General features: G+C 50.2%; 99 protein-coding genes and 4 pseudogenes (2 of these 103 cut by a window edge). 52 read left to right on the top strand and 51 right to left on the bottom strand.

Features of this window, described 5'->3' with window-relative positions; genetic code table 11:
* From ACTHTA_RS07005 to ACTHTA_RS06960, 10 genes are all read left to right on the top strand, one after another.
* Positions 1-2164: the 3' portion of a 2-oxoglutarate dehydrogenase E1 component gene (locus tag ACTHTA_RS07005; RefSeq protein ID WP_308887988.1), read on the top strand. 665 nt of this gene lie to the left of the window's left edge; the window shows 2164 of its 2829 coding nt (coding positions 666-2829); its start codon lies beyond the left edge, outside the window; the stop codon is at positions 2162-2164.
* 99 nt (positions 2165-2263) lie between these two features.
* Positions 2264-3454 (top strand): 2-oxoglutarate dehydrogenase complex dihydrolipoyllysine-residue succinyltransferase, encoded by a 1191-nt coding sequence (odhB, locus tag ACTHTA_RS07000; RefSeq protein WP_308887990.1) that lies wholly within the window; start codon positions 2264-2266, stop codon positions 3452-3454.
* Between the two features lie 258 nt (positions 3455-3712).
* On the top strand, positions 3713-5146 hold the full coding sequence (gene lpdA / locus ACTHTA_RS06995; RefSeq protein ID WP_308887991.1) for a dihydrolipoyl dehydrogenase: 1434 nt from the start codon (positions 3713-3715) through the stop codon (positions 5144-5146).
* A 124-nt stretch (positions 5147-5270) separates the two neighbouring features.
* Positions 5271-5558 (top strand): hypothetical protein, encoded by a 288-nt coding sequence (locus tag ACTHTA_RS06990; RefSeq protein ID WP_004519272.1) that lies wholly within the window; start codon positions 5271-5273, stop codon positions 5556-5558.
* 71 nt (positions 5559-5629) lie between these two features.
* Positions 5630-6796, top strand: a complete 1167-nt coding sequence (gene sucC / locus ACTHTA_RS06985; RefSeq protein WP_049330956.1) for an ADP-forming succinate--CoA ligase subunit beta — start codon at positions 5630-5632, stop codon at positions 6794-6796.
* Positions 6797-6806: 10 nt separating this feature from the next.
* Positions 6807-7697, top strand: coding sequence for a succinate--CoA ligase subunit alpha (gene sucD, locus ACTHTA_RS06980; RefSeq protein ID WP_002221113.1), 891 nt, complete (start codon positions 6807-6809; stop codon positions 7695-7697).
* 192 nt (positions 7698-7889) lie between these two features.
* Positions 7890-8324: a DUF883 family protein gene (locus ACTHTA_RS06975; RefSeq protein WP_003686098.1), complete on the top strand. Its 435-nt coding sequence runs from the start codon at positions 7890-7892 to the stop codon at positions 8322-8324.
* 109 nt (positions 8325-8433) lie between these two features.
* Positions 8434-8841 (top strand): phage holin family protein, encoded by a 408-nt coding sequence (locus ACTHTA_RS06970; RefSeq protein ID WP_308887997.1) that lies wholly within the window; start codon positions 8434-8436, stop codon positions 8839-8841.
* A complete protein-coding gene (locus ACTHTA_RS06965) occupies positions 8822-9088 on the top strand; it encodes a hypothetical protein (protein WP_308887998.1) in 267 nt (88 codons plus the stop codon). The genes ACTHTA_RS06970 and ACTHTA_RS06965 overlap by 20 nt, the downstream gene beginning before the upstream one ends.
* A 226-nt stretch (positions 9089-9314) precedes the next feature.
* Complete coding sequence (locus ACTHTA_RS06960) at positions 9315-10127, top strand: phosphatidylserine decarboxylase (RefSeq protein ID WP_308888000.1); 813 nt, start codon at positions 9315-9317, stop codon at positions 10125-10127.
* Positions 10128-10211: 84 nt separating this feature from the next.
* Here ACTHTA_RS06960 and znuD read toward each other — a convergent pair.
* The 3 genes and pseudogenes from znuD to ACTHTA_RS06945 all read right to left on the bottom strand — a co-directional run bounded on the left by znuD (position 10212) and on the right by ACTHTA_RS06945 (position 14712).
* Positions 10212-12500, bottom strand: a pseudogene (gene znuD, locus ACTHTA_RS06955) (TonB-dependent zinc receptor ZnuD).
* Positions 12501-12719: 219 nt separating this feature from the next.
* The gene (locus ACTHTA_RS06950) at positions 12720-13202 is read right to left on the bottom strand and encodes a cupin domain-containing protein (protein WP_440364228.1); all 483 of its coding nucleotides are present in this window, start codon (positions 13200-13202) and stop codon (positions 12720-12722) included.
* 100 nt (positions 13203-13302) lie between these two features.
* Positions 13303-14712 (bottom strand): leucyl aminopeptidase, encoded by a 1410-nt coding sequence (locus ACTHTA_RS06945; protein WP_308888001.1) that lies wholly within the window; start codon positions 14710-14712, stop codon positions 13303-13305.
* 158 nt (positions 14713-14870) lie between these two features.
* Here ACTHTA_RS06945 and lptF point away from each other — a divergent pair, with 158 nt between their 5' ends.
* From lptF to hflX, 4 genes are all read left to right on the top strand, one after another.
* Positions 14871-15986: an LPS export ABC transporter permease LptF gene (gene lptF, locus ACTHTA_RS06940; protein WP_440375737.1), complete on the top strand. Its 1116-nt coding sequence runs from the start codon at positions 14871-14873 to the stop codon at positions 15984-15986.
* Positions 15983-17053 (top strand): LPS export ABC transporter permease LptG, encoded by a 1071-nt coding sequence (gene lptG / locus ACTHTA_RS06935; RefSeq protein WP_308888002.1) that lies wholly within the window; start codon positions 15983-15985, stop codon positions 17051-17053. The genes lptF and lptG overlap by 4 nt, the downstream gene beginning before the upstream one ends.
* Before the next feature lie 119 nt (positions 17054-17172).
* Entirely contained in the window at positions 17173-18393 is a 1221-nt protein-coding gene (locus ACTHTA_RS06930; protein ID WP_308888003.1) for a glycosyltransferase, read from the top strand.
* A gap of 44 nt (positions 18394-18437) precedes the next feature.
* Positions 18438-19598 carry a GTPase HflX gene (gene hflX, locus ACTHTA_RS06925; protein ID WP_440364227.1) on the top strand — a complete coding sequence of 387 codons (1161 nt, stop codon included), beginning with the start codon at positions 18438-18440 and terminating at the stop codon, positions 19596-19598.
* A 68-nt stretch (positions 19599-19666) separates the two neighbouring features.
* Here hflX and ACTHTA_RS06920 read toward each other — a convergent pair whose 3' ends face one another.
* Positions 19667-19792 carry a hypothetical protein gene (locus tag ACTHTA_RS06920; protein WP_003678791.1) on the bottom strand — a complete coding sequence of 42 codons (126 nt, stop codon included), beginning with the start codon at positions 19790-19792 and terminating at the stop codon, positions 19667-19669.
* Between the two features lie 359 nt (positions 19793-20151).
* Between ACTHTA_RS06920 and ACTHTA_RS06915 the strand changes: the two genes are divergently transcribed.
* Together ACTHTA_RS06915 and ACTHTA_RS06910 are read left to right on the top strand one after the other, a co-directional pair.
* The gene (locus ACTHTA_RS06915) at positions 20152-22638 is read left to right on the top strand and encodes a heavy metal translocating P-type ATPase (protein ID WP_308888005.1); all 2487 of its coding nucleotides are present in this window, start codon (positions 20152-20154) and stop codon (positions 22636-22638) included.
* Between the two features lie 37 nt (positions 22639-22675).
* Entirely contained in the window at positions 22676-23116 is a 441-nt protein-coding gene (locus ACTHTA_RS06910; RefSeq protein ID WP_440363147.1) for a DNA polymerase III subunit chi, read from the top strand.
* Positions 23117-23195: 79 nt separating this feature from the next.
* Here ACTHTA_RS06910 and ACTHTA_RS06905 read toward each other — a convergent pair whose 3' ends face one another.
* Both ACTHTA_RS06905 and rph read right to left on the bottom strand, forming a co-directional pair.
* Entirely contained in the window at positions 23196-24416 is a 1221-nt protein-coding gene (locus tag ACTHTA_RS06905; RefSeq protein WP_440363148.1) for an aspartate kinase, read from the bottom strand.
* A 171-nt stretch (positions 24417-24587) separates the two neighbouring features.
* Entirely contained in the window at positions 24588-25316 is a 729-nt protein-coding gene (gene rph, locus ACTHTA_RS06900; protein WP_440364226.1) for a ribonuclease PH, read from the bottom strand.
* 138 nt (positions 25317-25454) lie between these two features.
* On the opposite strand from rph, the gene ACTHTA_RS06895 reads away from it, so the two are divergent.
* From ACTHTA_RS06895 to ACTHTA_RS06885, 3 genes and pseudogenes are all read left to right on the top strand, one after another.
* The gene (locus ACTHTA_RS06895) at positions 25455-26342 is read left to right on the top strand and encodes a YicC/YloC family endoribonuclease (protein ID WP_440364225.1); all 888 of its coding nucleotides are present in this window, start codon (positions 25455-25457) and stop codon (positions 26340-26342) included.
* 265 nt (positions 26343-26607) lie between these two features.
* Positions 26608-27174, top strand: a pseudogene (locus tag ACTHTA_RS06890) (sulfite exporter TauE/SafE family protein); the annotation flags it as partial.
* Positions 27161-27331: pseudogene (locus ACTHTA_RS06885) on the top strand (IS3 family transposase); the annotation flags it as partial. The pseudogenes ACTHTA_RS06890 and ACTHTA_RS06885, both read left to right, overlap by 14 nt.
* 24 nt (positions 27332-27355) lie before the next feature.
* Here ACTHTA_RS06885 and copM read toward each other — a convergent pair.
* From copM to ACTHTA_RS06860, 5 genes and pseudogenes are all read right to left on the bottom strand, one after another.
* A complete protein-coding gene (copM, locus tag ACTHTA_RS06880; RefSeq protein ID WP_049323855.1) occupies positions 27356-27739 on the bottom strand; it encodes a CopM family metallochaperone in 384 nt (127 codons plus the stop codon).
* Positions 27740-27980: 241 nt separating this feature from the next.
* Positions 27981-29576, bottom strand: a complete 1596-nt coding sequence (locus tag ACTHTA_RS06875; protein WP_440364224.1) for a peptide chain release factor 3 — start codon at positions 29574-29576, stop codon at positions 27981-27983.
* Positions 29577-29789: 213 nt separating this feature from the next.
* Positions 29790-30932, bottom strand: a pseudogene (locus ACTHTA_RS06870) (NADH-dependent flavin oxidoreductase).
* Positions 30933-31050: 118 nt separating this feature from the next.
* Positions 31051-32115, bottom strand: coding sequence for a 2,3-butanediol dehydrogenase (locus ACTHTA_RS06865; protein WP_003686191.1), 1065 nt, complete (start codon positions 32113-32115; stop codon positions 31051-31053).
* A gap of 233 nt (positions 32116-32348) precedes the next feature.
* Positions 32349-33407 (bottom strand): histone deacetylase family protein, encoded by a 1059-nt coding sequence (locus tag ACTHTA_RS06860; protein WP_308887663.1) that lies wholly within the window; start codon positions 33405-33407, stop codon positions 32349-32351.
* Between the two features lie 177 nt (positions 33408-33584).
* On the opposite strand from ACTHTA_RS06860, the gene yajC reads away from it, so the two are divergent.
* The 4 genes from yajC (at position 33585) to ACTHTA_RS06840 (ending at position 37925) form a co-directional block, all read left to right on the top strand.
* Entirely contained in the window at positions 33585-33851 is a 267-nt protein-coding gene (yajC, locus tag ACTHTA_RS06855) for a preprotein translocase subunit YajC (protein WP_003678762.1), read from the top strand.
* Between the two features lie 75 nt (positions 33852-33926).
* Positions 33927-35780 (top strand): protein translocase subunit SecD, encoded by a 1854-nt coding sequence (gene secD / locus ACTHTA_RS06850; protein WP_308887664.1) that lies wholly within the window; start codon positions 33927-33929, stop codon positions 35778-35780.
* Between the two features lie 3 nt (positions 35781-35783).
* On the top strand, positions 35784-36719 hold the full coding sequence (gene secF / locus ACTHTA_RS06845) for a protein translocase subunit SecF (RefSeq protein ID WP_049329806.1): 936 nt from the start codon (positions 35784-35786) through the stop codon (positions 36717-36719).
* Positions 36720-37043: 324 nt separating this feature from the next.
* Entirely contained in the window at positions 37044-37925 is an 882-nt protein-coding gene (locus tag ACTHTA_RS06840; RefSeq protein ID WP_308887666.1) for a carbohydrate kinase family protein, read from the top strand.
* Between the two features lie 79 nt (positions 37926-38004).
* Here the strand turns inward: ACTHTA_RS06840 and ACTHTA_RS06835 are convergent, their stop codons facing one another.
* The 5 genes from ACTHTA_RS06835 to rimP all read right to left on the bottom strand — a co-directional run bounded on the left by ACTHTA_RS06835 (position 38005) and on the right by rimP (position 44244).
* Positions 38005-38562, bottom strand: a complete 558-nt coding sequence (locus ACTHTA_RS06835) for a nitroreductase family protein (protein WP_313971180.1) — start codon at positions 38560-38562, stop codon at positions 38005-38007.
* A 110-nt stretch (positions 38563-38672) separates the two neighbouring features.
* Positions 38673-38852 carry a calcium-binding protein gene (locus tag ACTHTA_RS06830; RefSeq protein WP_049329809.1) on the bottom strand — a complete coding sequence of 60 codons (180 nt, stop codon included), beginning with the start codon at positions 38850-38852 and terminating at the stop codon, positions 38673-38675.
* A gap of 521 nt (positions 38853-39373) precedes the next feature.
* The gene (infB, locus tag ACTHTA_RS06825; protein WP_308887667.1) at positions 39374-42268 is read right to left on the bottom strand and encodes a translation initiation factor IF-2; all 2895 of its coding nucleotides are present in this window, start codon (positions 42266-42268) and stop codon (positions 39374-39376) included.
* A gap of 11 nt (positions 42269-42279) precedes the next feature.
* Positions 42280-43785, bottom strand: a complete 1506-nt coding sequence (gene nusA, locus ACTHTA_RS06820; RefSeq protein ID WP_003678742.1) for a transcription termination factor NusA — start codon at positions 43783-43785, stop codon at positions 42280-42282.
* 27 nt (positions 43786-43812) lie between these two features.
* Positions 43813-44244 (bottom strand): ribosome maturation factor RimP, encoded by a 432-nt coding sequence (gene rimP, locus ACTHTA_RS06815; RefSeq protein ID WP_308887668.1) that lies wholly within the window; start codon positions 44242-44244, stop codon positions 43813-43815.
* A 343-nt stretch (positions 44245-44587) separates the two neighbouring features.
* On the opposite strand from rimP, the gene serC reads away from it, so the two are divergent.
* The gene (gene serC / locus ACTHTA_RS06810) at positions 44588-45694 is read left to right on the top strand and encodes a phosphoserine transaminase (protein ID WP_283121157.1); all 1107 of its coding nucleotides are present in this window, start codon (positions 44588-44590) and stop codon (positions 45692-45694) included.
* Positions 45695-45757: 63 nt separating this feature from the next.
* Here serC and ACTHTA_RS06805 read toward each other — a convergent pair whose 3' ends face one another.
* The 4 genes from ACTHTA_RS06805 to rnhA all read right to left on the bottom strand — a co-directional run bounded on the left by ACTHTA_RS06805 (position 45758) and on the right by rnhA (position 48182).
* Positions 45758-46951 (bottom strand): LD-carboxypeptidase, encoded by a 1194-nt coding sequence (locus tag ACTHTA_RS06805; RefSeq protein ID WP_440375738.1) that lies wholly within the window; start codon positions 46949-46951, stop codon positions 45758-45760.
* A gap of 73 nt (positions 46952-47024) precedes the next feature.
* Positions 47025-47423 carry an HIT family protein gene (locus ACTHTA_RS06800; protein ID WP_049329814.1) on the bottom strand — a complete coding sequence of 133 codons (399 nt, stop codon included), beginning with the start codon at positions 47421-47423 and terminating at the stop codon, positions 47025-47027.
* Positions 47420-47734: a hypothetical protein gene (locus tag ACTHTA_RS06795; protein ID WP_049329815.1), complete on the bottom strand. Its 315-nt coding sequence runs from the start codon at positions 47732-47734 to the stop codon at positions 47420-47422. The genes ACTHTA_RS06800 and ACTHTA_RS06795 overlap by 4 nt, the downstream gene beginning before the upstream one ends.
* A gap of 10 nt (positions 47735-47744) precedes the next feature.
* Entirely contained in the window at positions 47745-48182 is a 438-nt protein-coding gene (gene rnhA / locus ACTHTA_RS06790; protein ID WP_049329816.1) for a ribonuclease HI, read from the bottom strand.
* Positions 48183-48301: 119 nt separating this feature from the next.
* Here rnhA and ACTHTA_RS06785 point away from each other — a divergent pair, with 119 nt between their 5' ends.
* Both ACTHTA_RS06785 and tehB read left to right on the top strand, forming a co-directional pair.
* A complete protein-coding gene (locus ACTHTA_RS06785; RefSeq protein ID WP_049329817.1) occupies positions 48302-48691 on the top strand; it encodes a PH domain-containing protein in 390 nt (129 codons plus the stop codon).
* A 12-nt stretch (positions 48692-48703) separates the two neighbouring features.
* A complete protein-coding gene (gene tehB / locus ACTHTA_RS06780) occupies positions 48704-49573 on the top strand; it encodes an SAM-dependent methyltransferase TehB (protein ID WP_049329818.1) in 870 nt (289 codons plus the stop codon).
* 57 nt (positions 49574-49630) lie between these two features.
* On the opposite strand, the gene ACTHTA_RS06775 is transcribed toward tehB, so the two are convergent.
* Positions 49631-50131 (bottom strand): GNAT family N-acetyltransferase, encoded by a 501-nt coding sequence (locus ACTHTA_RS06775; RefSeq protein ID WP_049329819.1) that lies wholly within the window; start codon positions 50129-50131, stop codon positions 49631-49633.
* Between the two features lie 13 nt (positions 50132-50144).
* Entirely contained in the window at positions 50145-50681 is a 537-nt protein-coding gene (locus ACTHTA_RS06770; RefSeq protein ID WP_308111864.1) for an isochorismatase family protein, read from the bottom strand.
* A 153-nt stretch (positions 50682-50834) separates the two neighbouring features.
* Here ACTHTA_RS06770 and argS point away from each other — a divergent pair, with 153 nt between their 5' ends.
* On the top strand, positions 50835-52553 hold the full coding sequence (argS, locus tag ACTHTA_RS06765) for an arginine--tRNA ligase (protein WP_308887675.1): 1719 nt from the start codon (positions 50835-50837) through the stop codon (positions 52551-52553).
* A 158-nt stretch (positions 52554-52711) separates the two neighbouring features.
* Here the strand turns inward: argS and ACTHTA_RS06760 are convergent, their stop codons facing one another.
* Both ACTHTA_RS06760 and ACTHTA_RS06755 read right to left on the bottom strand, forming a co-directional pair.
* The gene (locus tag ACTHTA_RS06760) at positions 52712-53068 is read right to left on the bottom strand and encodes an STAS/SEC14 domain-containing protein (protein ID WP_070748995.1); all 357 of its coding nucleotides are present in this window, start codon (positions 53066-53068) and stop codon (positions 52712-52714) included.
* 18 nt (positions 53069-53086) lie between these two features.
* Complete coding sequence (locus ACTHTA_RS06755; RefSeq protein ID WP_308887676.1) at positions 53087-53977, bottom strand: DMT family transporter; 891 nt, start codon at positions 53975-53977, stop codon at positions 53087-53089.
* A 174-nt stretch (positions 53978-54151) separates the two neighbouring features.
* On the opposite strand from ACTHTA_RS06755, the gene ACTHTA_RS06750 reads away from it, so the two are divergent.
* Positions 54152-54499 carry a hypothetical protein gene (locus ACTHTA_RS06750; RefSeq protein ID WP_101755303.1) on the top strand — a complete coding sequence of 116 codons (348 nt, stop codon included), beginning with the start codon at positions 54152-54154 and terminating at the stop codon, positions 54497-54499.
* Positions 54500-54572: 73 nt separating this feature from the next.
* Here ACTHTA_RS06750 and ACTHTA_RS06745 read toward each other — a convergent pair whose 3' ends face one another.
* The gene (locus ACTHTA_RS06745) at positions 54573-55325 is read right to left on the bottom strand and encodes a CPBP family intramembrane glutamic endopeptidase (RefSeq protein WP_308887677.1); all 753 of its coding nucleotides are present in this window, start codon (positions 55323-55325) and stop codon (positions 54573-54575) included.
* Positions 55326-55530: 205 nt separating this feature from the next.
* On the opposite strand from ACTHTA_RS06745, the gene ACTHTA_RS06740 reads away from it, so the two are divergent.
* The 5 genes from ACTHTA_RS06740 (at position 55531) to ACTHTA_RS06720 (ending at position 61053) form a co-directional block, all read left to right on the top strand.
* Entirely contained in the window at positions 55531-55929 is a 399-nt protein-coding gene (locus ACTHTA_RS06740; protein WP_191620663.1) for a DUF350 domain-containing protein, read from the top strand.
* 50 nt (positions 55930-55979) lie between these two features.
* Positions 55980-56993, top strand: a complete 1014-nt coding sequence (locus ACTHTA_RS06735; protein WP_308887678.1) for an SPFH domain-containing protein — start codon at positions 55980-55982, stop codon at positions 56991-56993.
* Between the two features lie 203 nt (positions 56994-57196).
* Entirely contained in the window at positions 57197-58891 is a 1695-nt protein-coding gene (locus tag ACTHTA_RS06730; RefSeq protein ID WP_308887679.1) for a DUF4178 domain-containing protein, read from the top strand.
* On the top strand, positions 58888-59250 hold the full coding sequence (speD, locus tag ACTHTA_RS06725; protein ID WP_308887680.1) for an adenosylmethionine decarboxylase: 363 nt from the start codon (positions 58888-58890) through the stop codon (positions 59248-59250). The genes ACTHTA_RS06730 and speD overlap by 4 nt, the downstream gene beginning before the upstream one ends.
* Before the next feature lie 198 nt (positions 59251-59448).
* Positions 59449-61053 (top strand): NAD(P)-binding protein, encoded by a 1605-nt coding sequence (locus tag ACTHTA_RS06720; RefSeq protein WP_308887681.1) that lies wholly within the window; start codon positions 59449-59451, stop codon positions 61051-61053.
* Positions 61054-61116: 63 nt separating this feature from the next.
* On the opposite strand, the gene ACTHTA_RS06715 is transcribed toward ACTHTA_RS06720, so the two are convergent.
* Together ACTHTA_RS06715 and edd are read right to left on the bottom strand one after the other, a co-directional pair.
* On the bottom strand, positions 61117-61755 hold the full coding sequence (locus ACTHTA_RS06715; protein WP_308887682.1) for a bifunctional 4-hydroxy-2-oxoglutarate aldolase/2-dehydro-3-deoxy-phosphogluconate aldolase: 639 nt from the start codon (positions 61753-61755) through the stop codon (positions 61117-61119).
* A 90-nt stretch (positions 61756-61845) separates the two neighbouring features.
* Positions 61846-63681: a phosphogluconate dehydratase gene (edd, locus tag ACTHTA_RS06710; protein WP_070591071.1), complete on the bottom strand. Its 1836-nt coding sequence runs from the start codon at positions 63679-63681 to the stop codon at positions 61846-61848.
* A 481-nt stretch (positions 63682-64162) separates the two neighbouring features.
* Between edd and zwf the strand changes: the two genes are divergently transcribed.
* The 5 genes from zwf (at position 64163) to pgi (ending at position 70041) form a co-directional block, all read left to right on the top strand.
* Positions 64163-65608 carry a glucose-6-phosphate dehydrogenase gene (gene zwf / locus ACTHTA_RS06705; RefSeq protein WP_308887683.1) on the top strand — a complete coding sequence of 482 codons (1446 nt, stop codon included), beginning with the start codon at positions 64163-64165 and terminating at the stop codon, positions 65606-65608.
* A gap of 63 nt (positions 65609-65671) precedes the next feature.
* Positions 65672-66367 carry a 6-phosphogluconolactonase gene (pgl, locus tag ACTHTA_RS06700; protein WP_440364352.1) on the top strand — a complete coding sequence of 232 codons (696 nt, stop codon included), beginning with the start codon at positions 65672-65674 and terminating at the stop codon, positions 66365-66367.
* Positions 66348-67328, top strand: a complete 981-nt coding sequence (locus ACTHTA_RS06695; RefSeq protein ID WP_308887685.1) for a glucokinase — start codon at positions 66348-66350, stop codon at positions 67326-67328. Before pgl ends, ACTHTA_RS06695 begins: the two co-directional genes overlap by 20 nt.
* A 77-nt stretch (positions 67329-67405) precedes the next feature.
* Positions 67406-68254: a DNA-binding transcriptional regulator HexR gene (gene hexR, locus ACTHTA_RS06690; RefSeq protein ID WP_049352085.1), complete on the top strand. Its 849-nt coding sequence runs from the start codon at positions 67406-67408 to the stop codon at positions 68252-68254.
* 143 nt (positions 68255-68397) lie between these two features.
* Positions 68398-70041, top strand: a complete 1644-nt coding sequence (pgi, locus tag ACTHTA_RS06685; protein WP_308887686.1) for a glucose-6-phosphate isomerase — start codon at positions 68398-68400, stop codon at positions 70039-70041.
* A 51-nt stretch (positions 70042-70092) separates the two neighbouring features.
* On the opposite strand, the gene ACTHTA_RS06680 is transcribed toward pgi, so the two are convergent.
* The 6 genes from ACTHTA_RS06680 to ACTHTA_RS06655 form a co-directional block, all read right to left on the bottom strand.
* A complete protein-coding gene (locus ACTHTA_RS06680; RefSeq protein WP_308887688.1) occupies positions 70093-71190 on the bottom strand; it encodes an NnrS family protein in 1098 nt (365 codons plus the stop codon).
* A 295-nt stretch (positions 71191-71485) separates the two neighbouring features.
* The gene (locus tag ACTHTA_RS06675; RefSeq protein ID WP_036491903.1) at positions 71486-72100 is read right to left on the bottom strand and encodes a CadD family cadmium resistance transporter; all 615 of its coding nucleotides are present in this window, start codon (positions 72098-72100) and stop codon (positions 71486-71488) included.
* Between the two features lie 310 nt (positions 72101-72410).
* Positions 72411-73103 carry an ATP-binding cassette domain-containing protein gene (locus tag ACTHTA_RS06670; RefSeq protein WP_440375743.1) on the bottom strand — a complete coding sequence of 231 codons (693 nt, stop codon included), beginning with the start codon at positions 73101-73103 and terminating at the stop codon, positions 72411-72413.
* Entirely contained in the window at positions 73103-73900 is a 798-nt protein-coding gene (locus tag ACTHTA_RS06665; RefSeq protein WP_440375739.1) for an ABC transporter permease, read from the bottom strand. Before ACTHTA_RS06665 ends, ACTHTA_RS06670 begins: the two co-directional genes overlap by 1 nt.
* A 759-nt stretch (positions 73901-74659) precedes the next feature.
* Positions 74660-75637, bottom strand: a complete 978-nt coding sequence (locus ACTHTA_RS06660; RefSeq protein WP_440375740.1) for an ABC transporter substrate-binding protein — start codon at positions 75635-75637, stop codon at positions 74660-74662.
* Between the two features lie 57 nt (positions 75638-75694).
* Positions 75695-77614 (bottom strand): TonB-dependent receptor, encoded by a 1920-nt coding sequence (locus tag ACTHTA_RS06655; protein WP_440364491.1) that lies wholly within the window; start codon positions 77612-77614, stop codon positions 75695-75697.
* Between the two features lie 324 nt (positions 77615-77938).
* On the opposite strand from ACTHTA_RS06655, the gene fumC reads away from it, so the two are divergent.
* Positions 77939-79327 carry a class II fumarate hydratase gene (gene fumC, locus ACTHTA_RS06650; RefSeq protein ID WP_440364492.1) on the top strand — a complete coding sequence of 463 codons (1389 nt, stop codon included), beginning with the start codon at positions 77939-77941 and terminating at the stop codon, positions 79325-79327.
* A 56-nt stretch (positions 79328-79383) separates the two neighbouring features.
* Here fumC and ACTHTA_RS06645 read toward each other — a convergent pair whose 3' ends face one another.
* Together ACTHTA_RS06645 and argH are read right to left on the bottom strand one after the other, a co-directional pair.
* Entirely contained in the window at positions 79384-79902 is a 519-nt protein-coding gene (locus ACTHTA_RS06645) for a hypothetical protein (RefSeq protein ID WP_440375741.1), read from the bottom strand.
* Positions 79903-80069: 167 nt separating this feature from the next.
* Positions 80070-81449: an argininosuccinate lyase gene (gene argH, locus ACTHTA_RS06640; RefSeq protein ID WP_440364494.1), complete on the bottom strand. Its 1380-nt coding sequence runs from the start codon at positions 81447-81449 to the stop codon at positions 80070-80072.
* Positions 81450-81542: 93 nt separating this feature from the next.
* On the opposite strand from argH, the gene ACTHTA_RS06635 reads away from it, so the two are divergent.
* Positions 81543-82580: a sensor histidine kinase gene (locus ACTHTA_RS06635; protein ID WP_250590349.1), complete on the top strand. Its 1038-nt coding sequence runs from the start codon at positions 81543-81545 to the stop codon at positions 82578-82580.
* A 200-nt stretch (positions 82581-82780) separates the two neighbouring features.
* The gene (gene acnB / locus ACTHTA_RS06630) at positions 82781-85366 is read left to right on the top strand and encodes a bifunctional aconitate hydratase 2/2-methylisocitrate dehydratase (protein ID WP_154954249.1); all 2586 of its coding nucleotides are present in this window, start codon (positions 82781-82783) and stop codon (positions 85364-85366) included.
* Between the two features lie 183 nt (positions 85367-85549).
* Here the strand turns inward: acnB and ACTHTA_RS06625 are convergent, their stop codons facing one another.
* The gene (locus ACTHTA_RS06625) at positions 85550-86944 is read right to left on the bottom strand and encodes a DEAD/DEAH box helicase (RefSeq protein WP_154954273.1); all 1395 of its coding nucleotides are present in this window, start codon (positions 86942-86944) and stop codon (positions 85550-85552) included.
* Positions 86945-87373: 429 nt separating this feature from the next.
* Here ACTHTA_RS06625 and ACTHTA_RS06620 point away from each other — a divergent pair, with 429 nt between their 5' ends.
* Positions 87374-87733 carry a hypothetical protein gene (locus ACTHTA_RS06620; protein WP_440364358.1) on the top strand — a complete coding sequence of 120 codons (360 nt, stop codon included), beginning with the start codon at positions 87374-87376 and terminating at the stop codon, positions 87731-87733.
* 206 nt (positions 87734-87939) lie between these two features.
* On the opposite strand, the gene clpX is transcribed toward ACTHTA_RS06620, so the two are convergent.
* Positions 87940-89205: an ATP-dependent Clp protease ATP-binding subunit ClpX gene (gene clpX, locus ACTHTA_RS06615; RefSeq protein ID WP_308887701.1), complete on the bottom strand. Its 1266-nt coding sequence runs from the start codon at positions 89203-89205 to the stop codon at positions 87940-87942.
* 313 nt (positions 89206-89518) lie between these two features.
* Between clpX and ACTHTA_RS06610 the strand changes: the two genes are divergently transcribed.
* Both ACTHTA_RS06610 and ACTHTA_RS06605 read left to right on the top strand, forming a co-directional pair.
* Positions 89519-90427 carry a serine hydrolase gene (locus ACTHTA_RS06610; protein WP_371440889.1) on the top strand — a complete coding sequence of 303 codons (909 nt, stop codon included), beginning with the start codon at positions 89519-89521 and terminating at the stop codon, positions 90425-90427.
* 108 nt (positions 90428-90535) lie between these two features.
* Positions 90536-91309, top strand: a complete 774-nt coding sequence (locus tag ACTHTA_RS06605) for a M48 family metallopeptidase (RefSeq protein WP_308887702.1) — start codon at positions 90536-90538, stop codon at positions 91307-91309.
* A 63-nt stretch (positions 91310-91372) separates the two neighbouring features.
* Here ACTHTA_RS06605 and ACTHTA_RS06600 read toward each other — a convergent pair whose 3' ends face one another.
* Complete coding sequence (locus ACTHTA_RS06600; protein ID WP_372510586.1) at positions 91373-91867, bottom strand: DMP19 family protein; 495 nt, start codon at positions 91865-91867, stop codon at positions 91373-91375.
* Positions 91868-91980: 113 nt separating this feature from the next.
* Here ACTHTA_RS06600 and ACTHTA_RS06595 point away from each other — a divergent pair, with 113 nt between their 5' ends.
* Together ACTHTA_RS06595 and ACTHTA_RS06590 are read left to right on the top strand one after the other, a co-directional pair.
* Entirely contained in the window at positions 91981-92178 is a 198-nt protein-coding gene (locus ACTHTA_RS06595) for a zinc-finger domain-containing protein (RefSeq protein WP_003745781.1), read from the top strand.
* A 3-nt stretch (positions 92179-92181) separates the two neighbouring features.
* Positions 92182-92538 (top strand): hypothetical protein, encoded by a 357-nt coding sequence (locus ACTHTA_RS06590; RefSeq protein WP_308887704.1) that lies wholly within the window; start codon positions 92182-92184, stop codon positions 92536-92538.
* Between the two features lie 6 nt (positions 92539-92544).
* On the opposite strand, the gene mutY is transcribed toward ACTHTA_RS06590, so the two are convergent.
* Positions 92545-93579, bottom strand: coding sequence for an A/G-specific adenine glycosylase (gene mutY / locus ACTHTA_RS06585; RefSeq protein WP_440364357.1), 1035 nt, complete (start codon positions 93577-93579; stop codon positions 92545-92547).
* A gap of 162 nt (positions 93580-93741) precedes the next feature.
* Here mutY and ACTHTA_RS06580 point away from each other — a divergent pair, with 162 nt between their 5' ends.
* Positions 93742-94782, top strand: a complete 1041-nt coding sequence (locus ACTHTA_RS06580) for a zinc-dependent alcohol dehydrogenase family protein (RefSeq protein WP_308887706.1) — start codon at positions 93742-93744, stop codon at positions 94780-94782.
* Positions 94783-94851: 69 nt separating this feature from the next.
* Here the strand turns inward: ACTHTA_RS06580 and trmA are convergent, their stop codons facing one another.
* The 7 genes from trmA to ACTHTA_RS06545 form a co-directional block, all read right to left on the bottom strand.
* The gene (gene trmA / locus ACTHTA_RS06575; protein ID WP_308887707.1) at positions 94852-95934 is read right to left on the bottom strand and encodes a tRNA (uridine(54)-C5)-methyltransferase TrmA; all 1083 of its coding nucleotides are present in this window, start codon (positions 95932-95934) and stop codon (positions 94852-94854) included.
* 117 nt (positions 95935-96051) lie between these two features.
* Positions 96052-97554 (bottom strand): phosphate acetyltransferase, encoded by a 1503-nt coding sequence (pta, locus tag ACTHTA_RS06570; RefSeq protein WP_308888499.1) that lies wholly within the window; start codon positions 97552-97554, stop codon positions 96052-96054.
* A 148-nt stretch (positions 97555-97702) separates the two neighbouring features.
* Positions 97703-98779 carry a peptide chain release factor 1 gene (gene prfA / locus ACTHTA_RS06565; RefSeq protein ID WP_049329850.1) on the bottom strand — a complete coding sequence of 359 codons (1077 nt, stop codon included), beginning with the start codon at positions 98777-98779 and terminating at the stop codon, positions 97703-97705.
* A 156-nt stretch (positions 98780-98935) separates the two neighbouring features.
* Positions 98936-100204, bottom strand: a complete 1269-nt coding sequence (locus ACTHTA_RS06560) for an Nramp family divalent metal transporter (protein ID WP_308888498.1) — start codon at positions 100202-100204, stop codon at positions 98936-98938.
* Between the two features lie 285 nt (positions 100205-100489).
* On the bottom strand, positions 100490-101257 hold the full coding sequence (locus ACTHTA_RS06555) for a TatD family hydrolase (RefSeq protein ID WP_137040429.1): 768 nt from the start codon (positions 101255-101257) through the stop codon (positions 100490-100492).
* 13 nt (positions 101258-101270) lie between these two features.
* Entirely contained in the window at positions 101271-102254 is a 984-nt protein-coding gene (locus ACTHTA_RS06550) for an asparaginase (RefSeq protein ID WP_308888497.1), read from the bottom strand.
* Between the two features lie 66 nt (positions 102255-102320).
* The gene (locus tag ACTHTA_RS06545) at positions 102321-102983 is read right to left on the bottom strand and encodes a DedA family protein (RefSeq protein ID WP_063076002.1); all 663 of its coding nucleotides are present in this window, start codon (positions 102981-102983) and stop codon (positions 102321-102323) included.
* 249 nt (positions 102984-103232) lie between these two features.
* Here ACTHTA_RS06545 and ubiD point away from each other — a divergent pair, with 249 nt between their 5' ends.
* A complete protein-coding gene (ubiD, locus tag ACTHTA_RS06540; protein ID WP_440364356.1) occupies positions 103233-104711 on the top strand; it encodes a 4-hydroxy-3-polyprenylbenzoate decarboxylase in 1479 nt (492 codons plus the stop codon).
* A 267-nt stretch (positions 104712-104978) separates the two neighbouring features.
* Here ubiD and ACTHTA_RS06535 read toward each other — a convergent pair whose 3' ends face one another.
* The 4 genes from ACTHTA_RS06535 to nirK form a co-directional block, all read right to left on the bottom strand.
* Positions 104979-107072 (bottom strand): AsmA family protein, encoded by a 2094-nt coding sequence (locus ACTHTA_RS06535; protein ID WP_440364359.1) that lies wholly within the window; start codon positions 107070-107072, stop codon positions 104979-104981.
* A gap of 178 nt (positions 107073-107250) precedes the next feature.
* Positions 107251-107520: a 30S ribosomal protein S15 gene (gene rpsO / locus ACTHTA_RS06530; protein WP_036491726.1), complete on the bottom strand. Its 270-nt coding sequence runs from the start codon at positions 107518-107520 to the stop codon at positions 107251-107253.
* A gap of 209 nt (positions 107521-107729) precedes the next feature.
* Positions 107730-108485 (bottom strand): formylglycine-generating enzyme family protein, encoded by a 756-nt coding sequence (locus tag ACTHTA_RS06525; protein ID WP_049352143.1) that lies wholly within the window; start codon positions 108483-108485, stop codon positions 107730-107732.
* A gap of 174 nt (positions 108486-108659) precedes the next feature.
* Positions 108660-109817 carry a copper-containing nitrite reductase gene (gene nirK, locus ACTHTA_RS06520; protein WP_440364355.1) on the bottom strand — a complete coding sequence of 386 codons (1158 nt, stop codon included), beginning with the start codon at positions 109815-109817 and terminating at the stop codon, positions 108660-108662.
* 402 nt (positions 109818-110219) lie between these two features.
* Between nirK and ACTHTA_RS06515 the strand changes: the two genes are divergently transcribed.
* The 3 genes from ACTHTA_RS06515 (at position 110220) to ACTHTA_RS06505 (ending at position 114432) form a co-directional block, all read left to right on the top strand.
* A complete protein-coding gene (locus ACTHTA_RS06515; protein ID WP_070591030.1) occupies positions 110220-112475 on the top strand; it encodes a nitric-oxide reductase large subunit in 2256 nt (751 codons plus the stop codon).
* A gap of 95 nt (positions 112476-112570) precedes the next feature.
* Entirely contained in the window at positions 112571-113470 is a 900-nt protein-coding gene (prmB, locus tag ACTHTA_RS06510) for a 50S ribosomal protein L3 N(5)-glutamine methyltransferase (RefSeq protein ID WP_308887713.1), read from the top strand.
* 224 nt (positions 113471-113694) lie between these two features.
* Entirely contained in the window at positions 113695-114432 is a 738-nt protein-coding gene (locus tag ACTHTA_RS06505) for a toxin-antitoxin system YwqK family antitoxin (RefSeq protein ID WP_070461391.1), read from the top strand.
* A gap of 46 nt (positions 114433-114478) precedes the next feature.
* Here ACTHTA_RS06505 and ACTHTA_RS06500 read toward each other — a convergent pair whose 3' ends face one another.
* On the bottom strand, positions 114479-115039 hold the full coding sequence (locus tag ACTHTA_RS06500) for an adenine phosphoribosyltransferase (RefSeq protein ID WP_003682296.1): 561 nt from the start codon (positions 115037-115039) through the stop codon (positions 114479-114481).
* A gap of 168 nt (positions 115040-115207) precedes the next feature.
* On the opposite strand from ACTHTA_RS06500, the gene gmk reads away from it, so the two are divergent.
* On the top strand, positions 115208-115343 hold the start of the coding sequence (gene gmk, locus ACTHTA_RS06495; RefSeq protein ID WP_308887715.1) for a guanylate kinase. It continues 482 nt past the right edge of the window; 136 of the gene's 618 nt are visible here — the first part of the coding sequence; the start codon lies at positions 115208-115210; its stop codon lies beyond the right edge, outside the window.

The following is a 115343-nucleotide window of genomic DNA, read 5'->3' as shown; positions in this document are numbered from 1 at the left end:
ATATGTCGGTCAAAAACGCTTTGGTGTAGAAGGCGGTGAAAGCGCGATTGCCGGTTTGAACTACCTGATTCAAAATGCCGGTAAAGACGGCGTGGAAGAAGTCATCATCGGTATGGCACACCGTGGCCGTCTGAATGTTTTGGTGAACATTCTAGGCAAAAAACCCAGTGATTTATTTGCTGAGTTTGAAGGCCGTGCCGAAATCAAACTGCCTAGCGGCGACGTGAAATACCACATGGGCTTCAGCTCCGACATCGCTACGCCACACGGCCCGATGCACGTTTCTTTGGCATTTAACCCATCACACTTGGAAATTGTTAACCCGGTAGTGGAAGGTTCTGCGCGCGCCAAACAAAAACGTTTGGGTGAAAACGGCCGCGATAAAGTCTTGCCGGTATTGATTCACGGTGACTCTGCATTTATCGGTTTGGGTGTTAACCAAGCAACATTCAACCTGTCTAAAACCCGTGGTTATACTACCGGCGGTACGGTTCACATCGTCATCAACAACCAAATCGGCTTTACCACTTCGGATATTCGCGATACCCGTTCTACCGTACATTGTACCGATATCGCGAAAATGGTTTCTGCTCCGGTTATCCATGTGAACGGCGATGATCCTGAACGCGTTTGCTTTGCCATCCAAGCTGCCTTGGATTACCGCAAAAAATTCCATAAAGACATCGTGGTCGACGTTGTCTGCTACCGTAAATGGGGCCACAACGAGGGCGATGATCCGACCTTGACCCAACCGATGATGTACAAAAAAGTATCGCAACACCCAGGTGCGCGTGCTTTGTACACCGAGCAACTGATTGCCGAAGGCGTGGTAACTCAAGCTGAGGCTGACGGTTACATCCAAGCTTACCGTGATGCTTTGGACAAAGGCGAACATGTTGAGCAAACAACTTTGAGCAACTTCCAACGCACGCAAATCGATTGGAGTAAATACCAAGGCAAAGATTGGCGCGAACACATCGAAACCGGTTTGCCTGCCGCAGATATTGAGCGTCTTACTGAGAAGTTTACCGCCGTACCGGAAGGCTTTGCCCTGCATCCGACTGCGAAACGTGTGATTGAAGCGCGTAAAGCCATGGCATCCGGTAAACAAGCCATCGACTGGGGTATGGCCGAAACCCTCGCATACGCAAGCCTGCTGACTAAAGGTCATGGCGTGCGTATTTCCGGTGAGGACTCCGGCCGCGGTACATTCTCACACCGTCATGCAGTATTGCACGATCAAAACCGTGAAAAATGGGACGACGGTACTTATGTTCCTTTGCGCCATATGGGCGAAGGCATGGGCGAGTTCCTGGTTATCGACTCCATTTTGAACGAAGAAGCCGTGATGGCGTTTGAGTACGGCTTTGCCTGCTCCGCTCCTGACAAGCTGACCATTTGGGAAGCTCAATTCGGTGACTTCGCCAACGGTGCACAAGTGACTATTGACCAATTCCTGTCTTCAGGCGAAACCAAATGGGGTCGTTTGTGCGGTCTGACCACCATCCTGCCGCACGGCTACGACGGTCAAGGCCCTGAGCACTCTTCTGCACGCGTAGAACGTTGGTTGCAACTGTGTTCCGAGAACAATATGCAAGTCATCATGCCGTCTGAAGCGTCGCAAATGTTCCACATCTTGCAACGTCAAGTCTTGGGTTCATACCGTAAACCTCTGGTGATTTTCATGTCCAAACGCCTGTTGCGCTTCAAAGGTGCAATGAGCCCGCTGGAAAACTTCACCGAAGGTTCGACCTTCCGTCCGGTTATCGGCGATACTGCCGAACGCGCAAGCAACGACAGCGTGAAACGCGTGGTATTGTGTGCCGGTCAGGTTTACTATGACTTGGAAGCTGGTCGTGCCGAGCGTAAACTGGAAGATGATATCGCTATCGTCCGCGTTGAGCAGCTGTATCCATTCCCATACGACGAGGTTAAAGCTGAACTGGCGAAATATCCGAACGCAAAATCTGTGGTTTGGGCGCAAGAAGAACCGAAAAACCAAGGTGCGTTCTACCAAATCCGCCACCGCATCGAAGACGTTATCAGCGAAGAGCAAAAACTGTCTTATGCCGGTCGTCCAAGCAGCGCATCGCCTGCAGTGGGCTACTCAAGCAAACACATTGCTCAATTGAAACAATTGGTTGAAGACGCTTTGGCATTGTAAACCAAGTGGCATTCCGTCTGAGGCTGCTCAGGCGGAATGCCCATATGCAGAATTAAAAACACACAACAGGCCGTCTGAAAGGGCCATTGGAGACACAAAATGATTATTGATGTAAAAGTACCTATGCTGTCTGAAAGCGTATCTGAAGGCACGCTCTTGGAATGGAAGAAAAAAGTTGGCGAAGCAGTTGCCCGTGACGAAATTCTGATCGATATCGAAACTGACAAAGTGGTTTTGGAAGTACCTTCTCCACAAGCCGGCGTATTGGTTGAAATCGTAGCTCAAGACGGTGAAACCGTTGTTGCCGACCAAGTTTTGGCACGTATCGATACAGCTGCTACAGCTGCTGCTGAAGCACCTGCAGCCGCTCCTGCCGAAGCAGCCCCAGCCGCCCCAGCCGCCGCTCCTGCTGCTGCACAAAACAACGCCGCTATGCCTGCCGCCGCCAAACTGGCTGCCGAGACCGGTGTTGACGTGAACGCATTGCAAGGTTCCGGCCGTGACGGTCGCGTATTGAAAGAAGACGTACAAAATGCCGCTGCCAAACCTGCCGCAGCCGCTGCTCCTGCCGTTGCACTTCCTGCCGGCGCACGTCCTGAAGAACGCGTACCAATGAGCCGCCTGCGTGCCCGTGTTGCCGAACGCCTCTTGGCTTCTCAACAAGAAAACGCCATTCTGACTACATTCAACGAAGTCAACATGAAACCAATCATGGACTTGCGTGCGAAGTACAAAGATAAATTCGAGAAAGAACACGGCGTAAAACTGGGCTTTATGTCCTTCTTCGTTAAAGCCGCTGTTGCCGCCCTGAAAAAATACCCGGTTGTGAATGCTTCTGTTGACGGCAAAGACATCGTGTACCACGGTTACTTCGACATCGGTATCGCGATTGGCAGCCCACGCGGTTTGGTTGTGCCAATCCTGCGCGATGCCGACCAAATGAGCATTGCCGACATCGAACAAGCAATTGTTGATTACGCGAAAAAAGCCAAAGACGGCAAAATCGCTATCGAAGATCTGACCGGCGGTACATTCAGTATTACCAACGGCGGTACCTTCGGTTCTATGATGTCTACCCCGATCATCAACCCGCCTCAATCTGCGATTTTGGGTATGCACGCCACTAAAGAGCGCGCCGTGGTTGAAAACGGCCAAGTTGTTGTCCGTCCAATGATGTATCTGGCTCTGTCTTACGACCACCGTATCATCGACGGCCGCGAAGCTGTATTGACCTTGGTAGCCATTAAAGATGCGTTGGAAGACCCAGCTCGCCTGTTGTTGGATCTGTAATCGTTTCAGACGGCCTTTTATTTGTTAATGAAAAGGCCGTCTGAATTTTTATTTAGATGTAGCGTAATGTAGTATCGTGCTACAATAGGCTCAACAAACGATTGAGGCCGTCTGAAACATTTGATTCGAATGAATCGGCAGATATGGACTTTCAGACGGCCTTTTCTTAAAACCATCAAAACGCAGTCATTCAAAATAAAAAAGAAACAAAAAGTATCGTTTTTATTTTGAGATACTGCAAAAGCAAAGGATGACACGATGTCTCAATATGATGTAGTAGTGATTGGTGCAGGCCCGGGCGGATACGTTGCCGCCATCCGTGCCGCGCAACTGGGTTTCAAAACCGCTTGTGTTGATGCAGGCGTTAACAAAGCAGGCAATGCCCCTGCATTGGGCGGTACTTGCTTGAACGTAGGTTGTATCCCTTCCAAAGCCCTGTTGCAATCGAGCGAACATTTCCACGCTGCGCAACACGATTTTGCAGAACACGGTATCACTGTCGGCGACGTAAAATTCGACGCGGCTAAAATGATTGAGCGCAAAGATGCCATCGTGACTAAACTGACCGGCGGCGTGAAATTCCTGTTCCAAAAAAACAAAGTAACCAGCTTGTTCGGTACTGCTTCCTTTGCCGGTAAAAATGGCGATGCCTATCAAATCGAAGTCGATAACAAAGGCGAGAAAACCGTTATCGAAGCCAAACACGTCATCGTAGCAACCGGTTCCGTACCGCGTCCGCTGCCACAAGTCGCTATCGACAACGTGAACGTATTGGACAACGAAGGCGCGTTGAACCTGACCGAAGTTCCTGCCAAACTCGGCGTGATCGGTTCCGGCGTGATTGGTTTGGAAATGGGTTCCGTATGGAACCGCGTGGGTGCAGAAGTTACCATTCTTGAAGCTGCGCCGACCTTCCTGGCCGCTGCCGACCAACAAATCGCCAAAGAAGCCTTCAAATACTTCACCAAAGAGCAAGGCCTGAGCATTGAATTGGGTGTGAAAATCGGCGACATCAAATCTGAAGGCAAAGGCGTTTCCGTTGTTTACGAAACTGCTGCCGGCGAAGCCAAAACCGAAGTATTCGACAAACTGATCGTTGCCATCGGCCGTATTCCAAACACCAAAGGCCTGAACGCCGAAGCCGTAGGCTTGGAAAAAGACGAGCGCGGCTTTATCAAGGTAGATGGCGAATGCCGTACCAACCTGCCTAACGTATGGGCAATCGGTGACGTGGTTCGCGGCCCGATGTTGGCACATAAAGCCAGCGACGAAGGCGTTGCCGTTGCCGAGCGCATTGCCGGTCAAAAACCGCATATCGACTTCAACAACGTACCGTTTGTTATTTACACCGACCCTGAAATCGCTTGGGTGGGTAAAACCGAAGAACAGCTCAAAGCCGAAGGCGTGGAGTACAAAAAAGGTACTTCAGGTTTCGGTGCAAACGGTCGCGCATTGGCAATGGGCAAAGCCAAAGGTACGGTTAAAGTATTGGCAGATGCCAAAACCGACCGCATCTTGGGTGTACACATGATTGGCCCGGTTGTCAGCGAATTGGTTACCGAAGGCGTGACTGCGCTCGAATTCTTTGCCAGCAGCGAAGACATCGCCCGCATTATCCATGCCCACCCAACCTTGTCCGAAGTGGTGCATGAAGCCGCATTGGCGGCCGACAAACGCGCTTTGCACGGTTGATAGACATTAAGGCCGTCTGAAATTTTTCAGACGGCCTTAAGGCCTTCGACAAATTGAATGTTCCGAGAGCTTCGTTTTCTGATTTATAATTCCGTCAGGTAAACAAACAGCATTTACATTCGTTATGAACAAAGAAATAGTCGGTATTTTCTTTATACCGATGGGCATTATCAGCATGTGTATGGCCGCATTGTGGCAGATGTATGTGATGATGACCGAAACTTATACGCTCAACCGTTTCAAAGATAAAGAATTGGTTTGGCGCGTGGCATTGTTGTTTATCAGTTTCAGCCTTGCCGTTTATCTGCTCTGCCCGAATTCGCGTAAAAAAGGCATCGTCTTTTTTATTCTCGGAGGAGGCGGTGCAACCATGTATCTGCTGGCGCGGATGTGGTTGCCCTTCAGTAAATAGTAGGGCCGTCTGAAAATATGGGATTGGCCGCAGGGCAATTCCTAAAACCCACTCACCTTAAGGAGAAATCCATGAATTTACACGAGTATCAGGCTAAAGAACTGCTGGCTAGCTACGGTTTGCCCGTACAAGGCGGTATTTTGGCACACAACGGCGAAGAAGCCGCTGCAGCTTACGACAAATTGGGCGGCAAATTCGCTGTTGTCAAAGCACAAGTACACGCCGGCGGCCGCGGTAAAGCGGGCGGCGTAAAAGTCGTTAAAAGCCGCGAAGAAGCTAAAGAAGTGGCTGAAAGCCTGATTGGCACCAACTTGGTAACTTACCAAACCGATGCCAACGGCCAACCTGTCAACAGCGTTTTGGTTTGCGAAGATATGTATCCGGTTCAAACTGAGCTGTACTTGGGCGCAGTGGTTGACCGTTCTACCCGCCGCGTTACATTCATGGCTTCTACCGAAGGTGGCGTGGAAATCGAAAAAGTTGCTGCCGAAACTCCAGAAAAAATCTTCAAAGTAACCGTTGATCCGCTGGTTGGCCTGCAACCTTGCCAAGCTCGCGAAGTTGCCTTCCAACTGGGCTTGAAAGACAAACAAATCAACGAGTTCGTCAAACTGATGACCGGTGCGTACAAAGCGTTTATCGAAAACGACTTCGCACTGTTTGAAGTAAACCCATTGGCAGTCCGTGAAAACGGCGACTTGGCCTGTGTGGACGGCAAAATCGGTATCGACAGCAACGCGCTCTACCGCCTGCCGAAAATTGCCGCTTTGCGCGACAAATCTCAAGAAAACGAACGTGAGCTGAAAGCTTCCGAATTCGACCTGAACTATGTTGCCCTAGAAGGCAACATCGGCTGTATGGTTAATGGTGCAGGTTTGGCGATGGCTACTATGGACATCATCAAACTGAAAGGTGGCCAACCTGCCAACTTCTTGGACGTTGGTGGCGGTGCAACCAAAGACCGCGTGGTTGAAGCGTTCAAACTGATTTTGGAAGACAAATCCGTTAAAGGCGTATTGATCAACATCTTCGGCGGTATCGTACGTTGCGACATGATTGCGGAAGCCATCGTGGCAGCCGTTAAAGAAATCAACGTCAACGTTCCTGTTGTTGTTCGTTTGGAAGGTAACAACGCCGAACTCGGCGCGAAAATCCTGAACGAATCAGGTCTGAAACTGACGTCTGCAGACGGCCTGAATGACGCAGCCGAAAAAATTGTTGCAGCCGTAAACGCCTAAGGAGAAAAGAATGAGCGTATTGATTAATAAAGACACCAAAGTATTGGTTCAAGGTTTCACCGGTAAAAACGGTACTTTCCACTCCGAACAAGCTCTGGCTTACGGCACTAAGGTTGTCGGCGGCGTTACCCCAGGCAAAGGCGGTCAAACCCACCTGAACCTGCCTGTATTCAACACCATGAAAGAAGCCGTTAAAGAAACCGGCGCGGACGCATCTGTAATTTACGTTCCAGCTCCGTTTGTTTTGGATTCTATCGTTGAAGCCGTTGATTCAGGCGTAGGCTTGGTCGTTGTGATTACCGAAGGCGTGCCTACTTTGGACATGCTCAAAGCCAAACGTTACTTGGAAACCAACGGCAACGGTACCCGTTTGGTCGGCCCTAACTGCCCGGGCGTGATTACTCCGGGTGAGTGCAAAATCGGTATTATGCCGGGTCACATCCACACTCCGGGCCGCATCGGTATTATTTCCCGTTCCGGTACATTGACTTACGAAGCCGTGGCACAGACCACCAAACTGGGCTTGGGTCAATCAACCTGTATCGGTATCGGCGGCGACCCGATTCCTGGTATGAACCAAATCGACGCACTGAAACTCTTCCAAGAAGACCCGGATACCGACGCCATCATCATGATCGGTGAAATCGGCGGTACTGCGGAAGAAGAAGCAGCCGAATACATCCAATCCAACGTAACCAAACCTGTTGTAGGTTACATTGCTGGTGTTACCGCTCCTAAAGGCAAACGTATGGGCCACGCCGGTGCGATTATTTCCGGCGGTAAAGGTACTGCCGAAGAAAAATTCGCCGCTTTCGAAAAAGCCGGTATCGCTTACACCCGCAGCCCTGCCGAGCTGGGTACTACCATGCTGGAAGTGTTGAAAGCAAAAGGTTTGGCATAAGACTTAAGTCTTTAAGCTGAATTGAAAAGGCCGTCTGAAGTTTTCAGACGGCCTTTTTTAAATTCCATTTCGTTATTTTCAGAATAAGGACTTAATTTTATTTAAATTAACGTTTATTTCGGAATAAACGGTTATAATTTATTAACAGATAAATAGTCTGTAACCATATCAACCTATATCAAGGAGAAAAGCATGAAAAAACACGATTTTGAAGCACGTCGCGAGGCTTTGCTGAAAGACATCCGAGAAGTGATGGATGATGTGGAAGAGTTGTACCGCAATGGTGTGGAAGCCGGTTCGGAAGAGGGCAGCAAAGCCCGAGCCAAATTGGAAGAAAAATTGGCTGTGGCCAAAGAGCGTTTGAGCCGTTTTGAAGAAGAAGCCGGCGAGCGTTTGCGCCATCATGCCGAGCGTGCGCGTGAAAAATACGAGCAGTTTGAAGAAGCGGCTCAGGAGCGTTTGAAAGAAGGCAAAGAGCGTTTTGCCGAATTTGAAGCCGATGCAGGTGCGCGTTTGAAACGCGGTGCCAAACACGCTGATGAAGTGGTGCATGAAAAACCATACTATGCGATGGGTTTTGCCGCATTGGCCGGTTTGGTTGTCGGTGTGTTGTTGAACCGCCGTTAATGCGAATATGTTAAGGCCGTCTGAACAGGCGTGCACATGAAATCATGGATTTCATTGCGCTGTGCAGACGGCCTTAGCCTTATGTTTTCCTGAAAAAAGGATAGTTAAGATGGGAATTCGCCAGCGTTTTGAACATGGCAAGGCTTTGTTGAATCAGGGCGCGGATTTGCTGCTGCTGCGTTTGCAGGTATTGAGCTTGGATTTGACGCGTCAGGCGGAGAATGTGTTCCGTTTGGCGATTTGGTTGGTATTGTCCGGCGCGCTGTTGATGGTGGGCTTGGTCGGTTTGCTGTTCGGTTTGAACCGCGTGCTGACGGATGTCGCGGCTTTGTGGGTGTTTTTCGGCATTTTCTTTGTGAGCCTGCTGATTATTGCCGTATTGTTCCGCAAAGTGTCGGCAGATTATCGGGAACAGGGCAGTCGCGTGGCTGAAACCTTGCAGGATATTCGATCGGATATTGCGTATTTGCGCGGTGAGATAGACAAGGGTGCGGACGATGAAGCAACAGGAATATGAAGAAGCACGCGAGCTGCTGCTTTTGGAAGCCAAGCTGGTGCGGCTGCGGATTGAAGCGGAAAATTTGAAACTGCGTAAAGCGGAAGAAAGCAAAACACGACAGGGCAATCAGTTGATTAAGCTCGCAGATGTGGCGTATCAGTTGAGCCAAACGCGTTTGCTGTCTCAACGCGCTTTGTTTTCTACATCGCGCCGTCGGCATTGGATTTGGCTGGTATTGGCAATCATACTGGGCTTGTCGAGATAATCGAGGGTAGGAGGCTAGGTCAAAATGATATTTGCGGCGTGTTATTGGCTCGTGTGAGCCGCTTGTTGAGGACGCTGCGTCATTGTGTTGCCGAAACTGAAACTTTATCTATGTTGAGTATTTTTTACAAAAGACACCGGCCGTCTGAACATTTCAGACGGCCTCAATGTTTGGAGTTTCAGATATAATGGCGGCAATTTTGAAATTATTAAATGAAGGATAAGTGATGAACCGTTTGTATCCCCACCCGATTATCGCCCGTGAGGGCTGGCCGATTATCGGCGGCGGTTTGGCTTTGAGCCTGCTGATATCGATGTGCTGCGGCTGGTGGTCTTTGCCGTTTTGGGTGTTTACCGTATTTGCCCTGCAGTTTTTCCGCGATCCTGCGCGTGAAATTCCGCTAAATCCTGAAGCGGTGTTGAGCCCGGTTGACGGCCGTATCGTGGTGGTTGAGCGCGCACGCGATCCGTATCGTGATGTCGATGCTTTGAAAATCAGTATTTTTATGAACGTGTTCAACGTGCATTCGCAAAAATCGCCTGCCGATTGTACGGTAACGAAAGTGGTCTATAACAAAGGCAAATTCGTGAATGCGGATTTGGACAAAGCCAGCACAGAAAATGAACGTAATGCGGTTTTGGCGACTACGGCTTCTGGTCGTGAAATTACTTTTGTTCAAGTGGCCGGTTTGGTGGCGCGCCGTATTTTGTGCTACACCCAAGCAGGTGCGAAACTGTCTCGCGGCGAACGCTATGGCTTTATCCGCTTTGGTTCGCGCGTGGATATGTATCTGCCTGTCGATGCGCAGGCTCAAGTGGCGATTGGCGATAAAGTTACCGGCGTCAGCACTGTATTGGCGCGTTTGCCGCTGACTGCGCCGCAAACTGAATCTCAGCCTAAAGCCGCAGCTCCACAAGCTGCGCCAGCTTCTCAAGCGGCTCCGGCTGACACAGTGGCAAACCTATCTACCGAACAGCAGCAAATCGAAGCAGCGGCGGCTAAAATTCAAGCGGCTGTGCAAGATGTGTTGAAAGATTAATAGTCAGTTTTAAATGATTGGTTAAGACAAGAAAAAGGTTTTCAGACGGCCGTCTGAAAACCTTTTTTGTTTGCCTATCCGATTTTAAAACTTCACGTTTACACCGCCGGTAAAGCTGCGGCCCATTTGCGGCGTATCAGAGAGGAAGCTGCTGTGGGCGTAAACGGATTGGTTGAGCAGGTTGTCGGCTTTGACGTACCAATTCCACTCGCCATAGCGCGTATTGCGGTGGTAGTTTGCGCCGAGGTTGAGCATATGGTGTCCGGGCGTGCGCGTTTCGTAGCGGGCGAGTTTGTTTTGTGCGAACACGCGGTAGTAGTCCAAGTTGGCATCAATACGGTCGGTCAGCGAGGCTTTCAGGTGGACGCCAAGGCGCGCAGCCGGAACGCGAGGGGCGTTTTGGTCTTCCTGTGCGATGAAAGGACGGTTGCCGTAGGCATCTTCCCTGCCGGGCAGGGACGGTAGGTTTTTCAGACGGCCTCGTACATAGTCGCCGGAAACGCCGATGCGGTAGCGCGGTGTCGGTTTGAAGTAGATTTCGCCTTCTGTGCCGTAGAAGTCGGCTCCGGATTGGTTGTAGCGCACGAGTTTCATTTCGCTGTCGTCTTCGATGGATTTAGGGCCGCGTCCGTCGTTTAAGGTTTGGGCGTAAATGTAGTTGCCGAAGCGGTTGCGGTAGAGTGCCAGATTGTATTGCTAGCGGTCGCCTTCGTAGCCCAGTGCGAGTTCGATATTGTTGGAACGCTCTTTGTTGAGGTGTTTGTTGCCGACTTCAAAGGTGTTGGTGGCGACGTGTTTGCCGTGCGCGTACAGCTCTTGCGTTGACGGCAGGCGTTCCTGATGTGAGGCGGTCAGGCTGAGTTTGTGGTGTGGCGTGAAATACCAGTTGCCCGAAAGTGCGAACGATCGGGCGGTTTGGCGGTGCGCGCCGAGGTCGGGCAGGGGTTGGTTGTAGTAGTTTTCCCGATCAATCAATGCTTTGTCGTACTGGATGGAGGCTTTTTGTTTTTCCACGCGTACGCCGCCTTCAAGCGTGAAGTTGTCCCAGTTTGCCTGTTCTACACCGAAAAAGCTGTAATGGCGCACATTGTTGTCAATCAACATCGGTTGTTGGACGGTTTCGGGAATGGCGGAAAGCGCGCTGGATTTTTGTCCTAAATATTGCACGCCCCAGCTGCCTTTCGGACGGCCTATGGGTTGGTGGCGTAACTCGATACGGGCGTTGTGTGTTTTATTGTTGAAGAAGTTTTCTACTGCATCGCCTGCTTTTTCGTCGTGGTGGTAGTCATTGCGGTTCAGGTGTACGCGCAGGGCTTCAAAACCGGGGAACGGTTGCTTCCATTCGGCGCGGAGTTCGTAGCGTTTGTTGCGCAGGTCTATCCACGGTTTGCCGTTGTGGACATGGGTGTGTGCATTATCATCGTCGTGGAAACCGCAGCTCAAACCCGGATTGTCGTAATCGACGTCTTCTTCGGTCAAGAGGTGCGGATAAAGCTGCAAATAGCGTTTGTTAATCAAACTTTTCTGCCAGATGATGTCGGCGTGGCAGTCGTCGTAGAGATGGCTGTGGGCAGGCAGGCCGTAGCGGTCGCGACGGTCGCTGTACGCCACGCCGAGGAAACCTTTATCCCCAATCCAAGACAGGCCGATGCTGCCTGTTTTTGAATCGGCATGGCTGTCGGGCAGTCGTTTCAGACGGCCTTCTTCTTTTTGATAGCGCGGTACGGCGTAATCGCCCGATTTGCGGTACAAGCCTTCGGTATGCAGCACGAAGTTGTTGCCCAAACCGATATTGATGCCTGCGGACGTCAGTTTTTCCAAATTGCCGCTGCTCAAACGCAATCCGGCTTCGCCCGATACGCCGTTTTCAGGCATTTTTTCGGGGATTTTGCCATCGGCAACATCGACCAAACCGGCTACATTGCCCGAGCTGTACAAGAGTGTAACCGGACCGCGCAGGATTTCGACTTGTTGCGACAAGGCGCTGTCCACCATCAAGGCATGGTCGGGCGAGAAGTCCGCCATGTCGCCCGTTTCGCCGTGATGGTTCAATACTTTAATCCGTCTGCCTGTTTGACCGCGAATAACGGGAGCGGATGCGCCGCCGCCGTATTGCGAGGCATGAATGCCCGGTACGCCGTCTAAAGCATCACCCAAGTTGACGGCTTTTTGGCGCAAGGTATCGCCGGAGATGATTTTGTCGGAGGCGGTCGAAGTGTGCAACAGACCCGAAGTGGCGCGCGGACGGCTTTTACCGACGACGGTAACCTCGTCCAAGTCAACAGACTGCTCGGTTTCATGCGCTTGGGAGAGGATGGGAGTGCTGATTAAAAGAATAGATAAAACAATGGGCTTGAGTGTGGTTTGTGTCATTTTAGTTTCTCATCATATTTCGAAAGGCTGTTATTATATAACATTGCATCATTTATATGATAAGATTTTTGAGAAAAAAAGGCCGTCTGAAAACGAAGCGTGGTTTTCAGACGGCCTTTAGCTTGTATGTAGGTTTAAATGAAAACGGAACAATCTCTCTGCTGCCTGGTTTGGGTAAGGCAGAAAGTCATGGCAGATGGTTTGCTTTCATTGAAAGCATTACTTGGTTTCGGCGGCTTTAGCGCCAGCGGTCTCTGCAATCAGATCAAGGAAGACTAACGGCTTTTTGCCGATATTTTTCAACGCGTGGGACTGGCCGGGGCGGGCGATGGTAATGTCGCCGGCGCCGACTTCGGTTTGTTTGCCTTCGCTGTCGGTAAACAGGCCTTTGCCGGATACGATGATATAAACGTCTTCATTGCCGGTATGTTTGTGTTGGCCGATGGAAGCGCCCGGCGGTAATGTGAGCCAACCGATTTCTTTGAATGCGTCTTGGTCGGCGGTTTGATGGCGCGTGAAGGCAAAGCTGCCGAGCAGAGGGCCTTGGCCTCTGGCAGCGTTTTCGCGGTTCCATTCTGCTAAGTCGGCTTTTTTGTACACTTGGATGCTGCGGTCGGTGGGGGTGGTTTGTTCGGCAGCTTGCGCGCTTATGGATGTGCCGAGCAGAAGGGCGACAGATAATGCGGCAAATAGTGGTTTCATGGTGGTTCTCCGTTTGTCAGGTTGAGTCAGATAATGCGGATTCCGTTTTCAGACGGCCTGCGGGGTTGAAACGATTAATCCCGCAGGCTTCCCCCAAGATTTATTTCACATTGCGCAGATAGTTCAACAATAAAGGAACAGGGCGGCCGGTTGCGCCTTTTTCACCGCCGGATTTCCATGCGGTACCTGCGATGTCAAGGTGTGCCCATGGATAGTCTTCGGTAAAGTAAGACAAGAATGTTGCGGCGGTAATCGTGCCTGCACCCGGCGTGCCGATGTTTGGAATGTCGGCAAAGTTGGATTTGAGCTGGTCTTTGTAGGTTTCAAAGAGCGGCAGTTGCCATGCTTTGTCGTCCACGTTGCGGGAAGCGGCCAGCAGGCTGTCGACTAAATCTTGGTTGTTGCCCATCACGCCGCTGACGTCATGACCCAGGGCGATAATGCACGCGCCGGTCAGGGTGGCGACGTCGATGACGGCTTTGGGCTTAAACTGCTCGGCGTAAGTGAGCGCGTCGCACAAAATCAGACGGCCTTCGGCATCGGTGTTCAACACTTCGATGGTCAAGCCTTTCATGCTTTTTACGACATCGCCCGGTTTGTTGGCCGCGCCGGAAGGCATGTTTTCACAAGTGGCGACGATGGCAATCAGGTTGATCGGCAGTTGCAGTTTGACGGCGGCGCAGAAGGTGCTGATGACGGTTGCCGCGCCGCACATGTCGAACTTCATTTCGTCCATGTTCAGGCCGGGTTTGAGGGAAATGCCGCCGGTGTCGAAGGTAATGCCTTTGCCGACCAATACCACAGGCGCTGCTTTTTTGTCGGCCGCACCGAAATAGCTCAGTTCGACCAAATATGGATCCTCAACGCTGCCTTTAGCGACAGACCAGAATGAACCCATGTTTTCTTTGATGTAGTCTTTTTCAATGATTTTAGCGTGTGCGCCCAATTTTTCGGCTTCGGCTTTGGCTGTACGCGCGAGGAATTCAGGCGTGCATTCGTTAGGCGCGGCATTGCCCAAGTCGCGGCAGAGGCTTTGTCCGTAAACCTGCGCTTCGGCAATGCGCAGGGCTTCTTTGACGGCGGCTTCGTGTGCACTGTGGAACACGGCTTCTGCAAATTTGGCCGGTTTGGTTTCTTTTTTGTAGCGGTCGAAACGGTAGGCGGCATTGCCGAACTCTATCGCAAACGCTTCGGCAACGGCTGCTGTTTGCGCTTCATCGAAAGCATGAACGTCCACATTGACCGTTTCTTGATTTTGCGCCCATTTGGCGGCTTCGGCTGCGGCTTTGTTCAATGCGGCGCGGTCGGTTTTAGCGAGGCGGGCGACGGCAATGGCTTGCAAACCGTTGTCCGTCGGGATTTTGGTGTCGGCGAAATTTTGACCTTCTTCAAGGGAGGCGAAGAGGGCGAGGGCAGTCGGGTTGCTCAGTTGAGATGCTTCGGCGCAGACAAATAATTGCGCACCTGCCTGTTGAGCCTGCAAAGTTTCGGCTTTTGTGCTAAATTTCACGTTTATTCTCCTGATTGGAACGGTTGTCGGTTGTTCAGACGGCATGTTGACCAACCGTCCGAACAGATGAAAATCATTGTACTCCATTTGTGTCATGCCGTCTGAAGCCTTATTAATAAATATAGGTTTCCCATAAACCGTATACCACGCTCAATCTTATGATTTACCAAAGAAACTTTATTAAAGAACTTTCCTTTACCGCCGTCGGCATCTTTGTCGTCCTCTTGGCGGTATTGGTGTCGACGCAGGCCATCAACCTGCTTGGCCGCGCAGCCGACGGTCGTGTCGCCATCGATGCCGTGTTGGCCTTAGTCGGCTTCTGGGTAATCGGCATGACCCCGCTTTTGCTGGTGTTGACCGCATTTATCAGTACGTTGACCGTATTGACCCGCTACTGGCGCGATAGCGAGATGTCGGTCTGGCTTTCTTGCGGATTGGCATTGAAACAATGGATACGCCCGGTCATGCAGTTTGCCGTGCCGTTTGCCATTTTGATTGCCGTCATGCAGCTTTGGGTGATGCCGTGGGCAGAGTTGCGCAGCCGCGAATATGCCGAAATCTTGAAGCAGAAGCAGGAATTGTCTTTGGTGGAAGCCGGCGAGTTCAATAACTTGGGCAAGCGCAACGGCAGGGTTTATTTTGTCGAAACCTTCGATACCGAATCAGGTATCATGAAAAACCTGTTCCTGCGCGAGCAGGACAAAAACGGCAACGACAACATCGTTTTTGCCAAAGAGGGCAATTTTTCGCTGACCGACAACAAACGCACGCTTGAATTGCGCGACGGCTACCGTTACAGCGGTACGCCCGGCAAAGCCGATTACAACCGCGTTTCTTTCCAATACCTCAGCCTGATTATCAGCACTACGCCCAAACTCATCGACCCTGTTTCACACCGCCGTACCATTCCGACCGCCCAACTGATTGGCAGCAGCAATCCCCAACACCAGGCGGAATTGATGTGGCGTATTTCCTTGACCGTCAGCGTTTTGCTGTTGTGCCTGCTTGCTGTGCCGCTTTCCTATTTCAATCCTCGCAGCGGCCATACCTACAATATCCTGATTGCCATCGGTTTGTTTTTGGTTTACCAAAACGGGCTGACCTTTCTGCGCAATGCTGTGGAAGACGGCAAAATCCATTTCTGGATCGGACTGCTGCCTATGCACATCATCATGTTTGTGATTGCCGTCGTCCTGCTGCGCGTGCGCAGTATGCCTAGCCAACCCTTCTGGCAGGCGGTTGCCAAAAGTCTGACATTGAAAGGCGGAAAATGAACCTGATTTCACGTTACATCATCCGTCAAATGGCGGTTATGGCGGTTTACGCCCTCCTTGCCTTCCTCGCTTTGTACAGCTTTTTTGAAATCATCAACGAAGTCGGCGATCTTGGAAAGGGCAGCTATAACGGCGCAAAATTGGGGCAGTATGTTTTAATGCAGATGCCTGCGCGCGCATATGAACTGATGCCGCTTGCTGTTTTGATCGGCGGCCTGATTTCCCTCAGCCAACTGGCTTCCGGCAGCGAGCTGACCGTTATCAAAGCCAGTGGCATGAGCACCAAAAAGCTGCTGTTGATTCTGTCGCAGTTCGGTTTGATTTTCGCCATTGCCACCGTCGCTCTTGGCGAATGGGTTGCCCCCACGTTGAGCCAAAAAGCCGAAAACATCAAAGCCGCCGCCATCAACGGCAAAATCAGTACCGGCAATACCGGACTTTGGCTGAAAGAAAAAAACAGCATTATCAACGTGCGCGAAATGCTGCCCGACCATACGCTTTTGGGCATCAAAATTTGGGAACGCAACGATAAAAACGAATTGACCCAAGCGGCGGAAGCCGAATCAGCCGTTTTGAATTCCGACGGTAGTTGGCAGCTGAAAAATATCCGCCGCAGTATATTGGGCGAAGATAAAGTCGAGGTTTCTACTACCGCTGAAGAAAACTGGCCGATTTCCGTCAAACGCAACCTGATGGATGTATTGCTCGTCAAGCCCGATCAAATGTCTGTTGGTGAATTGACCACCTACATCGACCATCTGGAAAAAAACAACCAAAATACCCAAGTCTATGCCATCGCATGGTGGCGCAAGCTGGTGTATCCCGTTGCCGCATGGGTGATGGCGCTTGTTGCCTTTGCCTTTACCCCGCAAACCACACGCCACGGCAATATGGGCTTGAAACTTTTCGGCGGTATCTGCCTTGGTTTGCTGTTCCACTTTGCCGGACGGCTCTTCGGCTTTACCAGCCAGTTGTACGGCGTGCCGCCGTTTTTGGCCGGTGCCTTGCCGACGGTTTTGTTTGCGCTGTTGGCGGTGTATCTGATACGTCGTCAGGAAAAAAGATAAGGCAAAATAAACTTCAGGCCGTCTGAAAGGCAATCTTCAGACGGCCTGAGTATTTTGTGTGCAAAAAACAAAATGCTAAAGTAAAATAATACCTTTCCAAATCAATGCGGCTATTGAAAATGTCCCAAACCATCTGCTTGAATATGATTGTCAAAAACGAAGCGGCAATCATCGAAGAAACACTGGCCAACATCACCGACCACATCAAACTTGACTACTATGTCATCAGCGACACCGGCTCGACAGATGATACCGTCGGCGTGATCCGCCGCTTTTTCGATGCAAAGGGCATCGCGGGCGAGATTCATCATGATGGTTGGCAAAATTTTGCATACAACCGCAATCAGGCGTTGAAACACGCAAAAGGCAAAACCGATTACGTTTTGATTTTTGATGCGGACGACCGCTTTGAAGGCAAATTGGAATTGCCCGAGCTGACTGCCGATCGTTACCGCCTCCGCATGAGAAATGCCATGGGCAGCGTGGTTTATTACCGTCCGCTGTTGTTGCGCAATGACGGAACATTCTACTGGCGCGGCGTGTTGCATGAGTTTATCGAGACCGACAAACAAGATACCAGCGAAGCCACGCTTCATGGCGACTATACGGTTCTCAGCGGCCGTTTCGGCGCACGCAGCAATATGGCGAATAAATACCTGCTTGATGCGGTTTCTTTGGAAAAAGCGTTTTACAGCCCTGAAGATGAAGACCTGAAACCGCGTTACGCCTTTTATGCGGCACGTTCTTATTGGGATTCTGATATGCCCGAGCGTGCGAGCGAATGGTTTAAAAAACGCATCGAGTTGGGCGGTTGGATCGAGGAAGTGACGGTTTCTTACCAACAGCTGGGCGAGTGCTACAAATTAATGGGCAAACGCGATGAAGCTTTGGCGACTTGGTTGGCAGGCTACGATTACAACCCGCGCCGTGCCGAGTGTCTCTACCTTGCGCAAACCATGCTGCGCCAGGAAGGAAAATACCGCATTTCCCATGCGATCGGCTTGATGGCGAAACGCATTCCGTTCCCGAAAGACGATATTCTTTTTGTCCAAAGCAATGTTTATCAGTTGGACATCGACTATGAATTGTCGGTTACCGCCTATGCCGCCGGCGATTTGCGTCAAGGCTATGAATCTTGCCGCCACTTGCTCTTGCTTAATGTACGCGAGGAATTGACCACGGTAACCATGCAAAATATGTGGCTCTACCGCGAACACGCGCAAACCGAAACGCGCGAAGTGTTGGAGCAGCTGGTGGCCGTAATGCAGCCTTATGCCGCGCAGGGCGGACGTTTGGCAGAAGTGACCGAATATTTTGCCGATATTTTGAAAAACCGTTAATCAGGACTTTGACCCAGCCGTCAGGCCGTCTGAAAGGAAATTTTTTGAGCAAGCGCAATCTGTTTTCCGTCGATAAATCTTTGGAGCAGCCCGAACGCGTCCTCTTGGTCGGCGTAATGCTGACGGCGGATTATTCCGGCGCAAACGAAACGCGCGAGCGCGGCTTTCAGACGGCCTTGACCGAAGCGGCAGAATTGGTGAGTGCGGCCGGCGGCGATTTGGTCTCTATCGAAACTTCACGCCGCGACAAACCGCATCCGGCTTTGTTTGTCGGTACGGGCAAGGCGGAAGAGTTGGCGGCAGTGGTCAAGCAGCATGATGTCGGGCTGGTCGTGTTCAACCACGAACTCACGCCGACACAAGAGCGTAATCTGGAAAAAGAGCTTCAATGCCGCGTACTCGACAGAGTGGGTTTGATTTTGGCGATTTTTGCAAAACGCGCCCAGTCGCAGGAAGGTAAGTTGCAGGTGGAGCTGGCTCAGCTGAATCATTTGAGCGGACGGCTGGTACGCGGTTATGGACATTTGCAAAGTCAGAAAGGCGGCATCGGCTTGAAAGGGCCGGGCGAAACCCAGTTGGAAACCGACCGCCGTTTAATCGGACAAAAAATCAAGGCATTGAAAAAACAGCTTGCCGATGTCCGCAAACAACGCGCCACACGCCGCAAATCGCGCATGAGCGGCCGTCTGAAAACCTTTGCCATCGTCGGCTATACCAATGCCGGAAAATCCAGCCTGTTCAACCGTTTGACCAAAGCGGACGTATTGGCGAAAGACCAGTTGTTCGCCACTTTGGATACCACTGCACGACGGCTTTTCCTGTCGCACGAGGCGAGCGTGATTTTGACCGATACCGTCGGCTTCGTCCGCGATTTGCCGCACAAGCTGGTGTCGGCGTTTTCCGCTACTTTGGAAGAGACGGCGATGGCGGATGTGCTACTGCACGTTGTTGATGCGTCCAATCCCGATTTTGAACGGCAGATGGACGATGTCAACGAAGTCTTGGAAGAAATCGGCGCACATGAAATTCCGCAATTGGTGGTGTACAACAAAATTGATTTGCTGCCGTCGGGTATACGTGAAGCAGGCATTTTGCGCGACAACTCCGGGCATGCCGTCGGCGTGAATGTTTCCGTCGCCGAAAGTTTGGGCCTGGACGGTTTACGCGAAGCGATGATTGAATTGGCCGTACAGCCAAGTGATTGATAGTATGGAATGAAACAAGGCCGTCTGAATGTTCAGACGGCCTTACCGCAAAATTTTAAATCCGAGGATTATGCAGACAGAGGGCTTTTCTTTTTGAACACGCTTTCGTAAAGCATCCAAGCGGCGAGGCTCAGGTATACGGTGCTGGACAAAATGCCGATAACGGCAAAGATAGGCATAAGGCGATCAATCATGGTGAGGTTTCCCAATAAGTTAGTGTTATAAGTAAATGTGTGTTTTTTATTTCCGTCTTCGCGGAATGCCTAAAGTATGCTGCTTAAATGGATTGAGGTCAATAAAAAATGTATTTGGATTTTAAAAAAAGTTCCATTTTTACATTAAAATAATTGGAAGTTTTTAAAGATAAACGGTATTTATATGTTACCGTTCATCATTTGATAAACGGTCAATACTTTGTTTTCCATATTTTTTATAAAATTCGACAGTCTATTAATTCAAAAGTAAATGAAATGAGGCGGAAAACGCTTTTTGCTAAAATGTAACACTCTGAAACGATTGTTTCAGGCCGTCTGAAAAATAAATCGAACACATTATGACATCTTCCACACATCCCCAAAAAAACTGTTTCCATTGCGGACTTGAAGTCCCGGAGCATCTGCATCTGACGGTTCGTTTTGAAGACGAAGAACACGAAACTTGCTGCGCCGGTTGCCAAGCAGTGGCGCAGAGTATCATCGATGCAGGTTTGGGCAATTATTACAAACAGCGTACCGCAGACGCGGAAAAATCCGAATTGCCGCCGCCGGAAATGTTGTCGCAATTAAAGCTATACGATTTGCCCGAAGTGCAGGCTGATTTTGTCGAGGTCGGCGCAGGAGATGAGCGCGAGGCAGTGTTGATGCTGGGCGGCATTACCTGCGCCGCGTGTGTGTGGCTGATTGAGCAGCAGTTGTTGCGTATGAAGGGCGTGGTGCGCGTGGATTTGAATTACAGTACCCACCGCTGCCGCGTGGTGTGGGACAGCGCCCACATCGAATTGTCGGACATTTTGCTGAAAATCCGCCAAACCGGTTATACCGCCGCGCCTTATGATGCGCAAAAAATCGAGGCGCAGGCGCAGAAGGAACGCAAACAGTTTATCGTCAGATTGGCCGTGGCCGGTCTGGGTATGATGCAGACGATGATGTTTGCCCTGCCGACTTATTTTTACGGTGGCGACATCGAGCCGCTTTATTTGGAAATCCTGCATTGGGGCGGCTTTTTGATGGTGTTGCCCGTTGTGTTTTACAGCGCGTTGCCGTTTTACCGCGGCGCTTGGCGCGATTGGAAAAACCGCCGTGTCGGCATGGATACGCCGATTGCCATTGCCATTGTGATGACCTTTATCGCTGGTATTTACAGCTTGGCCACCAACGCAGGGCAGGGCATGTATTTTGAATCCATCGCCATGTTGCTGTTTTTTCTGTTGGGCGGGCGCTTTATGGAACAGATTGCCCGACGCAAAGCAGGCGATGCGGCGGAGCGGTTGGTCAAACTGGTTCCGGCATTCTGCCACCGTTTGCCGTCTTATCCGGAAAGCGATGCCATCGAGGAAGCCGCAGTCGTCCGCCTCAATATCGGCGATACGATTGTTGTGAAACCCGGCGAAGTCATTCCGGTGGACGGTACGGTTTTGTCCGGCGAGAGTGAGGTTAACGAAGCCATGTTGACCGGCGAAAGCCTGCCCATTGTGAAAAGGCCGTCTGAAAAAGTAACCGCCGGTACGCTCAACACCAGCAGTCCTTTAATCATCCGCACCGATCATACCGGCGGCAACACGCGCCTGTCCCATATCGTCAAACTACTCGACCGCGTGTTGGCACAAAAACCGCGTGCCGCCGAGTTGGCCGAAAAATACGCGTCCAGTTTCGTGTTTGGCGAACTCTTGCTTGCGATTCCTGTTTTTATCGGCTGGGCATGGTATGCCGACGCGCACACTGCTTTGTGGATTACCGTTGCCCTGCTGGTCATTACCTGCCCGTGTGCCTTGTCGCTCGCTACCCCGACCGCGCAGGCTGCTTCGACCGGTGCGCTTGCCAAAGACGGCATTCTTATCAGCGGCAAACAAAGCCTGGAAACGCTTGCCCAAATTGACGATGTCGTGTTCGATAAAACCGGTACGCTGACCAAAGGGCAGCTTTCCGTCAGCCGTATGTTGCATGCAGGCCGTCTGAACGAAGCCCAAGCCCTTGCTATCGCCCAAGCATTGGAACAGCAATCCGAACACCCCATCGCCCGTGCCATTTTGAACCATACGCTTTCAGACGGCCCTGTATCCGCGCTTGATGTGAAAGTACAGCAACGGGTCAACCGTATCGGACACGGTGTCAGCGCGCAAATCGAATTTGATGGCGAAACCCAAGTTTGGGCTTTGGGCAAAGCGGCGTTTGTCTCGGAAATTGCCGGTAATCTTCCCGAAGTATTTGCACATATCGACCACACAGGCGGCATTATTTTCTTGGGCAATCAAAGCGGTTTTCAGACGGCCTTTTTGCTGGAAGACCAAATCAAAGACAGCGTCGCTGAAATGCTGCAAAACCTGAAACAACACGGCATCCGTCTGCACCTTTTAAGCGGCGACCGTCAGGCTGCCGTAGCCCAAGTTGCGCAAGAGCTGGGTTTGGACGCTTATTGCGCCGAAGCCACGCCTGAAGACAAGCTGGCTTATGTGGAAAATCTGCAAAAACAAGGACGTAAAGTCATGATGATCGGCGACGGTATCAACGATGCCCCCGTCCTTGCCCAAGCCGACGTATCGGCCGCCGTGGCCACGAGTGCCGATGTGGCGCGAGACGGTGCGGATGTGGTTTTGCTCAATGATGATTTGAACGTTTTGCCCGTGATGATGGAACAGGCACGCCGCACCCATCAAATCATCCGTCAAAACCTGACTTGGGCGAGCGCATACAATCTGGTTGCCGTTCCATTGGCCGTGTTTGGTTACGTTACCCCGTGGATCGCCGCGCTCGGCATGAGTTTCAGCTCGCTGCTGGTGTTGGGCAATGCCTTGAGATTGTTGAAAACCAAAAAGGCCGTCTGAAAACGGCAAATCCATTGCTCAAACGAAAGAATACGCCATGCCTAAAGCCACTTTTTATACACACGTCTCCCAGCCGGCCGCCTTTGCCTGCCGCCTGATTGCGCGCGCCATACGCGATGGCGGGCAGATTTTGGTGTGGTCGGATTCTGCTGCGGCAGTGCAGCAACTAGACGTTGATTTATGGCAGCAGATTCCCGAAAACTTTATTCCGCATGAAGTCTGGCTGCCTACCGACCCCATACCGTCTGAAACGCCGGTATTGCTTGCGTTTGGAAATGCATTGCCGAATATTCCGCAGAATTGCACGGTTTTGAACCTGTCTGCCGATTTTTGGAGCCAAGCCCCGGCCATTCCAAACCGTATCCTTGAAATTGTGGGCAACAGCTTGGAAGATTTGGCCGAAGCCCGAGACCGTTTCCGAGCTTATCGTCAGAGCGGATTTGAGATTGAGCATTTTTCGAGAGAAGGGAAGGATTGAGTGTTGAAACAGCAAAGTTTTAATATAAAAGGCCGTCTGAAAAAATAAATTTTCAGACGGCCTTTTTAATAGGCTGGAATTAGTTGCCTAAGTCGAATGCTTTGTGCAGAACGCGGGTAGCCAGTTCCATGTATTTTTCGTCAATCAGGACGGATACTTTGATTTCGGAAGTTGAAATCATTTGGATGTTGATGCCTTCTTCTGCGAGGGTGCGGAAGATTTTGGCGGCTACGCCGACGTGTGAACGCATACCCAAGCCGACTGCGGAGACTTTGCATACGGTGTCATCGCCGTCGATGTAGGCGGCGCCGATGCTGTCTTGGCGTTGTTGCAGCAGTTCGATGGTTTGTTTGTAGTCACCGCGTGGAACGGTGAAGGAGAAATCGGTTGTGCCTTCGCTGCCGACATTTTGGATGATCATGTCGACTTCGATGTTGGCATCGGCCACTGCGCCGAGGATTTGGTAGGCAACGCCGGGTTTGTCAGGTACGCCGCGTACGTTGATGCGTGCTTGGTTTTTGTCGAATGCGATACCGGTTACGGCTGCTCTTTCCATGTTGTCGTCCTCTTCAAAGGTAATTAAGGTGCCGTTGCCGCCGTCTTGCAGGCTGCTCAGTACGCGCAGGCGCACTTTGTATTTTCCGGCGAATTCTACGGAACGGATTTGCAAGACTTTCGAGCCGAGGCTTGCCAGTTCGATCATTTCTTCAAATGTAACCGTATCCATGCGGCGCGCTTCGGGTACGACGCGCGGGTCGGTGGTGTAAACGCCGTCCACGTCGGTGTAAATTTGGCATTCGTCCGCTTTGAGGGCTGCGGCGAGCGCAACGGCGGAGGTGTCGGAACCGCCGCGTCCGAGCGTGGAAATATCGCCTTCGCTGCTGATGCCTTGGAAACCGGCTACGATAACGACTTTACCGGCGGCCAAATCGGCACGCATTTTTTCGTCGTCGATGTTTTCGATGCGGGCTTTGGTGTGGGAAGTGTCGGTTTGGAGGGCGACCTGCCAGCCGGTGTAGCTCTTGGCGTCAACGCCGATGTCTTTCAGGGCCATGGCCAGCAGGCCGATGGTCACTTGTTCGCCGGTAGCGAGAACGACGTCGAGTTCGCGCGGATCGGGATGTTCTTGCATTTCGTGCGCCAGTGCGACCAGTCGGTTGGTTTCGCCGCTCATGGCAGATACGACGACTACGATGTCGTGTCCTTCGGCGCGGGCTTTGGCGACACGTTTGGCTACGTTTTTGATGCGTTCGGGCGAGCCTACTGATGTGCCGCCGTATTTATGTACGATTAACGCCATGTTTCGTGCTTTCTTGTGGGGTTTGTCGGGCAGCTTGGTTTGCTGGAAAAAGGGTTATTATTACTATTTTTTACATGGAATTCAAGGATGGAACGCGCTTTTTTGAGTAAATGCGCATAAAAGGATTTTGTTGAAAAAGGCCGTCTGAAAGTTTTCAGACGGCCTTGCTGATTATCGGGCAAAAAGAGCTGCCTGCTGGTGTTGAACCAATTCGGTAATGCCTTTATGCGCGAGGGCAATCAGTTTGCCCAATTCTTCGATGCTGAACGGTGCGCCTTCGGCCGTACCTTGGATTTCGATGATTTTGCCGGACGCGGTCATGATGATGTTAACGTCGCTGTCGCAGCCTGAATCTTCGGGATAGTCCAAGTCTAGAAGCGGTACACCGCCCACCACGCCGGCGGAAACGGCGGCAACGGCTTCACGGATGGGGTTTTCGCTGATAAGGCCGTCTGAAAGGAGTTTGTCCACGGCAATTTGCAGGGCAACGTAGGCGCCGGTAATGGAGGCGGTACGCGTGCCGCCGTCGGCTTGGATAACGTCGCAGTCAATCAGGATTTGGCGTTCGCCGAGTTTTTCCATGTCGACGATGGCGCGCAGCGAGCGGCCGATCAGGCGTTGGATTTCTTGTGTGCGGCCTGACTGTTTGCCTGCGGCGGCTTCACGGCGCATACGGGAGGCGGTGGACGCCGGCAACATACCGTATTCGGCTGTTACCCAGCCTTGTTCTTTACCTCGCAGGAACGGTGGGACATTTTCGTCGATGGAGGCAGTGCAAATCACTTTGGTGTTGCCGCACTCGATAAGGCAGGAGCCATCGGCGTGTGGCAGGAAATTGGGTGTAATTTTGATGTTGCGCAGGCTGTCGGCGGCGCGGCCGGTGCGGGTGTAGTCGCTCATGATGGTCCTTTTGGGGGAATAAAAAACAGGTTGCCTTGAATTATAGAGGAATTTGGCAGCAAAGGCCGTCTGAAAATCGTCGGTCGGGTGTGTTATAGTGTCCATACTTTCACTCGTATTTGGAAACGGAGTAAAACCATGACTACAAGACGAACTATTCAAATCCACAGCATGACCGGCTTTGCCAATGCCGCAGGCGAATGCGGCGGCAAGCGGATTAATTTGGAAATCCGCGCGGTCAACCATCGTTATTTGGATGTCCAATTCCGTATGCCGGAAGAGTTGCGCTATTTGGAAGGTGCATTGCGCGAACAGATTGCCGCGGCTGTGGCGCGCGGTAAACTGGAGTGCCGCGTTCAGCTGCAAGATGCGGCTTCTGGTGGGCAGACTTTGGAAGTCAATCAGGATTTGGTCGCACAGCTGGCGCATTTGAACAAAGAATGGCGTAAGGAACACAATTTCGGCAAGCTAAGCGTGGCCGACGTTTTGCGTTTTCCCGGCGTTTTGGCAGGGCAGGGCGAAGACTCCGAGGCTTTGGCGAAAGGTGTTAAAGATTTATTGACCGGCGCGTTGAAAGAGTTCACAGCCGCCCGCAAACGCGAAGGCAAAAAACTGGGCGAACATTTGCTGCAACGTCTGACTGCTATGGAAGAGATTGTGGATGCTTTGAACGAGCTGTTCCCAAGCCTGCTGCAGGCGCATATGGACAAAGTTAAAGCCCGTTTGGCAGAAGCCGTTGGCAACATCGACAATGACCGCTTGCAACAAGAATTTGCTTTGTTTATTCAAAAATCTGATGTGGATGAAGAATTCAGCCGTTTGCGCACCCATATCGCCGAGGTACGCCGCATCGTTACCGAAGGCAAGGGCAGCGCAGGCAAACGTTTGGATTTCCTGATGCAAGAGTTGAATCGTGAAGCCAATACCTTGGGCAGCAAAGCCATCGCCGCCGAATGCACGCAAGCGTCGGTTGAACTGAAAGTCTTAATCGAGCAAATGCGCGAACAGGTTCAAAATATCGAATAAATCGATCATGAGCGGATAGGATAAGGCCGTCTGAAAAGTTTCAGACGGCCTTTGTGTTGATATTGGGTGGAATCGTTGTGGTGTGTAGGAAAGATAAGGGGCGGCATTTTAATGGAAAAATTTTTAAGCTGCAATTTGAGTGGCTGAATTTAAAAAGAAAGGCCGTCTGAAAACAGAATATGGTTTCTTGTTTTCAGACGGCCTTGTAGGTTGTCAGGACAGGCAAATACGCGCAAAATCGCTTTGCTTTTTAGAGATGGACATTATGCTTGCAGATTCGTTTTTTTATTATCTGGTATTGGTCGGCTTTGCCGCCGGGCTGATGGATGCGGCGGTTGGCGGCGGCGGACTGTTGCAGATTCCCGGATTGTTCAACCTATTGCCAAACGCCACGCCTGTGGCTTCGGTGATGGGTGTCAATAAATTTGCTTCCTGCTGCGGCACGCTGACTGCGACGGGGCAATACCTGCGCCGAATCCCCGTGCCGTGGAAAATGCTGCTGCCTGCCGCGGCGTTGGCATTTGCCGCTTCATATTTGGGCGCGAAAACGGTGGTGTATTTCCCCGTGCAATACATGAAACCGGCAATGCTGGTCATCATGATTGCCATGTGCCTGTACACTTTTTTGAAAAAAGACTTGGGGCAGACGGCGCGTACTGAAAAGCTGTCGCGCCGCGAAACCTTATGGGGCTTGTTTTTCGGCGCGTTAATCGGGTTTTACGACGGCGTGTTCGGGCCGGGGACGGGCAGCCTGCTGGCTTTTGTGTTCGTCCGCTTTTACGGCTATGATTTTTTAGCGGCCAACGCTTCGGCAAAGGTCATCAATTGGACGATTAAAAATGGAATGTTATTACGGTAAATGATTTGAGACGTTCTAACAACTGGAAAAAACGATTCATGAGTACATTCATTATTACAACCATGAGCGCATTCAGGGGAAACTAAAAGGACTGAGCTCTGTGAATTACAGAACTCAGTCCTTAAACTAAATCAGTCTAACTTTTGGGGTCAGATCATTTTACGGAGCTTTTTTTGTTGTGTGCTTTAAGCCATTTTTGCATTTGTTCAATTTCCGCTTGTTGTGCGTTAATAATATCCTCAGCAAGCTTACGCATCTCAGGATCCTTTCCGTATTTTAATTCAACTTCCGCCATTTTTACTGCGCCAATATGGTGTGGCAACATACCTGCTGCAAAAGCAACATCAGGATCTTTATATTGCGCAGCTGCCATCATGTCTTGATTCATTTGATTCATACCTTGCATTAATTCTTGTTGCATTGCAGAATCTGTCGACATTGACATATTCATGTGTGCTTGATGCGGTTGTTCATTAGCTTGGGCATAATTTGAAATTGCAACAGCGCTAAGTGTGATAAAAGTCATAAGTTTTTTCATGTTTTTCGCCTATGTGATAACTGAAGGAGCACGAATCATAAACTTTGACCTAAGGTTAAAGTCAACATTTATTCCGAAAATGTTTGGTGAGGTGCTAAAAGCTAAAATAAGACAATATTTGAGCTGCGTTACGGATTTATGTTGCTGCTGTGCCTGACCATTGGGAAGTTTGCTTGGGATTTATTGGGTTGATATCGAATGAAAAAAAGGCCGTCTGAAAGTTTCAGACGGCCTTTGCATTTTACAGTTTAACCGAATGCTCGCGCGTTTCGTGGAACACGATGTCCGGCCAGCGTTCCTGCGTCAGTCCCAAATTCACGCGGTTGGGGGCGAGGTAGGCGAGGTTGCCGCCTGCGTCGATGGCGAGATTGCCTGCATTGGCTTTTTCAAACTCCGCCAGTTTTTTCTTGTCTTCGCACGATACCCAGCGCGCCGACCAGATGGATGCGCTGTCGAACACGGCTTCTACGCCGTATTCGTTGGCGAGGCGCGAGGTAACGACTTCAAACTGCAATACGCCGACCGCGCCCAAAATCAAATCTGCGCCGCTCATCGGCTTGAAGACCTGCACCGCGCCTTCTTCGCCAAGCTGTTGCAAGCCTTTTTGCAGTTGCTTGATTTTCAGCGGGTTTTTGATACGCACACTGCGGAACAGTTCCGGCGCGAAGAATGGGATGCCGGTGAACGCCAGTTGTTCGCCTTCGGAGAAGCTGTCGCCGATTTGGATGTTGCCGTGGTTCGGGATGCCGATGATGTCGCCCGCGTAGGCTTCTTCCACCAGCTCACGGTCGTGCGACATGAATGTAACCACGCTGGAGGCAGCGATTTCTCGGTTGATGCGCAGGTGTTTCATCTTCATGCCGCGCTCGAATTTGCCGGAGCAGACGCGCAAAAAGGCGATGCGGTCGCGGTGTTTCGGGTCCATATTGGCTTGGATTTTAAAGATAAATCCGGAAAACTTCGGCTCGTCCGGTTCGACCATGCGTACGGTCGCGTCGCGCGGTTTCGGCGCGGGTGCCCAGTCAATCAATGAATTGAGGATTTCCTGAATACCGAAGTTGTTAATCGCGGAGCCGAAGAACACGGGTGTGAGTTCGCCGGCGAGGAATTCGTCAAGGTTGAACTCGTTAGAAGCCGCCTGCACCAATTCGATTTCGTCGCGCAACTGTTGGATTTCCAATGGAAAGCGTTGTTCCAATTCAGGATTGTCAATGCCTTTGATGATGTCGAACTCGTGCGGCAGGCGTTCGCCGCCCGCGTCGAAGAGATAGATTTCGTCGTTCAGGATGTGGTACACGCCTTTGAAGTTTTTACCCATGCCGATCGGCCAGGTGACGGGCGCGCAGCGGATTTGCAGGATGTTTTCCACTTCGTCCAGCAATTCCAGAGAATCGCGTACTTCGCGGTCGTATTTGTTCATGAACGTGACAATCGGCGTGTTGCGCAGGCGGCAGACGTTCAAGAGTTTGATGGTTTGCGCTTCCACACCTTTTGCCGCATCGATGACCATCAAGGCGCTGTCCACGGCGGTCAAAACGCGGTAGGTATCTTCGGAGAAGTCTTGGTGTCCCGGCGTGTCCAAGAGGTTGACGGTATGGTCTTTGTAGTCGAACTGCATTACGGACGAGGCTACGGAAATGCCGCGCTGCTTCTCAATGTCCATCCAGTCGGAGGTGGCGAATTTGCCGGTTTTCTTGCCTTTTACCGTACCCGCGCTTTGAATCGCGCCTGAAAACAGCAGCAGTTTTTCGGTCAGCGTGGTTTTACCTGCGTCGGGGTGGGAGATGATGGCAAACGTGCGGCGGCGGCGCACTTGGTCGAGGATTTCTTGGGACATGGTTTTCTTTGCAAAAAGGTTCAGGCCGTTTTTTCAGACGGCCTGAAGGATATGGGTGTTGGAAAACAGGCTAAAATAAGGGCGTGTGCAACACGCCCTGCAATAGATTGAAAGATGCGGAATTGTACAAAAAAATGCTTGATAATTCAATGTTTGCACCAAAACAAAGGCCGTCTGAAAAGTTTCAGACGGCCTTTGTTTATGAATCGATGATTAAATATCCATCGGTTTCCATTCCGCGCCTTTTACCGGCGGTAGCCATGATTGCGTACCGCTGGAGGCAAATCCCCACAAGGTGTCGGGTAAGCCGTAATGGTCGGCACGCGTCGGGTCGAGTTGCGTTTCGATTTCATCTTCGCGGCCTTCACGGATTTGCGTGGCAATGTGCGGATTAATCATCACGGTTTTGCCCAATGCGATAAATTCTGCCCAGCCGGTTTCATAGGCGGCCAAAATTTGGTCGGCGGTAAACAGGTTGCCCACGCCGATAAGCGGCAGTTTGCCGTTGATACGTTCGTGGATAAACTGCATACGGGTTTGGGCGGTATCGCCGCCACGACGGATTTCTTTATCAAATTCCCACAGGGAAACGTGCAGATATTGCAGCGGTTTTTGTACCAATGCGTCAATCAGTGCGCCGGTTTCGGTCATGGTTAAGCCGTCATCGCCCGGTTCCTCGGGGGAGAAGCGGTAGCCGATAATGAAGTCGTCGCGCTGGTGTTTTTCACGGACGGCAACCACGGCATCGATAACGGCCAGCGGGAAGCGCATTCTGTTTTCCAAGCTGCCGCCCCATTGGTCGTTGCGGCGGTTGCTTTGGGCGGAGTAAAACTGTTGGATTAAATAGCCGTTTGCGCCGTGGATTTCCACGCCGTCAAAACCGGCACGAAGCGCCAAATCGGCGGCTTGCGCATAAGAGGCGATGAGTGCTTCGACTTCTTCTGCGGTCGCTTCGCGTGCGTGTTCGGCTTCGCTGGCGGAAGCACTGATTTTGTCGAGACCGTCCAAAAGGTCATCAATGGCTTTGGAGCCGCCGTGATGGATTTGCAAAATCGCTTTTGCGCCTTGCTGTTGCAGGATTTGTGCGGTTTCTTTCAGGCTGTCGAGGCAGTGTTCGCCTGTGGCTTCAGGTTGGCCGTGAAAGGCTTTGCCGTCTTTTTGAACCAAAGTGGCGGCAGTGATAAACAAGCCCATATCGCCTGCACGGTTGCTGAGGAAGGTACGCTCTTGGTCGCTGATCAAACCGTCGGCTTGTGAGCCGAAATGGGTCATGGGGGCGACGACAAGGCGGTTTTTGATGGTTACGCCGTTATTGAGGGTGTATGTTTGAAAGAGTGTGGCCTATTTTGGATTCATGGAGTTTTACTCTTGATAAGTGAATGGTCGGCATAGAATTGGGCCATTCGGGAATTTATCAAGTACGCAGGCCGTCTGAAAAGTTTCAGACGGCCTGTTTATTCTTTAAGCCCTAGGATTAAAGATTAGGATTAACAATGATTTTTACTGCGGATTCGTTGTTGTGGATCAAGCGCTCGAAGCCTTCGGAAATCAATTCGTCCAGTTTGATGCGTTGGGTGATGAAAGGCTCAAGGTTGATTTTGCCTTCTTCCACCAGTTTGATGGTTTCGGCGTGGTCGTTGCAGTAGGCGATGGTGCCGCGCACGTCCAGCTCTTTCATCACGACGCTGTGGACGTTGATGGTGGCGGGGTGGCTCCAGATGGAGACGATAACCAAATTGGCCGTGGGCTTGCACGCTTCAACCAAAGTATCCAGAACTTTGTTCACGCTGGTACATTCGAATGCGACGTCTACGCCTTCGCCGTTGGTCAATTTTTTCACTTCTTCGACGACGTCGACTTCGGACGGGTCGAGGATGTAGTCGGCAACGCCGGATTCGCGGGCTTTGTCTTTGCGCGCTTTGCTCAATTCGGTGATGATGACTTTGATGCCTTTGGCTTTCAACACGGCGGCAAGCAGCAAACCGATCGGGCCTGCGCCACCGACCAATGCGACGTCGCCTGCTTTCGCGCCGCTGCGGACATAAGCGTGGTGGCCGACGGACAGAGGCTCAATCAAAGCGGCTTGGTCCAATGGGATTTTGTCGGAAATAGGGTGTACCCAACGGCGTTTGACGGCGATTTTTTCAGACAAGCCGCCACCGCAGCCGCCCAAGCCGATGAAGTTCATGTCTTTGGAGAGGTGGTAGTTGCTGCCTTCGCCGGTCGGTACGTCGTCGCGGATGATGTAGGGTTCGACCACGACGTGTTGGCCGACTTTGATGTCGTCCACGCCTTCGCCTACGGCATAAACCACGCCGGAGAACTCGTGACCCATGGTGACTGGCGCAGACTCGCCTGAGATTGGGTGTGGGTGGCCGCAAGGCGGAATGAAAATCGGGCCTTCCATGAATTCGTGCAGGTCGGTACCGCAGATACCGCACCAAGCAACATTAATGCCGACAGTACCCGGAGCTACGGTTGGCTCTGGAATGTCTTCGATGCGGATGTCGCCTTTGTTGTAAAAACGTGCTGCTTTCATTGTAACGCTCCTTTTTTTAAATGGAGGCCGTCTGAAAAAGACGGTCAATTGGGGAAAGGGTAACAGTGAGGTGTGTGAACTATTTTTATTTGTACGTTTTATTTTTATTATTTTACTACTGATAATATGGAAATGGTTTGTCTTTGCTCAAATTAAGGTGTGTAAATGAAGAAAAGGACGTCTGAAACAGATAATATGTTTTCAGACGGCCTGGGGTCGATAGTTTAAATGCGTTATTGCGTAGGATTGTTACTTTTACCGCGCTTCAAATGCTTTTGGTAGGCGATGACGTAATCTGCCTTGCTCAAGCCTGCCAATACGCGGATGTGGGCGGCGGCGGATTTGGACAGGGATTCCAAGGTATATCCGCCTTCCAGTACGGAAACGACACGTCCCTGACAGCTTGCCGTTGCTTGGACGATTTTGTGCGTCAGCCAGGCAAAATCGGCTTCATGCAGGTTCAGACGGCCTGTTTCGTCTTGTTTGTGTCCGTCAAAACCGGCTGAAAGCAACACCAACTCGGGACGGAAAGCCGTGAGCTTGGGCAGCCATTGTTCGCGGATGGTCGTGCGGAAGATACGGCTGCCTGTGCCCGGTTTGAGGGGTGTATGCAGCATATTTTTGCTGCCGGCGTATTGTTCCGCCTCTGGGAAGGGGAAGATGTCGGTTTCAAACAGGTTGAAAAACATCACGCGCGGATCGTCTCGGAGAATCTCCGCCGTACCGTCGCCGAAATGGGCGTCGAAATCAATGACGGCGATGCGTTGCAGGCGGTATTGGGCAATGGCGTGCATCACGCCTTCGGCGGTGTTGTTGACGAGGCAGAATCCGCTGGCGCTGTTGCTGTGGGCATGGTGGCCGGGTGGGCGGATGGCGCAAAAAGCATGCCAAGCCTTTTTGTTCATCACCATATCGACTGCTTTGACAACGGCTCCGGCTGCAAAGCGGGCGGCTTGGAGGGAGTCGTGGCTGATGACCGTATCGTCATCGATGCGGTGGATTTTGCCGGGGAGCGGCTGTGCGGCCTCCAATTCGTGCAGATAGTTGCGCGAGTGGACCAATGCCAGTTGCGCATCTTTTATTTCGGGTGCTTCAGCGGTTTGCAGATGACGCCAAATGCCTTCCTTTTTTAAGGCGGCTTGAATGGCGCTGATGCGTTCTGGCTTGTCGGGGTGGTTGGTGCCCGGCTGGTGCTGCAGAAATATCGGATGGGAAATCCATACGGTGCGGGCATTTTTGCCAAGTAGTCGACGCAGTAGGGTACGCACGCGCCAAATGATTTTTTTAAGCATGGAAAGTGTGTCTCGAACGAGTCGCACGGACTGCTAAATATGGTTAATAAATACGGAAATGCTTGGAAATTTTTCAGACGGCCTTTAGAATAGCTCAATTTTACAGTCCGACCAACTGCGTTTTGGGCTGTATGCAGTTTTTTACTTTATCTTAAAACTCAAAAGAACGGATATATTATGAATCAAGCTGTGGCTCAATTTGCCCCTTTACTGCTGATTATGGTGGTGTTTTACTTCCTGATTATGCGTCCTCAACAAAAGAAATTCAAAGCACACCAAGCTATGCTGGCTGCTTTGAAAGTAGGCGATAAAGTCGTTTTGGCTGCAGGTTTCAAAGGCCGCGTGACTAAAGTCGGCGAGCAATTCTACACTGTCGACATCGGTCAAGGTGCGAGAATCGAAGTAGAAGTGGAACGCAACGCGATTGCCGCGAAAGCCGAATAATCCGTTTTTTTGCGAAAAGCCGCCTCATTTTCCGAGTGCGGCTGTTTGCCTTTATAAATAAAGCAAAGGTTTACCATGAACCGTTATCCTTTATGGAAATACCTGCTGATTGCGTTCACGATTGTGGTTGCGGCTGTTTACTCGCTGCCCAACCTTTTCGGTGAAACGCCTGCCGTACAGGTATCGACCAACCGACAAGCCATCGTTATCAATGATCAAACTCAGTCTAAAGTGTCTTCTGCGTTGCAAAGCGCAGGTATTCAGACGGACGGTATGTTCATTGTCGATAACTCGCTGAAAGTGCGTTTTAAAGATACTGAAACGCAACTGAAAGCGCGTGATGTCATCGAAAATACTTTGGGCGAAGGCTATATTACCGCGCTCAACCTTTTGGCGGACAGCCCTGAGTGGATGGCGAAAATTAAAGCCAATCCGATGTTCTTGGGTCTGGACTTGCGCGGTGGTGTGCATTTCACCATGCAGGTAGACATGAAAGCCGCGATGCAGAAAACGTTTGAACGTTACGCCGGCGACATCCGCCGCGAATTGCGCCGCGAAAAAATCCGTACCGGTACGGTGCATCAGGCTGAAAACGGTCTGACCGTACCTCTGCAAGATGCTGCCGATGTACAAAAGGCCTTACCTCAGTTGCAAAAAATGTTCCCTGAAGCCACTTTAGTTGCAGACGGCAACAATATCGTGCTGACTCTGTCTGAAGAGGCGATTAATAAAGTACGCTCTGATGCGGTTAAGCAAAACATCAACACTTTGCACAACCGTGTGAACGAATTGGGTGTGGCAGAACCGGTTATCCAACAATCCGGTCTTGACCGCATTGTTGTACAGCTGCCGGGTGTACAAGATACTGCCAAAGCAAAAGACATTATCGGTCGTACTGCGACTTTGGAAGTACGCATGGTGGAAGACGATCCGATTAAACTGCAAGAAGCCTTAAACGGTAATGTACCGACTGGTTATGAGTTACTGTCAAGCGGTGGCGATCATCCGGAAACTATTTTGGTCAACAAACAAGTTGAACTGACCGGCGACAACATCAACGACGCGCAACCTAGCTTTGACCAAATGGGCGCTCCTGCTGTGAGCCTGAGCTTGGACAGCGCAGGTGGCAGCATTTTTGGCGAATTGACTTCGGCCAATGTGGGTAAACGTATGGCTATGGTGTTGATCGACCAAGGTAAATCCGAAGTTGTGACTGCGCCTGTCATCCGCTCCGCCATTACCGGTGGCCGTGTGGAAATTTCCGGTAGCATGACAACTGCCGAAGCCAACGATACTTCATTGTTGCTGCGTGCCGGTTCGCTGGCTGCGCCTATGCAGATTGTCGAAGAACGTACCATCGGCCCGTCTTTGGGTAAGGAAAACATTGAAAAAGGTTTCAATTCTACTTTATGGGGCTTTGCCGCCGTTGCTGCGTTTATGGTGGTTTACTACCGCCTGATGGGTTTCTTCTCTACCATCGCTTTGAGTACCAATATTTTGTTCTTGGTAGGTATTTTGTCTGCCATGCAGGCAACGCTGACCCTACCGGGTATTGCCGCGTTGGCATTGACATTGGGTATGGCGATTGACTCCAACGTATTGATTAACGAACGTATCCGTGAAGAATTACGCGCAGGTATACCACCTCAACAGGCCATCAACCTCGGTTTCCAACATGCTTGGGCAACCATTGTCGACTCTAACTTGACCTCTTTGATTGCCGGTATTGCTTTGTTGGTATTCGGTTCCGGCCCTGTACGCGGTTTTGCCGTTGTGCACTGTATCGGTATTCTGACTTCGATGTATTCATCTGTGGTCGTGTTCCGTGCTTTGGTCAACCTGTGGTACGGCCGCCGTCGCAAATTGCGGAATATTTCCATTGGTGCGGTATGGAAGCCGAAAGCTGAAATGGCAGAAGGCAAGGAGTAAAACATGGAATTATTTAAAATCAAACGCGATATTCCGTTTATGAGCTACGGCAAACTGACGACCTTTATTTCGTTGGTTACGTTTATCGCCGCCGTGTTCTTTTTGGTAACCAAAGGCCTGAATTTCTCTGTCGAATTTACCGGCGGTACGGTGATGGAAGTCCAATATCAGCAGGGCGTGGATGTGAATAAAACGCGCGAACGCCTCGATACGCTGAAAATGGGTGATGTACAGGTTCAGGCATTGGGTACGAACAAACACATCATGATTCGCCTGCCGAATAAAGAAGGCGTAACGTCAGCCCAGCTGTCCAACCAAGTGATGGATTTGCTGAAAAAAGACAATCCTGACGTTACCTTGCGCCAAGTTGAATTTATCGGCCCTCAGGTTGGTGAAGAATTGGTTACCAATGGTTTGATGGCATTGAGCTTCGTGGTGGCAGGTATTATTATTTACTTGTCCATGCGTTTTGAGTGGCGTTTTGCAGTATCCGCGATTATTGCGAATATGCACGATATCGTGATTATTCTCGGCTGTTTCGCCTTCTTCCAATGGGAATTCTCACTGACTGTCTTGGCAGGTGTTTTGGCAGTTTTGGGTTATTCCGTGAACGAATCTGTGGTTGTGTTTGACCGTATTCGTGAAAACTTCCGTAAGCCGCATATGCGCGGCCACACTGTGCCGGAAGTCATCGACAACGCGATTACTGCAACCATGAGCCGTACCATCATTACCCACGGTTCGACCGAGGCAATGGTTGTTTCTATGCTGGTGTTTGGCGGCGCAGCCTTGCACGGTTTCTCTATGGCGCTGACCATCGGTATCGTATTCGGTATTTACTCTTCCGTATTGGTTGCCAGCCCGCTTTTGCTGATGTTTGGCTTGAGTCGTGAGAACATTGCCAAAGAAGTGAAGAAAAAAGAAGAAGTTGTAGTCTAAACACTGCAATAATTCGATAAAGGCCGTCTGAAAATTGTTTGAATCAGTTTTCAGACGGCCTTTTGTATTTAAATTTCAGAATATTTTGTTTTAATGAAATAGAAAGGGATAAATGTGAAAGAAAAAGAAAAAATAGGAACAATATAATTTTGTGATGAATCAAGTTTATTGTCTGATATGCCCTTAATTGCTTGTCAGTCCCAATATTTTAAAACATAATACTTTTGCCCCCGATGCTGGAGTTTTACTACAAGTACATGATTTGCAAAAAATCTGTTGGGCGTGCAGACCCTGCCAATCAACCTCAAAAAAGGAAGGCCAAGAATGAAAGTAACCAGTTTCGGCGAAGTGCTGTGGGACGATTTTCCAAACGGAAAGGTATTGGGTGGTGCACCCCTGAATGTTACCGTTCGTTTGCAGTCTTTGGGTATCGATACTGCCATCATCAGCCGTCGTGGCGATGATGCCGATGGCGAAGAATTGCTACGCCAGATTCAAAGCAAAAACGTCAACACTGATTATTTGCAGGTTTGTCATGAATGTGCGACCAGCTTGGTGAAAGTACATTTGGATAAGTGTGGCAGTGCGTCTTATGAGATTGTCTATCCTTGCGCGTGGGACAGGATTGCGGTTGATGATGCGGCAATCAAACGTGTGGCAGAATCCGATGCGTTCGTTTTTGGCAGCTTGGCAACCCGTGATGAAGTTTCGCGTAAAAGCTTGGCAGTTTTGCTGAAAGAAGCCAAATTCAAAATTTTTGACGTTAATCTGCGCAAGCCCCATTACGATATTGACCGCTTGTTGGAGACCATGAAACAGTCCGATATGGTCAAACTCAACGATGATGAGTTGTATGAATTGGCTGCGGCTTACGGCTCTCCTTATCACAGTATCGAGCAAAATATCAGCTACCTCGTTGAGCTGACCGGCGTCAAAATCCTTTGCGTGACTTTGGGCAGCCATGGCGCGGTTTTGTATAAGGACGGCGAGTTATACCGTCATTGCGGTTTCCGTGTCAAAGTGGTGGATACTGTCGGCTCCGGCGACAGTTTTCTTGGCGGCTTGACTTACAAACTGTTGAACAATGCGCCTCCTCAAGAAGCCATTGCTTTTGCTTGTGCGTTGGGTGCATTGGTGGCTTCACGCCATGGCGCGACGGCGGATATTTCTTTGGAAGAAATTGAAGCGTTTATGTATCCGGCTTGATGCTTCGATAATAGATATAAAAAGGCCGTCTGAACAACCATTAAATCAGGTTTTCAGACGGCCTTAGTGTTTTCAGGCTTTACCAATAAGTTGTAAAACATTCCAAGCTGGTATTTTTCGGGCCGCCGCCTTCTTCGGTTGGCGAACCAATCATCATCAGGCCGATGATTTTGTCTTTGTCAGCACACTCAAATGCTTCGCGCAACAATGGGCTGTTGACCCAAATGCCCGTAATCCAAACATTGTCAAAGCCTTGGGCTGAAGCAGCCAGTTGTAAAGCATAGGCGGCGCAGCCGGCAGTCAGCATTTGCTCCCATTCAGGTTTGGGTTTTGCCACTTCACGGTTTGGCGTAAATGTAACGCCGATAATCATAGGCGCCATGTTGCCGACGCGTTCGGCCTTTTTCATGGCATCATCGCCGAAGTTGAGATCGGTAACGGTCTTGCTCAACAGCTCGCGGAAACGTTGTAAGCCGGCCTCGCTTTGAATCACAGTAAAGCGGAAAGGGCGCATATTGCCATGATCAGGTACTTGTGTTGCCGCTTGCAGCATTTGTTCCAGTTGCTCGGCATTGGGTGCAGGAGCAGTCAGTTTTTTGGAAGAGCGACGCGTGGTGAGGAGATTTAAGGCATCCATTTTTATTCTTTCTTGTGAATTCGAATGAGAATAATTATATAGCAGAACGATAAATAAATCAGCAAAGGACTAAGGCCGTCTGAATTAAGGTTTCAGACGGACTTTGAGTTTTACAGGATACCGTTGTTTTGTGTATTTTCTGTAATCAGTGCTTTGCTGATTTCGTCGGCGGTGTAGCTCTTACCGTTTCCGAATACAAAGCTGTCGACATTATTGTTGACAATGTCATGGATGGTCAGGGTGTCGCCTGTATCTTTGATGGTTAAGACCCAATCATCGCCGGTTTTCAACTGTAAACCGTATCATCTCTGCCATTTGGGTTTTCAATGATTTTATCGTCGCTGCGGGTTACATAATAAACGTCATCTCCCGACGTGCCTGTTGTTGCTTGTGCAAGGGAGGATGGCTGTAATTGCTCTAAATGTCGTAATTCAAATTGCGCATTGCTTTTTTGATTGTCATGATATTTTCTTTAGATATTGATGAGAGTAACAAGGAAGTAAACGTATCCGGCATATGGCCGGTATTGCTTAATTTGTATTGTGTTTAGGCTGTATATACTAGTGCCGAAATTTGATAAAAACAACAGAAACGTTAAGATATGACAATATATAGAGAGCTTTATCAGACTTTGTCTGCCGTCTATTCCTTTGCCAAATGGCTTTGCCTTGTGCGGCTGTTTTGTTTCTTATATACCACACATTAATTTCCATAGTTTCAAACTATGAATGGTTGTAAAAAGGCCGTCTGAAAAAAGAAGCAGATTTCGCATTGCAAAACCTGCTTCTGATTTTTCAGACGGCCTGTCTGATTACAGAGTACGAGCAACTTCGACGATGTCGAAACATTCGAGTTGGTCACCTTCCATAATCTCGTTGTAGCCTTTGAGCATCAGGCCACATTCGAAGCCCATGCGGACTTCTTTGACGTCGTCTTTGTAGCGTTTCAAAGAAGACAACTCGCCGGTATGGATAACCACGTTGTTGCGGATGAGGCGGACATGGGAATCACGTTTGACCACACCGTCGGTAACCATACAGCCTGCAATGTTGCCGACTTTGGAAACGGAGATAACCTGACGGATTTCGACCGTACCGGTTACTTGCTCTTTCTCTTCTGGAGAGAGCATACCGCTCATGGCGGCTTTCACGTCGTCGATGGCATCGTAAATGATGTTGTAGTAACGGATTTCCACGTTTTCATTCTCAGCCAGTTTGCGTGCGGAAGCATCTGCACGGACGTTAAAGCCGATGATGAATGCGCCGGAAGCAATGGCCAAGTTGACATCAGATTCGGTAATACCGCCAACACCGCTGTGCAACACGTTCACTTTCACTTCGTCTGTGGACAGTTTTTTCAGGCTGCCCGCCAAAGCTTCGTAAGAACCTTGTACGTCTGCTTTGATGATGACGGACAAGGATTGGGCTTGGTTTTCGCCCATATTGTTGAACATGTTTTCCAGTTTTGCGGCCTGTTGTTTGGCCAAGCGTACATCGCGGTATTTACCTTGACGGAAGAGGGCAATTTCGCGCGCTTTTTTCTCGTCGGCCAATACCATTGCATCTTCGCCTGCGTTCGGTACGTCGGATAAGCCGAGGATTTCGACAGGGATAGACGGACCGGCTTCATTGATGGCTTTGCCGTTTTCGTCAACCATTGCACGGATTTTACCGAATGCAGTACCGGCCAGCAGCATATCGCCTTTTTTCAGCGTACCGCTTTGAACCAGCAATGTGGCAACCGCGCCGCGGCCTTTGTCCAAACGAGCCTCAACAATGATACCTTTGGCAGGTGCGTCGACTGGGGCAGTCAGTTCCAAAACTTCGGCTTCGAGCAAGACGGCTTCGAGCAATGCATCGATGTTCAGGCCTTTTTTAGCGGAAACGTCGATGAACTGTACATCGCCGCCCCATTCGTCAGGCACGACTTCATGCGCAGTCAGCTCTTGGCGGATACGCTCTGGGTTGGCGGCTTCTTTATCGATTTTGTTTACCGCTACCACCATAGGCACGCCCGCGGCTTTAGCATGGGCAATCGCCTCGATGGTTTGAGGCATTACGCCGTCGTCGGCTGCTACCACAAGAATCACGATATCGGTTGCTTTCGCACCGCGCGCACGCATGGCGGTAAATGCTTCGTGACCCGGAGTATCCAAGAAGGTAATCACGCCGCGAGGGGTTTCAACGTGGTATGCACCGATGTGTTGGGTAATGCCGCCCGCTTCGCCTTGTACCACTTTGGCGCGGCGGATGTAGTCCAGCAGGGAAGTTTTACCGTGGTCAACGTGACCCATTACGGTAACAACCGGCGGACGCGGCAATGCTTCGGCTTCTACTGCTTCAACGCCTTCATCCAAGAATGCTTCAGGGTCGTCGGCTGCGGCAGGTTTACCGATGTGGCCGAGTTCTTCCACCACAATCAGGGCAGTGTCTTGGTCGATAGATTGGTTGATGGTTACCATCATGCCCATTTTCATCAGGGCTTTAACCACTTCAACGCCTTTAACGGCCATTTTGTGTGCCAAATCGGCAACGGTAATGGTTTCAGGTACCAAAACTTCGTGTACGACAGGTTCGGTCGGCGCTTGGAAGGCGTGTTGGTTTGGCTCAAGTTTGAGTTTTTTGCCTTTTTTGCCGCCGCGTACGCGCTCGTCGTCACCATTGCGTGCATTGTTGCGGTCACGGCCGCCTTTGCCGCCTTTGCCTCTGGCGTTACGACCTTGAGTGTCTTCATCACGGTCACGACGGTCTTCTTTTTTACCGCGCGCGTTGTGTTCGGATTTGCCTTCGCCGGATACTGCTTTGGCTTTCTCGGCAGGTTTATTGCGTTCGCCTGATTTGGCTTCTTTAGTAGGTTTTGAGTCTTTCTCGGCCTGTTGTTTTATGGCTTCGCGGCGTGCTTGACGCTCTTGTTTTTCTTTTAACAAGGCTTCTTGATGCGCACGCAGGGCGGCAGCACGACGGGCTTCTTCATCGCGTTGAGCCTGTTCTTCCATGCTGACGACAGGTTGCGGTACGGCAGGAGCGGCAGGTTTGGCGGTCTTTTTCGCTTCTTTGCCTTTGCTGCCTTTGTCTTGTTTGGCTTTGGCAGGTTTTTTGGCTTCGGCTGGTTTTTCAGCTTCAACGGATTTTTCAGACGGCTTGTTGTCTGCTTTAGCTTCAACTTTTGCTTCGGTCTTAGCTTCTACGGCTTCAACCGGTTTGGCTTCTTCTTTTTTGGCTTCGGCAGGTTTGCCTTCCGCTTTTGGTGCGGCTTTGGCTGCTTTCAGCCTGGCTGCTTCGGCCTCTGCTTTGGCACGGGCTTCGGCCTTTGCGGCAGCTTCTGCTTCAGCTTTGGCTTTTTCTTCGGCAGCTTGAGTGGCTGCTTTCTCTGCTTCGGCTTTTTGGTTTTCCGCTGCTACTTTGGCTTTGGCTTCCGCAGCCAATTCTTCGGAAGAAGGAATGGTAACGGCACGGCTGCGGCGGCGTGTTTCCACTTTTACGCCGTCAACGGTGCTGACTTCGGTTTTTTTGCGGCGGATGCTGATGGTGCCGCTGTTGCTGCCGTTTTTCTTTTGCAGGTAAGCAGTCAACAGTTGTTTGTCGTCAGTGGTTATGCTGTCATTGCCGCTGTTTTTGTTGACCCCGGCTTCTTTCAATTGTTTAAGCAAATCATCGACGGGGCGGTTTAGTTCGGCGGCAAATTGCGCTACGGTTGTATTACTCATTCAGTACCCCCTTAGTTATTTTCTTCAGTAAACCAGTGTTCGCGTGCAGCCAAAATCACTTTTTTGGCTTCTTCTTCGTCAACACCGGTAATTTCGACCAATTCGTCAACAGACAATTCGGCCAGATCATCGCGTTGGGTAACACCGGCTTCGGCCAGTTTGCGCAACATATCGGAATCTACGCCGTCCAAATTGCGCATGTCTTCAGACACTTCACCCAGTTTTTCTTCTGCGGCGATGGTAATGGTCAGGATCGCATCGCGTGCGCGATTGCGCAGGGTTTCAACGATTTCTTCGTCAAAGCCGTCAATCGAGAGCAATTCTGCCGCTGGAACGTAAGCAACTTCTTCCAATGTGGCAAAGCCTTCTTCCACCAAGATATCGGCGGTTTCGTCGTCGATGTTCAAGTGGGTGGTGAAGAGGTTGCGGATAACCGCGTCTTCGGCAGCATTGCGCTCGTCGGCTTCTTCAACGGTCATGATGTTCAGCTGCCAGCCGGTCAGGATGGAAGCCAGGCGGACGTTTTGACCGCCGCGGCCGATGGCCAGCGCCAGTTGGTTTTCATCAACGATTACGTCAACAGCGTGTTTGTCTTCGTCAATTACGATGCGGCTTACTTCGGCAGGAGACAGCGCATTCATCACGAATTGGGCAGGCTCAGGAGACCACAATACGATGTCGATGCGTTCGCCGGACAATTCGTTGCTCACGGCGTTAACACGAGAACCGCGCACGCCGATACAAGTACCTTGCGGGTCGATGCGTTGGTCGTTGGCTTTAACGGCAACTTTGGCGCGTTGACCAGGGTCGCGTGCTACTTCGCGGATTTCCAATAGGCCGTCTGCAATTTCAGGCACTTCGTTGGCGTAGAGTTTGGCCAAGAAGTCGCCGCTGGTACGGCTCAGAATGACTTGTTTGCGGCCGGTATTGCCGATTTCGTCCACGCGCAGGAAGAGGGCGCGGATGCGGTCGCCGCTGCGGAAGTTTTCGCGCGGAATCATTTCTTCGCGCGGAATCAGGGCGTCAAGTTTGCCTGCGACGACTTCAACGATGATGCCGTGGCGCTCGACACGTTTTACCGTACCGGAAACGATGTCTTCTTTAGAAGCGAGGAACTCGTTCAGGTTTTGCTCGCGCTCCGCGTCGCGGATGCGTTGCAGGATGATTTGTTTGGCGGTTTGCGCGGCTTGGCGGCCGAAGCCTTCGTTTGGCAGCTGCTCTTCGTAGTATTCGCCGATTTGGATGGTAGTGCCGGGAATTTCTTCTTGGATTTCCTCGATGGTTTTTTCTACATCAGGGTAGGTGTAGTCTTCATCGGCAACAATCAGCCAGCGGCGGAAGGTTTGGTATTCGCCGGTATCGCGGTCGATTTCGACGCGCACGTCCATGTGCTCACGGTCGGCTTTTTTCTTGGCAGCAGTAGAGAGGGCGAATTCAAGGGCTTTGAATACGACTTCCGTTTCAACGTTTTTTTCACTTGCCAGCGCTTCGGCCAGCTGTAACATTTCGCGACTCATTTTCTAGAATCTCCAAGTAATCGGTTTTTAAAATTTAAATTCGGGGCGCAAACGGGCTTTGTCGATGTTGCTCAATTCGATTTGGGCAGTTTTGCCGTCGAAAGAGACGGTAACGATGTCGTTTTCGCAAGATTCGATGCGGCCGATGAAGTTTTTCTGACCATCAATCGGCAGGCGTGTTTTGATTTTGGCGTTCTGGCCGGTAAAGCGCACGAAGTCGGCGGCTTTTTTCAGCGGACGGTCAAGGCCCGGGCTGGAGATTTCCAAACGTTTGTAGTCGATGTCTTCAACCATAAACACGCGGCTCAGATGGTTGCTGACAGTGGCGCAGTCTTCGACGGTGATGCCGCCTTTTTTATCGATGAAAACGCGCAAATCGCCTTGTGCGGTCAGTTCGAAATCGACCAGCTCGTAGCCCAAGCCGGGCAGGGTTTTATCAAGAATGCTTTGAATATCCATGCTTCTCCAGAAGTACATAAACAAAAAAATGGCCGCGCGGCCATTTTTCGTGTGATTTGAAAAATTGGCCTATTATAACTGTTTTCAAGATAAAAGAAAAGTGTTGATTTGGCGTGGATTTTTTGAAGTGATTGCTTAAATGGAAGGTGGAAGAGTGAGGCCGTCTGAAAAGGAAATTGTTGACAAGTTTTGATATGGTGTTTCTGAAATTTTTTTGGAAAACAAAGAATTGGTATTGCTTTGTTTTCAGACGGCCTTGTATTTCCTGATTTTTCGTGCTTGCACAATGTGCAAGGCGGTTCTACAATTTCTTCATACCCACCGAATAAGAAAGAAGGCCGCCATGTCCGCACACCCGATTTACAATTTTTCCGCAGGTCCTGCTGTATTGCCGGAAGCGGTATTGCGTACCGCGCAACAGGAAATGCTCGACTACAACGGTACGGGTTTCCCCGTGATGGCGATGAGCCACCGTTCGGATATGTTTTTGAGCATTCTGCATCATGCTGAACAAGACTTGCGCCAGCTTTTGAATATTCCTTCCAACTATAAAATCCTGTTTTTACAGGGCGGAGCGACCACGCAATTCAATATGGTGGCCATGAATTTGGCGCATGGTTTTGCGACTGCCGACGCGGTGGTAACAGGCAACTGGAGCCGTATTGCCTATGAACAGATGAGCCGTTTGAGCAATGCCGAAATCTATTTGGCTGCGCATGGCGGCGAGCGATATGCCTATAAAAACCTGCCTGCGGTGGAGGATTGGGATGTCAACCCGAATTCTGCGTTTGTTCATTTTGCGATTAATGAAACCGTCAACGGCTTGCAGTATCAAAACGTCCCCAAACTTTCAGACGGCCTGCCGCCGCTGGTGTGCGATATGTCGAGCGAGATTTTGTCGCGTGAGTTTGATGTATCCGATTACGGCTTGATTTATGCCGGCGCACAAAAAAATATCGGCCCTGCCGGTGCGACCGTGGTCATTATCCGCGAGGATTTGCTGGAGCGTTGTCCGAACGATATTCCCGATGTGTTCAACTACCGTTCACACATCAACCGAGATGGTATGTACAACACGCCTTCTACTTATGCGATTTATATGTCGGGTTTGGTGTTCCGCTGGCTGCAAACGCAGGGCGGTGTGAAAAAAATTGAAGCGGTCAATCGAATAAAGGCGCAAACCTTGTATGAGACGATAGACGGCAGCGGCGGTTTTTACATCAACGATATTCATCCTGATGCGCGCTCCAAAATGAACGTGGTCTTCAAAACCGCAAGCGAAGACTTGGACCGCCGCTTTGTGTTGGAGGCCGAGTTGCAGGGCTTGTGCCTGCTCAAAGGCTATAAAACCGTCGGCGGTATGCGTGCCAGCATTTACAATGCGATGCCGCTTGAAGGTGTGAACGCGTTGGCTGACTTTATGAAAGATTTCCAACGACGTTACGGTTAAGATGAAGATATAAAAAGGCCGTCTGAAACTGGGTTTCAGACGGCTTTTTGATTTGAACAAGCCTTATTCGGTAACTTCTTCAGTAATGCTGTCGCGGTAGATGGTGCTGTCGTAAGTCGGAACAGGAGGCGGCAGCAGGTTGTCAAGTGTCAGCGCGGACGGGTTCAGTGTCGGATAGCCGCTGAAGGTGACGGAATAACCGCCGTTGCCGGTACTGCGGACTTTGGCATGCGCGCCCAACGGGAAAGTGGTTTTGTTGGTAATGTGGCCGAATGGGAAACCGGTCAACACAGGAATCTTGGCAGTGCGTGAAATGTGGTTGACGACGGCGGAGAAGTCGTAGCTGGAGTCGTACACGTCGCGGATGGTACCCATGCGGAAATCGCCGAAGATGATGGCGCGTTGTTTTTGCAAAACACCTGACAGATAAAGCGTGTTGAGCATACGCTCGATGCGGTAGGGTTGCTCGCTGACGTCTTCGATAAAGAGGATGCCGCCTTGAATATCGGGCATGTAAGGCGTACCGGCGAGGGAGGCGAGAACGCTGAGGTTGCCTCCCCACAATGTGCCTTCGACGTTGACATCGGCGCGTTGGATGGTTGGGACATCAACGATGTTGACATTGTTGGTCGTGCCGCGGATGAAAGAATCCATAGTAAAGACGCTGGGGTCTGCTTTGCCGAATTCGCTATACACCATCGGGCCTGCAAAGCTCATCATATTGCCTTTAGCCAACAGGGCAAGTTGGACGGCGCACACGTCGCTGAAACCGAAGAACAATGTACCGCGTTCGCGCATTCTGGCGCCGAGTGAGGCAAAGTCGATTTGCGGCAGGATGCGTGCCGCGCCGTAGCCGCCGCGCAGGCCCATCAAGACTTTGGGCGTTTCGACACGACCGTTGGCAACGTCTTGGAAGTCGGCGGCACGTTGGGCGTCGCTGCCGGCAAAGCGTTGGGAACGGCGGCTGCCTGCCTGTTGGTTGGTCACGGTAAAGCCTGCGTTGTAGAGGCGGGTCAGGCCGGTGGTCACGCGGTTGGGGTCTTCGGCGAAGCCTGACGGCGCAACAACGCGCAGGAGGTTGTCGCCGGAACGTGGCGGATGGGGTTGCTTAGGTTGCACGGTTTTGGCTTTCGCGGTGGTAGAAGTGGTTTTGGTTTGCGGCGTGGTGGTCGTGCCTGTGCCGCAGGCTTGCAACAACCCTGCACCTGCCGCGGCAGAGCAGGTACGTAAGAAATGGCGGCGCGTGGTGGAGTTCATTGAGGTTTTCCTTTCGTTATATGTTCAGACGGCCTTAACTTGGCGTGTCGGACCTTACAGGCCGTCTGAAAGTTTAAGCGATTAAGTTTTTGATTTGTTGCGGCCAATTTTCGGGCAAGGTCATGCCGTGTTCGCGGACGGGCGCGGCCCAAATCGGCGCGGGGAAGTTGGCGTCGTTTTCAAAGCGGGCAATGACGTGCCAATGTAAGTGGGGCACAACATTGCCGAGGCTGGCCAGATTGATTTTGGCCGGGCGGAAGACTTGGCGCATTGCGGCTTCAACCTGATACACCATTTCCATGATTTCGTTGCGTTCGGCAGGGGAAAGGTCGGTTATCTCGGAAACATGGTCATTCCAAATAACGCGGCAGAATGCCGGTGCGCTGGCTTCGTCGTGGACGGCGATAACGCGCAGGTTTTGCGTTTGCAGCAAAATATCTTCGTTGTCGGCAGTGCAGATGGGGCAGGTCATGGGTTTTTCTTTCTCAGTCTGAATAGGAATCGGATGATTTCAATCAGGATTTTTAGAATGAGGTAAATAGCAGTCAGCGTGATGAATGCGAAAAGCCACGGTTTGGGTATAAACCACCAAAATAAATAGGCGGGCGTGATTAAGTCGTCACATTCTTCGACACTCTTAACGTGATCGCACAATCCAAAGTTAAAATAATCATTGACATCATGAAAGGGCGAATAGGCGAACATCAGCGCTATGGGCGTCACACAAATCAATGCCATGACGGTAATCCAAAAGAATGGTTTGAGATGTTTGAGTGCAGTCATAGACGAAGTGTTATGCAAATTTTGCCGCCCCTTGATTAGCGAGCTCGTCGGCTTTTTCGTTTTCAGGGTGTCCGGCGTGGCCTTTTACCCACGTCCAGCGGACATCGTGTTGTTGAACCAAACTATCCAGCTCTTTCCATAAATCATCGTTTTTGACCGGTTTCTTGGCGGAGGTTTTCCAGCCGTTTTTTTTCCAACCGTGTATCCAGCTTTCCATGCCGTTTTTGACGTATTGCGAGTCGGTGCAGATGACGACTTGGCAGCGGCGTTTTAAGGATTTCAGGCCTTCGATGACGGCGGTCAGCTCCATGCGGTTGTTGGTGGTTTCGGCTTCGCCGCCGAACAATTCTTTTTCGTGTGTGCCGTAGCGCATAAATACCCCCCAGCCGCCTGCGCCGGGGTTGCCTTTGCATGCGCCGTCTGTGTAGAGGTAAACGGGTTTATCCATGGGCATGTCTTTGTCGAATAAGGCGGTATCATAACATAAGGCCGTCTGAAATATCGGCAAATACGGTTTGCGCGTGTAAAATACCCTGCACTTATCACTCGTATAGAAAGCAGGCAGATATGGGATTGTTCAGCGGCCTTTTGGGCAATGCTTCGCAAAAAGACGCCGATGCGGTCGAACGCGATTTGGCGAATATCCTGATTGATGGTGAACAGGTAAAAATGGCATTCAGCCTGGTGCGCGATTTGATTGTGTTTACCGAATATCGGCTGGTGTTGGTGGACAAGCAGGGGTTGACCGGTAAGAAAGTGTCTTACCGTTCGATTCCGTACCGTTCTGTGTCGCGCTTTTCGGTGGAAACCTCGGGTCATTTCGATTTGGATGCCGAGCTGAAGATTTGGGTTTCTTCCAGCGAAGCGCCAACCGAAACCTTGCAGTTTAAAAGCGACAAGAGTGTGATTGCCATTCAGAAAGCCTTGGCAGAAGCTGTGTTGAAACCGTCAAAATAGAAAGGAAATATGATGAGCGAACAGCAAGAATTGTTTTGTTACAAACAGATGCCGGTGTGGACGGCGGACGAGATTCCCGAAGCCTTATTGTCCAAACACAATACCGCCGCCGGTACTTGGGGCTGCCTCAATGTCCTCCAAGGCCGTCTGAACTTCAATGAAGTGGACGAAGCGGGCAATATTACGGCTACGCACGAACTGACGCCTGAAAGCGATGATTGGATTATCCATCCGCAAGCATGGCACTTTATCGCGCCGCAAACGCAAGACACGGAAATCCAACTGTCGTTTTACTGTGAGGCGGCGGACTATTTCAATAAGAAATACGGCATGAGCGCGACACATTCGGCCGTCCGCGCCGCCGAAGATATCGTGCCCGTCGGCAAGGTTTTGGATATGGGCTGTGGTCAGGGCCGCAATGCGCTGTATCTGGGTTTGAAAGGTTTTGACGTTACCGCTGTCGATAATAATCCGAACGCGGTTCAAAACGTGGAAGAGCTGGCGCGTATCGAAGAACTGAATGTCCGCGCGTTTGAATACGACCTCAATGCCGCCAATATTCAGGAAAACTTCGATTATATGGTGGCAACCGTGGTGTTTATGTTCCTGATGCCGCGTTACGTTCCTGACGTGATTGCCAATATGAAGGAACACACCAACTCCGGCGGCTACAACCTGATTGTTTCTGCAATGGATACGGAAGATTTCCCTTGCCCGATGCCGTTCCCGTTCAAATTCAGCGAAGGCGAGCTGCGCGAATACTATAAGGATTGGGAATTGGTAGAATACAAGGAAGAGCTGGGTTCGATGCACGCGAAAGACGAATTCGGCAATCCGATTCAGTTTAAATTCGTCACCATGCTGGCGAAGAAACCGGAATAAAGGTTTTGCCGTAAAAAAGGCCGTCTGAATTCAGTTTTCAGACGGCCTTTGTCGTCATCAATCGACAATCCTTTTGCCCAAAATCACCACGTCTGCCAACATGGTTTCCAAATCGCAGACGTGCGGCAGCCGCCCCCATTCTTTAAAACCGAAACGGTGAAACAGGTTTAGGCTCGGATAGTTGTGGCCGAACACAAGCGCGATGACGTTGTGGATGTCTAAGGATGGCGCGCGTTCGAGCATGTGCCGCAACAGGATTTTGCCCACGCCTGCGCCGCGCATATCGTGGCGGACATAAATGCTGACTTCCGCGCTGATGTGGTAGGCGTAGCGCGGATGATAGTCGCTGAAACTGCCCCATGCTAAGACTGTACCGTCGGCATCGTAAAGGGCGTAGATCGGGCGTTTGTCCGTGTGCGCGGCAAACCATATTTCGCGTTCGGCAACCGTGGTCGGCGACAAATCGGCAGTAGATTGGCGCGTGGCCACGGTGCTGTTGTAAATATCGACGATGGCGGGCAAGTCTTGGCGCAGGGCAGGGCGGATGGTGTATTGCATTTCAGACGGCCTGTTATTGAATCAGTTTGGAGATAGTCTTAAAGACCGGATGTTTGGCATCGCCGAGCAGTTGGAACAAAATACTTTCGACATTGGAAATGATAATGCCCTGACGGCTCAGTTGCGCCAACCCATTGTCGCGGTTGGCCGTTGTGCGCGAGGCGGTGCATTCAAAAGGCAGGGATACGGCATAACCTTGCGCCTTCAAATCCAAGGCCGTCTGAAGCATACAGATATGCGCTTCCGCACCCACCAAAATAACGTTTTTAATGTCGTTTTTGCGTAATATTTCCTGAATTTCAGGTAAAAACGCCGAGAATCGGGTTTTTTCGACAACAGGCGTACCTTTGGACAAAAGTAACGATACGGCGGATACGGTGTTGCCCAAACCTTTCGGATATTGTTCGGTTACGGCAAAGGGAATGTCCAAAGCCGTCAAACCTTGAATCAGCAGGCGGCAGCGTTCCAACATTTCGTCCGCGCCGGAAAGGGCGGGCAGCAGGCGTTCTTGAATATCGACAATCAGACAAAGCGTATTTTTGGGGTTCATGGCTTTTCCTTTAAGACGGCCTTTACGGCAAAATCGTTGAATCAGAATGCAATCATATAACAAGCCGCTGGAAAAGTATTGCAGCTTGCCCTGTTTTAAAGCCCGAAATTCTTTTAAAATACCGCCTGATTTGAATTGATAGAGACCGACAACATGAATTTATACCAAACCGTCGAACGTGAAGCCCAAGCAGCCTTTGCCGCTGCCGGTTTGTCTGACAGCCCCGTCGTATTGCAGGCGGCGAAAAATCCCGATTTCGGCGATTTCCAAATCAACGGCGTGATGGGTGCGGCGAAAAAAGCCAAACAAAATCCGCGCGAATTGGCGCAAAAAGTGGCCGAAGCATTGGCCGATAACGCCGTGATTGAAAGCGCGGAAGTGGCCGGCCCGGGTTTCATCAACCTGCGCCTGCGCGCCGACTTTTTGGCGCAAAACCTTTCCCACGCGCTGCACAGCGGCCATTTGGGCGTCCGCAAAACCGACAAACCGCAAACCGTCGTTATCGACTATTCTTCGCCTAATCTTGCCAAAGAAATGCACGTCGGCCATCTGCGTTCCAGCATCATCGGCGACAGCATTTCGCGCGTGTTGGAGTTTATGGGCAACACCGTTATCCGTCAAAACCACGTCGGCGACTGGGGTACGCAGTTCGGCATGTTGGTCGCTTATTTAGTTGAGCAGCAAAAAGACAATGCCGCGTTTGAGCTGGCGGATTTGGAACAGTTTTACCGCGCCGCCAAAGTGCGCTTTGACGAAGACCCTGCCTTTGCCGACACCGCGCGCGAATACGTTGTGAAGCTGCAAGGCGGCGATGAAACCGTGTTGGCATTGTGGAAACAGTTTGTCGATATTTCACTCTCGCACGCCCAAGCCGTTTACGACACGCTGGGCTTGAAACTGCGCCCAGAAGACGTGGCGGGCGAATCGAAGTACAACGACGATTTGCAACCCGTGGTCGATGATTTGGTCGAAAAAGGTTTGGCAGTCGAAGACGACGGCGCGAAAGTCGTATTCTTGGACGAGTTCAAAAACAAAGAGGGCGAACCTGCCGCGTTTATCGTGCAAAAACAAGGCGGCGGCTTCCTCTATGCTTCCACCGATTTGGCGTGTCTGCGCTACCGCATAGGTCGTCTGAAAGCCGACCGCCTGCTGTACGTCGTCGACCACCGCCAAGCCCTGCACTTCGAACAACTTTTCACCACTTCCCGCAAAGCAGGCTATCTGCCGGAAGATGCAAAAGCCGAGTTTATCGGCTTCGGCACCATGATGGGCAAAGACGGCAAACCGTTCAAAACGCGCAGCGGCGATACTGTAAAACTGGTTGACCTGCTGACCGAAGCTGTCGAGCGCGCCACCGCTTTGGTGAAAGAGAAAAATCCTGAATTGGGCACAGACGAAGCAGGAAAAATCGGTAAAACCGTCGGCATCGGCGCGGTCAAATACGCCGACTTGAGCAAAAACCGCACCAGCGATTATGTATTCGACTGGGACGCCATGCTCTCGTTTGAAGGCAACACAGCCCCCTACCTGCAATACGCCTACACCCGCGTGCAAAGCGTGTTCCGCAAAGCCGGCGAATGGGACGCGACCGCGCCAACCGTTTTGACCGAACCGCTGGAAAAACAGCTTGCCGCCGAGCTGCTGAAATTTGAAGACGTACTGCAAAGCGTGGCGGACACGGCATATCCGCACTACCTCGCCGCCTACCTCTACCAAATCGCCACTTTGTTCAGCCGCTTCTACGAAGCCTGCCCAATACTGAAATCAGAAGGCGCAACCCGCAACAGCCGCCTGCAACTGGCGAAGCTGACCGGCGATACGCTGAAACAAGGCTTGGAGTTGTTGGGTATTGATGTATTGGATGTCATGTAAGTTTTTGAATAAAAACGATGAAAGGCCGTCTGAAACGTTGCAGGTTGCAAGGTTTCAGACGGCCTTTTTTTATGCTTTGAAAAATATTGTGATGCCGTTGATTTTGAGCCTAAGCGGTTTTGAATTTGCTCAGGTAATGCGTTCAGACGGCCTTGTCTTTATTTCAAATTGCTTGCCAACAACCAAGCCTGTGCTTCGGTGGCATCGCTGAAATATTTTGGGTGTTGGTTGGTCAGGAGGCTGGAAAGGCGCGCGCCGAGTTTGATCCAGATGTCGTCGGTAATGACGGCAACGCGGCCGAAGTCGGTTTCGTGTTGGTTGAGGAATTTGATTTGCTCGACCGCCATATCGATGGTGAAGTCTTTCAGCATGGACAAGTCCAACAGGATGTCGGGCAGATGGACTTTTTGTTTTTCGGCCAACAAGGCTTCTTCCAATTGGCGGAAATCGTCCAAAGTGAACTCGTTGTACAGCGCTACGTTTAAGCCGTAAGATTGTTCGCGGATGGAAATCATGGTGTTCTCCTTGTTAAATTATTGCTTCATCAGGAATTTTTTGATTGAGACCGGAGTAAAACTGCTGAACACGCCGCCTGCAACAATGATAACCATGCCGGCGGCTTCCTGCCAAGTGATTTTATCGCCGAAAAGCAGTACGCCGGACAGGGCGGAGAAAACGACGGTCAGGTAGGAAAGCGAGGCAACGGTAAATTTCTTGCCGACCTTATAGGCGCGGGTCATGGCCAGTTGGGCAATCATGGCGGAGATGCCGATGCCGGCCAGATAGGGTAGGGAAGACACGGTCAGCGGATGCCAGCCGGTAAAGCAGCTCCAAATGGCGGACATAATCAGACCGGTAAGCGACAGATAAAACACCACGCGCCAGCCCGGTTCGCCCAAAAGCGAGAGTTCGCGCACTTGCAAATACGCCCAGCCTGACATGGCGCCGCCTGCCAAACTGACCAGTGCGGCAAATTCCTGTCCGCCTTGAAAAGATGGATTGAGCAACAGGATAACGCCGATAAAGCCCATAACCAGAATGGCTTGGGTATAAAGCGTAATTCGTTCTTTTAAAATGAAAAATGAAAAGATGGCAAGCCAGATGGAGGAGGTGTAGTTGAGCGTGACGCCTGTTGCCAGCGGCAGATGTATGACGGAATAAAGCGTGCACATCATGGCAAGCGTGCCGATGACGCTGCGGTTGAGATGGGTTTTCCAATGCGGCGTGGAAAATGTGTTGCCTTGCACTTTGGCCATGATGCCTAAGAACAGGGTGGAGACCAGCATGCGCCAAAAGACCAGCTCGCCGCTGGAAAAACCGAAATGTGTAGAGGCGGCTTTGACGGAGAGGTTCATGACGGTAAAGCCGAGCGTGGCAATAACCACCCATGCCGAGCCGAGCGGATCTTTTCTGATGGTTTCCATTTGATGGGTATGTAAAGCGATTTTATTAATAAGAAAATATTATACAGGTCAATCAGGCCGTCTGAAAAATATCGTTGGGTTTCAGACGGCCTTTTTATTAGGAAATGAGAATTGTTATTGAATAATAAAGCGGGTTTTTATAGAATGGAAGCCCTGTTTTAAGAAAGGCTTGTCATGAAAGTATCTAATATTCCTGCTGTATTGCTGTCTGCTTTGTTTTCCATTGCCGTTTCTGCCGCGCCTTTGGGAGAGGTTTCTTCCGAAAACGGTAAAATTTTCAGCGGCGAAAATTACATGGTTGTTAAGAAAGACATGAAGAAAGGGGAGCAGATTAAACCGCACGATCATCCGGGTTTTAAAACGCTGATTTTTGCCGTTGGAAAAGGAAGCTTTGACGTGACGTTGAATCAGACTGAAAAGCATACGGTCGGCGCAGGCTCGGTGTTGAGGTTTGGCGGCGATGCAGTGATTGAGGCTGTTGCAACCGAAGATGCGGATGTGGCAATTACTTTGATTAAGTAAACCGATAGATGATAAAAGGCCGTCTGAACAATAATGTTTCAGACGGCCTTGTTTATTCATCCAACCGTTGCTATTAAGCGCAAATCAAATAGATGAAGCCGGAGCCGAAGATATCTGCCAAGGCGTGAATCAGGAAAAACGGCAGCAGGTTTTTGACTTTGTATTTGTAGAAGAAGTAGTACATCAAGCCGAAAACAACGCCGATAACGGTCGCCCAAAGCATGCCTTGGTAAGTATGGAAGGAGACGCGCACCAAGGTCGAATAGGCCAATGCCTGCCATTTGTATTTGTCTTCCACGCAGGTCAAAAGACCGAGGAAACAGAATTCTTCATAAAAGCCGTTTAAAAGGCCGTAGAGGATGGCCATCGGCGCAAGGGCGGCGAATTTGTCGAAGATGGATAATGGTTTGATGTATTGGAAAATTTCGGTGGTAAAGTAATTGTAGCCGCCGCTTAACGAAGTTACCGCATCGGCGGTCAGACCCATCAGGATAAAAATTACAGGTGTCCAAAACAATACGCCTAAATTAAAGCGAATCGGCAACTGTTTGAAGTCGAAACGGCGGATAACGAGGTAAACCAGAGCAATAGCAAGCAGCGTCAGCTGCAGGCTCATGTTTTCCGAATAAGCCACGCCGGTTACCGCAGTATCGCGCACTTCTTCGGTAGCAGAGGCTGTCTTCACTTGCGGCATCAGGCTGGCGATATAAAGTTGGGTAGAACGGTAGGCAAATTGACCGAACAGGATGGCGGTCACAATCAGCATGTCAAACCAGCGCAGATGGAGCAAAGGCTCTTTAGGGCGGATGGCGGCGAGTATGCTCATATTCTCCTCTTTGTTCTAATAAATAGCGGTGCGCAATAGTTACATAAATATACAAAAATCGTCAACAATTATCACAATAAAACATGAATTAAAAAATCTGACCGTTTCAGACGGCCTGAAGCGCTTCTAAAAATGCCATATTTCCGAAGGGTTTATCTTCAAAAATATGGCATAATCACTTTATTGCAAAACAAGGAATCTTATCGTGAGTATTTCTCTGTCCCAATATCTGCTTTACCTGCAATATATGTTGGCAGGTGTTGCCATGACTGTAGTTTTCGGTGCCGTATATCTGCGGATTACCCCTGCCGAAGAATTGCGCCTGATTAAAAACGGCAACCTTGCCTGCGCCTTGGCGTTTGGCGGCGCGTTGGTCGGTTTCTGTCTGACGCTTGCCTCAAGTATTGCCCACAGTGTCAGCTTCATCGATTTTATCCTGTGGGGATTTGCCGCAGCAGTGATTCAGATTTTTGTCTATTTTGCTGCAACAATGATGATTAAAGGCGCTACCGCAGAACTCATTGGTAATAATGTCGCCGTCGGCGCGTTGTTTGGTGCAGTGTCCATCTCGATCGGCATTTTGAACGCTGCTTGCTTGACTTGAATACCCATACCTTGAATTTTGTATCCCGATTTATTTTATAAGGAGTTGAAATGTTCAACTTTATCAAGAAACAGTTTATCGACGTCATTCAATGGCCGAATCCCGATGACAGCCTGCTGATGTGGCGTTTTCCGATTGCCGATGAGGAGATCCAAAACGGTGCGAGCTTGACTGTGCGTGAGGCGCAGATGGCGATGTTTGTCGATGAAGGCGTGACCGCCGACGTGTTCGGTCCGGGGCGTTACACGCTTAATACGCAAACGTTGCCAGTGCTGACCAACTTGAAAAACTGGGACAAGCTCTTTGAATCCCCGTTTAAATCGGATGTTTACTTTTTTAATACCAAACAACAGCTCGCACGAAAATGGGGTACATCCCAACCTGTTACCGTGCGCGATGCCGAGTTTGGCGCGGTGCAACTGCGTTCGTTCGGTATGTATTCTTACCGCATCAGCGATCCGGCAAAATTCTTCAAAGAAGTCAGCGGCGTGGCGGCGCAATACAGCGGTGTAGACTTGGAAAACCAGCTGCGCAATATTGCAGTCACCCAATTGGCGGCCGCGTTTGGCAGCTCCGGTATCCCATTCTTGGATATGGCGGCGAACCAAGTTTTGCTGTCGCAAAAAATCGGCGAATTGCTCGGTGCGGAATTTGCCAAGCTGGGTTTGGCGTTAGAAAATTTCACTGTTGAAAGCATTACCTTGCCTGCGTCTATTCAGGCTGCGTTGGATAAGAAAATTTCGATGGGCGTTATCGGCGATTTGGGACGCTACACCCAATATCAAACCGCCGAATCCATCCCGCTTGCGGCACAAAATGAAGGCGGACTTGCCGGAATCGGTGCAGGCTTGGGCGTGGGTGCCGGTATTGGTCAGGCGATGGCGGGTGCCATGTCAGGCATGATGCAGCCGAATGTGCAACAGGCTCAGCAAAATGCTCAGCCGGCTGCCGAAGATCCGCAGGCGAAATTGATGAAACTCAAGTCTTTGCTGGATGGCGGTTTGATTTCGCAAGAAGATTTTGATAAGGCCAAGGCTGAAGTGTTGAAACAGTTGATTGGTTAATCAATTGAAGGCCGTCTGAAAAATATCATTCAAAGAAGCGTTGAACTGCTTCTGTGAAAAGGTTTCAGACGGCCTTTTGAATCATTTGAGTGAGTCCGTTCGGCGATTTGGTTTGTTTCTAATCTGAAATCATTGATAAAACCAGTTGATATAAACGTTAAGGCCGTCTGAAACATCCCAACCCATTCTGAAAAAGCAAATCCATGTCTCAAACTCCTTTCTTCAAAACCGACTGCCCAAGCTGCGGCGCACCTGTCGAAGCGCATTCTGCTTCTGCTGTGACGCTGGTGTGCGGCTATTGCAACAGCATGCTGGTGCGGCAAGATAACGGCGTTGTCGATTCCGGCCGCGATTCCGCATTGCTGGAAGATTTTAGTCCGTTGCAAATCGGAACCAGCGGCACATTTGTCGCGCAACGCTTTACCTTGGTTGGACGGCTTCAGGTGCAATACGACGATGGTGCGTGGAATGAATGGTATGCGTTATTTGACGACGGTAGGGCAGGTTGGCTTTCAGAGGCGGGCGATTTATATGTGATGACCATGCCGGTCGAAATCGATAATCCGCCGAAATTTGAAGACACGCGAGCCGGATTTAGTGAGCTGACTTTTCAAGATAAGCGCTATATTGCCTCCGATGTCCGCAAAATCAGTTTGAAACGTGCCGCCGCGCAGGGCGAATTGCCGTTTTTTTTGAAAGAGGATACAGAAAATCGGGTTTCCGACTGGCGTTGCGAAAACCTTTTCATCACGCTCGATTACAGCAACACAACACCCGAAGCTTTCTTCGGGAGGATGGTAAACCTAGATGATTTGAAGCTGGAAAACACGCGCCACGAAGATGAAATTAAAGAAAGCGCAGGCCGTCTGAAAGGCAGTATTACTTCAGAAAACTGTCCTAACTGCGGCTCATCCATTCATTGGGTGAACGGTCTGACTTCTCATCTGAACTGTCAAAGTTGCGGCAGCGAATTGGCAGTCGGCAAAGATAAAGCGGAGCTTATTACCGCCAACAATCTGCGTTTGTCCCAAAATACGATGTTTACTCTGCCTGTCGGCTCGATAGGCCGTCTGAAAAATAAAGAGTTTCATGTTATCGGCGCAATCCGATATTTAGAAACAGATGCGCAGGAAACATTTGATAACTTGTTCAAAGGAGCCAAACATACATTGGCACCAGAAGGGCAGTGGACAGAGTATCTGCTTTACAATCCTACACAGGGTTTCTTATGGCTGGTTGAAGCTGATGAAGGTTGGAATATTTCCGAAACCTTGAACGATTGGCCGCGCCTCGACCGCAACCGCCAACCGCAAGGCTATGGCAAACTTTATGACTATGGCGGACGGGTCAGGATTGCCAGCGGAGCGTTTTATTGGCGTGTCCGAAGCGGTGATTTGAATTATTACAGCGACTACCGAGATGGGCGAAGTCGAAAGCTTGGCGCAGAACTAAACAGTCACGAAATGTCATGGAGCAAAAGTACCCCCATTACTTATCGGGAAATTGCGGATGCATTTGAATTGACCAATAAAATATCATCTTACACCGTGAAAATGAGTGCAGATGATATCGATGAAAAATTACGACTTCTGATGATTGCTATTTTGGTTATCGTCAATATTCCGTCATTGTTTATGAATGGCTTCGATATACTGTTCGATATATTTCTTATCGGTTGGGGTGTCTATGCTCTTTTTATAGTTGGACGGAAGAGAGATGAAAATGGCGAACAGAGTATCTCTCGAGTGGGATATGTTATTTGTGCAATGGCTTTGATTGTTTTTATTACGATGATGAATTATGCAGATTTATCTGATTTGGATGATGACAGTAGCCGAGTTCATTCAGGAGGAAGCTACGGCGGTTATTCAAGCGGCTATTCCGGAGGCCATAAATGACACACATGCCCGGTAATCATGGCCTATTGGACTTATACGGCTGCAACGAAGCCATCTTAAAAGATGAAGGCCGTCTGAAAACCGCTTTGGCAGCTGCCGCACAGGCCGCAGAAGCCACCATATTAACTGAACATTTCCATACCTTTGGCGGAGCAGGCGGCGTAACCGGCGTTTTGCTGCTTGCCGAGTCCCATATCAGTATCCATACTTGGCCGGAACACCGTTTCGCCGCCATTGACGCATTTATCTGCGGCGGTATGAAATTGGAAAAAGTGAAGGAAGTGTTGTACAGGGAGTTGGCGGCGGAACGGGTGGATTGGACGGTTGTAAATAGAGGCAGTGATTTGACTTTATTTTAGTTTTATCAATATTGGCAAGAGGGGCAAAAGTTCAACGCCAAGCATACGCCATTTGATATTTCAGGAGATGTTAATTTATTGCTGGTTAAGTGTTATCGGTTCTATAACATGAAGGCATTTGGAAATAATGGGTATCTTACAGAGAAAGGGGTGTATGACTTGCTTTCCTAAAAAAATACTGAAAAGCAATAATTTATTATGCTAACCCGCCGTCAATTTCTCAGCTATACTGCCGCGCTTGGCGCTGCCACTGCTTTTTCTTGGCAGACTTATAAATACCTCAATCGCAAACCGCCGGTTTCTATTAACCGTGTCGGCTTGCCGTTGGGGCATTTGTTGCGCGACGGAGAATTGATCAATCAGCCGACCCGTCGTTATGAATGCAATACCTTGATACTCGGTGGCGGTGCGGCTGGTTTGGGGGCGTTGTGGTATTTGGCGAAGCATAATCACTGCGATGTATTATTGGCAGAAGGGTTTGAACGCAATGGCAACAATGCCGCCTATACGTCTTCAGCCGGCCTGAAAGCGCCGAGCGGTGCGCATTATTTGGCTTTGCCGTCGAAAGAAAGCGTGTATGTGCGCGAGATGCTGGCAGATTTCGGTATTTTGCAGTCGGACGGCAGCTTTAGGGAAACCGATTTGGTTTATGCGCCCGAATCGCGCCTTTTATATCAGGATAAATGGGTGGAACATTTATTGCCGAAAGAAGATGCGGACTCCAAACGGTTTTTTGATTTGATAGGCCGTCTGAAACAGGTTTACGGCAATGACGGTAAGAAAATTTTTGCCATTCCGATTGCGCTGTCATCGGCCGATGAGACATGGCGCAAACTCGATAATCTGACGTTCAAACAATGGCTTGAGCAGGAGGGCTACCACTCGCCCGAGCTTTTATGGTATCTCGATTATTGTTGCCGCGACGATTACGGGCAAGGTATTGGGCAAGTGTCTGCCTTTGCCGGATTGCATTATTTTGCCGCCCGCAACAGCGCGGAAACCGTCCTCACTTGGCCCGAAGGTTTGGCGCATCTTTCTGAAAGCTTGCGCCGTCATGCCGGTTTGCAGGAGGACTGGCAATGGCCGTCTGAAAGCAGTATCCGTTTGGAGAAGCCTGCTTCAATTAATGCTTCTGCCGTCAAAATCAAACCGCTTTCGGATGGCCGGATTGAAGTGTGGCTGCGTGATAATGCAAAAGGGGAAACCGTTGCCGTAACCGCGCAACACGTTATCTCCGCCATGCCGCTGATGGTTGCAGCCCGCGTTATTGAATCTCCCGAACAATTTGGTCTGGACATTCCCGAATACGCGCCATGGCTGGTTTCCAATTTTGAACTGCACAGTTTTCCGAAAGAAAAAAACAATAGCGAACTTGCGTGGGACAATGTGGTTTATGGCAGCCAAGGGCTGGGCTATGTTGTTGCGACCAACCAGCTTATCCGGGTTGCCCGTCCTGAACGCACGATTTTTACCACCTATGCCGCGCTCAACCACGATACGCCACAAGCCGTCCGCCGCCAGCTGCTTGAAGCAAGCGACGAAGAGCTGCTCCAGCTTGCCGCCCAAGATCTGCTTACCGCTTACGGCGAAGGCTTTTGGCGGCATGTTTCCCATGTTGACATTACCGTTCGCGGGCATGGCATGAGCGTGCCGAAACCCGGCTATTTAAGCGATGAGGCTTTATTAAAAATCAGAAACCGAAATTCTGGATTATTATTTGCACACAGTGACTTAAGCAGCTATTCGGTATTTGAAGAGGCTTTGTATTGGGGTGTGGAAGCGGCACGGAAAGTGTTGGCTTAATTGATATAAAAAGGCCGTCTGAAATCATATTCAGACAGCCTTTTTTTTAACCTTATGACCTGATTAGGCTTTGGGTTTCAAAGCGGCAGCTTCGCGAGCAAGACGGGTGATGGTGTCCCAGTCTTTGTTTTTGATGGCTTCTTTCGGAGTCAGCCATGAGCCGCCGACGCACAAGACATTAGGCAGCGCCAAGTATTCGGGTGCGGATGCCAAACTGATACCGCCGGTCGGGCAGAAGCGAACATCAGCATAAGGGCCGTACAGGGCTTTGAGCATGGCTTTGCCGCCAACGACTTCGGCAGGGAAGAGTTTGAGGGTGTCGATGCCGTGTTCCAAAGCCAGTTGGACTTCGCCCGGAGTGGCAACGCCGGGAATCAGGGGGATGCCGCTGTTGTGGCTGACTTTGGCGAGGGATTCGTGCAAACCTGGGCTGATGGCGAAAACTGCGCCTGCGTCTTCGACGGCTTTGAGCTGTTCGGGATTGGTTACCGTACCTGCGCCGACGATGGCGTTGGGTACTTCTTTGGCAATCAGGCGGATGGCGTCGAGGCCGACAGGGGTGCGCAGGGTGATTTCGAGGGTGGGAATGCCGCCTTTGACAAGGGCATGGGATAAATCGACGGCAGTACTCAAGTCGTCAATCGCCATTACCGGCACAACTGCGCCGGCTGTCAGGATTTCGCGTGGGGTCAGTTTGGACATTTTAGGTCTCCGTTGGGGACTGTATCGTAATAGGTTCGTTAACATGGTTTCAGACGGCCTGTTTGTTTTAAAAGGCCGTCTGAAAAGGGTTTAGGCAAATTCGCCGCCGAAGCTCATGGCACCGGTTTCTGCGCTGCTGGTCATGCTGCGGAAGTTGGCAAAGAGTTCGCGGCCGCAACCTTGTTGGTTGGCGCTCAAGTCGATACGTTCGACTTCGCGGGCGTTCCATTCGGCTTCGTTGATCAGGACGTTGAGTTCGCCGGTAACGGAGTCGAAGCGGATCAGGTCGCCGGTACGGATTTTGGCGATATTGCCGCCCATCAGGGCTTCAGGCGTCATGTGGATGGAGGCCGGAACTTTGCCGGATGCGCCGGACATACGGCCGTCGGTAAGCAACGCCACTTTGAAGCCGCGGTCTTGCAGGATGCCCAAAGGCGGGGTCAGTTTGTGCAATTCGGGCATACCGTTGGCGCGCGGGCCTTGGTAACGGACGACGCAGACGAAATCGCGTTCCAACTCGCCGCGCTCAAACGCAGCCAACACTTCGCGTTGGTCGTTGAACACGATGGCAGGCGCTTCGATGATGCGACAGCCCTCGCGCACGGCGGACACTTTAATCACGCCGCGACCGATGTTGCCTTTCATCAGGCGCAAACCGCCGTCTGGGGAGAACGGGTTGTCGGCTTTGCGCAGGATGTCTTCATTGCCGCTGGTTTCAGGGGCTTCGCGCCATTCGAGTTTGCCGTCGATGAGGAAAGGCTCTTTGGTGTAGTGGCGCATACCGTGTCCGACGACGGTATCGACATCGTCATGCAACAGGCCTGCGTCCAGCAATTCGCGGATGACGAAAGGCAGGCCGCCGGCTGCGGTAAAGTGGTTCACGTCGGCTTTGCCGTTTGGATACACACGGATCAGCAATGGGATGATGGATGAAATTTCGTCGAAGTCGTCCCAGTTTAAAATCACGCCTGCGGCGCGCGCCATGGCAACGAGGTGCATGGTGTGGTTGGTCGAGCCGCCGGTCGCCATCAGGCCGATCAGGGCGTTGATGAAGGATTTTTCGGTCAACATTTCACCCAATGGTTTGATGGTGCCGTTTTTAATGCCGCGCGCGAGGTGTCCGGCTGCGTAGCGGGTCAGGGCTTCGCGCAGGTCGGTGTAAGGGTGGACGAAGGCAGCGGCAGGCAGGTGCACGCCCATCATTTCCATCATCATTTGGTTGGAGTTGGCGGTACCGTAGAAAGTACAAGTACCCGGGCTGTGGTAAGAGCCCATTTCGCTTTCAAGCAACGCATCGCGGCCGACTTTACCTTCTGCGAAAAGTTGGCGGGTACGGGCTTTTTCTTTATTGCCGATACCGCTGGACATTGGGCCTGCCGGAACGAAGATGCCCGGAATATGGCCGAAAGACAAAGCGCCGATCATCAAGCCGGGAACGATTTTGTCGCATACGCCCATAAACAGGCTGCCGTCAAACATTTGATGAGACAGACCGATAGCGGTGCTCATGGCAATCACGTCGCGGGAGAACAGCGACAATTCCATGCCGGCATAGCCTTGCGTGATGCCGTCGCACATGGCAGGCGTACCGCCGGCGACTTGTGCAGTCGCGCCGTTTTTCTGCGCTTCGTCTTTAATTTGGTCGGGGAAGTCCTTAAACGGTTGGTGTGCGGAAACCATGTCGTTGTAGGCAGTGATGATGCCTAAGTTGGGAACAGTATCCTGAAGCATTTCGATTTTGATGCTTTTGGGCATGGCGGCATAGCCGTGCGCCAAGTTGCTGCAGCCGAGTTGGTTGCGCTCTAAGCGTCCCATCTGTTTGGCACTGCGGATTTTCGCCAGATATTTTTCACGCGTCGGGCGGCTGCGCTCGATGATGCGCTCGGTAATCTCGGCGAGTTTAGGGTGAATAGGAGTGGGGTTCATGTGCTGTCTCCTGGCAAAACGATGTGATAGGAATTTTGTTTGCGCGTTTCTGATTTTTGTATTGGGTGTTTTTCAGACGGCCTGGAGCTGTGGGAATAAATAATGAGTGCCGTCTGAAATGTTGAAGATTCCTCTTCGAAGTGTCTGCGTATTATAGTACAAATTCTGTAATTTTGTTACAGAATAATTCGCTAAGTGGAAGAAATTTGATTTAAATCGAGGTATAGTCAATTTGTAAAATGGCAGGCTGCAAAAGTCATCAAACTTTTATGTTAAATCAAACAATTTGTAAAAATGAGAATGGACAAAATCTGTAGCCATGTGTAGTATTACTACTCACTAGCCCGCTTGTTTGAAATTTTGGTGCGGGCGATTGGTTTTTTACTGCTTATTGCTTAAAGGCTTTTGATTTTAATTGATTTTTATGGATGACGACAGTCCAAAAGTTTTGAAGCAAGCTTCCTCAACGAGAGATGAAACGATGAGTACACAGACAAATTTTGATTTGGTGTTGTTTGGCGCGACCGGCGATTTGGCAATGCGTAAACTTTTGCCTTGCCTGTATCAGGCGCATGTAGCCGGTTTGCTTCATCCCGAAGGTCGTATTTTGGGTGTAAGCCGCAGCGAATTGGATACCGCCGGCTTTTTGTCTAAAGTGGAAACGAATTCTAAAATCCATGTCAAACAAAACTTCTCAGATGAAGCGTGGGCGTCGTTTATCCAACGTATCGAGTATTTAAAAGTCGATGTCACAGAGAAAGGCGATTTCATTGCCTTGGGCGACTTGGTAAAAGCACGCAAGAATACTGAAAATGTCGCGATCTATCTCTCAACTGCGCCGAAATTCTTTGCGCAAGCCTGTGAAAACCTTGCCGAAATCGGTTTGAATGCCGATAACGTGCGCGTGGTTTTGGAAAAACCGTTGGGTACGGACTTGGCCTCCTCCCAGCAAATCAATACAGATGTGGCCCGTTATTTCAAAGAAGAGCAAATCTACCGTATCGACCATTATCTGGGTAAAGAAAGCCTACAAAACCTGTTGGCCTTGCGTTTTGCCAATGTGATGTTCGAGCCTTTGTGGAACAACAAATATATTGAAAGCGTACAGCTGACCATCGCCGAGCAGTTAGGCGTAGAAGAACGCGGCGAGTTCTACGACATTACCGGCGCATTGCGCGATATGGTGCAAAACCACTTGATGCAAATGCTTTGTATGACTGCGATGGAAGCACCTGCAAGCTTGGATGCCGACGCCGTACGCGACGAGAAAGTGAAAGTCATCAAATCGCTGAAACCGCTGACCATTGAATCCGTCAACGAAAATGTTATTCGCGGCCAATATGTTGCAGCAAACGGCATGAACGGCTATCTGGAAGAAGTCAACATTCCGCAAGACAGCTTCACTGAAACCTATGTCGCCATCAAAGCCGAAATCGAAAACGAGCGTTGGAAGGGCGTACCTTTCTACCTGCGTACCGGCAAACGCATGGCAGGCAAAGTGGCGGAAATCGTGTTGAACTTCCGTCCGCTGCAAAACCATATTTTTGACAACAGCCAACCTGCGCCGAATCGTTTGGTTATTGAACTACAACCGACCGAATCCGTCCGCCTTTACACACAAGTGAAAACTCCGGGGGCAGGCAACAAAGTCGAAGTTACGCCGATTGGCGTGGACTTGGGTACAGCCGTAGAGGGCCGCCGCGCCGAGGCTTATGAGCGTCTGCTGCTGGATGTGATTAACGGCAAACTTGCTTTGTTCAACCGTCGTGACGAACTCGAAGCCGCTTGGGAATATGTGATGCCTATCCTGGAAAACTGGGCGAACAATACAACGCCTCCACATGCTTACGAAGCCCATTCTTGGGGTCCTGAAGCTGCGCGCGCGCTGTTGGCCCGTGACGGCAACAAGTGGCACGAAGAGCAATAATATTTCTTTCAGACGGCCTTGTTTTCCAACAAAAGGCCGTCTGAAACCATGAAAGGACGAAACATGTTTGTTTGGCACGAACAAGAAAACGCTGCAACTGCCGCGCAAGCTCTCGCCGATGCCGTTGCCGCCGCATTACAAGCCGCGTTGAATGAGAAAGGCCATGCGGTTTTGGCTGTTTCCGGCGGTCGTTCGCCGATTGCGTTTTTTGAGGCTTTGTCACAAAAAGATTTAAATTGGCAAAATGTCGGTATTACTTTGGTGGACGAGCGTATCGTCCCGACCACGCATGCCGACAGCAATACAGGCTTGGTACGCGAATATCTGCTCAAAAATAACGCGGCCGTTGCCACATGGATTCCTGTTGTTGAAGACGGAAAGTCTGAAATTGAATTACAACCTGAAGTTGTCGTTGCTTACGCATTGAAACATTATAAGCAACCTGACGTACTGGTGTTGGGCATGGGCGGAGACGGGCATACAGCGTCGTTGTTCCCTCAAGCGCCTCAATTACAGGCCGCAATCAATGAAGCCAATGACCCGACATTGATTCATACAACGCCGGTTACCGCGCCGCATGAACGTGTGAGCATGACTTTGGGTGCGATTGCCAAAACGCCGAATGTATTTTTGGCCATTCAAGGCGCAGAGAAAAAAGCGGTATTCGATAAGGCTGCTGCAAGGGCTGACACCGAATATCCGACCAGTCTGATTCTCAATCACCAAGGAATTAACTGCCATGTCTACTATGCACACTGAGGCTTATCCTCGTTTGATCGCCGATATCGGCGGTACGAATGCCCGTTTTGCACTTGAAACTGCACCACAGGTCATTGAAAAGGCTGAAGTCTTGCCTTGCAAGGATTACGTCACCATCGTCGATGCCGTCAAAACTTATTTGGAACGCGCAGGCAGTCCGAAAGTTTTGCACGCCGCCTTTGCGATTGCCAATCCGATTTTGGGCGACTGGGTGCAGATGACCAACCACCACTGGGCATTTTCCATCGAAACCACCCGTCAGGCTTTGGGTTTTGAAACGTTGATTCTGTTGAACGACTTTACCGCCCAAGCTTTGGCGGTAACACAAACCGATAAGAAAGACTTGATACAAATCGGCGGTCAAAAACCAATCGAATTTGCGCCTAAAGCCGTTATCGGCCCGGGTACCGGTTTGGGTGTCAGCGGTTTGGTGCACAGCGCTGCCGGCTGGGTAGCGTTGGCAGGCGAGGGCGGCCATACCAGCTTCCCGCCGTTTGACGATATGGAAGTGTTGATTTGGCAATACGCTAAAAACAAATACGGTCATGTTTCTGCCGAGCGTTTCTTGAGCGGCTCAGGCTTAAGCCTAATTTATGAAGCATTGGCCAAACGCGACAACATCAAACAATGCCGTCTGAAGCCCTCTGAAATTACCGATAAGACATTGAGCGGAACATCGCCGATTTGCCGTCAGACTTTGGATATTTTCTGCGCCATGTTGGGTACGGTCGCTTCCAATTTGGCTTTGACCTTGGGCGCGCGCGGCGGCGTGTATTTGTGCGGCGGGATTATCCCGCGCGTGTTGGATTACTTTAAAACGTCTCCATTCCGCAGCCGCTTTGAAAACAAAGGCCGCTTTGAAGCTTATCTTGCCGCCATCCCCGTGTATGTCGTATTGAGCGAATTTCCGGGCATCGTCGGCGCGACGGTGGCATTAGACAATCATTTAAATAACGTTTAAACACACAAACGGCGGTGCAGGGCAGGGTACGAAAATGTGCCTTGTCCTGAACGTCAAAGAATCAAAGGGTAGAGTATATGTTAAGCAAAATCAGCGAATCATTGTCCAATCTCTCCGGCGCAGAACGCAAAGTTGCCGAATCTGCGCTGGCCGAGCCGAAATGGTTTGTTCATGCCGCTGTGGCGGAAATCGCCGAGCGTGCATCCGTCAGTCAGCCGACAGTAATCCGTTTCTGCCGCAGTTTGGGTTACAAAGGCTTGCCTGAGTTCAAACTCGCTTTGTCTGCCAGCATCGGTCATGAAGGCATGCCTTACGTTCATGAAGAATTGAACGCCGATGACAACATGAGCAGCGTGGTTGAAAAAGTCTTGGGCAATGCCGCAGCCTCCCTTTTGGGCGAGCGCCGCTTCCTGAAAGAATCCGAGCTGGAAAACGCGATTGCCATTCTGATGCACGCACGACGCGTTGAGTTTTATGGTGTCGGCAATTCCGGCATCGTTGCCCAAGACGCGCAACACAAATTCTTCCGCTTCGGTATGTCTACTGTTGCCTATGTCGATACGCATACCCAGCTGATGGCGGCTTCCGTATTGACCGAGCAGGATGTGTTGGTGGCGATTTCCAATACCGGCTCATCTATCGAATTATTGGACGCGGCCAGTATCGCTAAAGAAAACGGCGCAGCCGTTATCGCGCTGACCCGCAATGATTCGCCGTTGGCACAAATGGCCGACTGCGTATTGAGCATTGCCACTCAGGAAAATGCAGAGCTTTATACGCCTATGGTGTCCCGTCTTCTGCAGTTGGCCGTGATCGACATTCTTGCCATCGGCTTGGCCTTGCGCTTGGGCGATACTGCCAGCACGCAACTGCAAAAAAGTAAAAAAAGCATACATAACAAACACATCGAATACGATAAAGATTGATTCTTCACTGATATCTTCAGACGGCCTTAACCCACATCAAGGCCGTCTGAAACCTCAAAAAACGGAAACCACCCCGTTCCCGTTTCAGACGACCTCACGGCCGTTTTCTCAACAAAACTGTCCATTATCCAGGAGAGCATCCGATGAAACAGCTTTACGATTTACCAGCTTGGTCAAAATTATGGATACATTTTGACGAAACCAAAGAACAACATATGCGTGAAATGTTCGAGCAAGATCCCGAACGTGCCGAGCGCTACTGGCTGCAAGTTGGCGGCCTGACTTTGGATTATTCTAAAAACCGTATCAACGACGAAACCATGTCGCTTTTGTTCGAGTTGGCGCGTGAAGCAGGCGTGCCGGAACGGATGCAGCAAATGTTCCGCGGCGAAAAAATCAATACGACAGAAAACCGCGCCGTACTCCACGTTGCCCTGCGCAACCGCACCAATGCCCCGATCGTCGTGGATGGCGAGGATGTCATGCCTAAGGTCAACCATGTCCTGCAACGCATGGGCGAGTTCGCACACGAAGTCCGCAGCGGCAGCTGGTTGGGCTACACCAATCAAGTCATTACTGATGTCGTCAACATCGGTATCGGCGGCTCCGACCTCGGCCCTCTGATGATGTGTACCGCGCTCAAGCCTTTCGGTCATCCGCGCCTGAATATGCACTTCGTCTCCAACGTGGATGGCTCCCAACTGCGCGACGTATTGTCTAAAGTCCACCCTGAAACCACCCTCTTCATCATTGCTTCCAAAACCTTCACCACCCAAGAAACCCTGACCAACGCCCTGACCGCGCGTAAATGGTTCTTAGATCATGCAGGCGATGAAAGCGCCGTCGCCAAACACTTCGTTGCCGTATCGACCAACCAAAAAGCCGTTGCCGAATTCGGTATCGATACCGTTAATATGTTTGAATTTTGGGATTGGGTCGGCGGCCGTTACAGCCTGTGGTCTGCCATCGGCCTGCCGATTATGCTGTACCTCGGCGAAGAAAACTTCATTGAAATGCTCAACGGCGCGCACCTGATGGATCAACACTTCATCAACACCCCGCTTGAGCGCAACCTCCCAGTCATCCTCGCCCTCGTCGGCATCTGGTACATCAACTACTACGGCGGCGGCAGCCACGTCATCGCGCCTTACGACCAACATCTCCACCGCCTACCCAAATTCATCCAGCAGCTCGATATGGAGAGCAACGGCAAACAAGTGACCCTTGACGGCAAAGCTGTCGGTTACGAAACTTCGCCGATTATTTGGGGTGAAACCGGTATCAACGGCCAGCACGCGTTTTTCCAACTGCTGCACCAAGGTACGCACATCACGCCGATTGACCTGATTGCCTCCCTTGAAAAACGCAGCAACCTGCGCGGCCACCACGAAATCCTGCTGGCCAACGTTTTTGCCCAAGCTGAAGCTTTTATGCGCGGCAAAACGCCTGACGAAGTACGCGCCAAGCTTCAAGCACAAGGCATGGACGAAGCACGTATCGAAGAGCTGGTTCCGCACAAAACCTTCTCCGGCAACCGTCCGACCAACCTCATCCTCATGGACAAAATCAACCCGCGCAATATGGGCAGCCTGATTGCCATGTACGAACACAAAACTTTTGTTCAAGGCATTATTTGGGGCATCAACAGCTTTGACCAATGGGGCGTAGAGCTCGGCAAACAACTGGCCAAAACCATTCTTGCCGAATTGACCGGCGAGACCGAAGTGCAAAAACACGACAGCTCAACTACACGTCTGATTAATCTTTATTTGAATGCCAATAAATAAAGCATTTATTTAAAGCTAAGGCCGTCTGAAATGTTCAGACGGCCTTTTGTTTTATTCCGGATCATCCGTAAACGCATTCGCCCGAAAGATCGGTACGAACGTCAACAGATAAAGCACGAACACGGCGGCGGTCAGAATCGCGGGGACGGTGATGAATAATATCGGATTCACGTTCATTAAAACAGCGCGCGAGACGGCTGCGGCGAAGAGGATGGGGACGGCGACGCGGCAGAGTTTGGGGTAGTCGAGTTTGGTAAAGCCACTGTGCCACAGTCCGGCGGTCAGCCACACCATCATCACGCCGCCCATCATACCGCCGAGGGTAATCAGGTGCAGGGGTGCGGAGGCGGGCAGGTTTTGCAGTTTCGCCGCGCCTGTCCACAAATAACCTGCGGCGGCAAAGAGTTGGAGCAGGTAATAGGTGCGGACGTAGTGTTTGCGCAGGAGTTCGTGATGGTGCAGTTCGCGCAGCTTGGCGAGCAGGATGAAACCGACGGCGAATGCGGTAAAACCGGCGGTCTGCGCGGGCAGCCAAAGTTCGGCGGCGGCGTGCAGGAGCAGGAAGGTGATAGCGATATTTTTATAGACGACGTTGGGGATGAATACGGGGTCTTTCAGACGGCATCCTTTAAGGGCTTCCGCGCCCAAAAGGACGCTGACACGCACGGATACGAACATGACCGCCGCCATGTTCAGATGTACTTGCGCGCGCAACAGGTTCAAATCGCCGCTGACGGCATAGGCCGTCTGAAAAACGGTAAACGCGGCAAGCAGCATCAGCAGGGCGAAATTGTCGGTGTTGCGGTCGAGCCAAATCAGCCAGGCGCAGAAAAGCAACAACACCAGCCAATAGGCGGCGACGAAAAACGAAGCGGTTTGCGGAGAAAACGGCAACAGGACGGATGCGGCGAGCAACAACGCCGCCAAGACAGTGGCGACAGGTTTCAGACGACCTTTATAGCCCGTCCATTCGAGCATGGCGGCAGTCAGAAAACCGCCGTATGCCGCAGGCAGCATAAGTTCTAAGAAGATTTGACGGTGCAGGACGATGGCGCCGGGGCTGATGAAAAACACCAACGCGCCGAGTATGGCAAGCACCGCCGCGCCGACAAAAAACGGCCGCATGGGGTGGGTAAAAAATTTATTCATGGCTTGGCTTGATTCTGCATGAAGATGCTTTCGGATATGGATTTATTGGGCGGACAGGGCCGTATCTTTTGCCAAAGAGGCAAGCCTGCGGCTTGCTTGCCCCCTCCCTAGCCCTCTCCCGCGGAGAGAGGGGATTAAGCTGTCGAGTCCGAACATTTTCAGGTTTGCCTGCCAGCTGATTCCCAATCCTGCGCCCTCTGATTTTCAGAAACCTGATTCCCTCGCCCCGTGGGAGAGGGTTAGGGAGAGGGCAACGAACCGCAAGGTTCGTCAGACACTCAAATCCCCGTATCATTCATATTATTGATATTATTGTTTGAATTGTATTATTTTCAATAATAATAAATAATCCTAAACCAATATAAATAACAGCCATTATCCAACGACTAAACTTCTCTACAATTTCACCAACACCTGAAATATTAGCCAATCTTTGTGCTGTATATACTAAAACAAAAATCAATATTAAAAATACAAGAAGAGTAACTAATAAGTCGACAAGATCTAAAGTCACAAAGTAAGGAACAAAAAGTCCAATATTATCTGCACCACAACTAGCAACTGTAACCAAAGCAACAATACCGACTAATTTTGACAACCCTTTTTCATCCAATTCTTTTTTAGCTCTTTTTTCGCCCTCACAATCGTCGTAAATAGCAACTTTAATACCTAAGTAAATCGGTATTAAACCTAATAAACCCAACACCCATTTTTCCGGAACATAATGCAAAACAAAAGCTAGAAATAAACTAACTAATATTAAAATTACAGAACCTAAATATTGTCCGATATAAATATCTCGATATTCTTTTCTAGTATTTGCTCTAGCAAAAAATATTAATAGTATTACCAACAAATCTACTGCTGTAGCAATATATAAAACAGCAGCAGTAATCACAGTCGAAAACATAAAGCACCTCATAATGAATTCCCTGCCCCCTTGGTACCACGGCTTTTTCAAAAACCGAATCGCGTTCGGATAACAGATTCGTATCTTTCGCTAAAGAGGCAAGCCTGCGGCTTGCTTACCCTCTCCCTAGCCCTCTCCCACGGGAAGAGGGAATCGGGTTACCAAACCCTAACATTTTCAGGTTTACCTGACATCTGATTCCCAATCCTGCACGCTCTGATTTTCAGCAACCTAATCCCCTCTCCCCGTGGGAGAGGGTTAGGGAGAGGGCAACGAACCGCAAGGTTCGTCAGATACTCAAATCCCCTCATCACTCATAATAATGAATCCCCTGAAACTCCCTTGCCACAACTGCCTCTTCAAAAGCCGAATCGCGTTCGGACAGCGGCGTGGGCAGGGTCATCACGTTTTGTACGTTCATGCCCTTAGTGGAAAGCAGCATGATTTCATGGCTCAGGCGCGCGGCTTCGAAGCGGTCGTGCGTTACCAGCATACACGCCATGCCCTGCTGCTCGATTTTTTCCACCAGCATGGCGACCAAAATATCGCGCAAATCGCGGTCCAAACCGACGAACGGCTCGTCCAGCAAGGCAAGGTCGCAGCCGCACAGCAGCAGGCGCAAAAATGCTACCCGTTTCGCCATGCCGCCGGACAATTCGGTCGGATATTTGTTCAAATCGCCCGCAGTCAGCCCGACTTTCGCCGCCAGCGCGATGATTTCGCCTTCATCGGGTTTGTCCATAAAAATAGCGATATTCTGCATCGCGGTCAAGTTTCCCGGCAGGCGGTTTTCCTGAAACAGAAAACCCGTTTTGCGGAAAGTATTGCGTATCGTGCCCGATTTCGGCGTTTCCAAGCCCGCAATCAACCGCAAAACCGTCGTCTTGCCACAGCCGCTCGGCCCGAACAAGGCTTTCACTTCGCCATGTTGCAGGTTCAAACTGAAATCGCGCACGATGGGGTCGCGGAGAATTTCAAAACGCACGTTTTCAAGACAGAGCATCATCTCCTCCACGGCATAAACAAAATTTCCAAAGGCTTGGTAATCAGGTATTCAAACAGCGACACAAACACGATGACCAACACCACATAAGCCATCACCGTCGAAGTCTCCAGCATCGCCCTCGCGTCCGCAATCCGCGCGCCGACGCCTTCGCTCGCGCCCAAGAGTTCCGCCATAATCACCACCTTCACCCCCATCGCCACCGCCACGCCGATGCTGGAAATCACATAGCCCGTCAGATGCGGGACATACAGATAACGGATTTTTTTCAGACGGCCTAATTTATAAGCGTCAAACAACTCCTCATGCTGCTTGTTCACGCTCGCCATCCCGACCGCCGCACTCGCAAACGTCAGCGGCGCAACCAACACAATGATGGTAAACAACACGCTCGGATTGCCGAAACCGAACCAAAACAGAGCCATCACCACCCAAATAATCGGCGGCATCGCCAACAAAACCGTAATCACAGGCTTGAGCAACGCCATCGCCGTCTTAAAACTGCCCGCCACCAGCCCCGCCGCCAATCCTGCCGCCAGCGCAACCGAAATCCCCACCACAGAACGCCACAGCGAAATCCCGATTTCGTTTTCCTGAAAATGTTTCAATAAATCCAAAGACTTTTGAAACACCTCAACCGGCTCAGGCAGCATAAACTCGCCGAACACGGCACTTCCCCACGCCCACAACGCCACCACCACCATCGCAACACTCAGACCGGCAAAGCCGCTCCAAAGGTAGTCGATGATGTAAAACACCGCAGGCTGCGGTTTGCGGATTTTGTCGGTTTTAATCATGGTTTGGGTGTTGGTTTGTCGTTATGTTTTGGTAAGGATAGGCCGTCTGAAAAAAGTAGGTCGGATACTCGTATCCGACAGCTTCGTTTAGCTGAAATGTCGGATTCAAGAATCCGACCTACGCTGCTACGCTACTGCAATTTTAAAACATTCCTGCAATATCAGAGACTGGATTCCCACCTACGCGGGAATGACGGCTTTTTGTGTACTGTTCTGGCTGTTATCTGATAGGTCGTCTGAAAAAAGTAGGTCGGATACTTGTATCCGACAGCCCCGTTTAGCCGAAATGTCGGATTCAAGAATCCGACCTACGCTGCTGCAATTTTAAAATATTCCTGCAATATCAAGGACTTGATTCCCGCCTACGCGGGAATGACGGCTTTTTGTGTATTGTTCCGACTGTTATCTGATAGGCCGTCTGAAAATAGTAGATCGGATACTCGTATCCGACAGCCTCGTTTAACCGAAATGTCGGATTCAAGAATCCGACCTACGTTGCTGCAATTTTAAAACAATCCTGCAATATCAGAGACTGGATTCCCGCCTGCGCGGGAATGACGGCTCTTTGTGTACTGTTCGAACTATTATCTGACAGACCGTCTGAAAAGAGTAGATCGGATACTCGTATCCGACAGCCCCGTTTAGCCGAAATGTCGGATTCAAGAATTCGACTGCCGATAATGTCCTGATAGGCCGTCTGAAAATGACAAGTCAGATTTCATGGCTACTCCACTATTTTCAGACGGCCTCCCTCCTCTTTTAAGCCAAGAAGAACCCGTTATCCGGCAGCTTGCCGCCCAAGAGTTTCGGGTTGAACTGCATCAGAATTTCGTAAAACTTCAAAATCTCGTTCTTCACTTCGCTGCCTTTGGTTACCGTCAGCCGTGCGCCATCCAAGCTCATGACTAGGGCGGGTTCGGGGGCGGGGAGGTAGTTTTTGCCGATTTTCGCCGCGCTTTGGCGGTTGGCAAGTATCCAGTTGAGCGCGTTTTTCAAATCCTGATGGAAGATGTCGAACTGCGCCTTGTGCGCGTGGAAATATTCTTCGTTGGCGATGATGCCCGCCATCGGAATCAGCGGTTTGGTGTCAAACGCCTGCCCCCATGCCTTCACCAAATCAAAGCCGCGCACGACGTTTACGCCCATGGTTTTGCCTTTGAGCATGCTGGCGGTCGCCATCGGCTCGGGCAGGATGGCGGCGTGGTAGTCTTTGCTTAAAAACAGTCCGATTGCTTCGGGCGGCGTGGCGGTGTAAGTGATGCCGACTTTATGCGCGTCGATTTTCAGTTTTTTCAACAAGGCTTGCAGCACGATGTCGGGCATGTCGTTTTTAAACGGCACGAGGATTTTTTTGCCGACCAAATCCTGCGGCGAGGCAATCGCGCTGCCTTTGCACATCAGCTGCGTGATGCCGTTGGTCAAAATATTCACCATGCCGACTTTCTGCCCTTGGTTGCGCAGGTTTACGCCGACATTGCTCGGACTCATCATCACTTTAAATTGTCCGCTCGCTACGCCTGCGCGCAGTTGGTCGGGTGAGCGCCAAATTTTTAGCGATACATCCGCCTGCTTTGCCAGCTTGCCTTGCAACGCCGCTACGGCAATGGTTACGCTGGGCATTGCCGGCGCGCCGTACACGGTAAATTGCTCTTTACCGGCCGCCAACAGCGAAGGCGAAACGCCTGCCGCAGCCAGCGCGGCGGTCATTTTTAAGAAATCACGTCTTTTCAGTTCCATTTTTTATCTCCTAATCCTTAATAAGTCAGTGTAGGCATTTTTCAGACGGCCTGATACTCAAAACGCCGCGTGCAAACTCAGCCAATACGTCCTGCCCGGTGCATACACCACGCTTGGCGACAGGGCGAGGACGTGGTCGCCGCTGATGTGTTCGGCGTATTTTTTGTTGAACACGTTGTTCACGCCCAGGCGCAAGCCGTATTTGTCTTTGATGTTTACGCCAGCGTACACGTCGGCAACGGTAAAGCCTTTGGCGGCTTCGCGTTTGTCTATGGCCAGACCGCTTGCCGCGTCAAAATCGCCGCGCGTTTGTTTGGCGACAAAGCGTGCCGCCGCGCCGATGTTGTAGCTGCCGTGGGCAAAGTAGTTTTTGTAGTCTGCTTGGACGGCGGCTTCAAACGGACGGATTTGATAGAGCGGCCTGCCGTCGGTTTCGTTGTGCCCGTAGTTGTAGGCGGCTTTGATGCCTGCCGCCCAATGCGGATTGAAGTTGTAACGCGCGTAGGCCTGAGCGGTAAACAATCGCGCGTCCACGTTGCGTGTGATGATGCCGCCGCCGTTGGATGAAATACCGCTTTGTCCGCGTGCGCGGTCAAAAATAATCAGGTCTTTGACTTTGTCCGCCACAAGTGTGCCGCCTACGTTCCAGCCTGCGCCTGCCAACGAGTTCATGTAGCCGTTGTAGTAGTCGTTGCGGCTGTCGGCGGTGAGCTTGATGCGGTTGTGTTTTTCGGTTTTCAGCAGGGGATTGCCTGCGATGGCGGCGGCTGGGTTTTGATTCATCAGCGCGCCGTTCATGCGGTTTTGCACGATGGCGGCAAGCGAGTTGAAGCGTTCGGTGTTGTCGCCGATGCGTTCCAAATGCGCGAGGGAAACGCTGTATTTTTGCGTTTCAGACGGCGTGAAATCGTATTTGAGTTCGCCCGACAAAGCATGGCGGCGCACTTTGCCGTTGAAGTCGTAGCCGTAATGGGTTTTCCAGATTTGTTGCGCCGAGGCGAAGGCGAGATTGCGGTTCATCGGATGGGCGGGTTGCGCCGTATTTTTGCGAACGTCCGCTTCGTTGAGTTCGTAGCTCAAACCCAAGCCCAGTTTGTGTTGGTCGTCAAACTGGTAAGACAGGGTATCGGCAATGCGCCAGCGGTCGATGTGCACATCGGCGAAACGGTAGCCGTTGAGGAAGTCGCGCATGGCGGTGTGGGTATTGCGTTCGCCGTTTTGGCTGTCGTTGCGGTAGCTGACGGCGGCCGTGTTGTGGAACTTGCCGAAATCCGCGTCGTGTTTGAGCGAGAAATCATACACTTTGCGGTCAAGTTCTACGAACACTTGCTGCGGTGTGTTGTTTTGGCGCAGGGAGTAATTGTCGGCGCGGCGTTCGAGTTTGATGACGCCTGCTTCCGCGCTGACCGTATTGCTCAAATCGGCATTGCCCCAACGCGCGTTGAGTTTGACGATGTGGCGTTCGGTGTCCAATGCGTCGTTGACGAACTGCGGCTGGCGGTCGTTGTTGATGTCGTCGTGCAGATAAGTGAGGCGGTATTCCTGATTTTCAGACGGCACGAAACCGAGTACCAAAGCTTGATTAAAACGGTTGTATTTCCAATCGGTATCGCGCCCGCCGCCGTCTTTGTAGCCGTTTGCCTTGGTGTGATTGAGGTTGGCTACGCCGTATACCTTCGCCCCGCGTGCTTGCGCGGTAACGGAGTTGTAAAAGCTTTTGCTGTAAAAGCCGCTGTTTGCTTTCAACGGGCGGAAGGCTTGGTCTATGTTTTCGGTAACAAAGTAATGATTGCTGCGGTCGGTGCGGTCGAATTGGTTTTCGGGGAAATAGCTCTGAGCTGCGGTCGGCGCAACGGGCTTGGGGGGCGAGAAAGTTTTGACAGGCTGGATTTCGTCAGGGTCTGCCAAGGTTTCGGCAAAGCCGTTTGCGGCGGCAAAACTGCTCATTAACAAGCAAATCAAATGGTTTTGTTTCATGATTTATATTCCGATAATCATTTTTATTTATTATGCTCTTAGAGAGAAGCAAAGTAAAGAAACGATAAAGTGTCTGAAGCCGACAAAACTTTATTGTCGACAAGGAAAGCTTTAGCCTTGAACACAAACCGATACGGGCTAAAAACTTTTAGAAGAGGGGAGTGTTAGCGAGGTTTGTATTTGCGTTTCATCTTGCGGTTGTGTTTTCCGTTTATAGAGTAGCATAGGCCGTCTGAAAAAACTCTCTCTTTTCAGACGGCCTATTGCTGGTTATAATAAATTTTACGAATCATTATTATTTCTATTTAAATATAGGAGAAACGCATGAGTACCCGTACCGAACACGACACCATGGGCAATGTCGAAGTCCCGTCCGAAGCCTATTGGGGCGCGCAGACCCAGCGCAGCCGCAACAATTTCAAAATCGGCGGCGAAACCCTGCCGCAGCCGTTGATTTATGCTTTGGCGCTGGTGAAAAAAGCCGCAGCTGCCACTAATGTTTCCCTCGGCAGGATTAAGCCTGAGCAGGCGGATTTGATTACGCAGGCGGCGGACGACGTGTTGAACGGCAAGCTCGACGGGCAGTTTCCTTTAGTGGTTTGGCAGACCGGCTCCGGCACGCAGTCCAATATGAACATGAACGAAGTGCTGGCGAACCGCGCCAACGAAATCGCCGGTACAGGCTTGGCGGCGTATCAGCCCGTCCATCCCAACGACCATGTGAACCACGCGCAATCGACCAATGACGCGTTCCCAACCGCCATCCACGTCGCCGCCGCGATTGAAATCAACCGCCACCTTATTCCGGCGGTAAAAGCCTTGCGCGATACATTGGACAAAAAAGCCAAAGAATTCGCCCCCATCGTCAAAATCGGCCGCACTCACTTGCAAGATGCGACGCCGTTGACTTTGGGACAAGAGTTTTCCGGCTACGTTTCCCAGCTCGATCACGGTTTAGGCCGTCTGAACGATGCACTTAAAGACTTGTATGAACTCGCTTTGGGCGGCACGGCGGTAGGCACGGGCTTGAACAGCCATCCCGAATACGCCGAAAAAGCCGCCGCAAAACTCGCCGAATTGTCCGGCCTGCCGTTTGTCAGCGCGCCGAACAAATTTGAAGCCTTGGGCGGACGCGATGCCGCCGTTGCCGCTTCGGGTGCATTGAAAACGCTGGCGGCAAGCCTGAACAAAATCGCCAACGACATCCGCTGGCTGGCAAGCGGGCCGCGCTGCGGTTTGGGCGAAATTAAAATCCCCGAAAACGAGCCGGGTTCGTCCATCATGCCGGGCAAAGTCAACCCGACCCAATGCGAAGCGATGACCATGGTGTGCTGCCAAGTGTTCGGCAACGACGTCACCATCGGCATGGCAGGCGCGTCGGGCAATTTCGAGCTGAACGTCTATATGCCCGTTATCGCCTACAACCTCTTGCAATCCATCCGCCTCTTGGGCGACGCGTGCAACAGCTTCAATGAACACTGCGCCGTCGGTATCGAACCCGTACCGGAAAAAATTGACTATTTCCTGCACCATTCCCTGATGCTGGTTACTGCATTAAACCGTAAAATTGGCTATGAAAACGCCGCCAAAGTCGCCAAAACCGCCTATAAAAACGACAAATCGTTGCGCGAAACCGCCGTTGAGTTGGGCTTGCTGACAGGCGAAGAGTTTGACGAACTGGTCGTTCCGGCCGATATGGTTCATCCGCGTTAAGCTTTAATAATGAAACATGCCGTCCGAAAATGTTTTCAGACGGCATGTTTTTATGCTCAGGCTGTTTTTTCCTCGAATAGGGCAAAAATCATTGGCAGCAGATTGGCGACCATTAAAAACATTATTGAGTTCAGAAATGTACGCCAGGCGTAATGCCACGTCTCCGTTCTGTCTGCTTGGGGTAGGAGCGATGCAGTATAGCGGTTGTGTAGGGTTTTTGCGGTGTCATTGTTTTCCAAATAGTCCAACGAAAGTACCAATAATTTGCCCGTGTCTTTGTGTTGTAAGAATTTGGCATGCTCAACCCAGATGCCTGGCTTGGCGTGTTCGCATAAAGATTCAATGCCGACGCAAGAGGCTAAGCTGTTTTGGTTGTTTTGCAAAATCGACAGCTCGTTTTTTTCAGCCTGCATGGCTGCGGAGGAGGTTTGATGAAGGTATACGCTCATGCCGTTGCTCTCTATTGCTTGAAAATCATGGAGCTGGCTGAATCCGCCATTTTCCCAGGCGACGAATACGGCATAGCATCCGCAGCATAGGCAGATCATGATCAATTTTAAGACAATGTTTTTCATCCTTGCTCCTTTAGTATGAAGATGGCGGCAAAGTCAGGAGGCGTGTTTTCTCGTTTGAAGGTAAGTTTAGGTTTATCTGTTTTTATTGTGCGGTTGAGTGTAACACAGGTAATCAAAAGGCCGTCTGAAAATTTTCAGACGGCCTTTTATTATGTGTTTAGATGGGTTTAAGCCAACAATTCACGCCAGCGTTTGACTTGGAAACGGACTTGTTCAGGCGCGGTGCCGCCCAAGTGGTTGCGCGCGTTTAAGCTGCCTTCGGGTGTCAGCACGCTGTACACGTCGTCGGTAATCAAACCGCTGAAACCTTGCAAGACTTCAAGCGGCAATTCGCTCAAATCAACGCCAGCTTCATCGGCATGGCGCACGGCTTGGGCAACAACTTCGTGGCTGTCGCGGAAAGGCATGCCTTTTTTCACCAAGTAATCCGCCAAGTCGGTAGCCGTTGCAAAACCCTGCATCACGGCGGCGCGCATATTGTCGGGTTTGACGGTCACGCCGCGCATCATGTCGGCGTAAATGCGCAGGGTGTCGATAAGCGTGTCGGCAGTGTCAAACAATGGCTCTTTGTCTTCCTGATTGTCTTTGTTGTACGCCAAAGGCTGAGATTTCATCAGGGTAATCAAGCCGATAAGGTGTCCGATGACTCTGCCTGACTTACCGCGCACGAGTTCGGGAACGTCGGGATTTTTCTTCTGCGGCATGATGGATGAACCTGTGCAGAAACGGTCGGCAATATCGATAAAGCCGAAACGCGGACTCATCCACAAAATCAATTCTTCGGAAAGACGGCTCAGATGAACCATAATCAGAGAAGCGGCAGCCGTGAACTCAATGGCAAAATCGCGGTCAGATACGGCATCGAGTGAGTTTTGGCAGATTTGCTCAAATCCCAGCAGCTCGGCGGTAATTTCGCGTTGAATCGGGTAGGTGGTACCGGCCAGTGCGGCAGCGCCGAGCGGCATACGATTGACGCGTTTGCGGCAGTCGGCCATGCGCTCGAAATCGCGGCCGAGCATTTCAACGTAGGCGAGCATGTGATGCCCGAAGCTGACCGGCTGGGCAACTTGCAGGTGGGTAAAGCCGGGCATAACGGTTTCCGCATTTTGTTCTGCCAAATCAACCAAGGCCGTCTGAAGGTTTTGAATCAGGCTTTGAATAACGGTAATTTGATCGCGCAGCCACAGGCGGATGTCGGTGGCGACTTGGTCGTTGCGGCTGCGGCCGGTGTGCAGGCGTTTGCCGGCATCGCCGATTTTGTCGGTGAGGCGGCGCTCGATGTTCATGTGGACATCTTCCAAATCCAGCGACCAGGAAATCGTTCCTTCTTTGATTTCTGCTATAATCTCGGCCATACCCTGACGGATGGCGGAGAGGTCGTCTTCGCTCAAAACGCCCGACTGTGTCAGCATTTGCGCGTGTGCCAGCGAGCCTTGGATGTCCCATTCGGCCAGTCGTTTGTCAAAATCAATCGAGCCGGTATATTTTTTGACCAGCTCGGAAACAGGTTCGTTAAAACGGCCTGACCAGGTTTTGTCCTTGCTCATATCAGCATCCTTAAAATATAAATAAAAAAACAGGGTCTACGTCTTCAATATAGCAGACCCGTCTATACATTATGAAAGAAAACGGTTGGAATCATGTCTATTATACGTCAAATAAACCAGAATTTCGCAGTGCCGGATTTGCGCAATTCCGCAACTTTGGTGCGCCTGCTCATTATTTTGTTAATCAGTTTGTTTATCTTTCCGTTGATGACAGTATCGGGGGTGCCTTATCCGGAACAGATTTTCCAACATTTTTCATGGGCTTGCCCCGTCATCCTTTTAATTTTACTTAAGGTCTATTTCTTACAGGCATTTGCGCCGTCCCTGCTTCGCTCGCAGTACAGCGTTGTGGTTTCCTACGTCTCCAACCTGCTGATTTTCTTGTTTGTCGATTTAGTAATTTTGAAGACAGATATTTGGTCGTTGATTCAACACTTCTTCTTGCTGACCTTTTTTTGTTTCAGTTTCATGTACATCGAAGCAGCCCGCCGCAACAGCCTTGCGCCTTCTATTTCCGAAGCCAGATTAAGTGCGTTGACGGCGCGTATCCGTCCGCATTTCTTGTTTAACAGCCTGAATGCCGCCATCAGCTTAATCCGTCTGCGTCCGTATGATGCGGAAACTTTGCTGGAAAATCTGGCCAACCTGTTCCGTGCACAGTTGCGCGACGGTAGTCAAAACAGCACCTTAGGTCAGGAAATCGAGTGGGCGCAGGAATATATTGCTATCGAGCAAATCCGAATGGGACATATGCGCGTACAGGTTATGTGGCAGCACCATGCACCCGACGATGCGGAAACGCCGCATCTGCTGTTGCAGCCGCTTTTGGAAAATGCCGTATTTCATGGTGTCGAATCCATCCACCGTCCAGGAATAATTACGGTATTAACAAAATTGGAAAAATCATCTATTTTCATCAGTATCGAAAATCCGTGCGGAACGGAACCTAATGAAAATACCAAGCCGCATAAAGGCAATTCTATGGCTCTGCGCAATCTGAAAGAGCGCCTGACTCTGATGTATGACACCGACGCGAAAATCAGAAACATCCAATCAGACGGCCTGTTCCGCGTTGAAATCATATTGCCGTACCGTAAAAAATCAGCCGAAGTTTCCCGTCTGTTTGGCTAAAACGCATGGAAGAGGGCGGTTTTAGATAGGTTGGACTATTAACACATTAAATAAAATAGTTTAAATTTATTACATTCAGTAACATAACTGTTCCCATTTTTTGAAAACTGGTCTATGATGCTTAAAAGGATTGTTTACAATCTTTAATTGCAAATCATTTGCAATTGCCCAGAAGAAAAAACAGAAAAAGGAACAAAGAGATGTTAGAAGCCTATCGTAAAGCCGCCGCCGAGCGCGCCGCCCTTGGTATTCCCCCCCTTCCTCTGACTGCTCAGCAGACTGCTGATTTGGTTGAGCTGCTGAAAAATCCACCTGCCGGTGAAGGTGAGTTCTTGGTTGAGTTGTTGGCTCACCGCGTACCACCCGGTGTGGACGATGCCGCCAAAGTTAAAGCCTCATTTTTGGCAGCCGTTGCCGAAGGCAGCGCATCCAGTCCGCTGATTTCCCCTGAGTATGCTACCGAGCTGTTGGGTACCATGCTTGGCGGTTACAACATTCATGCACTCATCGAACTCTTGGACAACGACAAACTTGCGCCTATCGCTGCAAATGGTCTGAAACACACTCTGTTGATGTTTGACTCTTTCCACGATGTTCAAGAAAAAGCCGAAAAAGGCAACAAATACGCGCAAGAAGTATTGCAATCTTGGGCAGATGCCGAATGGTTCACTTCTCGCGCCAAAGTTCCCGAAAAAATCACTGTTACCGTCTTCAAAGTCGACGGTGAAACCAATACAGACGATCTCTCTCCTGCACCTGACGCATGGAGCCGTCCTGATATTCCTCTGCACGCGCTGGCGATGTTGAAAAACCCGCGCGACGGCATCAATCCTGACAAACCGGGCGAAGTCGGTCCGATTAAATTGTTGGAAGAACTCAAAGCCAAAGGCCATCCGGTTGCTTACGTCGGCGATGTGGTCGGTACCGGTTCTTCACGCAAATCCGCAACCAACTCCGTGATTTGGCATACCGGCGAAGACATCCCGTTCGTACCGAACAAACGCTTCGGCGGCGTATGCTTAGGCGGCAAAATCGCGCCGATTTTCTTCAATACTCAAGAAGACTCCGGCGCGCTGCCGATTGAAGTCGATGTTTCCGCGCTGAAAATGGGCGATGTCGTCGATATTCTGCCTTATGAAGGCAAAATCGTGAAAAACGGCGAAACCGTTGCCGAGTTCAGCCTGAAATCTCAAGTATTGCTGGACGAAGTGCAAGCCGGCGGCCGTATCAACCTGATTATCGGCCGCGGTCTGACTGCCAAAGCACGTGAAGCATTGAAACTGCCTGCTTCTACCGAATTCCGTCTGCCTCAAGCGCCTGCTGAAAGCAAAGCTGGTTTCACATTGGCTCAAAAAATGGTTGGCCGTGCTTGTGGTCTGCCGGAAGGCAAAGGCGTGCGTCCGGGTACTTACTGCGAACCGCGCATGACGACTGTCGGCTCGCAAGACACTACCGGCCCGATGACCCGCGACGAGTTGAAAGATTTGGCTTGTTTGGGCTTCTCCGCCGATATGGTGATGCAGTCTTTCTGCCACACTGCGGCTTATCCGAAACCTGTCGATGTCAGAACCCATAAAGAACTGCCCGCCTTTATTTCTACCCGTGGCGGCGTATCTCTGCGTCCGGGCGACGGCGTGATCCACTCATGGCTCAACCGCCTGCTGCTGCCCGATACCGTCGGCACTGGCGGCGACAGCCACACCCGTTTCCCTATCGGTATTTCCTTCCCTGCCGGCTCTGGCTTGGTTGCTTTCGCAGCAGCCACCGGCGTGATGCCGCTCGATATGCCTGAGTCCGTACTGGTACGCTTCAGCGGCAAGCTGCAACCGGGCGTAACCCTGCGTGACTTGGTAAATGCAATTCCGTTGTACGCGATTAAACAAGGTTTGCTGACTGTTGCCAAAGCCGGTAAGAAAAACATCTTCTCCGGCCGCATCCTCGAAATCGAAGGCCTGCCTGATTTGAAAGTGGAACAAGCCTTTGAATTGACTGACGCGTCTGCCGAACGTTCTGCTGCAGGCTGTACCGTGAAGCTCAACAAAGAGCCGATTATCGAGTACATGAAATCCAACGTCGTGTTGATGAAAAACATGATTGCTGACGGCTATAAAGATCCGCGCACTTTGGAACGCCGCATCAAAGCCATGGAAGCATGGTTGGCAAATCCTGAATTGCTCGAAGCGGATAAAGATGCCGAATACGCCGCCGTGATTGAAATCAACATGGACGACATTAAAGAGCCGATTATCGCCTGTCCGAACGATCCTGACGACGTGTGCTTCATGTCTGAGCGCTCCGGCACCAAAATTGACGAAGTGTTCATCGGTTCGTGCATGACCAACATCGGCCACTTCCGCGCCGCCTCCAAACTCTTGGAAGGCAAGTCCGACATCCCCGTCCGCCTGTGGATGGCACCGCCGACCAAAATGGATGCGAAAGAGTTGTCTGACGAAGGTCACTACGGTGTGCTCGGACGTGCAGGCGCGCGTATGGAAATGCCGGGTTGCTCATTGTGTATGGGTAACCAAGCACAAGTACATGAAGGCGCGACTGTAATGTCTACTTCTACCCGTAACTTCCCGAACCGCTTGGGTAAAAACACCTTTGTTTACCTCGGCTCGGCTGAGTTGGCGGCAATCTGCTCCAAACTGGGTAAAATCCCGACTGTTGAAGAATACCAAGCCAATATCGGTATCATCAACGAGCAGGGCGACCAAATCTACCGTTACATGAACTTCAACGAAATCGACAGCTACAACGAAGTAGCCGAGAAAGTGAATGTTTAATATAGCAAGGTAAACCGATTTTCAGACGGCCTTAAGTAACAAAGGCCGTCTGAAACGGAAAAATAAAGGACGTGTTCATCATGTCCTTTTTATTTTTAGTTTAATAAAAGGCCGTCTGAAAGATAAGTTTCAGACGGCCTTTGCTTAGGATAAATAATCAGAAAACCGATTAATCAGCGTTGTTTACTTTACGCCAAAACCAGGTTGGAGTAGTGCGCAAGGCTGACGCTCGTGACGGCTGCGACGTGTTCTGCCGGCAATTTTACCGCAGACAATACCCGGATCGTTTTTCTCTTCTGCTTTTTTCGAGTTTTTGTCTGATTTATTCGCGTATTCGTTGCGTTTGTTTCTATCATCGCGGCGAGAGCGGCTGTCGTTGTGCTGAACCGGTTGCGCTTCGGTTTCATCTTGATTGTCATTACCCCACCAATGCGGCTCAAAGCCTTCGATGCGTTCCACATTCAAATCGCTGCCGATCAGCTCTTTAATGGATTCAAACATTTTCTGTTCGGTTTTATCCATTAAGGAAATAGCAACGCCGTCGGCACCGGCCCGGCCGGTACGTCCGATGCGGTGGACGTAGTCTTCAGGTTGGGTTGGCAGCTCGTAGTTGATGACGAAAGGTAACTCGGCAATATCCAGGCCGCGCGCGGCAACGTCGGTGGCAACCAAAACGCGTAATGTACCTTCTTTAAAGGCGTTGAGGGTTTCCAGTCGGCTTTGTTGGGATTTGTCGCCGTGGATGGATTGCGCGGCAATGTTGCGACGGACGAGGTCGCGGGTAACTTGATCGACGCTTTGTTTGGTTTTGCAGAATACAATGACTTGATTCATATGCAAATCAACAATCAGACGTTCGAGCAGGTTGCGTTTTTTGAGTGTATCAACGGCAATGATGTGTTGCTCGACATTGGCGTTGGTGGTGTTTTGCGCAGCCACTTCAACCATTTCAGGCGTGTGCATAAAATCTTGCGCAAGCTTACGGATAGGCGGTGAGAAAGTGGCGGAGAAAAGCAGGGTTTGTCGCTGTTTGGGCAACATCTGCATGATTTTGCGGATATCGTCGATGAAACCCATATCAAGCATACGGTCGGCTTCGTCGAGTACGACGATTTCGACTTTGTTTAAATTGATGTTTTTTTGCTTGACGTGGTCGAGCAGTCGGCCAACTGTAGCAACAACGATTTCACAACCGGCGCGCAAGTCGGCAGTTTGTTTGTCCATATTGACGCCGCCGAAGAGGACGGTATGGCGCAAAGGAAGATTTTTAATGTATGCCTGTACGTTTTGATCGATTTGATCAGCCAGTTCGCGGGTCGGGGTCAATACCAACATACGGACGGGGTGCATAGCAGGGGAGGTGCTGGATGTGGCGTAGCGTTTCAGGCGTTCGAGGCTGGGCAGCATAAAGGCGGCGGTTTTACCTGTGCCGGTTTGTGCTGCGGCCAAAAGGTCGTGTCCTGCCAAGGCTTTAGGAATCGCTGCGGCTTGGATGGGCGTCGGGTTTTCATAACCCTGATCGGTCAGGGCAGAGACTAATTCGCTGCCTAAACCGAGTGAAGAGAAAGGATTCATGATGGTGGCTTTCTGTTCAGACGGCCTTTTGAATGATAGGCCGTCTGAAAAATCTGATTCTGAAATGGACAAACCGCAGTATGATCTTGATTCTGCGGTTTGAAAAAAATGGGGGGCGGAATAATCCGTCAAGTAGTCCATTATGCCATAAAAAGAGGGACTCCCCAAATGATGGTTGCGGCTAGGAACAGCCATGTTTTGATATTTTTACAGTGAAAAAACAGAAAAATTTACTGGCCTGCAAGATCTTGAGTTTATTGGGAATTAAGCATTTGTCTTAACGTCAATAGAATTAATTTATCAAAAACTTACAAGCTGAAATGAAACTAAATTGTACTCACGTACTCAATATTGAGGTGCAGGGCTTGTTTTGTAGCCCGTATCTCCCGTTTAACGGTAAACCATAAAATCAAAATTTAGGAATATACAATTATGAAAACTTTATTAATCGCTCTTGCAACCGGTAGTCTGATGTTGGCAGCTTGTTCTTCTTCCAAACCTGAAGAAGCGGCAGCACCACGCATCACTGTTGAAGAAGCAATGACTCAATGCCAACAAGCATCTGGTGAAAATGCTGACCGCGCTGTATTTGATGCCTGCATGAAAGACAAAGGCTATCAACGTACCGCTGAATCAGCTGCCTCCGAGCCTGCTGCATCTGAGCCTGTAGCTGCTCCTGAAACTGCTCCTGAAACTGCTGCTCCTGAAACTGCTGCTCCTGAAGCTGCGGCTTCTGAACCTGCCGCCAAAGCTGCTCCAGCTAAAAAAGCTGTTAAAAAAGTAAAAAAATAAGCTTCATAAAATTCAAGGAAGTCACTCTCATCAATACTCCGGATGAAGGCAGACTTAGAGTAACTTGAAAACAAAGGCCGTCTGAATATGTTTCAGACGGCCTTTGTTTTTCATGTATAAGACCATTATTCAAAGATATACTTTTGGTTTTATTAAAAAATAAAAAAGACGTGTAGCGAGTACACGTCTTTTTCGGAGAATGATCCTTATTGCTTATATTCGCTGCCGTCTGCACGGAAAAGTTTTGGCTGTTCGCCTTTTTCCACGACCTCTTTATTGATGACGACTTTTGCTACGCCTTTCAAATCCGGTAGGGCGTACATGGTGTCCAAGAGGCAACGTTCGACGATAGAGCGCAGGCCGCGCGCACCGGTTTTACGTTCCATCGCCAGTTTGGCGATGCTGCGCAAGGCGTCTTCTTCAAACTCAAGACCGACATCTTCCATTGCAAACAAGGTTTGATATTGTTTGACCAAGGCATTTTTCGGTTCGGTCAAAATGTTGACCAAAGCATCTTCGTCCAATTCTGCCAATGTGGCAATCACGGGCAGACGGCCGATAAGCTCGGGAATCAAACCGAATTTAATTAAGTCTTCAGGCTCGACTGTTTCAAACAGGGCTGAAATATCGGCGTTTTCATCTTTGCTGTGCACCGCCGCACCAAAGCCGATACCACCTTTTTCAGTACGTTGGCGGATGACTTTTTCCAAGCCGGCAAATGCACCGCCGCAGATAAAGAGGATGTTGGTGGTATCAACGTTGATGAATTCTTGGTTCGGATGTTTGCGGCCGCCTTGCGGAGGAACGCTCGCTACCGTGCCTTCAATCAGTTTCAGCAAGGCTTGTTGCACGCCTTCGCCGGATACGTCGCGCGTGATGGACGGATTGTCGCTTTTGCGTGAAATTTTATCGATTTCATCGATATAAACGATGCCGCGCTGGGCTTTTTCAACGTCAAAATCACATTTGCCCAAAAGTTTGGTGATGATTTGTTCGACATCTTCACCAACATAACCGGCTTCGGTTAAAGTTGTGGCATCCGCCATGACAAAAGGTACATCCAGTTTACGCGCCAAAGATTGCGCCAACAGGGTTTTACCTGAGCCGGTAGGACCGATGAGCAGGATATTGGATTTGGACAACTCGACTTTGCCCTCTGCTTTCGGGTGGCGCAGGCGTTTGTAGTGGTTGTAAACCGATACTGCCAACGCTTTTTTTGCGTGTTCCTGACCGATAACGTGGTCGTTGAGGTTGGCAACGATTTCGGCCGGGGTAGGCAGTTTTTTCTCGGTGTTTTCTGCTTCCACTTTGGCAAGCTCGTTTTCAATCTCGCCTGATTCGTTGTCTTGCAGCATCATGCCGCAAGTTTCTACACATTCGTTGCAGATGAAGGCGTGTTCGCCTTCGATCAGATTTTTAACGTCGTTTTCGGACTTCCCGCAGAATGAACAGGTGCGTTTTTCTTCAGACATAATAATTTCTTCGTATGGTTGTATGGAGGCTGTGTTGTAAAGGGGGAACAGATCTTTCGGGCGTATTGCCGGATTGAGGGAATGCCTCTGACAAAGGAGCCTAAGTATAATGACTATCTTGTGTTTTTTCAAATCAGAGCAGGCATTGCGCCGTATCGTCTAAGAAACAGATGTGGGCGTTGGATTTGAATATCTCGCAAACAAACGCAAAGTTTTCTCAACTCGCTTTACAATTAGCGAAAAATTTAACAGAATGTTGAATTAAATGTATTTTTTTGAATTGGCAGATATGAAATTCTATAAAACTTTAGGAATGGTATGGACAGGTGTGGCATTGGCCTTTGCTTCTGCGCCTGCCGTTGCCGATGATATGGATGTATTGGGACAATTTTTGGAGCAAAATTTCCCAGTGCAAAATGACCCGATGGAAGCTTTTGCGTTGAGTCATGCCGACCAAGTCGAAGCTCAAGCCGCTTTGGCAGGTCCTCTGCTTTCTTCGCAATCTGCTTTGATTTTCAATAATAAAACCGGTGAAGTGCTGTATCAGAAAAATCCTGATCGTGTTATGCCGATTGCCTCTATTTCCAAATTGATGAGCGCGATGGTGGTGTTGGATGCGCATCTGGATATGAACGAGCCTATCACGATTACCGAGGCTGAAATCGACCGTTTGAAAGGTACAGGCAGCCGTTTGAGCATCGGCACGACACTGACACGCGGCGAACTGTTGCACCTGAGCCTGATGAGCAGTGAAAACCGTGCTACCCATGCGTTGGGCCGTACCTATCCGGGTGGTATGAGCGCGTTTGTTGCGGCAATGAATGCCAAAGCACAAAGCCTGGGCATGACCAGCAGCCGTTTCTATGAGCCTACCGGTTTGAATTTCCAAAACGTTTCAACTGCACGCGATTTGAACCGCATGGTTGCGGCAGCCAGCAAATATCCGCTGATCCGCAAAAATTCTACTTCAAATTATGGCTCGGTTTGGACGGCAAATGGTCGTCAAAACTACAAAAACTCCAATGCCTTGGTGCGTGAAGGTAGCTGGAATATTGAATTGCAGAAAACCGGCTATATCCGCGAGGCAGGACGTTCTATGGTGGTTAAGGCCAATGTACAGAATCAGCCGATTACCATCGTATTGCTCAACTCTCCGTCTTCCACAACCCGCGTGAACGATGCGCGTAAGATTGAGTCTTGGATGTTGCAGCGCCGCTCTTAAATATTGCGCTTAAAGGCCGTCTGAAACCGTTCAGACGGCCTTTTGTGTAAAGTGTATTAAATTTGGGTACAATGTCGTTACATTAATTTTAAAACACAGAGAGAAAACATGTTGAAAAAATGGAATAAAAAATATTGGGCCGGCATGGGAGTGATTTTGGCGTTGACCGGCTGTACTTCTGTAGCAGATATGGTTGGCTACGATACCGCGACTTTAAATGAAGATGCGGCTAAAAGTTACACACAAGTCATTCAAAAAGCGCGTGGTCAAAAAGCTTTGGATGTTTCATCTCCAACTGCTCAACGCGTTCAACGCGTGTTTGCACGTCTGCGTCCTCATGCTGAGCGCGCCAACAAAACCGGCGTGCCTTTCAACTGGCAGATGAACGTTATCCGCAGTGATGAAATGAACGCATGGGCAATGCCGGGCGGTAAAATGGCCGTGTACACCGGCATAGTGGAGAAATTGAAGCTGACGGATGATGAAATTGCCGCCGTTGTCGGCCATGAAATGACCCATGCTTTGTTGGAACACAGTAAAAAAGCTTTGGGCGGACAAGTTTTGACCGGCTTGGGTGGTTCGATTTTGGCCAGCTCAACCGGTGTAGATGGTGATTTGGTCGGCTTGGGTGCAGATTTGTTGGCGACCAAACCGTTCTCACGCCATCAGGAAAGCGAAGCGGATGCCGGCGGTGTGCGTTTGATGGCTGAAGCAGGCTACAATCCTGAGGCTGCGGTAAGCGTGTGGGAAAAAATGAACAAAGTACAGGGCGGCAGCTCATTATCTATTTTGTCGACTCACCCGACCAATCAGGCGCGTATCAATGCAATCCGCAAAATGTTGCCTGAAGTGATGCCGATTTATCAGAAAAACAAACGTTAATTTGACGTATTGATGATTTTGCCGGTTTGAACAGATGATTCAAACCGGCAAAGTTTTATGGTTTCAGTCTGACAGTTTGGCAAATTTATCCCAATTTGTCTGAACGTACGCTGCCGCAGTTTCCAAGTCTTCGTCGGCAACGTCATAATAATCGCCGTCAAGCTCTTCAAAATCGGGAAAAGCTTTGCGGATTTCATCGAAATCCCTTTGCTCGTCTGCCATTTTTTCAATGGCTTCGCCGTGTTTTTCGTACAGGGCTTTGGCTTTGTCTAAGATTTTCGGTATCGGCTTGATGCGCCAGCGGCGCAGGCTGTCGGCAACCGGATTGCCGAAGATGTATTCTCCGTATCCTGAAGCGATAAGCTGTACAAAGCCGCCTTCTTGAACCTGGCTGTCGAGGTAGCAAAGGGCTGTCAATGTATGCTGTTCGTCGTTGAGGCTGGACATGTCTTCATCGCCTGCCTGTTCGATGTGGTCCAAATAGGCTGCGCTGAGTGTATAAAGAAATGAAGCGGAATCGGAAGTATCGAAATCTTGAAGGCGGAGCGGGGTAGTCATAATCATCAAAGGCCGTCTGAAAAAAGTGATTATATAATGTTTTCAGTCTGAACCTGGCGGCCGTTTTGCTTTACAATATCGGAAGATAAGAAAACATAGTGAGGAACCAAACCATGAGTACACAGTCTGAAAAAAACGTTGTAGTCATCAAGCCGCAGGATTTGCCGCTGCATTGCTCCGGCCCTAATCATGAAACGTGGAACGGCCATCCGCGTGTGTTCTTGCCGATTCAGTCCAACAGTGAGATTGAATGCCCGTATTGCGGCACTTATTACCGTCTTGATGGCGAGATTCCGCATCACCATTACTAATCTATGCCTATGTTGAACAAAATTATCTGCGCTTTATGCGTGAGTTTGTGCGTTTCGTGCGGCTCGTATAAGGCCGTGCGTCCAGACGCGCCGTTACCTGTCATTGCACAAGCGCAGACGTATTCTGTCCGTTATCAATCCGCACAAGGTCGGACGATTACTGCAATTTATATCAACAGCCACAGCCCGATGATGGTTGAGTTGCGTGAAGGCAATACGGTTGAAAAACTGGTGCAAGTCCGCTTGCGGAGTCAGGGCGTCGAGTACGCCAATCCGAGCTCGCGTTGGCAAATTGGCGATGGGTTTGCCGTACTGATTCGCGGCGGGAAAGAAGTTGTATTTAAAGAGATTGTGGAATAGGGCGGTTTAGCCTTTAGCCAAATATTTGATTAAAGGTTTAGGCAAACCATAATCCGCCAAATGTTCCAATGATACCCAAAGGCCGTCTGAAAGATGTTCAGACGGCCTTTGTTGCGTCTGAAAAGGGGTAATCATCAATAAACGGTGGGTCAGGCGGTGGGTAAACGTGGTTTGTTCTTCAAGGCCGTCTAAAACAATGCCGAAGTGTTCGGCGTAAGTATACAAATCGTCTAATTTTTCAAAACAGGGTACGCAATACAGACCGCCCCAAATGCCTTTGGCAGGGCGTTTTTCAAGCAATAATGCGCCGTCAGCGTTATGAATAATCAGCCAATAAAGCGGTAGGGTTTGCACTTCGGGAGCAGTTTTTTTGCGGGGCAGCTCGTCAATGCGGTTTTGTTTTTTTGCTTCGCAGATGTCTGCCATAGGGCATTGATGACACAAAGGTTTTGTCCGTTTGCAGACGGTTGCACCCAAATCCATCAGCCCTTGTGTATAGGCAGGCATATCGGTGTTTTCAGACGGCAGCAGGCTTTCGGCAAGCGTCCAAAGCGAGTTTTCAAATTTTTTGTCTTGCGGATTGCCATCTTGGGCAAATACACGGCAGAGGATGCGTTTGACGTTGCCGTCCAAGATGGTTTCGCGTCGGTTGAAAGCAAAGGCAGAAATGGCGGCGGCGGTGCTTCTGCCTACGCCGCAGAGCGTTTCTAAGTCTTTGCGCTCGGATGGAAAGATACCGCCGAATTGTTCGACGACTTGTTGCGCTGCTTTGTGCAGGTTGCGTGCTCGGCTGTAATAGCCCAAGCCTGCCCACAAGGATAAAACCTCGTCTTGCGGCGCAGCGGCAAGCGATTGCACGGTCGGGAATTTGGCTAAGAAACGCGGATAGTAGTCCAATACGGTAGCAACCTGCGTTTGTTGGAGCATGATTTCTGAAAGCCAGACGGAATAAGGGTCTTTGACCTGCCAAGGCAGGTTGTGACGGCCGTGTTGGCGCTGCCAATCGATGAGTCGTCGTGCGAAGGATGTGGGTGTGTTCATTAATATTTACTTTTTAATTATTTATTTTTAAAACAGTATGTTACAATATAGCATACAAAATAATAATCAGGATTGACTTATCTGGTAGAGGGGTATATAAATATAGTTAACGTGGATTTACGCTGTATTGTTAAAATTTATTAACCGCTCAAGGAGATTCACATGAAAGCAATGGTTTATCATGGCGCAAACGACATTCGTTTCGAAGAAAAACCCCGCCCTCAAATTATCGATCCGACCGATGCAGTCGTCAAAATCGTTAAAACCACGATTTGCGGTACTGACTTGGGTATTTGGAAGGGTAAAAACCCTGAAGTTGCCGACGGTCGTATTCTCGGTCATGAGGGCATCGGTATTGTAGAAGAAGTCGGCGATGCTGTAAAAAACATCAAAGTCGGTGATAAAGTCATTATTTCATGCGTCAGCAAATGCTGTACTTGCGACAACTGTAAAATCCAACTTTATTCACACTGCCGCAACGGCGGTTGGATCTTGGGCTATATGATTGACGGTACTCAGGCCGAATACGTCCGTACGCCTTATGCAGATAACAGCTTGGTTCCGCTGCCTGACAACGTCAACGAAGAAGTTGCCCTGCTGTTGAGTGATGCCTTGCCGACCGCCCACGAAATCGGCGTGCAATATGGTGATGTGAAACCTGGCGATACCGTATTCATTGCAGGTGCCGGCCCTGTCGGTATGTCTGCGTTGCTGACTGCGCAACTGTATAGTCCTGCCGCCATTATCGTTTGCGATATGGACGAAAACCGCTTGAAACTGGCGAAAGAATTGGGCGCGACCCATACTATCAATCCTGCTTCCGGCGATGTGAGCAAGCAAGTTGCCGACATTGTTGGCGAAGACGGCGTAGATTGCGCCATCGAAGCGGTCGGTATCCCTGCAACTTGGAATATGTGCCAAGACATTGTGAAACCCGGCGGCCATATTGCTGTGGTTGGTGTACATGGTCAATCCGTTGATTTCAAACTGGAAAAACTGTGGATTAAAAATCTTGCCATCACTACCGGCCTGGTTAACGCCAATACCACCGAAATGCTGATGAAAGCCATTTCCAGCAGCTCAGTGGATTACACCAAAATGATGACCCACCATTTCAAATTCAGAGAATTGGAAAAAGCTTACGATGTATTCAAGCATGCTGCTGAAAACCAAGCCATGAAAGTGGTTTTGGAAGCGGATTGATTTGAAAATCGCTTAATATGCCGTTAATTAAAGGCCGTCTGAACATTCAGACGGCCTTTTTGTATGATTTTATTTTTTCTTCAACCAAACACCGCTTTCGATATGGTGGGTAAATGGGAATTGGTCGAACAGGGCGGCGCGTTCGATGGTATGGGTTTGACAGAGCGTATCGAGGTTGGTGCGTAGGGTCTCAGGGTTGCAGGAAATATAGAGGACGTTGTCGAATCGGGCAACCAATTTGAGCGTCTCATCATCAACACCGGCACGTGGAGGATCAACGAAAATAGTTGAAAAATCATAGTTTTTCAAGTCGATGCCTTGTTCTTGCAGGCGGCGGAATTCACGGTTTTGCGTGTAGGCCTCAGTAAATTCTTCAGCAGACAGGCGGGCGATTTTGAGATTGGTAATTTGGTTGGCTTCAATATTCCATTGGGCGGCATTGACGGAAGTTTTGGAAACTTCGGTCGCCAACACTTGATTGAAATGTTGCGAAAGCGGCAGGGTGAAATTGCCGTTGCCGCAGTACAACTCAAGCAGGTCTTTACCTAAGTTTTGCGCAGCATCACACGCCCACGTCAGCATTTTTTGGCATACTTGGGCATTGGGTTGTGTAAAGCTGCCCTCGATTTGACGATAGCGGAAGGTTTTGCCGTTGACTTCTAATGCTTCGGTCACAAAATCTTGGCTTAATACGATTTTTTGTCCGCGGCTGCGGCCGATAATGTGGATGCCCAAATTGTGCGCCAGCTCTTGCGCGGCTTGTTGCCATGCTTCGTTCAGCTTCTTGTGGTAAATCATGGTAACCAGCATTTCGCCGCTTAAAGTGGACAAAAATTCGACGGCGTACCAGCGGTTTTTCAGCTCGGGATGATTGGACGCGGCTTCAATCAGTTTCGGCATCAAGGCATTGATGGGTTCGGATGCGGCAGGAAATTGGTCGCAACGGATCAGGCTTGCCCCGCTTGCCTTTTGTCCGCGCTCAAACATGGCGTAAAACATTTCGCCGCCCTCATGCCAGATACGGAACTCGGCACGCATCCTGTAATGCTGCTCCGGAGATTCAAAGACTTCGATTTCAGGGAAATCCAGTCCTTGGAAAAGTTGCTGAAGATATTGCTTTTTGTCGGCTAGTTGTTGCTGGTAGGCAGTCATTGGGGCAGTCTTTCGGAAAATAATGGCGAATTATAATATAGTTGGTGCAAAGATACGAAAGGCCGTCTGAAACATCGGTTTCAGACGGCCTTTGATTGTAAAGCATCAGCTTGTCAATCAGCCTTGCATTTGTTTGGCTTGAACGGCAGTCAGGGCGATGGTGAAGACGATGTCTTCAATCAATGCGCCGCGGGACAAGTCGTTAACCGGTTTGCGCAAACCTTGCAACAACGGGCCTACGCTCAGGACGTTGGCGCTGCGTTGTACGGCTTTGTAAGTACAGTTGCCGGTATTGAGGTCTGGGAAAACCAAAACGGTTGCTTGACCGGCAACAGCGCTGCCCGGAGCTTTGGATTGGCCGATAGATGGAACGGTAGCCGCATCGTATTGCAACGGACCTTCGATGGCCAAATCAGGGCGTTTTTCGTTCGCCAGTTTGGTTGCTTCGATCACCGCATCGACATCAGGGCCGCTGCCTGAGTTGATGGTAGAGTAGGAAATCATGGCTACTTTTGGATCGATACCGAAGGCTTTGGCGCTGTCGGCAGATTGGATGGCGATGTCGGCCAGTTGTTCCGGAGTTGGGTTTGGGTTAACCGCGCAGTCGGCAAATGCTAATACTTGGTTAGGCAGCAACATGAAGAATACGCTGGATACAAGGCTTGCGCCCGGAGCGGTTTTAATCAGTTGCAGGGCAGGGCGGATAGTGTTGGCAGTAGTGTGGACTGCACCGGAAACCAAACCGTCTACGTCGTTTTGAGCCATCATCATGGTGCCGAGTACGACGGTGTCTTGCAGCTGTTTGCGTGCGTCTTCAGGAGTCAGGCCTTTGGATTTGCGCAATTCGCACATCGGCCCAACGTATTGCTCAACCAAGGAAGCAGGATCGATGATTTCCAAAGAATCAGGCAGGTTGATGCCGCGTTCTTTAGCTACGGCCTCAACTTCTTCGCGGGTAGCCAACAGTACACAACGGGCGATGCCTTTTTCGTGGCAGATGGCGGCAGCGGCGACGGTGCGCGGTTCTGCGCCTTCAGGCAGAACGATGCGCATATCGGCTTTGCGGGCAAAATCGATCAGGTTGTAACGGAATTGGGCTGGAGACAGGCGTTTGGCTTCGCGTTTGGCCAAAGCGGATACGTCTTGCAGTTTGTCGCTGGAGCCGAAGAAAGTCAGGCCGGTTTGTTCGGCAACTTGTGCGCCCAAAGCAGCGGCTGCGCCGTCAATGATAAAGCCTTCCAATAAGCCTGGAGAGTTGGTATAGAGCTGTTTGGCAAGATTCAATTGTTGAGTGACGGCAGCGGCATCAGTGTTGTCGGATTTCAGCGCCAATACAACGCCTGCATCCAAAGACAGCGCCAATTCAACGTTTTTGCCTGCCAAGAACAATTTGTCCGCATCAGGAGTGATGCCTTCGATAACGAGATTGTCTGCATTCAATGCTGCAACTTTACCGACAAGTGCGTCAAACCAATCGTCGCTTTTGCCTTGAGCCAACAGGGTTTCGGCAGCAGGGTCAACGGCTTGGAAAACTTGCGCATTTAATGCTGCTGCAAATGCTTTTGCCGCTGCATCGGCGCTCAGACCGGCAGATACCGGTGCGATCAGGATTTTTGCCATTTTGTGTCCTCTCATTCGGTGATTGTAGAAGGGTGTTGCTGTGGAGCAGCTGGTGCTGCATTTATCACTTCGGGATAACATATATACGACCATATTAACATATGTCATCAGGCCGTCTGAAAAGTATAAACGCAATGGACCAAATCCATCAATCCCCCATTGCTGCCAAAAGCTCGGCTTGATGCTCGGCAATCAGGGCATTGGTGATTTCTTCTAAATCGCCGTCCATCACAAAATCCAGTTTGTGCAGGGTAAGGTTGATGCGGTGGTCGGTAACGCGGCCTTGTGGGTAGTTGTAGGTGCGGATGCGTTCGCTGCGGTCGCCGCTGCCGATCAGGGATTTGCGTTCGGCGGCTTCTTTGGCTTGTGCTTCGCGTTTTTGCGCGTCGTTCAGGCGGGCAGCGAGGACTTTCATCGCTTGCGCTTTGTTGGCGTGTTGGCTGCGGCCGTCTTGGCATTCGACCACCATGCCTGTCGGCAAGTGGGTAATACGGACGGCGGAGTCGGTTTTGTTGATGTGCTGACCGCCCGCGCCGGATGCACGGAAGGTGTCGATGCGCAGGTCGGCGGGGTTCAATTCGATGTCTTCGAGTTCGTCCGCTTCGGGCATGACGGCAACGGTACAGGCGGAGGTGTGGATACGGCCTTGGCTTTCGGTAGCAGGGACGCGTTGCACGCGGTGGCCGCCGGATTCAAATTTCAGACGGCTGTATGCGCCCAAGCCGATAATGCGGGCGATGACTTCTTTATAGCCGCCCAATTCGCTTTCATTGGCGGAAACGATTTCGACCTGCCAGCGGTTGCGCTCGGCGTAGCGGCTGTACATACGCAGCAAATCGCCTGCAAACAGCGCGGCTTCGTCGCCGCCCGTTCCGGCGCGTACCTCGATAAAGATATTTTTGTCGTCGTCGGCATCTTTTGGCAGCAGCAGTTTTTGCAATTCGGTATCGAGTTCGTCGATTTTGGCTTTTGCCGCTTCGATTTCTTCGGCGGCAAAGTCTTTCATTTCAGGGTCGGACAGCATTTCTTCGGCATCTGCCAAGTCGCTTTGCGCCAGCTGGTAGTTTTGGAAGACTTCGACAACGGGGGTCAGTTCGGCGTGTTCACGTGTGAGTTTGCGGTAGTTGTCCATGTCGGACGTGGCTTCAGGCTGACCGAGCAGGTGGGTGACTTCTTCCAGTCGGTCGCTGAGTTGTTGTAGTTTTTCTAAAATAGACGGCTTCATAAATTTTCCAAAATACGGATGCCGTCGAGTGGTCTGCAACGGCGAAATAAGGAGTCATTATAATGGGTTTGAATGAAAATTCAAAAAGATATGATTGATTGGAAAGGCCGTCTGAAACCTGTTTTTGAGTTTCAGACGGCCTTTTTTAGTATGGGCTTATTTAGGCGCAGCCAAGATGCCTGTTTGGTTCAGCAGGAACAAAACGGTAAATCCGGTCAGGTAAATCAAGCCGAGGATGGCAAGGAAGTTCATGCCCATGGTCAGTTTGTGGCGTTTGTCGCCTTTGACGAGGCGGTAGTTCAGCCAAGCGAACACAGGGGCTGAAACGAAGGCGGTAATCATGGCGAATTTGAGCAGCTCTGCCATTGCGCTGTTGAACCAGAAAATCACGGCCAAGCCTGAGCCTGCAACCCAGACGTTCCAAGCAAACAGTTCGACGTTGCCGGTTTTGTCTTTACCGCGCAGCAGGCGTACCGGTTCGGCAATCGCGCGTGCGTAGCCGTCCACTACGGTAATGGTGGTGCCGTACATGCAGGCGAAGGCGATAAATGCCACCAGCGGACGCGACCATTCGCCGATGGTCACGGCGTACATATTAATCAGCTGGCCGACATATTTGCCACCGGCCATTTGTACGGCTTCGCCGTTGCCATATTGGACATATGCACCCAAGGCCAAGAAGACGACCGCCAACACTGCGCTGGTGATGTAGCCGACGTTGAAGTCGAAAATACCGTCGCGGTAGCTGGAAGGGTTGATGCGTTGTTTTTCGGTTACCCACAAAGAGTTGATGGCGGAAATTTCAATTGGTGCAGGCATCCAGCCCATCAGCGCGATGAGGAAGCCCAAGCCTGCCAGTGTCCACGGGGTAGGCTCGATAAAGTCGGGTTTCATCTGCATGCCGCGGGACATGGCCACGGCTGCTGCGGCGACGGTGGCAATGGTCAGGCTGACGATGATGATTTTGGAAACGTTGTCCAATGCTTTATAGCGGCCGCTTGCCAGAATCAGCAGGCAGGAAGCCATGATCATGGCGGACACTATACCGGTATCGAGAGTCAGTGATGGGATTGCCATTTTGACGATGGCGGCGGTAACGATGGCAACCGCACCCGCGTTAATCGTTGCCGATGCAATACACAAAATCAAAAATACCCACAAATAAACGCGGCTTTTTTCGGCATAGCCTTCAATCAGGCTTTTGCCCGTGTCCAGTGTGTAATGTGCGCTGAAGCGGAAAAACGGGTATTTAAAGAGATTGGTCAGAATAATGATCAGCGCAAGCTGCCAGCCGTAAAGCGCACCTGCCTGCGTGGAGGCAATCAGGTGTGAGCCACCGACCGCTGCCGAAGCCATCATGATGCCAGGGCCGAGGGCATTAATTTTGCTCTGCCAGGTAGAGGAGTGTGTATGTTGTTCTGCCATAAGTATTTTCCGCCTGTTTCAGACGGCCTTATTATCAAAAAAAGCACATTTTAACGTAAATAAAAAGTTTGCCCAATAATATGCGTAATACTTTTTATCAATCAAAGGAGAAATACGGTTTGAAAAAGCTGAAATAGGGGAATTAGCGATATTTTGTGCTAAAAACATTTTTTCAGACGGCCTTGTATCGCTTTTTATTCATGAATATGGGGTGGGGAGGCAGAGTGTGTTGGTTTGGAAACGAAATGGCAGGGCAAGGCTTTTTGATGCCTTGAGGTCGGCATATTAAGGGGAAGTATGGAGCAGGGAATCCACGTTTTGCTCGGTTATTTCAGACAGTTGTGCCAGCGGTATGCCGCGCAATTCGGCGGCAATTTCGGCGATACGGCGGACGTTGGCTGGTGTATTGGTTTCATGGCCGAGCATAAAAGGGCTGTCGGTTTCGAGAACGAAATCCGTGTCGGTTAAAGCTTGTAAGGCAACGCGGACTTTTTTTGCATTGGAATTGAGCAGCAGCGAGCCTATGCCGATTTTGAAGCCGAGTTTCACCAAAATCCATGCTTCTTCTACGCTGCCGGAGAAGGCGTGAACGATACCGCCTTGTGTGAAACCGGCGGTTTTAACGGCGGCGGCAATGGCGGCGGTAGCTTTCAGATTATGGATGATGACGCGGCGGTTGAGGTTTTGGGCGAGGATGAGTTGGCGGATAAAGACGTCGGTCTGCGTGTCGCGTTGTGCTTGGGTTTGCTCTTTGCCATAAAAATCCAAGCCGATTTCGCCAACCCATGCTTGCGGATGCTGGATCAGTTCGGTTTCTAATTGTTGAAACGCTGTTTCATCAATGCCGTCTGAAAACCATGGGTGGATGCCCAAAGCGATATGGATGTTTTCAGACGGCCTTTCCAACTGCGCAACTTCCTGCCAATCTTTGGGAGATGTTGCCGGTACGATAAAACGCGCTACGCCGACGGCTTGCGCTTCGGCAAGCACGGTAGGCAGCGTGTTGGCAAGTTTAGGGTCGGCAAGATGACAGTGGGTGTCGGTAAAAGTCATGTTAAATGGCGGTTTACAGCAGATTTAATTGTCGCAATTCTTGTTGCACCTTATCCGCATTCCAGTCATGGGATACGGCAAGGGTCATCAGCGCAGTGGCGGTTTCAAGGTTGCATTTGCCGCCGTTGATGATACCTGCCTGACGCAAAGCATCGCCTTGGGCATAGACGGCGGCGGCGCAACCTTGCGGCACTTGGCTGATGTTGAGTAGCAATTTGCCTTGTTGCGTAAAGGCTTGGACGGCTCGGACAAACGCATCGTCGCTCGGCGCATTGCCGTGGCCGTAGCTTTGCAGAATCAGGGCTTGGGTGGAAAGATGGGGCAGGCCGTCTGAAAGTTCTTGCGCGGCATAACCGGGAATCAGCGTGCGGACGGAAACTTTTGCTTCGGGGGATGGAAGACGCGGTTTGAGGCTGTCTGAATGTTGGGTCGGGGCGGTACGGATATTGTGCCAACCTTTGTTTTTCTCCCATTCGGCAAGCGCGCCAAAATGCAGGTTGTCAAAACCTGCGGCGGTTTCGGTGCTGACCTTGCTGCTGCCGACGGCTGGGAAGAGCTTGCCGTCAAAGGCAATCGCCACTTGTTTGAGTTTGAGCGAGAAAGCGGAAACGGCGGTGGCAAGGTTGCGCGGCGCATCGCTGTTGGCGGCATCGTAAGGCCATTGCGAGCCGGTCAGGATAACGGGTTTGTCCAAACCTTGCAGCGAAAGGGTGAAGAGGTTGGCGGTGTACGCCATGGTATCCGTGCCGTGCAGCACCAAAATGCCGTCATAGTCAGGCAGCTTGGCGATAATAAGTTCCAACCAGTCGCGTTGGTTTTGCAGCGTTACTGCGGAAGAATCGATGAGCGGCTGGCAAACGTGCCATTCGAAATCAAGGCCGTCTGAAAAGGGGGCAAGGGCTTTATCGACGAGGGCGGTGTCGGGACGCAGGCCGGCGCTGCTTTGGGTCATGCCGATGGTGCCACCGGTGTAGAGGACGAAGATTTTTTGTTTCATGGTGTTTCTGATGAATGATTGAGGCCGTCTGAAAGCGGAGAAGTGTTTCAGACGGCCTGGAATGGTTTATTGATTGGCTTGTTTTTTAGCTTTTGCAGCACGTTTTTCGTGTAATTTTTCACGGAAGAAGGTATGGCGGCGGTGTTTTTTCCACCAAATCCAGCCGACAATGACTGCACCGATGCCCAGTACCGCAAAGATACCGGATTGCAGGCTGTGCATTTTTTCCATCAGCCAGTCGGTATTGCGTGCGCCGTATTCGCCCAGATAAATCCAAACAGGAACGGAAATCAGCGCGGCCAAGCCGTCCATCAGGATAAAGCGCAGGTAGGAAACCTTGCGGCTGATGCCGGCGGTCACGAAAACAGCGGTACGCAGGCCGGGCAGGAAGCGGGCGACGAATAAAACCCAGTTGCCGTATTTGTCGAATTTTTCCTGTACTTGGGCATAGCGTTTGGGTGTCATCACGCGCGCAATGGGTTTGAACTTGAGGATTTTCTGCCCCCACACGCGTCCGGCAACAAACATAAATCCGTCACCCGCCAATACGCCGAGCATACCGACGACAACCATCCAATGCGAATTGGTATAACCCAATCCGGAAATCACGCCGCCTGTAACCAGTGTCAAATCTTCAGGAATCGGCACGCCAAAGCCGCAAATAACCAAAACGAAAAACACGGCCGCATAGCCGTATTCAACGAAAAAAGATTCCAAAAAAGCAAACATGGCCGCTGTCCCACGATAGATATTGATTGATAACTGGATTAAGTTGGAATTTTACCAAAGATAAGGCCGTCTGAAAGCAATCACAAGCAGATATTGTTTAAATTTGACGGTAGTTTGCAAAAAATCTCGAAATTCGGACGTGGAAAGTTGAGATTTGAACAGATTTGGCAGGTACAATAGCCGCTGGTTTATCTTTCAAACCCGAAATGGCAGTCTGTTTTCAGACGGCCTGTTCAGGAAAATGAAATCATGAAATACAGAGATTTGCGAGAATTTATCGCCGGATTGGAAGCTGATGGCAAACTCAAGCGCATTCAGCATCCGGTGTCGCCGCATTTGGAAATGACCGAAATCGCCGACCGCGTGCTGCGTGCCGAAGGGCCGGCGTTGTTGTTTGAAAACCCGATTAAGCCTGACGGTACACGTTATGATTATCCCGTGTTGGCAAATCTGTTTGGTACGCCTGAACGCGTGGCGTTGGGCATGGGCGCGGACAGCGTGTCCAAGTTGCGTGAAATCGGGCAGACGCTGGCGTATCTGAAAGAACCCGAACCGCCCAAAGGCATTAAAGATGCGTTTTCCAAATTGCCGTTGCTGAAAGATATTTGGAGCATGGCGCCGAACGTGGTGAAAAACGCGCCGTGTCAGGAAATCGTGTGGGAAGGTGAAGACGTTGATTTGTATAAACTTCCGATTCAGCATTGCTGGCCGGAAGACGTTGCGCCGCTGGTAACGTGGGGCTTGACCGTAACGCGCGGACCGCACAAAAAACGCCAAAATCTCGGCATTTACCGCCAGCAGTTAATCGGCAAAAACAAGCTGATTATGCGTTGGCTGTCGCATCGCGGCGGCGCGCTGGATTATCAGGAATTCCGCAAACTCAATCCCGATACGCCGTATCCCGTCGCCGTTGTACTCGGCTGTGACCCCGCCACCATTTTGGGCGCGGTAACGCCTGTTCCCGATACTTTGAGCGAATACCAGTTTGCCGGATTGCTGCGCGGTTCGCGGACGGAACTGGTGAAATGTATCGGCAACGATTTGCAAGTGCCTGCACGCGCTGAAATCGTGCTGGAAGGCGTGATTCATCCGAACGAAACCGCGTTGGAAGGCCCATACGGCGACCACACGGGCTATTACAACGAGCAGGACCATTTCCCCGTATTCACGGTCGAGCGCATCACCATGCACGAAAACCCGATTTACCATTCCACCTACACAGGCAAACCGCCCGATGAACCCGCCGTTTTGGGTGTGGCGTTGAACGAAGTGTTCGTACCGCTTTTGCAAAAGCAGTTCCCCGAAATCACCGATTTCTACCTGCCGCCCGAAGGCTGCTCCTACCGCATGGCGGTGGTCAGCATGAAAAAACAGTACGCCGGCCACGCCAAGCGCGTGATGATGGGTTGCTGGTCGTTCCTGCGCCAATTTATGTACACCAAATTCATCATCGTGGTCGATGACGATGTGAACGTGCGCGACTGGAAAGAAGTCATCTGGGCGGTAACCACGCGCATGGACCCCGTGCGCGACACCGTTTTGGTGGAAAACACGCCCATCGACTATCTCGACTTCGCCAGCCCGGTCAGCGGACTCGGCGGCAAAATGGGTTTGGATGCGACCAACAAATGGCCGGGTGAAACCGACCGCGAATGGGGTCGTGTGATCAAAAAAGACCCTGCCGTTACAGCTAAAATCGATGAGATTTGGGAGCGTTTGGGTTTGTAGATGTCAGATTTATTGGAATTTCTACTTCAAATATTGATGGAAATGATTGGGTCTATGTTTGAGGGTATGGTAGAAATATTGAGGCTCGATTGGAGAAAAAGAAAACTCTCCAAAAAAAGCTTGATAATGTTGGCGATATGATTTGCCATCATTGTTGCACTGATTGTGTATATGGTCATTCCTCAGTAAACATCTTATTCTGACAAGGCATCTGTTAAAAGGCCGTCTGAAACTTTTGGGGTTTCAGACGGCCTTTGATTTGAAAACCTAGCGCGGTTTGAGCCACTTCCATTGTTCTTGTATGGTTTCTTGCAGGGCTTTTTGTTTTTCTGCAGGCGTGTTCATACCATTGGTCAAGCGGCTGTAATCAAGGGTAATGGAAGGGTTTTGTACGGTTCCGCCGATTTTTAGGGGAATCGGTTTGTTTTTAGGTTGCAGAACGTTGCTGATAAGCAGGTTTTCCGATAGCTTTTGGGTATTCAAATCGGTATAGCCGCTGCTGACAACGTGCAGACTGTCGGAAAACAGTTCGGTGTTGATGTGATGGCTGATGCCTTTCTCGATTTCGCTATTGAGGGTGAAATGATGGAAAGGGGTTTTGAGGTTGCTGTTGTCGATTTTTTCCGAAGAGATGCCGTTTTTCAGAATGCTGTCCATATCAATGCCGTGCCATGCACCGTTGGTAATATCGAGGAGCAGGCTGCCGTTTAGGGCTTGTATCATTTGGGCGCGGTTGTTGCCGGTGGTTTTAATGTCGATAACGGCGTCGCCGCTGCCGCTGAAGCTGTGGAAACCGAACAGGTCTTGCAGCAGCGGTTGAATCTGTATGCCTTTTGCGTTTTGCTGAAGGTGGTAGGAGGCAGGTTGCGTCGCTGCAATACTCAGGCCGCCCTCGGTTTTGCCGCCATAAAGCCCGGCTTTGAAACGGTGCAGGGCGATATGTTCTTTATCGGCGGTAAGCAGGAATTCGATGTTTTCTAATTGCAGGCCGGCAGTTTGAATGCTGCCGATTTGGAGGTTGGCCTCAATGTCGGGCAACCAGGATTTGGCCAGCAGGGAAGGAAGGTTTAGTGATGGCTGGGTTTTCAGATCTTCCAAGTAAGGAGTCAGATTGAGTTTTTGTAAGGCGATACCGGCGTCAAGGTGCGGACGAGGTTGGGCATCGCGTTGGTATTTAAAGGCCAAGGCGAGGGCTTGTCTGTCAAATGCGCCTTTCAGACGGCCTTCCCATGTATTGAGGCTGAAATTGGCCTGTCCTTCAAGGGTGCTGATGAATCGGGGACGAGGAAGGCGGTTGATGGTGTCTTGCAGGGTGCTGAGGTGCAGTTTGGGTGCATCGATGCCTTTGCCTTTTTGCCAAACCAATGGGCTGGAAAAGGTAAAGTTGGTTTGGAGACGGTCGTTTTTATGGCTGCCTTTGAGTTCAAAATTGGCGGCGGTCAAAACGGTTGGATAGAGGTTGGCTTTGTCCAGTTTGAATGAACCGTCCCATTGGTTGTTTTCACTGCCGGCGGTCAATGCGCCGTTGAGTGTGTTGAGGTGCAAATAGCCATTTTTGAATTGCAAGAGGGGAGAACGTGCGTTGATATGCAAGTTTTGATAGTCGCTTTCGGCTTGCAGATTGAAGTCGCGGAAAAGGGCGGTTTGGTTTTGCCAATTAAGGCTGCCTGCGATTTGGGCATCCAGCTTGTTTTTGAGTAATACGGTTTGCAGGTTTAATTTGAGGGCGGGAACGCTCCAGCCGGTATCATCTTGTACAAGATGGCCGGCACCCTGCCAACTGATGGGGTTGCCGATGTTTTGCAGTGTGCCGCTGATATCGAATGGACGTCTGTCTGAATCGGCTCTGCGCAGGGAAAATTGCAGATCGTTTAAGGCAATATCTTGCTCTTTATTGTGATAGCGGATGCTGCCGCTATTGATGATGACGCGGTTGAGCTGGAAGCTTTCTTTTGATGCATGGTTTTGCTGCAGGCAGGCAGGCAGGTGGTTTTTTGGGCCCAGCGTCAGCGACGGATTGGAAAGAATCCATTTTTCAAGAATGGGAGCGTCTGACCATAGGCTGCTCCAGCCAAAGCCCATTTTGGATTCGGCAATGTTCAGCGTCGGCGTATCTGGCTCGGAAGATGAAAGGCTGAGGTCTTTTAAAATAAGCGTAGGGCGCGGCAGCCATTTCCTGCTGATATTGGCGTTGTATTTGACTTGGCAGCCATGAGCGGAAAAGTTTTTCTGTATGAATGCGTCAATGTTTTCTGTATTGAATATGCGGAACATTAAGGCACTCAATACCGCCGCGAGGCATAAAAGCACGGCAATGCTGAAAACCAGGGTTTTCAGCCAAAATTTTCCTGAGTGCAACATGGAATGAACAGACAATTCAGATTCTCGCTTTGATGGGAGCTTTAAGGAGTGATTGGAAGTTTAAGCCTTGCTGCTTAAGCGTGTGGAAGTATAACACAGAGCGTGGGCCTGTGTTTCAGACGGCATCGGTATGTCAATAAAAAACACCGCCCGAAGGCGGTGTTGATTTAAGCATAAATTATTTACGCAGACCCAGGCGGGTAATCAGTGAACGGTAAGTATCAGGCTGAGTACGGCGCAGGTAAGACAGCAGGCGACGACGTTGGCTAACCATTTTCAACAGGCCGCGACGGCTGTGGTGGTCTTTAGGGTTGGCTTTGAAGTGAGGAGTCAGGTCGTTGATGCGGAAAGTCAACAGAGCGACTTGTACTTCAGAAGAACCGGTATCGCCTTCTTTGCGTTGGAAATCTTTAACAATTTGTGCTTTTTGTTCTACGGTCAATGCCATGATGGATAACTCCGAAAATAAAAGAACCTTTTCAGGTTCGGACAAGTTTGCCAAGCCAAGCGACCTAAGCAAACTCCTAAGCGCCTTTTTATAAAGACGGGCGGATTATGCCACAATTTGTCTCTGTGTGCCACATCTTTTCAGACGGCCAAAAAAAGCGGCGATACCTTCCAGTACCGCCAAAGCTGCTTTGGTGATAAAACTAAACTTTATTTGCTTGCACAGCGGAAGCCTAAGTTATTTAAAACATATTTGGATTGCAGGCTGGTACGGATGCCGTAGCGCAGGAAGGCGGCGTAATTTGATGGATCGCTGGAACCTACGGATGCGCCACTGCAAAACATTTGCGTATCGGCATTGCCTGACGAGAGCAGGCTGCTGTTGAAGTCTTCAGTCCATTCCCAAATCAGGCCGTGCATATCGTATACGCCCCAGTAGTTGGGTTTGTTTTTACCGATGTCGCGCAGACCGTTGCGACCGCCGTCTGCATACCAATCCAAGATGGTGCGGTTATAGCCAGGCTCGGCAGAGCCGTCTTTTTGAGTGGCAGAAGCCAAGCCTGCAAATTCCCACTCGTCAATAGTCGGCAGGCGTTTACCTTTGGAAACACAGTAAGCATTCGCGGCGAACCATGAAACATTGGTTACCGGATGTTTGAGTTCGCTGGCTTTAGGAGCAAAACTGTTGCTGCCGTTCTTTACCCAATGTTTCAGGTAAGCTTTTTCAGCATGTCTGGAACTGATTTTGCCTTTTTGCCATTGCGGATGCGTGTTCACAAATTCGGCAAACTCAGCATTAGTCACCGGATATTTGTCAAGCTGGAAGGGTTTGACTTTAATAAGGGAAGTTTCTTTTTTGAGATAGAGAGGACGGTAGCTGCCTCCTTCGATTTTTACCATTTCGGCAGCAAATGTATTGCCGCAGATTAAGGCACTGCCTAAGAGGAGGAGTCGTATGAGTTTCATGGTACGCCCTTATTATCGATTGAAACAGAAAATTTATTTTTCAGATAGCCTAATCATAACAAGGCCGTCTGAAAAATCAATCTGTCTGATTTGAACAGGAAGATTAATCGTGATGGAAGCCACTGCTGCTCTAAAGAGTAGGGCAGCAGTGGCTTGGCGTATTAAACCGAGAGATTATTTAGCGGCTTCAGAAGCACCAGACGCAGCTGCTGGAGCAGAAGCGGCAGCACCGGCAGGTTGGTAAACGGTGTCGCTCAGTTTTTTGGTCATGATTTCAGGGTTTTCATCACCCTCAACTTTCAATTGACCCAAAGCACCTTTGTTGAACGCACGGAAGAGAGAGTGGTCAACCACAGTGTAGCTGCCTGGAACGTCGACTTTGAATTCGATCATGGCGGCGCCACCGGCAGGAATCAGGGTACTTTGTACGTTTTCGTTGATCAGTTTACCACCTTCAACATATACTTTGTCGAAGATTTCGCCGATAACGTGGAAAGAAGATACCAAGTTAGGACCACCGTTACCAACGTACATACGAACAGTTTCACCAGTTTTAGCTTTCAGAGCGTTGTCGCCGGCGATAGAGCCTACGTGACCGTTGAATACAACGTATTCAGGTTGTTCAGCAATCGCTTTATCCATATCGAAAGGCTGCAGGCCTTGAGCACCTTTTTTACCTTTAGTATAGAAGTCGCCTTGTACGATGTAGAACTCTTTGTCCACTTTAGGCAGACCTTCTTTAGGTTCAACCAAGATCAAACCGTACATACCGTTGGCGATGTGCATACCTACAGGAGCAACGGCACAGTGGTAGATGTACAAACCAGCTTGCAGTGCTTTGAAGCTGAAGGTAGAAGTGTGGCCTGGGGCAGTAAAGGTAGCTTCTGCACCACCGCCTGGGCCGGTTGCAGCGTGGAAGTCAACGTTATGAGGAACAGTAGAAGAAGGATTGTTAGAGAATTCAACTTCAACAGTATCGCCTTCACGTACACGGATCATTTGACCTGGAACGTCGCCGTTGAATGTCCAGTAGTGGTACTCAACACCGTCTTCCATGGTCATGGTTTTTTCAACGGTTTCCATTTTAACGCGTACTTTAGCCGGATGATCGCGATCAGTTGGAGGTGGAACTTCCGGAGCGTGAGTCATGATAGCATCGATTACAGGCAGTTCTGAAGAAGGAGTCTCGGCAGCAGCTTGTGAGTCGGAAGCGGCAGGAGCTTCAGCAGAAGCGGTAGCAGCTGGAGTTTCAGCAGGTTTAGCAGCTTGCTCGCCGCATGCGGCCAATGCAAATACAGAAGCGATAAGTGCGGCTAAGGTTTGGCGTTTCATGTTTAAAGTTTCCTTATAGTAAGAAAAGTTAAGAATCCTGATAGGATGGTTTGAAGTTTTGTATGATTATGTAGGCGCTTGTTTGGTCATATTTTGATGTAAATCAAATTGTTCAGGGAATATGAATCTTTTACTACCTAAATACTCCTTTAGAAGTATAAAAAAATACATCGAAAAGTTTATTTTTGTGTGAAAATGTTAGCGAAAACTTAACACAAAATATGATAGAGGAGGGTTTGTATAAGAAAATGGGAATCAATATCATATAAGTTAATGGTTTTAAAGGAATATTATTGACAAAATATTTCTTTACTTGTTAAACCGTGATACAATCTTTAACATTCATATTTGATGAATTAATACCACCCAACCACTTTTTACCAAAATTAAGGAGTACTTAAAATGGGACAGTACAAGAAGCTTTGGTACTTGCTGTTTGCCGTGCTGGCAGTATGCTTTACCATTCTTGGTTATATGGGCAGCGAAGTCTATAAAAAGGCTCCGCCATACCCTGAACAAGTCGTTTCTGCATCCGGCAAAGTCTTGATGACCAAAGACGATATTTTGGCAGGTCAATCTGCATGGCAAACTACCGGCGGTATGGAAGTCGGCTCTGTATTGGGGCACGGTGCATACCAAGCTCCAGACTGGACTGCTGACTGGCTGCACCGCGAGCTGGTTGCATGGTTGGATCTGACTGCGCAAGAAACTTACGGCAAAAAATTTGACGAAGTTTCTCCTGAAGAACAAGCTGTTCTGAAAACACGTTTGGCTGACGAATACCGCAACCAAAGCCGTGTTAAGGAAGATGGTTCTGTCGTTGTCAGCGAAACCCGCGTGAAAGCGATCGAAAGCATCCTGCCTTACTACCACGGTGTGTACAGCGACGATCCTAAGTTCCAAACCACTCGCGAACACTTTGCAATGAAAAACAACACATTGCCAAGCCCAGAAGCGCGTGAAAAACTGTTCAACTTCTTCTTCTGGACTTCTTGGTCTGCTTCGACCAACCGTCCTGACGAGAACTTCACTTACACCAACAACTGGCCGCACGAGCCTTTGATCAACAACGTACCGACTACTGAAAACTACATGTGGTCTTTCACCAGCGTGGTATTGTTGCTGATGGGTATCGGCTTGCTGATGTGGGGTTACTCTTTTTTGACCAAACATGAAGAGGTTGAAGTACCTACTGAAGATCCTATCTCTAAAGTACAACTGACTCCTTCTCAAAAAGCGTTGGGCAAATATGTATTCCTGACTGTTGCGCTGTTTGTTGTACAAGTACTGTTGGGTGGTTTGACCGCTCACTATACTGTCGAAGGTCAAGGCTTCTACGGTATCGATACCGCACTGGGCTTTGAAATGGCCGACTGGTTCCCGTATGCGCTGACCCGTACTTGGCACATCCAATCCGCTATTTTCTGGATTGCAACCGGCTTCCTGACAGCAGGTCTGTTCTTGGCTCCGATTGTGAACGGCGGTAAAGATCCTAAATTCCAACGTGCCGGTGTGAACTTCCTGTACATTGCCCTGTTCATCGTAGTTGGCGGTTCTTACGCAGGTAACTTCTTTGCTTTGACTCACATCATTCCACCTGAGCTGAACTTCTGGTTTGGCCACCAAGGTTACGAATACTTGGATTTGGGTCGCTTCTGGCAACTTCTGCTGATGGTCGGCTTGCTGTTGTGGCTGTTCCTGATGTTGCGTTGCACCGTCTCTGCCTTTAAAGAAAAAGGTACAGACAAAAACCTGTTGGCTATCTTCGTAGCTTCTATGGTCGGTGTGGGTGTGTTCTACGCTCCCGGTCTGTTCTACGGTGAAAAATCTCCAATCGCTGTGATGGAATACTGGCGTTGGTGGGTGGTTCACCTGTGGGTAGAAGGCTTCTTCGAAGTGTTCGCTACTGCTGCCTTCGCATTCATCTTCTACAACATGGGCTTTGTCCGCCGTAGTACTGCTACTGCTTCTACTCTGGCTGCTGCCGCCATCTTCATGTTGGGCGGTATCCCAGGTACATTGCACCATTTGTACTTCTCCGGCTCTACCTCTGCTTCTATGGCAATCGGTGCATGTTTCTCCGCTTTGGAAGTTGTGCCTTTGGTTCTGCTGGGTCGTGAAGCTTACGAGCACTGGTCTTACCAACACCTGTCCGACTGGGCGAAACGTCTGCGTTGGCCTCTGATGTGCTTCGTAGCAGTTGCCTTCTGGAACATGATCGGTGCCGGCGTATTCGGCTTCCTGATTAACCCGCCGATTTCCCTGTTCTACATCCAAGGTCTGAACACTACTGCAGTTCACGCTCACGCGGCTCTGTTTGGTGTGTATGGTTTCTTGGCTCTGGGCTTCGTATTGCTGGTTGCACGCTACCTGAAACCTAATGTTCAATTTGACGATAAACTGATGACTTGGGGTTTCTGGCTGCTGAACGGCGGTCTGGTGGGTATGATTGCCATCAGCCTGTTGCCGGTCGGCGTGATTCAAGCTTACGCTTCTATCACTCATGGTCTGTGGTATGCACGTAGCGAAGAGTTCCTGCAAATGGAAATCCTGGATACCCTGCGTTGGGTTCGTACCGCTGCTGACTTGATCTTCATCGGTGGTGCTGTCTGCGTTGCTATCCAAGCTACCAAAATTGTATTCAGCCGCGATAAATAATCTTAAGCTGAATTAAATCGAAGGCCGTCTGAAAAGTTTTCAGACGGCCTTTCTGTTATAATTTCAACATTCTTAAATTGACAAGACAAAACATTATGTTCAACCAAGCAGCTCAAGAGCTGACCACTGTTCGCGATTTATTGCGTTTCGCCGTCAGCCGTTTTAATGATGCCGGACTGTTTTTCGGACATGGAAGTGATAATGCCCATGACGAGGCAGCCTATCTGATTTTGCATACTTTGAACCTGCCTTTGGATACGTTGGAGCCTTATTTGGATGCCAAATTGTTGCAAAGTGAGAAGGAAGAAGTGCTGTCCATTATCGAGCGCCGTGCGGTTGAGCATATTCCTGCCGCGTATCTGACGCATCAGGCATGGCAGGGCGAGTTTGATTTTTATGTCGATGAGCGCGTTATTGTGCCTCGTTCTTTCATTTATGAATTGCTTGGCGACGGTATCCGTCCTTGGATTGAACACGATGAGTTGGTGCATCGAGCTTTGGATTTGTGTACCGGTAGCGGCTGTTTGGCCATTCAAATGGCGCATCACTATCCCGATGCACAAATTGATGCCGTTGATTTAAGCTTGGATGCGCTGGAAGTGGCCGCGATCAATATCGAAGATTATGGCTTGGAAGACCGCATCAGCTTGGTGCATACCGATTTGTTTGAAGGTTTGGATGAAACATACGACTTAATTGTTTCCAATCCTCCTTATGTCGATGCGGAATCTGTGGAAGCATTGCCTGACGAATACCTGCACGAGCCGGAAATGGCTTTGGGCAGTGGCGAAGATGGTTTGGACGCTACACGTCAAATCATTCTGCAAGCGGCGAAATATTTAAATCCGAAAGGTGTATTGCTGGTTGAAATCGGTCACAACCGTGAGGTATTGGAAGCTGCTTATCCCGAATTACCGTTTACTTGGTTGGAAACCAGCGGTGGCGATGGGTTTGTATTCTTGTTGACCCGCGAGCAATTATTAGGTGAAGAATAGTTTATTTTGATATAAATAAAACAAAGGCCGTCTGAAAAGTTTCAGACGGCCTTTGTTTTGTATAATCTTTAATATTTTAAGAAAATACAAATGTCTATGGTATGCCGAATATGAAATCCAAGCAGGCTTTGAAACTATGGCTTATAATATTCGTCATAGTTTCTAATGTCAGTGAATTTTTATTACTGACTTTTTGTAGAACATATACTGCCAAACTCCATATTATGAATAATTATTTAAAATCAGGCCTGTTGGCTGCTGCCTTGTTCAGTATGCCCGTTGCCGCCTTTGCCCAGCAACATACCGTTTATTTCAATCAAAACGGTAAACTGACGGCGACCATGCCTTCAGTTGCTTATGTCCGCCAATACAAGATTGAGGCAGGCAAGGCGCAGGTACAGGATTTTTACTATCCATCGATGAAAAAATATTCTGATCCTTATGAAGTACCTGCCGGTCAGATTAAGGTTTTTGTGCCGGCGTTGGATAACGGTACGCTGACCCTGTGGCATTTCAACGGTCAGAAAAAGATGGTCGGCAGCTATCGTAACGGCAAACCTCATGGCGAATGGGTCAACTGGTATCCAAACGGCAAAAAATCTGCGGTGATGCCTTATCAAAATGGTCTGAGCGAGGGCGTGGGTTCCCGCTATTACCGAAATGGTGTGAAAGAAAGTGAAATCCAATTTAAGCACGATAAAGCCAATGGTCATTGGAAACAATGGTATTCAGACGGCAGCCCGAAAACCGAAATGATGATGAGCAATGACAAGCCAACGGAGATTATCAGTTGGGATGAAAATGGCCGCGTTGTGTCTGAATTGAGTATTCGCAACGGTAAACGCAGCGGCATCATTTTGGATTGGTATGATGATGGTGCGAAGAAATCCGAGTTGGTTTATAAAGACGACCAGTTGGTGAAAAAAACTTTCTGGGATACGGACGGATACGTTCTCGAATAATTTTGACAATAAAAAACCGCAGGCTGATCAGCTTGCGGTTTTTTTATTACATACAGCCTTTGTTTTGGCATAGGGTAAATAACGGAGCGCCGCTTTCACGGATTTTTTTGCCGCCGTCCAAGTCGGTAAATTCCAAAATGGCAGCCGCTTCGATTACTTCGCCGCCCAGTTTTCGGATCAGCTCGACACCTGCCAGCATTGTGCCGCCGGTTGCCACCAAATCATCTACCAACAAAACGCGTGCGCCCGGCTTGATGGCATCGGTATGGATTTCTACCGTCGCTTCGCCATATTCCAAAGCGTAACTTTGAGAAACCGTATCAAACGGCAGTTTGCCTTTTTTGCGGATGGGGACAAAGCCGACATTCAGCTGATAGGCCAAAGCCGCGCCAATGATGAAGCCGCGCGCATCCAAGCCCGCAACGACATCAACTTTTTGCCCCATATAGCGGTAAACCAGTAAATCGACCAGCAGGCGGAAATATTCTGCGCTTTGCAAAACGGGAGTAATGTCATGAAACAAAATCCCTTTTTGCGGCCAGTTTTCAATTTTACGGATTTTGTCCGCCAAAGCTTCTACGCCCATTACTTCAGGATGAATCAACATCTCGACATTCCGAAATCAAAAAGTTTTTAACACGATATTGTAGCGGTCATATGCGGACTTGCCAAATTAATCGATACAATAGCCAAATTTTGCAACATGCCGTCTGAAATTCCGAGAAACATTGTGTTGTGTTATAATTTACAGGTACATACCATCGGCTGAACCACCATGCAAAATCATAAAAAAGGCAATATTTACATCATTTCTGCCGCTTCCGGCACAGGTAAAACGACCTTGGTGTCGCGCCTGTTGAAAAATCATGACGACATCCGTGTTTCCATTTCTCATACTACGCGCCAGCCGC

Source organism: Neisseria sp. P0013.S005 (assembly GCF_051958425.1).
Classification (GTDB): Bacteria; Pseudomonadota; Gammaproteobacteria; order Burkholderiales; family Neisseriaceae; genus Neisseria; species Neisseria subflava.
Note: the sequence above shows the minus strand (reverse complement) of the source record. Positions and strands in the feature narration are given on the sequence as shown.

Excerpts from the sequence above, each read along its gene's own strand:
- sucC (WP_049330956.1), top strand. The coding sequence starts at position 5,630 with ATGAATTTACACGAGTATCAGGCTAAAGAACTGCTGGCTAGCTACGGT.
- rimP (WP_308887668.1), bottom strand. The coding sequence starts at position 44,244 with ATGGATATTCAAAGCATTCTTGATAAAACCCTGCCCGGCTTGGGCTAC.
- pta (WP_308888499.1), bottom strand. The coding sequence starts at position 97,554 with ATGGCAAAAATCCTGATCGCACCGGTATCTGCCGGTCTGAGCGCCGAT.
- acnB (WP_154954249.1), top strand. The coding sequence starts at position 82,781 with ATGTTAGAAGCCTATCGTAAAGCCGCCGCCGAGCGCGCCGCCCTTGGT.
- ACTHTA_RS06975 (WP_003686098.1), top strand. The coding sequence starts at position 7,890 with ATGAAAAAACACGATTTTGAAGCACGTCGCGAGGCTTTGCTGAAAGAC.
- ACTHTA_RS06505 (WP_070461391.1), top strand. The coding sequence starts at position 113,695 with ATGAATAATTATTTAAAATCAGGCCTGTTGGCTGCTGCCTTGTTCAGT.
- edd (WP_070591071.1), bottom strand. The coding sequence starts at position 63,681 with ATGAACCCCACTCCTATTCACCCTAAACTCGCCGAGATTACCGAGCGC.
- ACTHTA_RS06875 (WP_440364224.1), bottom strand. The coding sequence starts at position 29,576 with ATGTCCCAAGAAATCCTCGACCAAGTGCGCCGCCGCCGCACGTTTGCC.
- pgl (WP_440364352.1), top strand. The coding sequence starts at position 65,672 with ATGTTTGTTTGGCACGAACAAGAAAACGCTGCAACTGCCGCGCAAGCT.
- ACTHTA_RS06560 (WP_308888498.1), bottom strand. The coding sequence starts at position 100,204 with ATGGCAGAACAACATACACACTCCTCTACCTGGCAGAGCAAAATTAAT.
- lpdA (WP_308887991.1), top strand. The coding sequence starts at position 3,713 with ATGTCTCAATATGATGTAGTAGTGATTGGTGCAGGCCCGGGCGGATAC.
- ACTHTA_RS06970 (WP_308887997.1), top strand. The coding sequence starts at position 8,434 with ATGGGAATTCGCCAGCGTTTTGAACATGGCAAGGCTTTGTTGAATCAG.
- yajC (WP_003678762.1), top strand. The coding sequence starts at position 33,585 with ATGAATCAAGCTGTGGCTCAATTTGCCCCTTTACTGCTGATTATGGTG.
- ACTHTA_RS06805 (WP_440375738.1), bottom strand. The coding sequence starts at position 46,951 with ATGAACTCCACCACGCGCCGCCATTTCTTACGTACCTGCTCTGCCGCG.
- ACTHTA_RS06515 (WP_070591030.1), top strand. The coding sequence starts at position 110,220 with ATGGGACAGTACAAGAAGCTTTGGTACTTGCTGTTTGCCGTGCTGGCA.
- ACTHTA_RS06655 (WP_440364491.1), bottom strand. The coding sequence starts at position 77,614 with ATGAAACAAAACCATTTGATTTGCTTGTTAATGAGCAGTTTTGCCGCC.
- ACTHTA_RS06835 (WP_313971180.1), bottom strand. The coding sequence starts at position 38,562 with ATGGATGCCTTAAATCTCCTCACCACGCGTCGCTCTTCCAAAAAACTG.
- ACTHTA_RS06730 (WP_308887679.1), top strand. The coding sequence starts at position 57,197 with ATGTCTCAAACTCCTTTCTTCAAAACCGACTGCCCAAGCTGCGGCGCA.
- ACTHTA_RS06720 (WP_308887681.1), top strand. The coding sequence starts at position 59,449 with ATGCTAACCCGCCGTCAATTTCTCAGCTATACTGCCGCGCTTGGCGCT.
- ACTHTA_RS06770 (WP_308111864.1), bottom strand. The coding sequence starts at position 50,681 with ATGAACCCCAAAAATACGCTTTGTCTGATTGTCGATATTCAAGAACGC.
- ACTHTA_RS06605 (WP_308887702.1), top strand. The coding sequence starts at position 90,536 with ATGTTGAAAAAATGGAATAAAAAATATTGGGCCGGCATGGGAGTGATT.
- secD (WP_308887664.1), top strand. The coding sequence starts at position 33,927 with ATGAACCGTTATCCTTTATGGAAATACCTGCTGATTGCGTTCACGATT.
- lptG (WP_308888002.1), top strand. The coding sequence starts at position 15,983 with ATGAACCTGATTTCACGTTACATCATCCGTCAAATGGCGGTTATGGCG.
- ACTHTA_RS06635 (WP_250590349.1), top strand. The coding sequence starts at position 81,543 with ATGTCTATTATACGTCAAATAAACCAGAATTTCGCAGTGCCGGATTTG.
- ACTHTA_RS06775 (WP_049329819.1), bottom strand. The coding sequence starts at position 50,131 with ATGCAATACACCATCCGCCCTGCCCTGCGCCAAGACTTGCCCGCCATC.
- ACTHTA_RS06865 (WP_003686191.1), bottom strand. The coding sequence starts at position 32,115 with ATGAAAGCAGCACGTTTTTACAACAAAGGCGACATCCGCATCGAAGAC.
- ACTHTA_RS06535 (WP_440364359.1), bottom strand. The coding sequence starts at position 107,072 with ATGTTGCACTCAGGAAAATTTTGGCTGAAAACCCTGGTTTTCAGCATT.
- ACTHTA_RS06580 (WP_308887706.1), top strand. The coding sequence starts at position 93,742 with ATGAAAGCAATGGTTTATCATGGCGCAAACGACATTCGTTTCGAAGAA.
- argS (WP_308887675.1), top strand. The coding sequence starts at position 50,835 with ATGAATTTATACCAAACCGTCGAACGTGAAGCCCAAGCAGCCTTTGCC.
- ACTHTA_RS06645 (WP_440375741.1), bottom strand. The coding sequence starts at position 79,902 with ATGAAAAACATTGTCTTAAAATTGATCATGATCTGCCTATGCTGCGGA.
- rpsO (WP_036491726.1), bottom strand. The coding sequence starts at position 107,520 with ATGGCATTGACCGTAGAACAAAAAGCACAAATTGTTAAAGATTTCCAA.
- rnhA (WP_049329816.1), bottom strand. The coding sequence starts at position 48,182 with ATGGATAAACCCGTTTACCTCTACACAGACGGCGCATGCAAAGGCAAC.
- infB (WP_308887667.1), bottom strand. The coding sequence starts at position 42,268 with ATGAGTAATACAACCGTAGCGCAATTTGCCGCCGAACTAAACCGCCCC.
- ACTHTA_RS06695 (WP_308887685.1), top strand. The coding sequence starts at position 66,348 with ATGTCTACTATGCACACTGAGGCTTATCCTCGTTTGATCGCCGATATC.
- ACTHTA_RS06525 (WP_049352143.1), bottom strand. The coding sequence starts at position 108,485 with ATGAAACTCATACGACTCCTCCTCTTAGGCAGTGCCTTAATCTGCGGC.
- ACTHTA_RS06950 (WP_440364228.1), bottom strand. The coding sequence starts at position 13,202 with ATGAAACCACTATTTGCCGCATTATCTGTCGCCCTTCTGCTCGGCACA.
- mutY (WP_440364357.1), bottom strand. The coding sequence starts at position 93,579 with ATGAACACACCCACATCCTTCGCACGACGACTCATCGATTGGCAGCGC.
- copM (WP_049323855.1), bottom strand. The coding sequence starts at position 27,739 with ATGAAAAAACTTATGACTTTTATCACACTTAGCGCTGTTGCAATTTCA.
- ACTHTA_RS06990 (WP_004519272.1), top strand. The coding sequence starts at position 5,271 with ATGAACAAAGAAATAGTCGGTATTTTCTTTATACCGATGGGCATTATC.
- ACTHTA_RS06610 (WP_371440889.1), top strand. The coding sequence starts at position 89,519 with ATGGTATGGACAGGTGTGGCATTGGCCTTTGCTTCTGCGCCTGCCGTT.
- ACTHTA_RS06860 (WP_308887663.1), bottom strand. The coding sequence starts at position 33,407 with ATGCTTAAAAAAATCATTTGGCGCGTGCGTACCCTACTGCGTCGACTA.
- ACTHTA_RS06735 (WP_308887678.1), top strand. The coding sequence starts at position 55,980 with ATGTTCAACTTTATCAAGAAACAGTTTATCGACGTCATTCAATGGCCG.
- ACTHTA_RS06545 (WP_063076002.1), bottom strand. The coding sequence starts at position 102,983 with ATGTTTGCTTTTTTGGAATCTTTTTTCGTTGAATACGGCTATGCGGCC.
- nirK (WP_440364355.1), bottom strand. The coding sequence starts at position 109,817 with ATGAAACGCCAAACCTTAGCCGCACTTATCGCTTCTGTATTTGCATTG.
- sucD (WP_002221113.1), top strand. The coding sequence starts at position 6,807 with ATGAGCGTATTGATTAATAAAGACACCAAAGTATTGGTTCAAGGTTTC.
- ACTHTA_RS06550 (WP_308888497.1), bottom strand. The coding sequence starts at position 102,254 with ATGAAACAAAAAATCTTCGTCCTCTACACCGGTGGCACCATCGGCATG.
- ACTHTA_RS06795 (WP_049329815.1), bottom strand. The coding sequence starts at position 47,734 with ATGACTGCACTCAAACATCTCAAACCATTCTTTTGGATTACCGTCATG.
- clpX (WP_308887701.1), bottom strand. The coding sequence starts at position 89,205 with ATGTCTGAAGAAAAACGCACCTGTTCATTCTGCGGGAAGTCCGAAAAC.
- speD (WP_308887680.1), top strand. The coding sequence starts at position 58,888 with ATGACACACATGCCCGGTAATCATGGCCTATTGGACTTATACGGCTGC.
- ACTHTA_RS06590 (WP_308887704.1), top strand. The coding sequence starts at position 92,182 with ATGCCTATGTTGAACAAAATTATCTGCGCTTTATGCGTGAGTTTGTGC.
- ACTHTA_RS06910 (WP_440363147.1), top strand. The coding sequence starts at position 22,676 with ATGCCTAAAGCCACTTTTTATACACACGTCTCCCAGCCGGCCGCCTTT.
- argH (WP_440364494.1), bottom strand. The coding sequence starts at position 81,449 with ATGAGCAAGGACAAAACCTGGTCAGGCCGTTTTAACGAACCTGTTTCC.
- ACTHTA_RS06665 (WP_440375739.1), bottom strand. The coding sequence starts at position 73,900 with ATGATTAAAACCGACAAAATCCGCAAACCGCAGCCTGCGGTGTTTTAC.
- lptF (WP_440375737.1), top strand. The coding sequence starts at position 14,871 with ATGATTTACCAAAGAAACTTTATTAAAGAACTTTCCTTTACCGCCGTC.
- ACTHTA_RS06675 (WP_036491903.1), bottom strand. The coding sequence starts at position 72,100 with ATGTTTTCGACTGTGATTACTGCTGCTGTTTTATATATTGCTACAGCA.
- nusA (WP_003678742.1), bottom strand. The coding sequence starts at position 43,785 with ATGAGTCGCGAAATGTTACAGCTGGCCGAAGCGCTGGCAAGTGAAAAA.
- ACTHTA_RS06915 (WP_308888005.1), top strand. The coding sequence starts at position 20,152 with ATGACATCTTCCACACATCCCCAAAAAAACTGTTTCCATTGCGGACTT.
- zwf (WP_308887683.1), top strand. The coding sequence starts at position 64,163 with ATGAGTACACAGACAAATTTTGATTTGGTGTTGTTTGGCGCGACCGGC.
- odhB (WP_308887990.1), top strand. The coding sequence starts at position 2,264 with ATGATTATTGATGTAAAAGTACCTATGCTGTCTGAAAGCGTATCTGAA.
- ACTHTA_RS06920 (WP_003678791.1), bottom strand. The coding sequence starts at position 19,792 with ATGATTGATCGCCTTATGCCTATCTTTGCCGTTATCGGCATTTTGTCC.
- ACTHTA_RS06745 (WP_308887677.1), bottom strand. The coding sequence starts at position 55,325 with ATGAGCATACTCGCCGCCATCCGCCCTAAAGAGCCTTTGCTCCATCTG.
- ACTHTA_RS06785 (WP_049329817.1), top strand. The coding sequence starts at position 48,302 with ATGGGATTGTTCAGCGGCCTTTTGGGCAATGCTTCGCAAAAAGACGCC.
- ACTHTA_RS06800 (WP_049329814.1), bottom strand. The coding sequence starts at position 47,423 with ATGACCTGCCCCATCTGCACTGCCGACAACGAAGATATTTTGCTGCAA.
- ACTHTA_RS06715 (WP_308887682.1), bottom strand. The coding sequence starts at position 61,755 with ATGTCCAAACTGACCCCACGCGAAATCCTGACAGCCGGCGCAGTTGTG.
- ACTHTA_RS06620 (WP_440364358.1), top strand. The coding sequence starts at position 87,374 with ATGAAAACTTTATTAATCGCTCTTGCAACCGGTAGTCTGATGTTGGCA.
- ACTHTA_RS06680 (WP_308887688.1), bottom strand. The coding sequence starts at position 71,190 with ATGAATAAATTTTTTACCCACCCCATGCGGCCGTTTTTTGTCGGCGCG.
- ACTHTA_RS06660 (WP_440375740.1), bottom strand. The coding sequence starts at position 75,637 with ATGGAACTGAAAAGACGTGATTTCTTAAAAATGACCGCCGCGCTGGCT.
- fumC (WP_440364492.1), top strand. The coding sequence starts at position 77,939 with ATGAGTACCCGTACCGAACACGACACCATGGGCAATGTCGAAGTCCCG.
- ACTHTA_RS06555 (WP_137040429.1), bottom strand. The coding sequence starts at position 101,257 with ATGACTTTTACCGACACCCACTGTCATCTTGCCGACCCTAAACTTGCC.
- ACTHTA_RS06965 (WP_308887998.1), top strand. The coding sequence starts at position 8,822 with ATGAAGCAACAGGAATATGAAGAAGCACGCGAGCTGCTGCTTTTGGAA.
- ACTHTA_RS06670 (WP_440375743.1), bottom strand. The coding sequence starts at position 73,103 with ATGCTCTGTCTTGAAAACGTGCGTTTTGAAATTCTCCGCGACCCCATC.
- ubiD (WP_440364356.1), top strand. The coding sequence starts at position 103,233 with ATGAAATACAGAGATTTGCGAGAATTTATCGCCGGATTGGAAGCTGAT.
- ACTHTA_RS06960 (WP_308888000.1), top strand. The coding sequence starts at position 9,315 with ATGAACCGTTTGTATCCCCACCCGATTATCGCCCGTGAGGGCTGGCCG.
- ACTHTA_RS06760 (WP_070748995.1), bottom strand. The coding sequence starts at position 53,068 with ATGATTTCCATCCGCGAACAATCTTACGGCTTAAACGTAGCGCTGTAC.
- ACTHTA_RS06500 (WP_003682296.1), bottom strand. The coding sequence starts at position 115,039 with ATGTTGATTCATCCTGAAGTAATGGGCGTAGAAGCTTTGGCGGACAAA.
- serC (WP_283121157.1), top strand. The coding sequence starts at position 44,588 with ATGTCCGCACACCCGATTTACAATTTTTCCGCAGGTCCTGCTGTATTG.
- ACTHTA_RS06905 (WP_440363148.1), bottom strand. The coding sequence starts at position 24,416 with ATGGCGTTAATCGTACATAAATACGGCGGCACATCAGTAGGCTCGCCC.
- ACTHTA_RS06755 (WP_308887676.1), bottom strand. The coding sequence starts at position 53,977 with ATGGAAACCATCAGAAAAGATCCGCTCGGCTCGGCATGGGTGGTTATT.
- ACTHTA_RS06600 (WP_372510586.1), bottom strand. The coding sequence starts at position 91,867 with ATGACTACCCCGCTCCGCCTTCAAGATTTCGATACTTCCGATTCCGCT.
- trmA (WP_308887707.1), bottom strand. The coding sequence starts at position 95,934 with ATGACTGCCTACCAGCAACAACTAGCCGACAAAAAGCAATATCTTCAG.
- tehB (WP_049329818.1), top strand. The coding sequence starts at position 48,704 with ATGAGCGAACAGCAAGAATTGTTTTGTTACAAACAGATGCCGGTGTGG.
- ACTHTA_RS06595 (WP_003745781.1), top strand. The coding sequence starts at position 91,981 with ATGAGTACACAGTCTGAAAAAAACGTTGTAGTCATCAAGCCGCAGGAT.
- prfA (WP_049329850.1), bottom strand. The coding sequence starts at position 98,779 with ATGAAGCCGTCTATTTTAGAAAAACTACAACAACTCAGCGACCGACTG.
- hexR (WP_049352085.1), top strand. The coding sequence starts at position 67,406 with ATGTTAAGCAAAATCAGCGAATCATTGTCCAATCTCTCCGGCGCAGAA.
- secF (WP_049329806.1), top strand. The coding sequence starts at position 35,784 with ATGGAATTATTTAAAATCAAACGCGATATTCCGTTTATGAGCTACGGC.
- ACTHTA_RS06840 (WP_308887666.1), top strand. The coding sequence starts at position 37,044 with ATGAAAGTAACCAGTTTCGGCGAAGTGCTGTGGGACGATTTTCCAAAC.
- ACTHTA_RS06930 (WP_308888003.1), top strand. The coding sequence starts at position 17,173 with ATGTCCCAAACCATCTGCTTGAATATGATTGTCAAAAACGAAGCGGCA.
- pgi (WP_308887686.1), top strand. The coding sequence starts at position 68,398 with ATGAAACAGCTTTACGATTTACCAGCTTGGTCAAAATTATGGATACAT.
- ACTHTA_RS06895 (WP_440364225.1), top strand. The coding sequence starts at position 25,455 with ATGACTACAAGACGAACTATTCAAATCCACAGCATGACCGGCTTTGCC.
- rph (WP_440364226.1), bottom strand. The coding sequence starts at position 25,316 with ATGAGCGACTACACCCGCACCGGCCGCGCCGCCGACAGCCTGCGCAAC.
- prmB (WP_308887713.1), top strand. The coding sequence starts at position 112,571 with ATGTTCAACCAAGCAGCTCAAGAGCTGACCACTGTTCGCGATTTATTG.
- ACTHTA_RS06750 (WP_101755303.1), top strand. The coding sequence starts at position 54,152 with ATGAAAGTATCTAATATTCCTGCTGTATTGCTGTCTGCTTTGTTTTCC.